At 73.2% G+C, this 112028-nt stretch carries 111 protein-coding genes (1 of these 111 running past the window's edge); 58 read left to right on the top strand and 53 right to left on the bottom strand.

The genetic code is table 11. From position 1 onward, the window contains the following. A protein-coding gene (locus FXF68_RS14320) for a sensor histidine kinase (protein ID WP_148759500.1) crosses the window boundary here: on the top strand, window positions 1-859 show its 3' portion. Its footprint begins 701 nt before the window's first position; 859 of the gene's 1560 nt are visible here — the last part of the coding sequence; its start codon lies beyond the left edge, outside the window; it ends in the stop codon at window positions 857-859. 61 nt (window positions 860-920) lie between these two features. Here FXF68_RS14320 and FXF68_RS14315 read toward each other — a convergent pair whose 3' ends face one another. Both FXF68_RS14315 and FXF68_RS14310 read right to left on the bottom strand, forming a co-directional pair. Beyond that, entirely contained in the window at window positions 921-1187 is a 267-nt protein-coding gene (locus FXF68_RS14315; RefSeq protein WP_148759499.1) for a WhiB family transcriptional regulator, read from the bottom strand. Window positions 1188-1514: 327 nt separating this feature from the next. After that, window positions 1515-2456 carry a diacylglycerol/lipid kinase family protein gene (locus tag FXF68_RS14310; protein ID WP_148759498.1) on the bottom strand — a complete coding sequence of 314 codons (942 nt, stop codon included), beginning with the start codon at window positions 2454-2456 and terminating at the stop codon, window positions 1515-1517. An 88-nt stretch (window positions 2457-2544) separates the two neighbouring features. Here FXF68_RS14310 and FXF68_RS14305 point away from each other — a divergent pair, with 88 nt between their 5' ends. Further along, window positions 2545-2991 carry a hypothetical protein gene (locus FXF68_RS14305; RefSeq protein WP_246178682.1) on the top strand — a complete coding sequence of 149 codons (447 nt, stop codon included), beginning with the start codon at window positions 2545-2547 and terminating at the stop codon, window positions 2989-2991. On the opposite strand, the gene FXF68_RS14300 is transcribed toward FXF68_RS14305, so the two are convergent. Further along, entirely contained in the window at window positions 2975-3733 is a 759-nt protein-coding gene (locus tag FXF68_RS14300) for an RNA polymerase sigma factor SigF (RefSeq protein ID WP_026401215.1), read from the bottom strand. The genes FXF68_RS14305 and FXF68_RS14300 overlap by 17 nt on opposite strands. A 50-nt stretch (window positions 3734-3783) precedes the next feature. After that, the gene (locus FXF68_RS14295; RefSeq protein WP_148351463.1) at window positions 3784-4212 is read right to left on the bottom strand and encodes an ATP-binding protein; all 429 of its coding nucleotides are present in this window, start codon (window positions 4210-4212) and stop codon (window positions 3784-3786) included. Window positions 4213-4347: 135 nt separating this feature from the next. Here FXF68_RS14295 and FXF68_RS14290 point away from each other — a divergent pair, with 135 nt between their 5' ends. Beyond that, a complete protein-coding gene (locus FXF68_RS14290) occupies window positions 4348-4818 on the top strand; it encodes a GNAT family N-acetyltransferase (protein ID WP_148759497.1) in 471 nt (156 codons plus the stop codon). Between the two features lie 14 nt (window positions 4819-4832). Here FXF68_RS14290 and FXF68_RS14285 read toward each other — a convergent pair whose 3' ends face one another. Both FXF68_RS14285 and sodN read right to left on the bottom strand, forming a co-directional pair. Further along, complete coding sequence (locus FXF68_RS14285; protein WP_187437921.1) at window positions 4833-5147, bottom strand: hypothetical protein; 315 nt, start codon at window positions 5145-5147, stop codon at window positions 4833-4835. Between the two features lie 192 nt (window positions 5148-5339). Then, window positions 5340-5744, bottom strand: coding sequence for a superoxide dismutase, Ni (gene sodN, locus FXF68_RS14280; protein ID WP_218010571.1), 405 nt, complete (start codon window positions 5742-5744; stop codon window positions 5340-5342). Between the two features lie 186 nt (window positions 5745-5930). Between sodN and FXF68_RS14275 the strand changes: the two genes are divergently transcribed. Further along, window positions 5931-6389 carry a S24 family peptidase gene (locus FXF68_RS14275; RefSeq protein ID WP_148759495.1) on the top strand — a complete coding sequence of 153 codons (459 nt, stop codon included), beginning with the start codon at window positions 5931-5933 and terminating at the stop codon, window positions 6387-6389. On the opposite strand, the gene FXF68_RS14270 is transcribed toward FXF68_RS14275, so the two are convergent. Continuing rightward, the gene (locus FXF68_RS14270) at window positions 6290-6853 is read right to left on the bottom strand and encodes a CGNR zinc finger domain-containing protein (protein ID WP_148759494.1); all 564 of its coding nucleotides are present in this window, start codon (window positions 6851-6853) and stop codon (window positions 6290-6292) included. The two genes, FXF68_RS14275 and FXF68_RS14270, sit on opposite strands and share 100 nt — an antisense overlap. Before the next feature lie 146 nt (window positions 6854-6999). Next, the gene (locus tag FXF68_RS14265; RefSeq protein WP_148759493.1) at window positions 7000-8187 is read right to left on the bottom strand and encodes an NAD(P)-dependent malic enzyme; all 1188 of its coding nucleotides are present in this window, start codon (window positions 8185-8187) and stop codon (window positions 7000-7002) included. Between the two features lie 362 nt (window positions 8188-8549). On the opposite strand from FXF68_RS14265, the gene FXF68_RS14260 reads away from it, so the two are divergent. The 4 genes from FXF68_RS14260 to FXF68_RS14245 all read left to right on the top strand — a co-directional run bounded on the left by FXF68_RS14260 (window position 8550) and on the right by FXF68_RS14245 (window position 12261). Then, the gene (locus tag FXF68_RS14260) at window positions 8550-9455 is read left to right on the top strand and encodes an ABC transporter substrate-binding protein (protein ID WP_148759492.1); all 906 of its coding nucleotides are present in this window, start codon (window positions 8550-8552) and stop codon (window positions 9453-9455) included. Window positions 9456-9459: 4 nt separating this feature from the next. Further along, entirely contained in the window at window positions 9460-10371 is a 912-nt protein-coding gene (locus FXF68_RS14255; RefSeq protein WP_148759491.1) for an amino acid ABC transporter permease, read from the top strand. 89 nt (window positions 10372-10460) lie between these two features. Further along, window positions 10461-11213, top strand: a complete 753-nt coding sequence (locus FXF68_RS14250; RefSeq protein WP_148760697.1) for an amino acid ABC transporter ATP-binding protein — start codon at window positions 10461-10463, stop codon at window positions 11211-11213. 79 nt (window positions 11214-11292) lie between these two features. Continuing rightward, on the top strand, window positions 11293-12261 hold the full coding sequence (locus tag FXF68_RS14245) for a zinc-binding dehydrogenase (protein ID WP_148759490.1): 969 nt from the start codon (window positions 11293-11295) through the stop codon (window positions 12259-12261). A gap of 41 nt (window positions 12262-12302) precedes the next feature. On the opposite strand, the gene FXF68_RS14240 is transcribed toward FXF68_RS14245, so the two are convergent. The 6 genes from FXF68_RS14240 to FXF68_RS14215 form a co-directional block, all read right to left on the bottom strand. Then, the gene (locus tag FXF68_RS14240) at window positions 12303-13031 is read right to left on the bottom strand and encodes a PadR family transcriptional regulator (RefSeq protein WP_148759489.1); all 729 of its coding nucleotides are present in this window, start codon (window positions 13029-13031) and stop codon (window positions 12303-12305) included. Between the two features lie 7 nt (window positions 13032-13038). Further along, window positions 13039-13908: a DUF4097 family beta strand repeat-containing protein gene (locus FXF68_RS14235; protein ID WP_246178681.1), complete on the bottom strand. Its 870-nt coding sequence runs from the start codon at window positions 13906-13908 to the stop codon at window positions 13039-13041. Window positions 13909-13973: 65 nt separating this feature from the next. Beyond that, window positions 13974-14153 (bottom strand): DUF6104 family protein, encoded by a 180-nt coding sequence (locus FXF68_RS14230; RefSeq protein ID WP_148759488.1) that lies wholly within the window; start codon window positions 14151-14153, stop codon window positions 13974-13976. A 116-nt stretch (window positions 14154-14269) separates the two neighbouring features. Further along, a complete protein-coding gene (locus tag FXF68_RS14225) occupies window positions 14270-18007 on the bottom strand; it encodes a multifunctional oxoglutarate decarboxylase/oxoglutarate dehydrogenase thiamine pyrophosphate-binding subunit/dihydrolipoyllysine-residue succinyltransferase subunit (protein WP_148759487.1) in 3738 nt (1245 codons plus the stop codon). Window positions 18008-18295: 288 nt separating this feature from the next. Beyond that, complete coding sequence (locus FXF68_RS14220) at window positions 18296-18967, bottom strand: AIM24 family protein (RefSeq protein ID WP_148351476.1); 672 nt, start codon at window positions 18965-18967, stop codon at window positions 18296-18298. Between the two features lie 61 nt (window positions 18968-19028). Continuing rightward, a complete protein-coding gene (locus FXF68_RS14215) occupies window positions 19029-19937 on the bottom strand; it encodes a glutathione S-transferase family protein (protein WP_148759486.1) in 909 nt (302 codons plus the stop codon). A 123-nt stretch (window positions 19938-20060) separates the two neighbouring features. Here FXF68_RS14215 and FXF68_RS14210 point away from each other — a divergent pair, with 123 nt between their 5' ends. After that, the gene (locus FXF68_RS14210) at window positions 20061-20738 is read left to right on the top strand and encodes a DedA family protein (RefSeq protein WP_148759485.1); all 678 of its coding nucleotides are present in this window, start codon (window positions 20061-20063) and stop codon (window positions 20736-20738) included. Window positions 20739-20742: 4 nt separating this feature from the next. Here the strand turns inward: FXF68_RS14210 and FXF68_RS14205 are convergent, their stop codons facing one another. Then, the gene (locus tag FXF68_RS14205) at window positions 20743-21834 is read right to left on the bottom strand and encodes an NAD(P)H-dependent amine dehydrogenase family protein (protein WP_148759484.1); all 1092 of its coding nucleotides are present in this window, start codon (window positions 21832-21834) and stop codon (window positions 20743-20745) included. A 209-nt stretch (window positions 21835-22043) separates the two neighbouring features. On the opposite strand from FXF68_RS14205, the gene FXF68_RS14200 reads away from it, so the two are divergent. Both FXF68_RS14200 and FXF68_RS14195 read left to right on the top strand, forming a co-directional pair. Continuing rightward, window positions 22044-22946: an SDR family oxidoreductase gene (locus tag FXF68_RS14200; RefSeq protein WP_148759483.1), complete on the top strand. Its 903-nt coding sequence runs from the start codon at window positions 22044-22046 to the stop codon at window positions 22944-22946. Between the two features lie 4 nt (window positions 22947-22950). Continuing rightward, entirely contained in the window at window positions 22951-23751 is an 801-nt protein-coding gene (locus FXF68_RS14195; RefSeq protein WP_148759482.1) for an enoyl-CoA hydratase/isomerase family protein, read from the top strand. Between the two features lie 190 nt (window positions 23752-23941). On the opposite strand, the gene FXF68_RS14190 is transcribed toward FXF68_RS14195, so the two are convergent. Next, complete coding sequence (locus tag FXF68_RS14190; protein ID WP_148759481.1) at window positions 23942-24784, bottom strand: sirohydrochlorin chelatase; 843 nt, start codon at window positions 24782-24784, stop codon at window positions 23942-23944. Window positions 24785-25161: 377 nt separating this feature from the next. Here FXF68_RS14190 and FXF68_RS14185 point away from each other — a divergent pair, with 377 nt between their 5' ends. From FXF68_RS14185 to FXF68_RS14165, 5 genes are all read left to right on the top strand, one after another. Then, entirely contained in the window at window positions 25162-25620 is a 459-nt protein-coding gene (locus FXF68_RS14185) for a roadblock/LC7 domain-containing protein (RefSeq protein WP_067898964.1), read from the top strand. 157 nt (window positions 25621-25777) lie between these two features. Further along, window positions 25778-28384: a sensor histidine kinase gene (locus tag FXF68_RS14180; protein ID WP_246178680.1), complete on the top strand. Its 2607-nt coding sequence runs from the start codon at window positions 25778-25780 to the stop codon at window positions 28382-28384. Next, window positions 28381-28827 carry a roadblock/LC7 domain-containing protein gene (locus FXF68_RS14175; protein WP_148759480.1) on the top strand — a complete coding sequence of 149 codons (447 nt, stop codon included), beginning with the start codon at window positions 28381-28383 and terminating at the stop codon, window positions 28825-28827. The genes FXF68_RS14180 and FXF68_RS14175 overlap by 4 nt, the downstream gene beginning before the upstream one ends. Before the next feature lie 4 nt (window positions 28828-28831). Then, window positions 28832-29227 (top strand): DUF742 domain-containing protein, encoded by a 396-nt coding sequence (locus FXF68_RS14170; RefSeq protein ID WP_148351484.1) that lies wholly within the window; start codon window positions 28832-28834, stop codon window positions 29225-29227. Further along, on the top strand, window positions 29208-29813 hold the full coding sequence (locus tag FXF68_RS14165; RefSeq protein WP_148759479.1) for a GTP-binding protein: 606 nt from the start codon (window positions 29208-29210) through the stop codon (window positions 29811-29813). The genes FXF68_RS14170 and FXF68_RS14165 overlap by 20 nt, the downstream gene beginning before the upstream one ends. A 136-nt stretch (window positions 29814-29949) precedes the next feature. On the opposite strand, the gene FXF68_RS14160 is transcribed toward FXF68_RS14165, so the two are convergent. The 3 genes from FXF68_RS14160 to FXF68_RS14150 all read right to left on the bottom strand — a co-directional run bounded on the left by FXF68_RS14160 (window position 29950) and on the right by FXF68_RS14150 (window position 32327). Further along, window positions 29950-30645, bottom strand: a complete 696-nt coding sequence (locus tag FXF68_RS14160) for a cupin domain-containing protein (protein ID WP_246178679.1) — start codon at window positions 30643-30645, stop codon at window positions 29950-29952. 10 nt (window positions 30646-30655) lie between these two features. Further along, on the bottom strand, window positions 30656-31597 hold the full coding sequence (locus FXF68_RS14155) for an NADP-dependent oxidoreductase (protein WP_246178678.1): 942 nt from the start codon (window positions 31595-31597) through the stop codon (window positions 30656-30658). Between the two features lie 145 nt (window positions 31598-31742). Beyond that, window positions 31743-32327, bottom strand: coding sequence for a Uma2 family endonuclease (locus tag FXF68_RS14150; RefSeq protein ID WP_148759478.1), 585 nt, complete (start codon window positions 32325-32327; stop codon window positions 31743-31745). Between the two features lie 344 nt (window positions 32328-32671). Here FXF68_RS14150 and FXF68_RS14145 point away from each other — a divergent pair, with 344 nt between their 5' ends. Further along, the gene (locus tag FXF68_RS14145) at window positions 32672-35167 is read left to right on the top strand and encodes a hypothetical protein (RefSeq protein ID WP_148759477.1); all 2496 of its coding nucleotides are present in this window, start codon (window positions 32672-32674) and stop codon (window positions 35165-35167) included. 226 nt (window positions 35168-35393) lie between these two features. Here the strand turns inward: FXF68_RS14145 and FXF68_RS14140 are convergent, their stop codons facing one another. The 3 genes from FXF68_RS14140 to FXF68_RS14130 all read right to left on the bottom strand — a co-directional run bounded on the left by FXF68_RS14140 (window position 35394) and on the right by FXF68_RS14130 (window position 37870). Beyond that, window positions 35394-35579 carry a hypothetical protein gene (locus FXF68_RS14140; protein ID WP_148759476.1) on the bottom strand — a complete coding sequence of 62 codons (186 nt, stop codon included), beginning with the start codon at window positions 35577-35579 and terminating at the stop codon, window positions 35394-35396. A 125-nt stretch (window positions 35580-35704) separates the two neighbouring features. Next, complete coding sequence (locus FXF68_RS14135) at window positions 35705-37603, bottom strand: endonuclease/exonuclease/phosphatase (protein WP_246178677.1); 1899 nt, start codon at window positions 37601-37603, stop codon at window positions 35705-35707. A gap of 75 nt (window positions 37604-37678) precedes the next feature. After that, complete coding sequence (locus FXF68_RS14130; RefSeq protein ID WP_148759475.1) at window positions 37679-37870, bottom strand: ferredoxin; 192 nt, start codon at window positions 37868-37870, stop codon at window positions 37679-37681. 155 nt (window positions 37871-38025) lie between these two features. Here FXF68_RS14130 and FXF68_RS14125 point away from each other — a divergent pair, with 155 nt between their 5' ends. Beyond that, the gene (locus FXF68_RS14125) at window positions 38026-38745 is read left to right on the top strand and encodes a class I SAM-dependent methyltransferase (protein WP_148759474.1); all 720 of its coding nucleotides are present in this window, start codon (window positions 38026-38028) and stop codon (window positions 38743-38745) included. Between the two features lie 42 nt (window positions 38746-38787). On the opposite strand, the gene FXF68_RS14120 is transcribed toward FXF68_RS14125, so the two are convergent. The 6 genes from FXF68_RS14120 to FXF68_RS14095 all read right to left on the bottom strand — a co-directional run bounded on the left by FXF68_RS14120 (window position 38788) and on the right by FXF68_RS14095 (window position 45937). Further along, on the bottom strand, window positions 38788-39915 hold the full coding sequence (locus FXF68_RS14120) for a prenyltransferase/squalene oxidase repeat-containing protein (RefSeq protein ID WP_148759473.1): 1128 nt from the start codon (window positions 39913-39915) through the stop codon (window positions 38788-38790). Beyond that, window positions 39905-40666, bottom strand: coding sequence for a class I SAM-dependent methyltransferase (locus tag FXF68_RS14115; RefSeq protein WP_187437990.1), 762 nt, complete (start codon window positions 40664-40666; stop codon window positions 39905-39907). Before FXF68_RS14115 ends, FXF68_RS14120 begins: the two co-directional genes overlap by 11 nt. 72 nt (window positions 40667-40738) lie before the next feature. Beyond that, entirely contained in the window at window positions 40739-42034 is a 1296-nt protein-coding gene (locus FXF68_RS14110; RefSeq protein ID WP_246178676.1) for a glycosyltransferase family 4 protein, read from the bottom strand. Window positions 42035-42220: 186 nt separating this feature from the next. Further along, window positions 42221-43480 (bottom strand): cytochrome P450, encoded by a 1260-nt coding sequence (locus tag FXF68_RS14105; protein ID WP_148759471.1) that lies wholly within the window; start codon window positions 43478-43480, stop codon window positions 42221-42223. 178 nt (window positions 43481-43658) lie between these two features. Beyond that, window positions 43659-44648: an MBL fold metallo-hydrolase gene (locus FXF68_RS14100; RefSeq protein ID WP_148759470.1), complete on the bottom strand. Its 990-nt coding sequence runs from the start codon at window positions 44646-44648 to the stop codon at window positions 43659-43661. A gap of 128 nt (window positions 44649-44776) precedes the next feature. Continuing rightward, window positions 44777-45937 (bottom strand): steroid 3-ketoacyl-CoA thiolase, encoded by a 1161-nt coding sequence (locus tag FXF68_RS14095; protein WP_148759469.1) that lies wholly within the window; start codon window positions 45935-45937, stop codon window positions 44777-44779. 175 nt (window positions 45938-46112) lie between these two features. On the opposite strand from FXF68_RS14095, the gene FXF68_RS14090 reads away from it, so the two are divergent. The 8 genes from FXF68_RS14090 (at window position 46113) to FXF68_RS14055 (ending at window position 53798) form a co-directional block, all read left to right on the top strand. Then, window positions 46113-46547, top strand: coding sequence for a hypothetical protein (locus tag FXF68_RS14090; RefSeq protein WP_148759468.1), 435 nt, complete (start codon window positions 46113-46115; stop codon window positions 46545-46547). A 201-nt stretch (window positions 46548-46748) separates the two neighbouring features. Beyond that, window positions 46749-47750 carry a 3-oxoacyl-ACP synthase III family protein gene (locus tag FXF68_RS14085; RefSeq protein WP_148759467.1) on the top strand — a complete coding sequence of 334 codons (1002 nt, stop codon included), beginning with the start codon at window positions 46749-46751 and terminating at the stop codon, window positions 47748-47750. Between the two features lie 2 nt (window positions 47751-47752). Further along, window positions 47753-48505, top strand: a complete 753-nt coding sequence (locus FXF68_RS14080) for a glycosyltransferase family 2 protein (protein ID WP_148760683.1) — start codon at window positions 47753-47755, stop codon at window positions 48503-48505. Further along, complete coding sequence (locus tag FXF68_RS14075; RefSeq protein ID WP_148759466.1) at window positions 48502-49659, top strand: cytochrome P450; 1158 nt, start codon at window positions 48502-48504, stop codon at window positions 49657-49659. The genes FXF68_RS14080 and FXF68_RS14075 overlap by 4 nt, the downstream gene beginning before the upstream one ends. After that, window positions 49656-51176: a class I adenylate-forming enzyme family protein gene (locus FXF68_RS14070; protein WP_148759465.1), complete on the top strand. Its 1521-nt coding sequence runs from the start codon at window positions 49656-49658 to the stop codon at window positions 51174-51176. The genes FXF68_RS14075 and FXF68_RS14070 overlap by 4 nt, the downstream gene beginning before the upstream one ends. Beyond that, a complete protein-coding gene (locus FXF68_RS14065) occupies window positions 51173-52099 on the top strand; it encodes an NAD-dependent epimerase/dehydratase family protein (RefSeq protein ID WP_148759464.1) in 927 nt (308 codons plus the stop codon). Before FXF68_RS14070 ends, FXF68_RS14065 begins: the two co-directional genes overlap by 4 nt. 49 nt (window positions 52100-52148) lie before the next feature. Beyond that, window positions 52149-52907, top strand: a complete 759-nt coding sequence (locus FXF68_RS14060; RefSeq protein ID WP_148759463.1) for a Clp protease N-terminal domain-containing protein — start codon at window positions 52149-52151, stop codon at window positions 52905-52907. Between the two features lie 30 nt (window positions 52908-52937). Next, window positions 52938-53798: an alpha/beta fold hydrolase gene (locus tag FXF68_RS14055; protein WP_148759462.1), complete on the top strand. Its 861-nt coding sequence runs from the start codon at window positions 52938-52940 to the stop codon at window positions 53796-53798. 9 nt (window positions 53799-53807) lie between these two features. Here FXF68_RS14055 and FXF68_RS14050 read toward each other — a convergent pair whose 3' ends face one another. Further along, window positions 53808-55250 carry a PucR family transcriptional regulator gene (locus FXF68_RS14050; protein ID WP_148759461.1) on the bottom strand — a complete coding sequence of 481 codons (1443 nt, stop codon included), beginning with the start codon at window positions 55248-55250 and terminating at the stop codon, window positions 53808-53810. Window positions 55251-55346: 96 nt separating this feature from the next. Here FXF68_RS14050 and uraD point away from each other — a divergent pair, with 96 nt between their 5' ends. The 10 genes from uraD to FXF68_RS14000 all read left to right on the top strand — a co-directional run bounded on the left by uraD (window position 55347) and on the right by FXF68_RS14000 (window position 65381). Next, window positions 55347-55817, top strand: coding sequence for a 2-oxo-4-hydroxy-4-carboxy-5-ureidoimidazoline decarboxylase (gene uraD / locus FXF68_RS14045; RefSeq protein WP_148759460.1), 471 nt, complete (start codon window positions 55347-55349; stop codon window positions 55815-55817). A gap of 55 nt (window positions 55818-55872) precedes the next feature. Then, window positions 55873-56187 carry a hydroxyisourate hydrolase gene (gene uraH / locus FXF68_RS14040; RefSeq protein ID WP_148759459.1) on the top strand — a complete coding sequence of 105 codons (315 nt, stop codon included), beginning with the start codon at window positions 55873-55875 and terminating at the stop codon, window positions 56185-56187. A 5-nt stretch (window positions 56188-56192) separates the two neighbouring features. Then, window positions 56193-57059 (top strand): factor-independent urate hydroxylase, encoded by an 867-nt coding sequence (pucL, locus tag FXF68_RS14035; RefSeq protein ID WP_148759458.1) that lies wholly within the window; start codon window positions 56193-56195, stop codon window positions 57057-57059. 7 nt (window positions 57060-57066) lie between these two features. Further along, window positions 57067-57939, top strand: a complete 873-nt coding sequence (locus FXF68_RS14030; RefSeq protein WP_148759457.1) for an FAD binding domain-containing protein — start codon at window positions 57067-57069, stop codon at window positions 57937-57939. Beyond that, window positions 57930-58412, top strand: a complete 483-nt coding sequence (locus tag FXF68_RS14025) for a (2Fe-2S)-binding protein (protein ID WP_148759456.1) — start codon at window positions 57930-57932, stop codon at window positions 58410-58412. Before FXF68_RS14030 ends, FXF68_RS14025 begins: the two co-directional genes overlap by 10 nt. A 71-nt stretch (window positions 58413-58483) precedes the next feature. Further along, window positions 58484-59827 (top strand): 8-oxoguanine deaminase, encoded by a 1344-nt coding sequence (locus FXF68_RS14020; protein WP_246178675.1) that lies wholly within the window; start codon window positions 58484-58486, stop codon window positions 59825-59827. A gap of 1 nt (window position 59828) precedes the next feature. Continuing rightward, on the top strand, window positions 59829-62138 hold the full coding sequence (locus tag FXF68_RS14015; protein ID WP_148759455.1) for a molybdopterin cofactor-binding domain-containing protein: 2310 nt from the start codon (window positions 59829-59831) through the stop codon (window positions 62136-62138). A 1-nt stretch (window position 62139) separates the two neighbouring features. Next, window positions 62140-63438 carry an allantoinase AllB gene (gene allB, locus FXF68_RS14010; RefSeq protein ID WP_148759454.1) on the top strand — a complete coding sequence of 433 codons (1299 nt, stop codon included), beginning with the start codon at window positions 62140-62142 and terminating at the stop codon, window positions 63436-63438. Further along, window positions 63435-64448, top strand: coding sequence for an allantoicase (gene alc, locus FXF68_RS14005; protein WP_148759453.1), 1014 nt, complete (start codon window positions 63435-63437; stop codon window positions 64446-64448). The genes allB and alc overlap by 4 nt, the downstream gene beginning before the upstream one ends. Before the next feature lie 69 nt (window positions 64449-64517). Beyond that, window positions 64518-65381, top strand: coding sequence for a hypothetical protein (locus FXF68_RS14000; protein WP_148759452.1), 864 nt, complete (start codon window positions 64518-64520; stop codon window positions 65379-65381). A gap of 63 nt (window positions 65382-65444) precedes the next feature. Here FXF68_RS14000 and FXF68_RS42330 read toward each other — a convergent pair whose 3' ends face one another. The 3 genes from FXF68_RS42330 to FXF68_RS13985 form a co-directional block, all read right to left on the bottom strand. Next, window positions 65445-65678: a DUF397 domain-containing protein gene (locus FXF68_RS42330; protein WP_187437919.1), complete on the bottom strand. Its 234-nt coding sequence runs from the start codon at window positions 65676-65678 to the stop codon at window positions 65445-65447. 144 nt (window positions 65679-65822) lie between these two features. Continuing rightward, window positions 65823-66053 (bottom strand): hypothetical protein, encoded by a 231-nt coding sequence (locus FXF68_RS13990; RefSeq protein ID WP_148759451.1) that lies wholly within the window; start codon window positions 66051-66053, stop codon window positions 65823-65825. A 163-nt stretch (window positions 66054-66216) separates the two neighbouring features. Next, window positions 66217-66864 carry a TetR family transcriptional regulator gene (locus tag FXF68_RS13985; protein ID WP_425458597.1) on the bottom strand — a complete coding sequence of 216 codons (648 nt, stop codon included), beginning with the start codon at window positions 66862-66864 and terminating at the stop codon, window positions 66217-66219. Between the two features lie 238 nt (window positions 66865-67102). On the opposite strand from FXF68_RS13985, the gene FXF68_RS13980 reads away from it, so the two are divergent. Together FXF68_RS13980 and FXF68_RS13975 are read left to right on the top strand one after the other, a co-directional pair. Then, a complete protein-coding gene (locus FXF68_RS13980) occupies window positions 67103-68290 on the top strand; it encodes an acyl-CoA dehydrogenase family protein (RefSeq protein ID WP_148759450.1) in 1188 nt (395 codons plus the stop codon). After that, complete coding sequence (locus FXF68_RS13975) at window positions 68290-69462, top strand: acyl-CoA dehydrogenase family protein (protein WP_148759449.1); 1173 nt, start codon at window positions 68290-68292, stop codon at window positions 69460-69462. The genes FXF68_RS13980 and FXF68_RS13975 overlap by 1 nt, the downstream gene beginning before the upstream one ends. Here FXF68_RS13975 and gad read toward each other — a convergent pair. Together gad and FXF68_RS13965 are read right to left on the bottom strand one after the other, a co-directional pair. After that, the gene (gene gad / locus FXF68_RS13970) at window positions 69398-70894 is read right to left on the bottom strand and encodes a glutamate decarboxylase (RefSeq protein WP_148759448.1); all 1497 of its coding nucleotides are present in this window, start codon (window positions 70892-70894) and stop codon (window positions 69398-69400) included. The genes FXF68_RS13975 and gad overlap by 65 nt on opposite strands. Window positions 70895-70982: 88 nt before the next feature. Beyond that, complete coding sequence (locus FXF68_RS13965) at window positions 70983-71654, bottom strand: TetR family transcriptional regulator (protein WP_148759447.1); 672 nt, start codon at window positions 71652-71654, stop codon at window positions 70983-70985. A 151-nt stretch (window positions 71655-71805) separates the two neighbouring features. Between FXF68_RS13965 and FXF68_RS13960 the strand changes: the two genes are divergently transcribed. Further along, complete coding sequence (locus FXF68_RS13960) at window positions 71806-73425, top strand: MFS transporter (RefSeq protein ID WP_148759446.1); 1620 nt, start codon at window positions 71806-71808, stop codon at window positions 73423-73425. A 33-nt stretch (window positions 73426-73458) separates the two neighbouring features. On the opposite strand, the gene FXF68_RS13955 is transcribed toward FXF68_RS13960, so the two are convergent. Further along, the gene (locus FXF68_RS13955; protein ID WP_148759445.1) at window positions 73459-74706 is read right to left on the bottom strand and encodes an RNA polymerase sigma factor; all 1248 of its coding nucleotides are present in this window, start codon (window positions 74704-74706) and stop codon (window positions 73459-73461) included. Window positions 74707-74940: 234 nt separating this feature from the next. Here FXF68_RS13955 and egtA point away from each other — a divergent pair, with 234 nt between their 5' ends. The 4 genes from egtA (at window position 74941) to egtD (ending at window position 79330) form a co-directional block, all read left to right on the top strand. Beyond that, window positions 74941-76212, top strand: coding sequence for an ergothioneine biosynthesis glutamate--cysteine ligase EgtA (gene egtA / locus FXF68_RS13950; RefSeq protein ID WP_148759444.1), 1272 nt, complete (start codon window positions 74941-74943; stop codon window positions 76210-76212). After that, window positions 76209-77558, top strand: a complete 1350-nt coding sequence (egtB, locus tag FXF68_RS13945; protein WP_148759443.1) for an ergothioneine biosynthesis protein EgtB — start codon at window positions 76209-76211, stop codon at window positions 77556-77558. Before egtA ends, egtB begins: the two co-directional genes overlap by 4 nt. Further along, window positions 77559-78293, top strand: a complete 735-nt coding sequence (egtC, locus tag FXF68_RS13940; protein ID WP_148759442.1) for an ergothioneine biosynthesis protein EgtC — start codon at window positions 77559-77561, stop codon at window positions 78291-78293. Between the two features lie 80 nt (window positions 78294-78373). Then, window positions 78374-79330, top strand: coding sequence for an L-histidine N(alpha)-methyltransferase (gene egtD / locus FXF68_RS13935; RefSeq protein ID WP_246178674.1), 957 nt, complete (start codon window positions 78374-78376; stop codon window positions 79328-79330). An 18-nt stretch (window positions 79331-79348) separates the two neighbouring features. On the opposite strand, the gene FXF68_RS13930 is transcribed toward egtD, so the two are convergent. Beyond that, window positions 79349-80122 carry an SGNH/GDSL hydrolase family protein gene (locus FXF68_RS13930; RefSeq protein ID WP_148759440.1) on the bottom strand — a complete coding sequence of 258 codons (774 nt, stop codon included), beginning with the start codon at window positions 80120-80122 and terminating at the stop codon, window positions 79349-79351. A gap of 200 nt (window positions 80123-80322) precedes the next feature. On the opposite strand from FXF68_RS13930, the gene FXF68_RS13925 reads away from it, so the two are divergent. Next, window positions 80323-81564 (top strand): acyltransferase family protein, encoded by a 1242-nt coding sequence (locus tag FXF68_RS13925; RefSeq protein WP_187437918.1) that lies wholly within the window; start codon window positions 80323-80325, stop codon window positions 81562-81564. Window positions 81565-81715: 151 nt separating this feature from the next. Here the strand turns inward: FXF68_RS13925 and FXF68_RS13920 are convergent, their stop codons facing one another. Next, a complete protein-coding gene (locus tag FXF68_RS13920; RefSeq protein WP_246178673.1) occupies window positions 81716-82240 on the bottom strand; it encodes a cysteine dioxygenase in 525 nt (174 codons plus the stop codon). Between the two features lie 218 nt (window positions 82241-82458). Between FXF68_RS13920 and FXF68_RS13915 the strand changes: the two genes are divergently transcribed. Continuing rightward, window positions 82459-83466 carry a LacI family DNA-binding transcriptional regulator gene (locus tag FXF68_RS13915; protein ID WP_148759437.1) on the top strand — a complete coding sequence of 336 codons (1008 nt, stop codon included), beginning with the start codon at window positions 82459-82461 and terminating at the stop codon, window positions 83464-83466. Between the two features lie 3 nt (window positions 83467-83469). On the opposite strand, the gene FXF68_RS13910 is transcribed toward FXF68_RS13915, so the two are convergent. Beyond that, window positions 83470-84933 (bottom strand): aromatic amino acid ammonia-lyase, encoded by a 1464-nt coding sequence (locus FXF68_RS13910; RefSeq protein WP_148759436.1) that lies wholly within the window; start codon window positions 84931-84933, stop codon window positions 83470-83472. 160 nt (window positions 84934-85093) lie between these two features. On the opposite strand from FXF68_RS13910, the gene FXF68_RS13905 reads away from it, so the two are divergent. The 5 genes from FXF68_RS13905 to FXF68_RS13885 all read left to right on the top strand — a co-directional run bounded on the left by FXF68_RS13905 (window position 85094) and on the right by FXF68_RS13885 (window position 89389). Next, entirely contained in the window at window positions 85094-86194 is a 1101-nt protein-coding gene (locus FXF68_RS13905) for an ABC transporter ATP-binding protein (protein ID WP_148759435.1), read from the top strand. Beyond that, the gene (locus tag FXF68_RS13900; protein ID WP_148759434.1) at window positions 86194-86844 is read left to right on the top strand and encodes an ABC transporter permease; all 651 of its coding nucleotides are present in this window, start codon (window positions 86194-86196) and stop codon (window positions 86842-86844) included. Before FXF68_RS13905 ends, FXF68_RS13900 begins: the two co-directional genes overlap by 1 nt. A gap of 73 nt (window positions 86845-86917) precedes the next feature. After that, the gene (locus FXF68_RS13895) at window positions 86918-87604 is read left to right on the top strand and encodes an ABC transporter permease (RefSeq protein ID WP_148759433.1); all 687 of its coding nucleotides are present in this window, start codon (window positions 86918-86920) and stop codon (window positions 87602-87604) included. Window positions 87605-87627: 23 nt separating this feature from the next. Beyond that, window positions 87628-88554, top strand: a complete 927-nt coding sequence (locus FXF68_RS13890; protein ID WP_148759432.1) for an ABC transporter substrate-binding protein — start codon at window positions 87628-87630, stop codon at window positions 88552-88554. A gap of 241 nt (window positions 88555-88795) precedes the next feature. Then, a complete protein-coding gene (locus FXF68_RS13885; protein ID WP_148759431.1) occupies window positions 88796-89389 on the top strand; it encodes a lytic polysaccharide monooxygenase auxiliary activity family 9 protein in 594 nt (197 codons plus the stop codon). 137 nt (window positions 89390-89526) lie between these two features. Here the strand turns inward: FXF68_RS13885 and FXF68_RS13880 are convergent, their stop codons facing one another. From FXF68_RS13880 to FXF68_RS13855, 6 genes are read right to left on the bottom strand one after another with little or no spacing between them, the layout of a single operon-like run. Next, window positions 89527-89895, bottom strand: coding sequence for a hypothetical protein (locus FXF68_RS13880; RefSeq protein ID WP_187437917.1), 369 nt, complete (start codon window positions 89893-89895; stop codon window positions 89527-89529). Window positions 89896-89954: 59 nt separating this feature from the next. Further along, window positions 89955-90506 carry an EndoU domain-containing protein gene (locus FXF68_RS13875; protein ID WP_148759429.1) on the bottom strand — a complete coding sequence of 184 codons (552 nt, stop codon included), beginning with the start codon at window positions 90504-90506 and terminating at the stop codon, window positions 89955-89957. An 11-nt stretch (window positions 90507-90517) separates the two neighbouring features. After that, window positions 90518-91012, bottom strand: coding sequence for a WXG100-like domain-containing protein (locus tag FXF68_RS13870; RefSeq protein WP_148759428.1), 495 nt, complete (start codon window positions 91010-91012; stop codon window positions 90518-90520). After that, window positions 91012-91341: a hypothetical protein gene (locus FXF68_RS13865; protein WP_148759427.1), complete on the bottom strand. Its 330-nt coding sequence runs from the start codon at window positions 91339-91341 to the stop codon at window positions 91012-91014. The genes FXF68_RS13870 and FXF68_RS13865 overlap by 1 nt, the downstream gene beginning before the upstream one ends. A 6-nt stretch (window positions 91342-91347) precedes the next feature. Further along, entirely contained in the window at window positions 91348-91740 is a 393-nt protein-coding gene (locus tag FXF68_RS13860; protein WP_148759426.1) for a YbaB/EbfC family nucleoid-associated protein, read from the bottom strand. Further along, window positions 91737-92168, bottom strand: coding sequence for a YbaB/EbfC family DNA-binding protein (locus tag FXF68_RS13855; RefSeq protein ID WP_148759425.1), 432 nt, complete (start codon window positions 92166-92168; stop codon window positions 91737-91739). Before FXF68_RS13855 ends, FXF68_RS13860 begins: the two co-directional genes overlap by 4 nt. Window positions 92169-92395: 227 nt before the next feature. Between FXF68_RS13855 and FXF68_RS13850 the strand changes: the two genes are divergently transcribed. Then, window positions 92396-94219: an asparagine synthase-related protein gene (locus tag FXF68_RS13850; protein ID WP_148759424.1), complete on the top strand. Its 1824-nt coding sequence runs from the start codon at window positions 92396-92398 to the stop codon at window positions 94217-94219. A gap of 42 nt (window positions 94220-94261) precedes the next feature. Here the strand turns inward: FXF68_RS13850 and FXF68_RS13845 are convergent, their stop codons facing one another. Next, window positions 94262-95029, bottom strand: a complete 768-nt coding sequence (locus FXF68_RS13845) for an IclR family transcriptional regulator (RefSeq protein WP_148759423.1) — start codon at window positions 95027-95029, stop codon at window positions 94262-94264. 92 nt (window positions 95030-95121) lie between these two features. Between FXF68_RS13845 and hutH the strand changes: the two genes are divergently transcribed. The 5 genes from hutH to hutI are packed head-to-tail and all read left to right on the top strand — an operon-like array spanning window position 95122 to window position 102057. Next, window positions 95122-96666: a histidine ammonia-lyase gene (hutH, locus tag FXF68_RS13840; protein WP_148759422.1), complete on the top strand. Its 1545-nt coding sequence runs from the start codon at window positions 95122-95124 to the stop codon at window positions 96664-96666. 13 nt (window positions 96667-96679) lie between these two features. Then, window positions 96680-98335, top strand: a complete 1656-nt coding sequence (gene hutU, locus FXF68_RS13835) for a urocanate hydratase (protein WP_148759421.1) — start codon at window positions 96680-96682, stop codon at window positions 98333-98335. After that, the gene (locus FXF68_RS13830; RefSeq protein ID WP_148759420.1) at window positions 98332-99531 is read left to right on the top strand and encodes an allantoate amidohydrolase; all 1200 of its coding nucleotides are present in this window, start codon (window positions 98332-98334) and stop codon (window positions 99529-99531) included. Before hutU ends, FXF68_RS13830 begins: the two co-directional genes overlap by 4 nt. A gap of 10 nt (window positions 99532-99541) precedes the next feature. Beyond that, the gene (locus FXF68_RS13825; RefSeq protein WP_148759419.1) at window positions 99542-100897 is read left to right on the top strand and encodes a formimidoylglutamate deiminase; all 1356 of its coding nucleotides are present in this window, start codon (window positions 99542-99544) and stop codon (window positions 100895-100897) included. Further along, entirely contained in the window at window positions 100894-102057 is a 1164-nt protein-coding gene (gene hutI, locus FXF68_RS13820; protein ID WP_148759418.1) for an imidazolonepropionase, read from the top strand. The genes FXF68_RS13825 and hutI overlap by 4 nt, the downstream gene beginning before the upstream one ends. On the opposite strand, the gene FXF68_RS13815 is transcribed toward hutI, so the two are convergent. From FXF68_RS13815 to FXF68_RS13805, 3 genes are all read right to left on the bottom strand, one after another. Further along, the gene (locus FXF68_RS13815) at window positions 102045-102476 is read right to left on the bottom strand and encodes a flavin reductase family protein (RefSeq protein ID WP_148759417.1); all 432 of its coding nucleotides are present in this window, start codon (window positions 102474-102476) and stop codon (window positions 102045-102047) included. The two genes, hutI and FXF68_RS13815, sit on opposite strands and share 13 nt — an antisense overlap. A 47-nt stretch (window positions 102477-102523) precedes the next feature. Next, window positions 102524-104227 (bottom strand): signal peptide peptidase SppA, encoded by a 1704-nt coding sequence (gene sppA / locus FXF68_RS13810; protein WP_148759416.1) that lies wholly within the window; start codon window positions 104225-104227, stop codon window positions 102524-102526. A gap of 120 nt (window positions 104228-104347) precedes the next feature. After that, the gene (locus FXF68_RS13805; RefSeq protein WP_246178672.1) at window positions 104348-104836 is read right to left on the bottom strand and encodes a PaaI family thioesterase; all 489 of its coding nucleotides are present in this window, start codon (window positions 104834-104836) and stop codon (window positions 104348-104350) included. A gap of 101 nt (window positions 104837-104937) precedes the next feature. Here FXF68_RS13805 and FXF68_RS13800 point away from each other — a divergent pair, with 101 nt between their 5' ends. Beyond that, window positions 104938-105795 carry an NUDIX domain-containing protein gene (locus FXF68_RS13800; protein ID WP_148759415.1) on the top strand — a complete coding sequence of 286 codons (858 nt, stop codon included), beginning with the start codon at window positions 104938-104940 and terminating at the stop codon, window positions 105793-105795. On the opposite strand, the gene FXF68_RS13795 is transcribed toward FXF68_RS13800, so the two are convergent. The 3 genes from FXF68_RS13795 to FXF68_RS13785 form a co-directional block, all read right to left on the bottom strand. Beyond that, window positions 105792-106160 (bottom strand): ACT domain-containing protein, encoded by a 369-nt coding sequence (locus tag FXF68_RS13795; RefSeq protein ID WP_148759414.1) that lies wholly within the window; start codon window positions 106158-106160, stop codon window positions 105792-105794. The genes FXF68_RS13800 and FXF68_RS13795 overlap by 4 nt on opposite strands. A gap of 166 nt (window positions 106161-106326) precedes the next feature. After that, the gene (gene glgB / locus FXF68_RS13790) at window positions 106327-108564 is read right to left on the bottom strand and encodes a 1,4-alpha-glucan branching protein GlgB (protein WP_148759413.1); all 2238 of its coding nucleotides are present in this window, start codon (window positions 108562-108564) and stop codon (window positions 106327-106329) included. A 412-nt stretch (window positions 108565-108976) separates the two neighbouring features. After that, window positions 108977-109195, bottom strand: coding sequence for a hypothetical protein (locus FXF68_RS13785; RefSeq protein ID WP_148759412.1), 219 nt, complete (start codon window positions 109193-109195; stop codon window positions 108977-108979). A gap of 250 nt (window positions 109196-109445) precedes the next feature. On the opposite strand from FXF68_RS13785, the gene FXF68_RS13780 reads away from it, so the two are divergent. After that, window positions 109446-110204 (top strand): GntR family transcriptional regulator, encoded by a 759-nt coding sequence (locus FXF68_RS13780; RefSeq protein ID WP_148759411.1) that lies wholly within the window; start codon window positions 109446-109448, stop codon window positions 110202-110204. 24 nt (window positions 110205-110228) lie between these two features. Here FXF68_RS13780 and FXF68_RS13775 read toward each other — a convergent pair whose 3' ends face one another. Together FXF68_RS13775 and FXF68_RS13770 are read right to left on the bottom strand one after the other, a co-directional pair. Continuing rightward, a complete protein-coding gene (locus FXF68_RS13775; RefSeq protein WP_148759410.1) occupies window positions 110229-111647 on the bottom strand; it encodes a maltokinase N-terminal cap-like domain-containing protein in 1419 nt (472 codons plus the stop codon). A gap of 1 nt (window position 111648) precedes the next feature. Continuing rightward, window positions 111649-112028, bottom strand: a 380-nt coding sequence (locus tag FXF68_RS13770) for an alpha-glucosidase C-terminal domain-containing protein (protein WP_187437916.1), incomplete at its 5' end; no start/stop codon positions are given.

The raw sequence follows: 112028 nt of genomic DNA, 5'->3' as shown, positions 1-112028 counted from the left end.
CGCCGAGCTGTGCGACACCGGCGAGCCGCTGGAGGAGGCGCTCAGCGTCGTGCTGTCCGGCCGCGCGCCCCGCGAGGTGGAGGTCGAGTCGCGCGGCTCGATCATGCAGCTCAGGACGATCCCCCTCGTCGTCGGCGGGACGCGGATCGGCGCCGTCGTCCTCTGCCGGGACGTGACGGAGCTGCGCTGGCGCGACCGCGAGCTGCTGACCAAGGACGCCACCATCCGCGAGATCCACCACCGGGTGAAGAACAACCTCCAGACGGTGGCGGCGCTGCTGCGGCTCCAGGCGCGGCGGCTCCAGATCCCCGAGGGCCGGGCCGCGCTGGACGAGGCCGTCCGCCGCGTCGGGTCGATCGCGATCGTGCACGAGACCCTGTCGCACACCCCGGACGAGCTGATCGACTTCGACGACATCGTGGACCGGGTGATCGCTATGGCGGGGGAGGTGTCCACCCCGGAGACGAAGGTCACCCCGAAGCGGACGGGCAGCTTCGGCGTCCTGCCCGCGGAGATCGCGACGCCGCTCGCGATGGCGCTCACCGAACTGCTGCAGAACGCCCTCGAACACGGGCTGGCGAACCGGTTCGGCACGCTGGAGGTCGCCGCGCACCGCCACGACCAGGGCGAGTCACCCGCGGACCGGCGCCTCGTCACGGTCGTCGCCGACGACGGGGTGGGGCTGCCGGACGACTTCGACGTGGAGAGCAGCAACAGCCTCGGGCTGCAGATCGTCCGGACGCTGATCGTGGGGGAGTTGGGCGGCCGTCTCGATTTCCGTCCGCGTTCCGGCGGCGGTACGGAGGTCGTGGTGGACGTGCCCTTGGAGAACGGCCGGCCTCACCCGTCCAGGCCCTGAGGGGCCGGGGGTGAGGCCGCCTGCGGGTGGTCTTCCGGTCCGGGCGGGGCGCCGAGCGGGGTCAGCGGCGCGCGGCGGCGCCGAGGGCGGCGCGGTGCGCGCGGGTGCGGCGCTTGAGGGCGCGGCGCTCGTCCTCGCCCATCCCGCCCCAGACGCCGGACTCCTGCCCGGACTCCAGCGCCCAGCGCAGGCAGGCGTCGGTCACGTCACAGCGTCGGCATACCTGCTTGGCCTCTTCGATCTGGAGAATCGCGGGCCCGGTGTTGCCGATCGGGAAGAACAGCTCGGGGTCCACGTCACGGCAGGCTGCGCGGTGGCGCCAGTCCATGCGGTCCACTCCTTCGTCGGGTGAGTGGTGAGAGTCCACGCACTCTTGTGAACGGTTTCACATGTCGCGAACGCCCAGGTGGCGATAAGCCAGGTCCAGGGGTTGATGTTCGGCGGCGCCGCGGTCAGGAGGCCGGCGGCGTTGGGGCCTCTTGCAAGCGGACGCACTTTGAGCGTGTCAAAGCGTCACGGGGCGACGCAAGACCTTTGAGAAAGGATTCTCAAAGTATGGGTGTCGCATGTGTCACATCCGCGGGTCGGCCGTGTTACTTGGCTCTCACCTGGGGTCGGGCGCGTCCGCGAATGACCGTCGGCTCCCGGACGGTCGTCAGATGACGATGCGGACGGCCTTCGGCACGGACCGGAACGTCACCTCGCGTTGCTCGCCGAGGTAGTCGCCGTCCAGCTGGAAGGCCATCGGACGGTCCGCGCTCAGTGTGACCTCGGTCGCGTCGTGCACGTTCACGACGTGCCTGCCCTGGACGGGACGCGACCGCGTGGTCAGCATCTGCGCCACCGCGCTCAGCGTCGGCGCGACGTCCAGGGAACGCATGCCGAACACGTCCAGGCCGCGCGAGAAGTTCGCCTTCGGACTCGGATTCACCGGCAGCCGTCCCATGAAAGTCCACGGAGCCGTATTGGAGATGAACGCGAGGAACAGCCCGCTTTTCGGAGGGCGGCCGGGTTGCCGCAAAGTGAGCGCCGGATGGCGCCGATCCGTCCCGGAGAGCAAATGGCGGAGCGCCGTCGTGGCATAACGCGAGTTATAGGCGGGCGCGCCCGCCGCGCGGCGCCGCTCCACCTCCCGGACGACCTCCGCGTCCAGCCCGACGCCCGCGCAGAACGTGAAGTAGCGCTCGGCCCCGCCCGGATGGGACGCCGCGCCGAGCCCGATCGTCCGGTGCCGGCCCGCGCGCAGCGCGTCGAGCACCGCCCGCGTCGCGCCGATCGTGTCGGACGGCATCCCGAGCGTCCGGACGAACACGTTCGTGCTCCCGGACGGCAGCACCGCCAGGGCGGGCACGTCGGCGGAGGGCCCCTCCGCGAGCAGCCCGTTCACCGCCTCGTTCACCGTGCCGTCGCCGCCGAGGGTGATCACGACGTCGTAGCCGTCGACGGCGGCCCGCCGCGCGAGTTCGGTCGCGTGGCCGCGGTGCCCGGTCTCGGCGAGGACCAGGTCGAGGTCGCCGCTGAAGGCCCGCACGAGGATGTCGCGGGCCCGCCGGGAGGTGGAGGTCGCCTTGGGGTTGGCGATGAGCATGGCGCGCACGGCGCCAGGGTATCGATCGTTCCGCATGCGTTCGCCCCGCGTTTCCCCCGGGAGCGGGCCGCGCGGCGGTGCGAGTAGGGTTTCGAGCGTGTCGAAGCGTCCCAGCACCGTGTACGCCGCCGCCGCCCTGGAGGGCGCGGAGGGCGCCGCCGCCGTCGGTTTCGGCGTCTACACCGGCGTGGAGACGGCCATGGGCGCCGCCGTCGACCCGGTCAGCGCGATCGGGGTGACCGTCCTCGCCCTCGCGGGCGGGCTCGGCATGCTCGGCTGCGCCCGCGGCCTGCTGCGCGCCGACCAGTGGAGCCGGGCGCCCACGGTGCTGACGCAGCTCTTCGCGCTGCCGGTCGCGTGGTCGCTGTGGCAGAGCGAGCGGCCCGCCATCGCGATCCCGATGGGCGTGGCCGCCGTCCTCGCGCTGGTCGCCGTGCTCAGCCCGCCCAGCACGGCCTGGCTGGTGAGCGACCGCGGCGGCGACTCCGACGACGACCACGGCGACCACGAGGACCGCGACGGGGCCGCTACTCGTCCGCGGTGAGCCCCTCGCGGAGCTGGGCGAGCGTGCGGGCGAGCAGCCGGGACACGTGCATCTGGGAGATGCCGAGCTCGGCCGCGATCTGCGACTGGGTCATGTTGCCGAAGAACCGCAGCAGCAGGATCTTCTTCTCGCGCGCGGGCAGCTTCTCCAGCAGCGGCTTGAGCGACTCGCGGTACTCGACGCCCTCCAGTGACTCGTCCACCATGCCGAGCGAGTCGGCGACGGCGGGGGCGTCCTCGTCCCCGGAGTCGGGGGCGTCGAGCGACACGGTCGAGTAGGCGTTGGCGGACTCCAGGCCCTCCAGCACCTCCTCCTCGCTCATCTGCAGGTGCGCGGCCAGCTCGCTGACGGTCGGCGCGCGGCCCTCGCGCTGGGCGAGGTCGCTGATCGCCTTGGTCAGCGACAGCTTCAGCTCCTGCAGCCGGCGCGGCACGCGCACCGCCCAGCCCTTGTCGCGGAAGTGGCGCTTGATCTCGCCGACGATGGTGGGCGTCGCGTAGGTGGAGAACTCGACGCCGCGTTCCAGGTCGAACCGGTCGATCGACTTGATCAGCCCGATCGTGGCGACCTGGATGAGGTCGTCCAGCCACTCGCCGCGGTTGCGGAAGCGGCGGGCCAGGTACTCCACGAGCGGCAGGTGCAGCTCCACGAGCTGGTCGCGGATGCGCTGGCGCTCCGGGTCGCCCTCGGGGAGCTCGGCGAGGCGCTCGAACAGGGCGCGCGCCCGGGCGCGGTCCGGCACCGCGCTCTCGGACCGCTCGCTGCCCGCGCCGGCGATCGTCGTCTTCTCTGTCACGGGGCCCCCGCCGTACCGCGCCGCTTCTGCAGCGTCACGGTGACCCGGTCGTCGGCGCCCACCCGCGCGTCCACCTCGCCCGCCAGGGACGACAGGACCGTCCAGGCGAAGGTGTCGCGGCTGGGTTCGGCGCCGTCCACGGTGAGCACGGACACGGAGATGCGCATCGCGTCGCCGGTCAGCTCGAACTCGCAGACCAGGTCCGTGCCGGGCAGGGCCTGGGCGAGCAGCATCGCGCACGCCTCGTCGACGGCGATGCGCAGATCCTCTATTTCGTCCAGCGTGAAGTCCAGCCTGGCGGCCAGGCCCGCGGTCGCGGTCCGCAGCACGGACAGGTAGGCGCTCGCGGCGGGCAGCTTCACCGTGACCACGTCACGGACGGACAACTTCGTACTGGTCGGCATTGCAGCGGTTTCCTCGGTCACGTCACTCCCTCGCAGGATGGTCCCGCTGCTTCCGAAACTACCGCCTGGAATGCCCACCCGGAGACACCGGCGCGCCTGGCTTTCCCACCAATGTCCGCGAGAACGCCCCTGGAGCGGCTCGGCTAGCCTTCCGGTGTGATCCGAATCGCGACTCCGGACGACGTCCCCGCCATCCTGCGGCTGATCCGGGAGCTGGCCGAGTACGAGCGCGCCCTGCACGAGGTGAAGGCCACCGAGGAGCAGCTCCGCGCGAGCCTGTTCGGGGACGACCCGAAGGTCTTCGCCCACGTGGCCGAGCACGAGGGGCGCGTCGTCGGCTTCGCGCTGTGGTTCCTGACCTACTCCACGTGGAACGGCACCCACGGCGTCTACCTGGAAGACCTGTTCGTCGAGCCGGACGTCCGCGGCCACGGGTACGGCAAGGCCCTCCTCACCGAGCTGGCCCGGATCGCGGACGAGCGCGGCTACGAGCGCGTCGAGTGGTCCGTCCTCAACTGGAACGAGCCCGCGATCGGGTTCTACAGGGCGCTCGGCGCCCGTCCCCAGGACGAATGGACGGTCTACCGCCTCACCGGCGACGCCCTCACCAAGGCCGCCCGGAGCTAGCCGGGCCCCAAGGGCTAGCGTCCGCGTCCGGAGCACACCGGGCAGGGCGCCTCGGCGTAGCTGCCGCCCGCGACGACGACGCCCGCGCCGAGGCAGTGCGGGCACAGCCCCGACCCGCGCACCGCCGGATGCTCCCAGACGGCGGGAGGCCGCCCGCGCGGCCCCGCCCCGGACGACTCCCCGCGCCGGTGGCGCGGGCCGTCCTCGGCCTGCTCGCGCGCCCCGCCGACGACCTTGCGGCCGTCGCAGAACACGCACATCAACCGCAGCGGGCCGAGGCGCTGCTCGCCCGTCCCGCCGCATTCCGGGCATTCGATCTCGTCGCTCACACGCACCGCCACGTTCGCAGTCCGCCGGCCCGCCGGCCATCCAAGAAAAGGATGACCCGCCCGTGGCCTCCGGGCAACGCCCCGGGGTCACGGAGGTATCACGGACACGCCTCCCGGCACGGCCCGGGACACGGCTCCCGGGCATGGCTGAGGCCCGGCCCCCGCGGGGTCGGGCCTCGGTGCGCGGGCCGGTCAGCCCTGCTTGGTCTCCCAGAAGATCTTGTCGATCTCCGCGATCTTGGCGAGCAGTTCGTCCGCGACCTTGACGTCCATGCTGGCCTTCGTGCCGCCGCCGCCTCCGGCGAGCTTCGTGGCCTCGTTGAAGAGCTGGTGGAGCTGCGGGTACTTCTCGAAGTGCGGCGGCTTGAAGTAGTCCGTCCACAGCACCCAGAGGTGCTCCTTGACGAGCTGGGAGCGCTGCTCCTTGATCAGGATGGCCCGGGCGCGGAACTCCGGGTCCTCGTTGGCCGCGTACTTCTCGCAGATCGCCTTGACCGAGTCGGCCTCGATCCGGGCCTGCGCCGGGTCGTAGACGCCACACGGCAGGTCGCAGTGCGCGGACACCGTCGTCTTCGGGCGCAGAAGCTTCAGCAACACCTGCGATTCCCTTCCCTCGTTGCGGATCATGCTCAGTGCACCGACATTACCCTTGTGGCCCTGGGCGCGTCCGGCCAGGGCACTCGGTATTTCGGCCTAAGACCCCGGCCGCGGCGCGGCCCGGAACCCCTTCCCAGCACTGTCATGACCGACGCCCGGCGAAATATGCGCGGGACGAGGAGGACCATGCGGATCCCGAGGCCCCGCCACCCCGAGCGCTGGCTGCTCGCCGGCGCGGCGGTGGCGGCGTTCGCGGCGGCGCGGCGGACGCTGGTCGCCGTCGAGGTGACCGGCGAGTCGATGCTGCCGGGGCTGTGTCCGGGGGACTGGCTGATCGTGCGGGCGGGGGCCCGGCCCGCGCCGGGGGACCTCGTGGTGGCGCTGCATCCGGAGCGCGGCCAGCCGCTGATCGTGAAGCGGGCGACGCACCGCTCGCGGGACGGGTGGTGGCTGGAGAGCGACAACCAGGCCGCGCCGGGCCGCCGCGACAGCTGGGACTTCGGGGCCGTCCCGGACGCGCTCGTCCTCGGCCCCGTCGTCGCGCGCTACTGGCCGCCGTCGCGCATGGGGACGATGACGCAGGACGGCTCCCGGTGGGAGGCGGCGGTCACGCTCGGCCGCCCGGCGCAGCGCTCCGAGCAGTAGCGGCGCGTCCGGTTCGCGCTCGTGTCGATGAACACGCGCTCGCAGCCGTCCGCCCCGCAGACGCCGAGCCGGTCCGCGCCCTGCGCGGCGATCTTCGCGGCGAGGCCCATCGCGGCCCGCGCGGCGTAGCGGTCGGGCACCGAGCCCGCCTGGTTGAAGTGCAGGTGCCAGTCGGGGCCGTCGTGCCGGGCGAGCTGCGGATGGACGGGATGGTGGATGAGCATCGTGTTCAGCCGGTCCACGGCGTCGTCGTCGTCCCCGCGCGCGGCGGCGGCGAAGATCGCGTGGAGCTGGGCGCGGAGCTCGCGCATGGCGTCGAGGTCGCGGTGGGCGACGCGGCCCGCGAGGTGCGGCCGGTGCGCAAGCAGGGCCCGCAGGCCGTCTAGGTCGTGCAGGTCATCCCCGTCGGGGTGGCGCGTGTTCACGAGGTCCACCGCCAGGTCCGCGTACGATGCGAGGTTCACAGGCGCTCCCGACCGACTCGACCCGCCTCGGCCTGAATGGACGATTGGCTCCAATTCTTCCCCAACGGAGAGAATTACACGCATGTTCCACGGCCCGCATTCCAAAAGAGGAATGCGGGCCGTCCGGAATCCGCGAAGATCCCTGATCAGATCCGGGCGACGCCCTCGGCCCGCGCCCGCGCCGCCACCGCGGCGGTGACCGCCGGGGCGACCCGCTCGTCGAACGGGCCGGGGATGACGTAGTCGGGGGTCAGGTCGTCGCCGACGATGCCGGCCAGCGCGTTCGCCGCCGCCAGCTTCATGCCCTCGGTGATCGTGTGCGCGCGGACGTCGAGCGCGCCGCGGAAGATGCCGGGGAACGCCAGCACGTTGTTGATCTGGTTCGGGAAGTCGCTGCGCCCGGTCGCGACGACCTTGGCGTGCCGGCGCGCCACCTCGGGCTGCACCTCGGGCGTCGGGTTGGACAGCGCGAACACGATCGCGTTCTCCGACATGGTGGCGACGCACGACTCGTGGACGGTGCTCCCGGACAGCCCGATGAACACGTCCGCGCCGCGCAGCGCCTCCTCCGTCGAGCCCTTGAGCAGCGACCGGTTGGTGATCGCGGCGATCCGCTCCTTGATCGGGTTCAGGCCGTCCCGGCCCGCGTAGATCAGGCCCTTGCTGTCGGACAGCGCGATGTCGCCGATCCCGGCCTCGATGAGGATCTTGGAGACGGCGATGCCGGACGCGCCCGCACCCGCGACGACCGCCCGCAGCTCCGACAGCGGCTTGCCGACGTACCGGGCGGCGTTCTTCAGCGCGGCGAGCACCACGATCGCGGTGCCGTGCTGGTCGTCGTGGAAGACGGGGATGTCGAGCGCGGCGCGCAGCCGGTCCTCGATCTCGAAGCAGCGGGGGGCGCTGATGTCCTCCAGGTTGATGCCGCCGAAGCTCGGCGCCATCCGCACGACGGTGTCGACGATCTCGTCCACGCCGGTGCAGCTCAGCGCGATCGGCACCGAGTCGACGCCGGCGAACTCCTTGAACAGCAGGGACTTGCCCTCCATGACCGGCATGGACGCGGCGGGCCCGATGTCGCCGAGCCCCAGCACGGCGGTGCCGTCGGTCACGACCGCGACGACCTTGGACGTCCACGTGTAGTCGTAGGCCAGCTCCGGGTTGTCGGCGATGGCGGTGCACACGCGGGCGACGCCCGGCGTGTAGGCGAGCGAGAGGTCGTCCTTGTCGCGGACGGGAATGGTGGAGCGCATCTCCAGCTTCCCGCCGCGGTGCAGCGGGAACGCCGGATCGTCGTCCAGGGAAGGTTCGGTGGAAATGGGCTGAGCAGCCACAGCGACCCCTGTCAGTGAAAGTTGGCTTTCTCTTCGATGCCGCCGCGGTGGCTGGTGGTGTGGTGGCCTGCCCACCGGGTGGTCATCACGCGACGTACGGGGGTCACCCGTTGTCCGATTGTGTCATACCCACCCTTCCTTCCCGGTGGAGACGGGGAGGTGGCGACCGTCACGTGATCATTGCCACGGCGTGGTCGGCCGGTTGCCGTCCGTGCGGCCGGCCGAGGTCGGCGTACCGTCCCGGGGCCCGCTCGTTGCGTGATTGTTTCGGACCCTTTATCCAGATCAGGGAGGTTGTGCGCCAAGATGTGCACCTGACCTTCGGATCTACGCATCCGACGCAACCACCTGGAGGGGGACCAGTGATCAGCGGTTCTCTGCGCCGCCGCGCCCTCGCGGCGGGCGCGCTCGTGCTGACGGGCGCGCTCGCCCTGTCCGCATGTGGCGATGGCGACGACTCGGGCTCCGTGTCCCCGGCGTCGAGCACGAGTGCGGACGGCAAGCTCGCGGCCTTGGTCCCGGACGCGATCAAGAGCGACGGCAAGATCTCCATCGGGGTGGACGCCTCGTACCCGCCGAACGAGTCCGTGGACCCGGGCTCGCAGAAGATCGTCGGCTGGGACGTCGAGCTGTTCGACGCCGTCGCGGCCAAGCTCGGGTTGAAGACCGAGTACCACAACGCGGGCTTCGACACGATCATCCCGGGCGTCCAGTCGGGCAAGTACGAGGCGGGCGTCTCCTCCTTCACCGACACCAAGGAGCGCGAGGGGGCCGTCGACTTCGTCACCTACTACTCGGCCGGGACGGCGTGGGCGACGCTGAAGGGCAACCCCAAGGGCGTCAACCCGGACGACGCGTGCGGCAAGAGCATCGGCGTCCAGCAGGGGACCGTGCAGGTCGACGACCTCAAGGCGCGCAGCAAGAAGTGCACCGACGGGGGCAAGCCGGCGATCAAGTCGGTCGTCCGCAAGCAGCAGACCGAGGTCAACAACGACCTGGTGGCGGGCAAGGTGGACGCGATGGCCGCCGACTCCCCGATCGTCGGCGACGCGGTCAAGAAGACCGGCAAGCTGGAGATCATCGGGCAGGTGTACGACACGGCGCCCTACGGCTACACGCTCGGCAAGAACTCCGGCCAGTTCAAGGACGCCGTGCTCGGCGCGCTGAAGGCGCTCATCGCCGACGGCACGTACAAGAAGATCCTCACCGACAACGGTGTGGAGAGCGGCGCGGTCACCGAGCCGGCGATCAACGCCGCGCAGAGCTGATCGCATGACGGCCGACGACGACGTCGAGAAGGGGCGGCCCGAAGCGATCCGGGCCGTCCCCGTGCGGCATCCGGGACGGTGGGTGGCGGCCGCGGTCGTGCTCGTGCTCGTCGCGATGTTCGTCCACTTCCTGTTCACCAGCGACGCGCTGGACTGGGCCGAGCAGCGCAAGTACGTCACGTCCGACGCCGTGCTCAAGGGCGTCCGGAACACGATCCTGCTGACCATCGCGGCGATGGTCGGCGGCATGGTGCTCGGCACGATCCTCGCCCTGATGCGGCTGTCGGCGAACCCCCTGCTGAGCGGTGCGTCCTGGTTCTACCTGTGGTTCTTCCGCGGCACGCCGCTCTACACCCAGCTCCTCATCTGGGGCGCGATCGGCACGCTGTTCCCGACCGTCGGGATCGGCATCCCGTTCGGCCCCGAGTTCGAGACGTGGAAGACGCAGGAGCTGGTCACGCCCATGCTCGCGGCGGGGCTCGGGCTGATCCTCAACGAGGCCGCCTACATGGCGGAGATCATCAGGGCCGGGATCCTGTCGGTGGACGAGGGCCAGCAGGAGGCGGCGAGCGCGCTCGGCATGTCCAAGTCGCAGACCATGGGCCGGATCGTGCTGCCGCAGGCGATGCGGGTGATCGTCCCGCCGACCGGCAACGAGGTGCTCTCGATGATGAAGAACACCTCGCTGGTGGCGGCCGTCCCGTTCTCGGAGCTGACGTTCACCGCGCAGACGATCTACGCCAGCACCTACAAGATCATTCCGATGCTGGTGATGGCGTGCCTCTGGTACCTGCTGCTGTCGTCCATCCTGATGGTGGGCCAGCATTACCTTGAGCGCCACTTCAGCCGCGGCGTCGGGCGCAGCGCCGAGGCGGGGCTGCGGCTCCGGTTCCGCGGCGGAGGCGGTGGCCAGTGAGCGGAGGCGACGACACCGTGAGCGGAGGCGACGACACCGTGGGCGACAAGCTGTCCAAGGAGCCGCCCGCCGCCGAGAGCGGCGGCCTGATGGTCAAGGCCGAGCGGGTGCACAAGTCGTTCGGGCGCTTGGAGGTGCTCAAGGGCATCGACCTGGAGGTGCGGCAGGGCGAGGTGATGTGCGTCGTCGGGCCGTCCGGCTCCGGCAAGTCCACCTTCCTGCGCTGCATCAACCACCTGGAGAAGATCAACGCCGGGCGGCTGTGGGTGAACGGCCACCTGGTCGGCTACCGGCAGCAGGGCGGCAAGCTCCACGAGCTGCGCGACCGCGAGGTCGCCGCGCAGCGCCGTGAGATCGGCATGGTCTTCCAGCGGTTCAACCTCTTCCCCCACAAGACCGTCCTGGAGAACGTCATGGGCGCTCCGGTGTGGGTGAAGAAGCAGCCGAAGGACCAGGTCAGGCAGCGGGCCCTCGCCCTGCTCGACCGGGTCGGGCTCGCCGACAAGCCGCAGAGCTACCCGGCGCAGCTGTCCGGCGGGCAGCAGCAGCGGGTCGCGATCGCGCGGGCGCTCGCGATGGAGCCCGCGCTGATGCTGTTCGACGAGCCGACCTCCGCGCTCGACCCGGAGCTCGTCGGCGAGGTGCTGGAGGTCATGAAGCAGCTCGCGCTGGACGGCATGACCATGATCGTGGTGACGCACGAGATGGGATTCGCCCGCGAGGTCGGCGACTCGCTGGTCTTCATGGACGACGGCGTCGTCGTCGAGACGGGCACCCCGCGAGAGGTGCTCGCCAACCCGCAGCACCAGCGCACCCGGGACTTCCTCTCCAAGGTCCTCTGACCCGTCTGCGCGTCGCGGCCCGCCCCTCACCCGGGGGGCGGGCCGCGATCGTCCAGAACGAACGGTTAGTGTGCGTCCCATGTTCGCTGTCACGGCCACACAGATCGACGCAGACAATCCGCTCACCGGGCTGACCGTGGGGGAGCGCCCCGAGCCCGACGTCCCGGACGGCTGGACGACCGTCACGGTCAAGGCCGCCGCGCTCAACCACCACGACCTGTGGTCGCTGAAGGGCGTCGGGCTGCCCGCCGACCGGCTCCCGATGATCCTCGGCTGCGACGCCGCCGGGCTGGACGAGGACGGCAACGAGGTCATCGTCCACTCCGTGGTCGGCGACCCGGACCGGGGCGGCGGCGACGAGACCCTCGACCCGAAGCGGTCCCTGCTGTCGGAGGTCCACCCGGGGACGCTCGCGGAGAAGGTCGCGGTGCCGCGGCGGAACCTCGTCCCGAAGCCCGCCGAGCTGTCGTTCGAGGAGGCCGCCTGCCTGCCGACCGCCTGGCTCACCGCGTACCGGATGCTGTTCGGCAAGGCCGGGCTCGAACCCGGCGGGTCCGTGCTCGTGCAGGGCGCGGGCGGCGGCGTCGCGACCGCCGCGATCGCGCTGGCGTCGGCCGCGGGCTACCGCGTCTACGCGACCAGCCGCAGCGAGGCCAAGCGCAAGCGGGCACAGGAGCTCGGCGCGGACGCCGTGTTCGAGACCGGCGCGCGGCTGCCCGAGCGGGTGGACGCCGTCATCGAGACGGTCGGCCAGGCGACCTGGTCGCACTCGCTGAAGTCGCTGCGCCCCGGCGGGCGGGTCGTGGTGTCCGGCGCCACCAGCGGCGCCGTGCCCCCGGCCGACCTCAACCGGGTGTTCTTCCTGCAGCTCCAGGTCGTCGGGTCGACGATGGGGACGCGCGGCCAGCTGGAGCGCCTCGCCCGGTTCCTGGTGAAGACCGGCGTCCGGCCGCAGATCGACCGGACGCTGCCGCTCAGCGAGGCCCGCGCGGGGTTCGAGGCCATGGCCGAGGGCGACCTGTTCGGCAAGATCGTCTTCACGCCCTGACGGCGCGGCAGGGGCCGCGGGCCGCCGCGGCCCCTGCCGGGTCAGTCCTCGTCGCGGCGCTGGAAGACCTCGGTCCTGAGGCGCTCCCTGGCCTCGTCCAGCAGGGCCTGCGCGGCGGCGAGGTCGTCGTCGTCCAGGTCGGACGCCTTCGCGGCCTTGCGGACGTCCTCGACGAAGCGGCGGAGCAGGCGCTCCAGCTTGAGGCGGGCGACGTCCTCGCGGGTGCCGGTCGCCGTCTTCCAGGCGTCCTCCCAGTTCTGCCGCCACTCCTCCTTCCACGCCTGCTTCTGCTCGCGCCAGTGCTCCTTCTGGCGCTTCCACTCCTCCTTCTGCCGCTCGGTCGTCTCCTTCCAGGCGTCCTTGGACGTGGCCTTGCCCTGGTCGCGCATCGTCCGGGCGGCCTGGGTGAGCTCCTCGCGCAGCGTCCGGACGGTCTGCCGCACGTCCTCCTGCACGCCGCGCGCGAACTCCTGCGCCGAGGCGGAGATCTCCTCCTCCAGCTCGGCCAGCTCGTCCATCCGGCGCTCCAGCTCCTCGCGGCCCTTGTCGGTCAGCGAGTACACCTTCTTGCCCTTGACCACCTCGTGGGTGACGAGGCCCTCGGACTCCAGCCGGGCGAGCCGCGGGTAGATCGTGCCGGGGGACGGCGAGTACACCCCGAGGAACCGGTCCTGCAGCAGCCGGATCACCTCATAGCCGTGCCGCGGGCTCTCCTCCAGCAGCTTCAGCAGGTACAGCCGAAGGCGACCGTGGCCGAAAACAGGGCTCACGTGGTCCTCACTTCTCCATCCGGGGTGTGGTGATCTCCGGGGCGTCGTCGGCGCGGCCGAGCAGCGTGATCGCGCCGGACACCGTGTTGACCGACAGCCGGCCCGAGCCGTCGCCGATCTCGCCGGACCGGCCGCGCGCGACGAGCCCCTCCTGCTCCTCCAGCGCGTCGAAGGACGTCTCGATCCGCCCGGCGGCCGAGTTCAGCGTGACCCGCGCGCCCGCCGACTCGGGGATGCGCAGCGCCACCTCGCCGGACACCGTGTTGACGTCGACCTTCCCGCCGCCGCCGAGCGCGACGTCGGCGGCGACGCGGCCGCTCACCGCGCGGGCCGCGAGCCGGTCGAGCGAGCCGCCCGCGAGGGACAGGTCGCCGGACACGGAGGTGAACGAGACCGTGCCGTCCAGGCCCTGCGCCTCGACCGCGCCCGACACGGTGTTGGCGTCGATCGCGCCCGCCACCCCGTCGAGCGTCACGTCGCCGGACGCGCTCTTGATGGACGTCCGCGCCGTCATGCCCGTCACGATCGCGTCCGCCGAGACGAGGTTCAGCGTGACCGGGCAGTCGCGGGGGACGGTCACCGTCACCGTCGCGCGGCACCGCTGCGTGCGCAGCCAGCTCAGCACGCCCTCCCACAGCCTCTCGTGGGTGACCGTCAGCATGCCCGCGTCGTGCGTGACCACCAGCGGCGGGCCCTCCACGTCGCCGACCATGATGGACGGCCGCTCGTCCGAGGCGAGCACCGACACGCTGCCCGCGATCAGCGTCGCCCGCAGCGCGACCACGCCGTCGAAGTCGAGGGTGGTCGGTTCGTCGATCGTCCAGCGCGACATCGCGGTCTGCCCTTCGTCGAGCGTCTTCCGGCATCCAGTGAACACGATATGTCGCGTCTGCCGGATGTCAAGATGTATCGCGTTTCAGGACGGGCGCGTCCCCGGTCCCGCTACTCGTCCTCGTCGTCGTCCAGCCGGGCCAGCCAGGTGGCGAGGCGCTCCACGGACGTCTCGAACTCGGGGTTCAGGTCGACGAACTCGCGCAGCCGCTCCGCCAGCCAGGCGATGCTGACCTCCTCCGCGCCGCGCCGGTCCGTCAGCTCCTCGATGCCCCGATCGGTGAAGTACATCGTTCCGGTTCCTCTTCGTGCGGTCCTCGGGTCGGGACGCCGAGGGCCCCGGCGCGGCGCGCCGGAGCCCTCGGACCGTCCTGTGTCTCTTCCGGGGGATGCCCCCGGGACCGGGACTAGCCCTGATCGAACAGCCGGGCGAGGAGGGCCTCCTGCTCGGCCTGGTGCAGCTTGGCCGAGCCCACGGCGGGGGAGGAGGACGCCGGGCGCGACACCCGCGACAGCCGCAGCCCCTCGATGTGGTGCGGCAGCTTGAGCGCCATGAACGGCCAGGCGCCCATGTTGGCGGGCTCGTCCTGGACCCAGACGACCTCCGCGCCCTCGGGGTACTTGGCCAGCTCCGCCTTGATCTCGTCGACCGGCGGCGGGTACAGCCGCTCGACCCGGACGATCGCGGTGTCGGTCGCGGCGTGCTCGTCGCGGGCCTTGGCCACGTCGTAGTAGATCTTGCCGGTGGTGAGCAGCACCCTTCGCACGCCCGCCGGGTCGATCCCCGGGTTGACCTCCGGGATGACCGGCTGGAACGCGCCGCCGGTGATCTGCTCGACCGGGGACGCCGCCGCCTTGAGCCGCAGCAGCGACTTGGGCGTGAACACCACCAGCGGCTTGTTGCGGCCCGACAGCACCTGCCAGCGCAGCAGGTGGAAGTAGTTCGCCGGGGTCGTCGGGTAGACGACGGTCATGTTGTCCTGCGCGCACAGTTGCAGGTAGCGCTCGATCCGCGCGGACGAGTGGTCGGGCCCCTGGCCCTCGTAGCCGTGCGGCAGCAGCAGCACGACGCTGGAGTGCTGGCCCCACTTCTGCTCGCCGGAGGAGATGTACTCGTCCACGATCGACTGGGCGCCGTTGGCGAAGTCGCCGAACTGGGCCTCCCAGCACACCAGCGCGTCCGGACGGGTCATCGAGTACCCGTACTCGAAGCCCATCGCGGCGTACTCGCTGAGCAGCGAGTCGTGCACGTAGAACTTCGACACGCCCTGCCCGAACTGCTTGAGCGGGGTGTACTCCTCGCCGGTCCTGCGGTCGACCAGGACGGCGTGCCGCTGCCCGAACGTGCCGCGCCGGGTGTCCTGCCCGACGAGTCGGACCGGGTGGCCGTCGATCAGCAGCGAGCCCATCGCCAGCAGCTCGCCGGTCGCCCAGTCGATCGCGTCGTCCTCGATCATCTGCGCGCGGCGCTGCAGGATCGGCTGGAGCCGCGGGTGCGGGGTGAACCCCTCCGGCAGGCTGACCTGCGTCTCGATGATCCGCTTGACGGTCTCCTGCGGGATCGCCGACCTGGCCTTGCCGTGGTCGATCGGGATGCTCTCCTCGATGTCGGGCTTGACCACCGAGCCCGGCTCCAGCGGCTTCTTCACCGCCTCGCGGGTCTCGGTGAACGCCCGCTCCAGCTGCTCCTGGTAGTCGCGCAGCGCCTGCTCGGCCTCCTCGACCGTGATGTCGCCGCGCCCGATCAGGGCCTCGGTGTAGAGCTTGCGCACCGACCGCTTGGCGTCGATCAGGTCGTACATCAGCGGCTGGGTGAACGAGGGGTTCTCGCCCTCGTTGTGGCCGCGCCGCCGGTAGCAGACCATGTCGATGACGACGTCCTTCTTGAACGTCTGCCGGTACTCGAACGCCAGCCGCGCCACCCGCGCGCACGCCTCCGGGTCGTCGCCGTTGACGTGGAAGATCGGCGCCTGGATCATCCGGGCCACGTCGGTGGAGTACACGCTGGACCGGGAGTACTCCGGCGCGGTGGTGAACCCGACCTGGTTGTTGATGATCACGTGCACGGTGCCGCCGGTGCGGTAGCCGCGCAGCTGCGACAGGTTCAGCGTCTCGGCCACCACGCCCTGCCCGGCGAACGCCGCGTCGCCGTGGATCAGGATCGGCAGCACGCTGAACCCGGCCTCGCCGACGTCCAGGAGGTCCTGCTTGGCGCGCACCACGCCCTCCAGCACCGGGTCGACCGTCTCCAGGTGGGAGGGGTTGGCGACCAGCTCGGTGTGGATCTTGGAGCCGTCGTCGGCGACGAAGTCGCCCGAGGCGCCCAGGTGGTACTTCACGTCGCCCGAGCCCTGCGCGCTGCGCGGGTCGAGGTTGCCCTCGAACTCGCCGAAGATCTGCCCGTAGGACTTGCCGACGATGTTGGCCAGCACGTTCAGCCGGCCGCGGTGGGCCATGCCGATCACAACCTCGTCCAGGCTCTCCTTGGCCGCGGCCGAGATCACCGAGTCCAGCAGCGGGATGACCGACTCGCCGCCCTCCAGCGAGAACCGCTTCTGCCCGACGAACTTGGTCTGCAGGAACGTCTCGAACGCCTCGGCGCTGTTGAGCCGCCGCAGCACGTGCAGCTGCTCCTCGCGCGACGGCTTGTCGTGCGGGACCTCCACGCGCTCCTGGATCCAGGCGCGCTCCTCCGGGTCCTGCATGTGCATGTACTCGATGCCGACCGTCCGGCAGTAGGCCATGCGCAGCACGCCGAGGATGTCGCGCAGCTTCATCGTCGGCTTGCCGCCGAACCCGCCCGTCGCGAACTCGCGCTCCAGGTCCCACAGGGTGAGGCCGTGCTTGAGGATGTCCAGGTCGGGGTGGCGGCGCTGCTTGTACTCCAGCGGGTCGGTGTCGGCCATCAGGTGGCCCCGGACCCGGTAGGCGTGGATCAGCTCGTGGACGCGCGCGACCTTGGCCACGTCGTCCTCGTGGGTGGCCGAGATGTCCTTCACCCAGCGGACCGGCTCGTAGGGGATCCGCAGCGCCTCGAAGATCTCGTCGTAGAAGCCGTCCGCGCCCAGCAGCAGCTCGTGGATCCGGCGCAGGAAGTCGCCCGACTGCGCGCCCTGGATGATCCGGTGGTCGTAGGTGGAGGTCAGCGTCATCACCTTGCTGATCCCCATGCGCGACAGGGTGTCGCTGGACGCGCCCGCGAACTCCGCCGGGTACTCCATCGCGCCGACGCCGATGATCGTGCCCTGGCCCGGCATCAGCCGCGGCACCGAGTGGACGGTGCCGATCGTGCCCGGGTTCGTCAGGCTGATCGTCGTGCCCTGGAAGTCCTCCAGGGTCAGCTTGCCGCCGCGCGCCTTGCGGACGATCTCCTCATACGCCGCCCAGAACTGGCGGAAGTCCAGCGCCTCGGCCGCCTTCACCGACGGCACCACCAGCTGCCGCGAACCGTCGCTCTTCTGCAGGTCGATCGCCAGCCCGAAGTTCACGTGCTCCGGCCTGATCAGCACCGGCTTGCCGTCGACCTCGGTGAACGCCGCGTTCATCTCCGGCATCGCCGCGAGCGCCTTCACGATCGCGTACCCGATCAGATGCGTGAACGAGACCTTGCCGCCCCGCCCGCGCTTCAGATGGTTGTTGATCACGATGCGGTTGTCGATCAGCAGCTTCGCCGGGACGGCGCGCACGCTCGTCGCCGTCGGCACCCCGAGGCTGGCCTCCATGTTGGCGGCCGTCCGCGCCGCGACGCCGCGCAACCGGACCTCCTCGGCGCCCGCCGGAACGGGCGGCGGCGCGGGCTTCTGCGCCTGCTTGTCCGCCTGCTTGTCCGCCTGCTTGTCCGCCTTGGCCTCGCCCTTGGCGGGGGCCTTCGGCGGCTTCACCGGGGCCTGCGGTGTCGGCGGAGCCGCCGCGGTGCCGTTCGCGGCCTTCCCGGTCGCACGGTCGGCACTGGCCTGGGGGGAAGCCGGAGTCACGGACGACGGCCGGCTGTCCGGCTTGTAGTCCGCGAAAAAGTTCCACCAGGCCTCGTCAACGGAGTTCGGGTCTTCGAGGTACTTCTGGTACAGCTCGTCGACCAGCCACTCGTTGGCGCCGAAGTCGGTCATGTTCGGGTCGGCACTAGTTTGCGACGACTCTGTCGACACGGCGGAGATCGCCCTCTTCCGCAGCTCGCAGGTGAGTTCTGAGACGAATCAAGGCTACTGCAGTGTTGGCCCAGGGGGGCGACCCCCTGGAACCCCCGTCACGCGCGAGGTGCGCGTTCGGCTCGACGCTGGGGCGTCTCCCCGAACGCGCACCTCGCGCGGCAGGTCGTGCGACCTCCGGCGCCTGGGGCGCCTCCGGTCGCACGACCTGTTGCCTCGCTTCTGTCCCGTCCAGAGAGGTTCCTCCTTGGAGGGGTGTTCGAGGGGACACGGGGGCACTGCTGGGGATTAGTGGCTGTGCTGGGGGACCGTGGGGCCCTCGCTGGCCTGGATCAGGACGAAGCCCTGGCCCTGGTAGGCGAGCTGCATGGCCTCGCCGCTGCCGCGGCCGATGAGGGCGCTCGCCTTGAAGGTGCGGTTCACGCCCACCTGGAGGCTCTGGCTCCAGGCGACGGCGGACTGCCCGTCGGCGAACGTGGGGGCGCGGCCGCAGTCGAGCATGACGGGGGTGCCGTGCGTGGTGAGGGCCACCCAGCCGGTGCCGGTGAGGGTGGTGTTGAACAGGCCGCCCGCGGCGATCCCGGCGCCCTGGACGCGCTGGATGTCCCACTGGAGGTGGGAGTCGAAGGCGAGGATGTTCTTGCCGTTGACGGTGATGCCCTCGTTCTCAAGGTAGAAGAGGTGGATGTCGTCGGCGTCGTTCGCGACGAACAGCAGGCCTTGGCCCTTGACGCGCATCAGCGGGACGCCCTCGCCCGTCAGCGCCTTCTTCATGAACTTGCCGATGCCGCCCGACCCCTCGTAGTCGAACTCCATCTGGCCTTGGAAGGCCACCATGGAACCCTGCCGGGCGAGGACGTCGCCGTTCAGGTGGACGCGGAGCATCTTGGAGTTCTGAAGCGCGAAGTGACCGGGGAGCTGCTGGCCCTGGTCGATGTTTCCGAAGAACTGGCTGCGCATGGTCGGGGGGTGCCTCTCATGGTGATTACTGGAGAACCGCCAGCATAACGACGGTTTGGGATCAGCGTTCCCGGTTGTGCGCGGCCGTCCAGTCGATGCTCGGGCCCTTGGGCACGATGCCGGTGGGGTTGATGTTGCGGTGCGTCACGTAGTAGTGGCGCTTGATGTGGTCGAAGTTCGTGGTCTCGCCGAAAGCGGGGATCGAGTACAGATCCCGTGCGTACGCCCAGAGGTTGGGGTAGTCGGTGATGCGGCGGAGGTTGCACTTGAAGTGCGAGTAGTAGACGGCGTCGAAGCGGGCGATCGTCGGGTAGAGGCGGACGTCTGATTCCGTGATCTCGTCGCCGAAGAGGTAGCGGGAGCTCGCCAGGCGCTCTTCCAGTTGGTCGAGGGTGGCGAAGAGGGCGTCGAAAGCGTCCTCGTAGGCGTCCTGGGACGTGGCGAAGCCCGCCTTGTACACGCCGTTGTTGATCGTCGTGTAGAGCAGGTCGTTCATCTCGTCGATCTCGGGACGCAGCGCCTCGGGGTACAGGTCGGGCGCGTCCGGCTTCTGGAGGGCGGTGAACTCCGTCTCCAGCATCGTGGTGATGTTCGGGAAGTCGTTGGTGACCAGGCGCTCGGTCTCGGTATCCCAGATGCAGGGGACGGTGTAGCGCCCGGTGAAGCCCGGGTCGCTGCTGAGGTACAACTCGGAGAGGAACTCGGCGTTCGTGACGGGGTCGCGGTCGGGAAAGCGCCAGCCGCGCTCGTCCCGGATCGGGTCGACGACGCCGACGCCGATCGCGTCCTCCAGGCCGAGCAGCCGCCGGACGATCAGGCTGCGGTGCGCCCACGGGCACGCGTACGACACGAACAGCCGGTACCGGCCGGGTTCGGCGCGCAGGCCGCTCGACCCGTCCGCCGTGATCCGCTCCGTGAAGCGGTTCGGCTGCCGGACGAACCGGCCTCCCTCGACCTCCTGTGCGGTCATGCCGGGCTCCTCCCGAAGTCGCCTTGCCCGCCCGCGGGCGTAGTCCGCGCGGAGGATTCGACGCCCCGGGCCCCATGGCTACGATAGACCGTCGAATGCTCGGCCGGACGATCGCGGGGACCCATGCTTGAGCAGTTCAACGCCCTGGTGGACGGGCTCCCACCTGGGATGATCTATCTGATCATCGCCGCTCTGGTGTTCGCCGAGGCGGCACTGTTCGTCGGGTTCGTGTTCCCCGGCGAGACGGCGATCGTGGTGGGCGGCGTGCTCGCCCAGCAGGGCACGCTGTCGCTGCCCCTGTTGCTGGTCATCGCGGTGGTCGCGGCCGTGGTCGGCGACTCGGTCGGCTACGAGATCGGCCGCCGGTACGGGCCGCGGCTGCTGGACGTCAAGGCGATGCGGAGGCACCGGGCCAAGGTCGCCTCGGCGCAGGGGCTGATCCGCAGGCGCGGCGCGTTCGCGGTGTTCATCGGACGCTTCACCGCGCTGCTGCGGGCGCTGATGCCCGCGCTCGCCGGGAGTTCGCGGCTGCCCTATCCGAAGTTCCTGGTGTTCAACATCATCGGCGGTGTGACCTGGGTGGTGACGTTCACGCTCGGCGGCTACTTCGCGGGCGCGGCGTTCGAGCACACGGCGCAGCTCGCCGGGCGCGGCCTCGCGATCGGCCTCGCGGTCGCCGCCGTCGTCGCGCTGGCGGTGTGGGGCGTCCGCAAGCACCGGCGCGAGGCCCGCGACGAGGAGAAGGCCGAGGCGGAGATCGGCTCGGGCGAGGAGCCGGAGCCCGCGCGCACCCGGCCCTGAGCGCTCAGTTCCGTATCCGGCCGCTGATCATCGGCAGGTCCAGGCCGGTGCGGATGCCGGGGTCCGCCGCGCAGACGGCGGGGACGGCGTTCAGCGCGTGCGCGGCCGCCGCCGTGATCGGGTCGGACACCCAGCTCTCGTCGGCGGCGAGCGCCACGGACGGGCTGCCGTTCACGCGGAGCGAGTAGCCGGGGCCGCCCCACTCGGGCGGCATCCGCGCCGCGTCGGCCTTGTGCACCACCTCGATGGTGATCACGGGACGTCCGGCGGCGAGGCCGCTGAACGTCCAGCGGGCCGCCGCGACCGTGCCGCGCGGGATCGGACCGGCGGCGGTGACGAGGTCGGTGCGGGCGAGGCGGTGCTCGACGTCCATGTCGACCTCGTCCAGGTCGACGCCGAGCCCGGCCGCCACGAGGTGCAGGCTCTCGGAGTACAGCCCCCGCATCGCGGTGCGGGCGGGCCGCAGCGCCCGCAGGTACGCCTCCTCCGTCTTGCCGAAGCCGATCATGCGGTGGACCATCTCCCAGGACGGGTACCGCGAGAAGTCCGCGCACTCCCGGACGTAGACGTGCCCGATCCGGCTGGACAGCCGCGTCAGCACGAGCGGCAGGAGGTCGGCCATGAAGCCGCCGCTGATCCCGCTGCCGTGCACGGACGTGCCGCCGTGCTTGCACGCCTGCTCCAGCTCGTTCACGTACTGCGGGCCGTGCGCCTGCGGGTAGACGAACCCGTTGAGCGAGATCACGTTCTTCCCGGACGCGAGCAGCGCGCAGACGACCTCCAGCTCGGCGAACCGGTCGAGGCCGGGACGCGGGGCGTAGACGACGCAGTCGGCTTCGAGGTCGAGGATCTCGTCCAGGTCCCCGGTGGCGCGGACCCCGACGGGCGCGCGGCCCGCGATGGCGGCCGCGTCGACGCCCGCCTTGTCGGGGGAGTGCACCCAGGCTCCGGCCAGTTCGAGGTCGTCCCGGTCGAGCACGGCCCTGATCACGCTGCGTCCGACGGCGCCGGTCGCCCACTGCACGACGCGGTACGGACGGGGGCCGGGCGAGTACGCGGACGGGGACGCGGGCGGGGACGCGTCGGCGGGGCTCATCGATGCGGGACCTCCGTTGCTCGTCGCGAGGAGAGTACGCCGTGGCACCGGGCGAAAAGCGGCATTCTGCGCAATTCTCTACCGGCTCCCATGGTACGCCCGGTCGAAACCGGGACCCGCTCCCGAGCGTGATTCGGTTTGGTGGTACCACTGGGTAACCCCTGGATGATTACCTGAGGGCGTAGCAGCTCGCATGTGAGGAGACACAGATGTCGGAACTGCGCTACGACGGCCGGGTCGCGGTCGTGACCGGGGCCGGGCACGGCCTCGGCCGCCGGCACGCGCTGGAGCTCGCCGCGCGCGGCGCCAGGGTCGTGGTCAACGACCTCGGCGGCGACCGGTCCGGCGTCGGCGCCTCCGCCGGCCCCGCGCAGCAGGTCGTGGACGAGATCACGAAGGCCGGCGGGGAGGCGGTCGCGAACCCCGACGACGTCGCGACGCCGGACGGCGCGCAGGCCGTCGTGCGGGCCGCGCTGGACGCCTTCGGCAAGGTCGACATCGTGATCAACAACGCGGGCATCCTGCGCGACAGGTCGTTCAAGAACATGACGGTCGAGGAGTTCGACGCGGTCATCGCCGTCCACCTGCGCGGCTCGTTCCTCGTCTCCAGCGCCGCGTGGCCGCACCTGCGCGAGAACGGGCACGGGCGGATCGTGAACACCTCGTCCCCGGCCGGGCTGTTCGGCAACTTCGGCCAGGCCAACTACGCCACCGCCAAGATGGGCCTGGTCGGGTTCACGAAGACGCTCGCGCACGAGGGCGCCAAGTACGACATCAAGGCCAACGCCATCGCCCCGGTCGCTTGGACGCGCATGACCGAGGACCTCCTGCCCGCCGACTTCGCGGACAGGCTGAGCGTCGAGCAGGTGACCCCGCTCGTCGCCTACCTCGCCCACGAGTCCAACCAGGACTCCGGCGAGGTCTACACCGTCGGCGGCGGCCGGATCGCGAAGATCTTCGTCGCGGAGGGCCCCGGCTACGGGCAGAAGGACACGTTCACCGTGGAGGACGTCCGCGACAACTGGGCGGCGATCAGCGCGGCGGAGCCGCTGACCGTCCACAAGAACGCGATGGACCAGATGGGTCCGCTGATCCAGCAGCTCAGCGGCTGATCCGTTGAGCGCGATAGAGCTCGACCGGCGGGACGGGGTGCTCACGATCGCCCTGTCCCGTCCGGAGCGCCTCAACGCGGTCGACAACGCCATGACCGAGGAGCTGCTCGACGTCCTCAACGAGCTGATGCGCGACCCCGGCACGCGGGTCGTCGTCCTCACCGGGAAGGGACGCGCGTTCAGCGCGGGCATGGACATCCAGGAGGGCGACCCGGGCGGCGCCGGGACGGCCGAGGGCCGCGCCCAGCGGCTCTACCGGGCCATCGCCCGCGGCGGCGAGGTCACCGCGCGGCTGCGGGAGATCCCGCAGCCGGTCGTCGCGGCGCTGCACGGCCCCGTCGCGGGGGTCGGGGTGTCCTGGGCGCTGGCCTGCGACCTGCGGGTCGCCGACGAGTCGACCCGGTTCGTGGTGCCGTTCACCGACCTCGGGCTGTCGGCGGGCGACTGCGGCCTGTCGTGGCTGCTGCCCCGGCTCGTCGGCCCGGCGCGGGCCGCCGAGATCGCCTACCGGAGCCCGCGGCTGGACGTCGAGCGCGCCGGCGCGCTCGGCCTGATCACCGAGACCGTCCCCACGGGGACGGACCTGGAGGCGGCGCACGCCCTCGCGGGCGAGCTGCTCGCCAAGTCCCCGTACGGGCTGCGCCGGACGAAGGAGCTGCTCAACGCGTCCCTGGACGCCCCCGGTCTGCGCGCGCACCTCACCACCGAGACGGCCGTCCAGACCCTCGCCTTCTTCACCGAGGACCTGGCCGAGGGCATGGCCGCCGCCCTGGAGAAGCGCCCACCCGACTTCAAGAACCGTTGATTCCCGGAGAGACCTGAGCCGAGCCCGCGGGTCGTGCGGCCGGAGGCGCCCCAGCGCCGGAGGCCGCACGACCCGACGGCGCAGGCGACCGCAGCGACGCCACGCACACCAGCACAGGCAGACAGACCGAAACGGCGGCGTGAGGATCGCCTGCGCCGCAACGGGGGTTCCAGGGGGTCGCCCCCCTGGGCTAATCGGCCAGGGCGAGCGACAGGGCCTCCACGTAGCGCAGGGCGGCCAGGCGGGCCAGGGCCGGGTGGGCGCCCAGCGGGGTGGACGCGGCGGCCCCGACGGAGGCGGCGGCCGGCGCGGCGAGGGCGGCCTCCGGCTCGGGGCCGATCAGGTGCGGCGCGAGCGCGATCGACGCGGCCCCGGCGGCGCGGAGCTGCTCGGTGGCGGCCTTGACGGACGACTCGTCGTTCAGCGAGGCGGTGAACACCGGCGCGGCGAGCCGCGAGGCGAGCAGCACGCCGGTGACCTCGGCCTGCCGGACGGCCGTCGCGTCGCCCGGCGTCGCGACGATCACGCCGGACGCGGCCGTCACCATCGTCATCAGCCGGATCCGGTCGGCGCGGGCGAGCCCGGCGTCGGCGAGCCGGTCGTGCAGGGCCTCGGCGATGAGGGGGTGCGGGCCGAGCGGCTCGGCGGCGACGGCGTGCACCGGCGCGGCGGTCACGGCGGCGTGCAGGGCGGCGTCCATCCGCGGGTCGGGTCCCGTCGACAGCGGGACGACGACCGCCGCCAGCTCGCCGTCCGCGCCGCGCAGCCCGGCGAGCACGGCGGTCAGGCTCGCCTCGTCGCCCTCCAGGTGGCCGTAGCGGGCGGGCTGCCCGGTGTGCTCGATCTCGACGAGCCGGGCCAGCTCCGCGGCGATCGCGGTGCCGGCGTGCCGGGCGGGGCCGGGCACGGCCAGGACGAGCGTTGGGGAATTGGGGGGAAGCAGGAAGGACTCGTCGCCGCGGTGCCGGCCGCCGCGGGGGGCGCGGCGCCGTCGCGACGGCAGTGCCTCGGGTGCCTGGCTCTCGGGACTCACGGCGGGCATCGTAACGCCCTCTGGCCGGGGAGTCGGTCTCCCGGCCCGGCCGTCGTCGTTGCCTGTATGAATCGCGGTGCTCCTTCCGTGCCGGTCGAGACGCCTGCGGGGGATGAAGAAGCAGAGTATGGCGGAATGTCCCTCGGCAACAGAGGGAAATGAAGCAAATTGTCCTGATTTGCCGCTATCTCCTTGCGATCGGTGCGCCGCGTCCCGCCCTGATGACGGACATACCAGCAGGTGATGAGGAATGGCCGCAATGACGGCGAAAGGCGGCAAAGGGGTTGCGGCCGCGTGACGGACGGCCTTTATGATCCAGGGACCTTCCGCGCCGGAACGCCCGGGGCCCGCTGGAATCGGAGGACGAGGGAACCCGCATGATGCACAACACCGCGACCGGCGAGCTGAACTGGCTGCTCAACGACTTCGCCGAGCGGGTGACGACCGTGCGGCAGGCGGTGATCCTGTCCCGGGACGGCCTCGCCGTCGCCGCGTCCAGCGAGCTGGGCCGGGAGGACGCCGAGCACCTGTCCGCGCTGGCGTCCGGGGTGCAGAGCCTCGCCCGCGGCGCCGGCCGCCACTTCGCGGGCGGCAACGTCCGGCAGACGATCATCGAGATGGACGCCCTGCTGCTGTTCGTGACCGCCGCCGGCGACGGCACCTGCCTCGCCGTCGTCGCCGAGGCGGACGCGGACGCCGGGCTGGTCGCCTACGAGATGGCGGTGCTGGTCAAGCGCGTCGGCCAGCATCTCCAGGCGGCCCCGCGGTTCGCTTCCGGACCGGGTGGCGGCGGGGGCCTCGGAGCCGCCGGAGGGTCCGCGCCGCGCGGCTTCTGAGCCGGTCGGACGGGTCCGGCGGCGGACCCGCCGTCGAAACGCCCGGCGGCGGTGAGCCCGCGAGGCGGTAAACGACGTAGTAGGCTCCCGCACACCCCCTTACTCCCACGCATCGGGAGGATTCCCCCGCAATGTCCCGCCTCCGGACGCCGAAGCCGTGACGATCCCCAGTCTCTCCTCCATCCGGGCGAGGATCACTTTGCTGGTCCTCGTCCCGCTGCTGGCGCTGGCCGCGCTGTGGGCGTTCCTCACCGGCATGACCTACGGCGACGCGCACCAGCTGCTGCAGGCCCGCAAGTTCCAGAACGAGATGGTGCTGCCCACGCAGCGGCTCATCGACGCGCTGCAGAAGGAGCGGCGGCTGGCGATGGCCGAGCTCGGCGGCGCCCGCGCGGCCGACCCGGGCGTGATGCGGGCGCAGCGGCAGACCGCCGACACGGCGGCCGAGGAGGTCCGCGCGGGCAGCCGGGACGGGGGCCTGCGGCGGGCGATCCAGCCCGAGATCGTCCAGCGGATGGACACGTTCGTCCGCCGCCTCGGCGACCTCCCGGAGGTCCGCCGCGGCGTCGACCAGCGGGTCGCCGCCCGCGCCGACGCGCTGCGCGCCTACAGCGACCTGATCGACGCGGGCTTCGCCGTCTACAACGCGACGACGCCGGGGGACGGCTCCGTCACCGCGCACGCCCGCACGCTCATCGCGTTCGGCCGCGCCCGCGAGTTCATGGCCCGCGAGGACGCCCTGCTCACCGGCGCGCTCGCCGCCGGGCGCATCACGGTCGCCGAGCGCGGCCACTTCGCCCAGCTCGTCGGCGCCCAGCGGCTGCTGTACGGGGACACCGTGCCGAACCTGCCGGCCGACGACCGCGTCCGCTACGCCAGGCTCGTCGCGACCGACCCGTTCACCCGGCTCCGCACGATGGAGGACCAGGTCGTCCACGGCGCCGAGCCCGCCACGGCCGAGTCGCGGCGCGCCCAGCAGGGGCCGGACGCCGTCCCCGGGGCGGCGGGCCGGCAGGCCGCGCGCGGCCCGGTCATCGACCCGGCGGTGTGGCGGTCGGTCGCCGACACCGCGAACGGCGGCCTGTTCACGCTGGAGAACAAGGTCCTCGACGACGTCACCATGCACGCCCGGCACATCGCGGTCCGCACGTTCCTGCGGCTCGCGTTCGCGGGCGGGCTCGGCCTCCTCGCGATCGTGCTGTCCGCGATGATCGCGACGCGGGTGTCGCGGCGGCTGCTGCGCGAGTGCCGGACGCTCGCCGCCGGCGTCGTCGAATTCACCCGCGACCGGCTGCCGCGGCTCGCCGACGGGGTCCGGGCGGGGCGTCCCGCCGAGCCGGGGCCCCCTTCGGACGCCGGGTACCGCATCGACGAGATCCGGCAGATCGCCGAGTCGTTCGACCGCACCCGCGAGGCCGTGGTGCGCGCCGCCGAGGGCGAGGTCGCGGCCCGGCGCGGCATCAACGAGGTGTTCGTCAACCTCGCGCGCCGCAACCAGGCGCTGCTGCACCGGCAGCTCAGCCTGCTCGACACGATGGAGCGCCGCACCGAGGACCCGTCCGAGCTGTCGGACCTGTTCCGCCTCGACCACCTCGCGACCCGGATGCGGCGGCACGCCGAGGGCCTCGTCATCCTCGCGGGCAAGTCGGCGGGCCGCGGCTGGCGCCGTCCCGTCCCGCTGGTGGACGTGGTGCGCGGCGCGGTCGCCGAGGTCGAGGACTACCCGCGCGTCCGGGTGCAGCCGCTGCCCCGGGTCGCGCTGCTCGGCTCCGCGGTCGCCGACGTCATCCACCTGCTCGCCGAGGTCGTGGAGAACGCGACGACGTTCTCGCCGCCGCAGTCGCCGGTGCGGGTCAGCGGGCAGGCGGTCGCCTCCGGGTTCGCGATCGAGGTGGAGGACCGCGGGCTCGGCATGACCGAGGAGGCGCTGCGCGCCGCCAACGAGCGGCTCGCCCACCCGCCGGAGTTCGACCCGTCCGACAGCGCGCAGCTCGGGCTGTTCGTCGTGGCGCGGCTCGCCCTGCGGCACGAGATCCAGGTGACGCTCCGCCCGTCCCCCTACGGCGGGACGACCGCGATCGCGCTGATCCCGGGCTCGCTGGTCGTCGAGGCCGCCGAGCCGGACGCGCCCGTCCGCCGGGCGACCGGGCCGATCCAGTCGCCGCCGGACCCGGCGGTCGCGCTGCCCGCGTCCGCGCGCCCCGCGGTCCAGGCGGGTCCGGCCGAGCGGCCGGACCCGGCGAGCGGGCTGATGCGGCTCGTCGCCGAGGCCGGACCGCTCGCCCTGCCGAAGCCTCCCGCCGCGCCGGCGGAGGGCGCCGGGAAGAAGGAGGACGCGGCGCAGCCCGCGCCGCAGGCGGGGGAACTGCCGAAGCGGCGCCGGCAGCAGCACCTCGCGCCCCAGCTCAAGGAACGGGTGGACGCTCGCCTCGCCGCCCAGAACGGTTCCCGCCCGCCCGCCGAGTCCGGGCCGGAGCCGGACGCGGCGGAGATGACGCCGCTGTCGGCGCCCGTCCCGATGGACCCCACTCCCGAACCCGCCCCGCCCGCTCCCCCCGAGACCGCTCCCGAGTCCGCTCCCGAGATGTCGGACGGCGCGCCGTCCCCGGCCGCCGACGAGAACCCGGAGCGCTCGCCCGAGGCGTTGCGCTCGATGCTGTCCGCCATGCAGCGCGGCTGGCAGCGCGGCCGGCAGGACTCGGCCGACGCCGAGCCGGCGCGGGAGGACCCCGCGCGGGAGGACCAGGAGGACGACACCCGATGACAGAAGCCGAGCACTCCGGCGGGGAGGTTCCGGGCGGCGCGGGAGGCGAGCTGAACTGGCTGCTGGACAGCCTGGTCGAGCGCGTCGCCCCGGTGCGGAACGCGGTCGTGCTGTCCAGCGACGGGCTGCGGATCGCCGCGTCCAAGGGGCTCGCCAGGGAGGAGTCGGACCACCTGTCCGCGGTGGCCGCGAGCTTCCAGAGCCTCGCGCGCGGGGCGGGCGAGTCGTTCGGCGGCGGCCCCGTCCGGCAGACGATCGTGGAGATGGAGTCGGCGTTCCTGTTCGTCACCGCCGCCGGGGACGGCGCGTGCCTCGCCGTCCTGTCCGAGGCGAACGCCGACCTCGGGCTGATCGCCTACGAGATGGCGATGCTGGTGACGCGGGTCGGCCGGCACCTGTCGGCGAACCCGCGGGCCACCCTGACCGAGCCGGGCGGCGGGTGAGGCCATGGCGGACGGTGCCTGGTACGACGACGCCGCGGGGCCGGTGGTGCGCCCGTACGCGCTCACCGGCGGCCGGACGCACTACACGGGCGACGACTTCGACCTCGTCGCCCTGATCGCGGCCGCCGAGCCCCCCGAGGCCGCGGCGGGCGAGCCCGCCCTGGCGGCGCCCGCGTGGGCGCCCGGACCGGAACATCACATGATCTTGGAGCTTTGCCGCACACCGCTGTCGGTCGCCGAGATAGCGTCGGATCTGGAACTCCCCCTGGGGGTCGTCCGTGTCCTGCTCGGCGATCTGCTCGACCGCTCGCTGATACAGGTCCGGCGCCCCGCGCCGGTGGCGCAGTTCCCAAGCGAGCGCGTACTCAAGGAAGTGATCGATGGAATCCGTGCGCTCTGACGCGGCCGCCGCACCCGGCGACTCCGCGCTGACGGTCAAGATCCTCGTCGCCGGCGGTTTCGGCGTCGGCAAGACGACCCTGGTGAGCGCGGTGAGCGAGATCCGCCCGCTGCGCACCGAGGAGGCCCTGACCGAGAAGAGCATCGGGATCGACGACACCTCGGCCGTCGTGAACAAGACGACGACGACCGTGGCGATGGACTTCGGGCGGATCACGCTGCCGAACGGCCTCGTGCTGTTCGTCTTCGGCACCCCCGGCCAGGACCGCTTCTGGTTCATGTGGGACGAGCTGGCGAAGGGCGCGCTCGGCGCGGTCGTCCTGGTGGACACCCGGCGGCTCGCCGACTGCTTCGCCTCGGTCGACTACTTCGAGCGGCGCGGCGTCCCGTTCATCATCGGCGTCAACCGGTTCGACGGGGCGGGGCAGCACTCGCCGGACCAGGTCCGCGACGCCCTCGACCTGTCGCCCGACATCCCGGTCATCACCTGCGACGTGCGCGACCGGGAGGACGCCAAGCGCGTCCTCATCACGCTCGTCGAGCACATCATGCGGACGATGAGCGCCCGCCAGACGATCAGCTACTAGGCGGCCGGGGCGGCGTGCGCCGCCCGGACGCCGCCCCTGGCCCCCGCCCGCTCATCGGGCGGGGGCCTCGGCGTCGTCCCTGCGTCACGGGTGGGGCGTCACGGGCGGGGCGTCACCGGCCAGCGTCGTCCCGGCGTCACGCGCGGAAGTCGGCGAAGTCGAAGCCGGGCGCGACGACGCAGCTCACGAGGACCTCGTCCGGTCCGGCGGGGCGCGCCGCCTGCCAGCGGCCCGGCGGGACGAGCGCCTGCGGGACCTGGCCGCCGGTCACGTCCGCGCCGAGCGTGATCAGCTCGGGGTCCGCGCCCGGACGGTCTCCGTCACCGCCGAGGTACAGCGACAGCGGGCCGCCCCGGTGCCACAGCCACAGCTCCGCCGACCGGACGGAGTGCCACATCGACTCCTCGCCCGGCGGCAGCAGGAAGTAGATGGCGGTCGCGGCGGCGCGCTCGCCCGGATAGCCCTTCGGGACGAAGGACACGTCCGACCGCCACGTCTCCCGGAACCAGCCGCCCTCGGGGTGGGGGAGGAGGTCGAGGGCCTCGGCGGTGGCGGGGCGGTCCAGCAGCGCGACGTGCCGCCCGTCCGGGGCGCGCCGCAGGTAGCGGACGCGGGACGCGGCCGTCCGGTCGACCACCCCGCGCGCCGGGACCGCGCCGGGCGGCGGGTCGAGCGTGACGGCGACGACCTGCCCGCCGTCCGGGAAGACGTCGTCGGCGACGGCGAGGGCGCCGGGTTCGTCGTCGGGCGCCCACACCGCCCCCGCGTCGGAGAGCGTGAACCCGGGACCGGGCTGGCCGAGCCAGCCGTCGAGCGTCGTGAGGAGCAGCACCCGACCGAGCCTAGTCCTCCGCGGTGAGGACGATCTTGCCGGAGACCCGGCCGGTCTCGCCCCGCTCGTGCGCCTTCGCCGCGTCCGCCAGCGGGAACACCGAGTCGATCCCCACGCGGAGCGCGCCGGACGCGGCCAGGTCGGCGATCCGCGTCAGCGCGTGGTGGTCGGGCTCGACGAGCAGCGCCTCGGCCCGGACGCCGGCCGCCGCGGCGTCCATCTCGGCGGGACGGCTGAGCACCAGCGACACGAGCACGCCGCCCGGTCGCAGGACGCGCAGCGACCGAGGGCCGTAGTCGCCGCCGATGGCGTCGATGACGATGTCCACGTCCTTGACGGCCTCGGCGAAGTCGGTCGCGCGGTAGTCGACGGGCTCGTCCACGCCGATGCCGCGCAGGAAGTCGTGCTTCGGGGCGCTCGCCGTCCCGATGACGTACGCGCCGTGCGCCTTGGCGATCTGCACGGCCAGGTGCCCGACTCCTCCCGCCGCCGCGTGGACCAGGACGCGCTGCCCGTCCCGCACCCGCGCCGTGTCGACGACCGCCTGCCAGGCGGTGAGCGCGGCCAGCGGCAGCGCGCCCGCGCGCACGTGGTCGATCCCGGCGGGCTTCGCGGTGAACGTCCGGGACGGCGCGGCGACGTACTCGGCGTACGCGCCGCCGCCGAACGGGTAGCGCAGCATCCCGAACACCTCGTCGCCCGGCTTGTGCAGCGTGACGCCGACGCCGGTCGCCTCCACGACGCCGGACACGTCCCAGCCCAGGACGAACGGCGGCCGTCCGAGAAGCCCGCCGTCCGCCCGGTGCTTCCAGTCGGTCGGGTTCACCCCGGCGGCGCGCACCCTGACGAGCACCTCGGTGGGCCCCGGCTCCGGCCGCTCCACCTCGACCGTCTTCAAGACCTCGGGCCCGCCGAGCGTGTCCTGGCTGACCGCGCGCATCGTCTCGGCCATGCGTCCTCCCCTGTCCGTGATCGACCTGTCCGGTGATCGTCCCTGCCGGTGATCGTCCTGCGGCCAGCCTTCCCGGCGCGGGCGGGCCGGACGAGCGGCGGGATCGCCATCCTCCGTAAAGATCCGGCCACCCGGGGGCCGGGCGTCAGTCCATCTCGGACAGGCGGACGGGGTCGAACGCCATCGGGAACGGCCGGTCGAGCGCGACGGTCTCGCCGGAGCGCGCCTTGCCCGCCAGCTCGTAGCGGCCGTCCGCCAGTTCGAGCATCGTGATCAGGGGGCGCGGTTCGAGGTCGACGATCCAGTAGTGCGGGATTCCGGTGGCGGCGTACTCGTCCACCTTGTGGACGCGGTCGATCCGCTCGTTCACCGTGCGGGGTGTGACCACCTCGGCGACAAGGATGAGGTCGGGGCCGTAGTAGGTGCGGGTCCGGCGCTCCAGCGCGGCGCGGGCGACGTCGCGGCTCACGGCGAACACGTCCGGCTTGCGGACGCCCGCCGGGGTGGTGACGTCCTGCGGGGCCCCCGCGATGTGGACGTCGGCGTCCGCCTGCCGGGCCGCGTCCTTGAGGATGCCCCTGAGCTGCTCGGCGGCGTGGTCGTGCCACAGGTCGCCGGGCAGCTCGTGCAGCCAGCCGTCGGCGAGCTCGTGGCGGCGGCCGTCCTCGGGGAGCGCGTCGAGGTCGTACAGCGTGTACGGACCGTGCGCGCGGCCGAGCGTCCCGCCCATGATTCGTCCCCCCTCGGTCTGGGCCTTTTCCGAATCTAGCGGACGGACGTCCGGCCGGGCCGCAGGCTTGATCGCGCGTCGGGATGCGGGCAATGTCGCGATAACCGAGGCGGCGGGCCGAGACGGAGCGGGCGGGCCGCGCGGGTGCGCGCGGTCGCTGGCAAGTCCTCCATATCCGGGGTTATGCCTACAAGTGGGTGATCGAGGCAAAAGATCGGTTACGCCGCCCTTGAAGTGATAGAACGCTCCCGCGGCCCGACCGGCCGCCGTTCACCCGGTTGTCCGTGCGGACACCGGCGCGGCGCGATTTGATGGTGGTCCGACAGGACCGTGAAGGAGCACGTGTGACGGCGAGGAGCCCGGAGCAGGACGAGGCCCCGCGGAGCGCCGACGAGGGCCCCGGCGGCTCCCGCCGGGTCCGGCGGCGGCTGACCTTCGGCGTCGCCGGTGACCTCGCCGACATGCCCGCGGCGCTGTCGCCCTGGCAGCGCGCGTACGAGGCGTGGCGCGCCGCCGGGCTGTCCTGGGGCCACGGCGCGCCGCCGCGCGAGCCCGCCGCCGCCCGTCCGCGCGCCCCGGAGGAGCGTCCCGCCGTCCCGTCCGCGAAACCCGCGAAACCCGCCCGGAAGCCGGCTGCGAAGCCCGCCGCGAAGCCGAGGCGCAAGACGGCGGTGTCCGAGCCGGGGGACGTGCTGGTGGCCGGGCCGCCGCGCCCGCCGAGGCCGCCGCTGATGCGGCGGCTGCGCTTCCGCGCCGCGATCGGCGCGACGCTCGTGCTGGGCGCCGCCTTCGTGGTCGTCGCCGTGTCCCAGGGCGAGGACGACGCCGTTCCCGCGCGTCCCGGCCTCCCGGCCCCGGTCGAGGCGGACGCGCTGTTCGCCGCCGACCCGGCCGCGGCGACGGACGGGCTCGTCCAGAGCCTCGCCGCCGTGGCCGCCGACGCCGGGACGCTGGTCGCCGCGGGCACCGAGGGCGACCCCGATCCGGGACGCGAGCGGCCGCAGTTCCTCGTCTCCGCGGACGCGGGCAAGACCTGGTCGCTCGCCCGGATCCGCACGCAGGACGGCACGATGCCCCCGTTGGGCGAGATCCCGTCCCACATCGCGGGCGGCGGCGGCCAGTGGATGGCGGTCGGCCGGACTCCCAGCGGCGCCACCGTCGCCTGGACCAGCGCGGACGCCAAGACCTGGACGCGGCGCCAGCCGTCCGCCGCCTTCAAGCCGACCGACCGGGTGAACGGCCTGGCCCGGACGGGCGGCGGCTTCGTCGCGGTAGGCGGCACGGTGGGCGGCCGGGCCGTCGTCTGGACCTCGCCGGACGGCCAGACCTGGCAGCGCGACGAGAGCCTCACGTGGATCGCCGGCCTCGACCGGGTGGCCTCGTCCGGCGGCGTGCTCGTCGCGCACGGGACGCAGGCGCGCAAGGTGACCACCAGGAAGGGCCGGAGGAAGGTCACCCGCACGGTGCGCTCGGAGGGCTTCTGGCGGTCCGCCGACGCGGGCCGCACCTGGACGGGCGTGAGCGTCCCGCAGGGGCAGGGCTCGTACGGGGAGACGAGGGGACTCGCGGCCGGGCCGGGCGGCGGGTTCGCGACCGTCCGGGAGGGCAGCCGGACGACCGGTCCGAAGAAGCGCCGCAAGACGGCCCGCTTCGGCGTCCTGTTCACCTCGCCGGACGGGCGGCGCTGGCAGGCCGTCGGCCGGTTCGGCGGCGGCGGGATCGAGCGGTTCGGCGGCGCGCCGTCCGGCCTCGCGGTCGTTATGCGCGCCGCGACGGGGTTCACCGTTCTGCGCAGCGGCGACGGGCGCACCTGGCAGCCGGGCGGCTCCGTGCCCGCCGGGGTGCGGACGAGCGCCGTCACGGTCGCGTCCGGCGGCGCGGTCGCGGTCGCGGGACGGCAGGGCGACGACGCCTACCTGTCCGGCGTCGACCTGCGGGGCGTGGCGGGCGCGGTCCGCGCGGAGCGCGCCGTCCGGGCGCTCGCCGCCGGTCCCGGCCGCGCGGTCGCGGTGGGCAGCACGAACGGGGGGGCGGCGATCTGGTCCGCGCCGGACGGGCGCGCCTGGACGCGGGCCGGGTTCCCCGCCACCGGCGGGCGCCTCGCCGACGTCGTCCACGGGCCCAGGGGCTGGCTCGCGCTGGGCCGCACCGCCGCGTCCGGGCCGCTGGCGATGACGTCCCAGGACGGCGCCGCCTGGCAGAAGGCGGCCTTCCCCGCCGGACCGCCGCCCCTCGCGGTGGCGACCGGCCCGTCCGGCTATGTCGCGGTCGGCGCGCGGAAGGCGTGGCGCTCGGCCGACCTCGCCGCCTGGACGTCCGCTCACCTCGACGGCGTCGCCACCGCCGTGACGGCGACCGCCGACAGGTACGTGGCGGTCGGCGGCAAGGGCGAAGGGCCCGCCGCCTGGACGTCAGCGGACGGCCGCGCCTGGACCCCGGCGAAGCTCCCGGAGGGACTCACCGGCCGCCTCACCCGGGTCGCGGCGCGCGGCGGCGTCCTCGTGGCGATCGGCGCGGGCGAAGCGCCGCTGGTGTCCGCGGACGGCGGGACGACCTGGGCCCCGCAGGTCCTCGGCGCGGGCCTCGTCCCCACGGCCGTCACCGCGACGCCGGGCGGGTTCGTCGCCGCCGCGGCCACGCCGGAGGGGGACGCGGCGGTGCTGGCGTCCGCGGAGGGCGTGTCCTGGCGCCGCCTCCAGGTGCCGGGCCTGTCCGGTCCGGGAGAACGGCGGCTCACCGCCCTGACCGCGACGGACGCGGGCGTGCTGGCCACCGGGACGACGACGGACGGCGGGCGCACGGAGGCGCCGATGCTCTGGCGGGCGCGCGTCCCGGAATAAGGCGTGGTGGGGCGCGGGGCGGCTAGCCGTTGCAGCCGCAGGAGCAGCCCTTCGGGCACGAGCAGCCGTTGCCATGTCCGCAGCTACAGTCTTTTTTCGTCATGAGCGGAAAGTAACCGCTGTCGCACTTTGAGGTCTATGCCCGGTGGCGCGACGGGGACCTGTCGCGGGGGACACGGGCCGCCCCGGGGCGGGGAGTTCAGGACGACCCGTGACCTGCCCGCGGCTAGGCGTGGATATGGAGGTCCACGCCCAGCAGCACCAGGAACCAGAGGAATATCGCGAGCAGTGCGCTGCCCACGTGCCGGAGCAGGCTCGCGTTGATGTATCCGCGGTCCCAGGCGACGAACAGCCCGATGATGATGTATATGAGGCCGACCAGGCTGATGTGCGGCCGGTAGCGGGTCGCCATAACGGCGCTCCTCCCGTAGGGGGTGCGACGACCGCTGGGTGCCCGGCCCGCCCGCACGAAAACGCGAGCCTTATTCAGGACTGGGCCCCGAGGTCGTTTACGGTATGTCCGTAATTCGGGAGCCCCTATTTCCCGTCCATGTCGATGCGGACGACCGTCGGGTCGTGGTCGTCGGCGCGGTCCGCGAACTCGGCGGCGCGGTGCACGATGTCGAACTCGTGCGGGCGCCTGCGCAGCGACGGGCTGAGCAGGACGTGGTCGAGCGTCTCGGAGCCGCCCGCCGTGACCGCCGTGTACCGGTCGCCCGCGGGCAGCCGAGCCGGGAGGTCGGTGAGCCCGGCGCCGGACGCCAGCGTCCGCACCGGCGCGGACGTCTCGGCGTCGTTCAGCTCGCCCGCGACGATCACCATCGCGTCCGGGTCCGCCTTCCGGACCGACCGCACGAACCCCGCCACCACCCGGGCCTGCGCCTCGCGCCGCCACAGCGTCGGCCGGGACGGCGGCTGCCGGCGGCCGAACGCCGGGTCGTCGTCGGCGGTGCGCGGATACCACTGGTTCGCGATCACGATGAGGGGACGGCCCCGCCACCGCAGCTCCCCGGCGAGCGGCTTGCGGGCGCCCGCCCACGCGGCGTCCCGGGGCGCGATCCGGCCGGGGCTGAGCGACAGCGCGACCGCGCCGCCCCGCCGGACGGCCGCGACCGGCGTGACGGCCGGGTCGGGTCCGGCGGGCGGCGGGGCGTCCGAAAGCGGCTCCGCCGGGGCCGGACGGTCCACGAACGCGAGCCCGCGGTCGGTGCGGAACAGGAACCCGAGCCGCCGGTTGTCGCCCTTCGCGCCGCCGTCGGCGTTGTCGCGCGGGGCCACCGAGCGCCAGTCGTAGGCGGGGCCGCCCGCCGCGCTGATCGCGGTGATCAGTTGCGCGACGGTCTGGTCGGCGGCCACGGTGCCGTCGTCGTCCGGGCCGCTGTTGTCGCCGAGCCCGGTGGCCACGACCAGGTCGGGGGAGCGCAGGCCGGCCACGATGTCGGCGGCGAGCTCGGCGAACCGGTCCGGCGGCGAGTCGGGGTTCAGGCCGCCGAGCCCGGCGGTGCCGACGGCCAGCTCGCCGGGGCGCTGCGCCCGCGTCGTCTCGCGGGACGGCCCGGCGGCGGCGCGCCGCGGGGTGGCGGTGAGCAGCAGGTGGTAGTCGCCGAAGGCGTAGTCGAGGACGCCGCCGTTCGGGCCCGGCAGCCGGTCGCCGACGTCCATCGCGGGCAGCGGGGCGAGCGCGTCGTCGAGGACGATCCGCGCCGGGTTCGCGCCGCCGTCCCGGGCCGGGACGCCGCCGCGCGCCGTCCGCGGCCCGGCGCCCGCGCCCGCCGCGGGCAGCACCGGGACCTCGCCGTCGCGGGACGGCCCGGCCGCCACCGCGTCCCGGACCTCGACCCGCATGCCTTCGAGGGACTCGTAGAAGTCGAGCGCCGCGCGGCGCGGATCGAACACGCCGCCCTTCTTCAGGCCGCCCTTTTCCCCGCCGCCCTTTTCCACGTCGCCGCGCGGCCCGTCGACGACGCGGCCGGGCGGGCGCCGCCCGCCCGGACCGAGCACGACGGGCGCGGGCAGCGGCACGCCGCGCGCGGTGACGGCGGTCGCGGATGCGTCGATCTCGGTGCGGGTCAGCCCGCGGGACGCGGGGCCGCCGGGACGGAACTCGGCGACCCGCCCGTCCACCCGGACGGCGTCGCCGACCGCCGCGCGGGGCCGCGTCCGGGTGAACACGAACACGCCCTCGGACGTCGCGTCGCTCCGGTCGGGGCGCGGGTCCTGCATCCAGAACCCGTTGCCGGTCAGCGCGGTCACCACGCCCGGGACCCCGGACACGGCCGAGCCGGTCAGCGGGGAGACGTGGGCGGCGCCCTGGACGTCCCGGATCCGGACGGCGCCGGGCGGGGCGGCGGCGTGCGCCACGGGCGCCGCAACGGGCACCGCGGCGAGGGGCGCGGCGAGCGCGGCGGCGGCCAGGACCGTCCCGAGACCGTGCACCAACCGCGCTCCATGACAACCTCGGGCTCCGACAGGACGACAAGGATGATACGCGCGGGCGGGCCGGTGGGCGTGCTACTCGTCGAGCGTCAGCGCGGCCTTCGGGCACGAGCGGACGGCGTGCCGGACGCGGTCGGCCTCCTCGGGCGGGACGTCCGGCCGGAGGATCCGGAGCTCGTCGTCATCGTCGAGGTCGAAGACGTCGGGCGCGAGCCCGACGCACACGGCGTTCGCCTCGCACACCAGCGGGTCGACCCGTACTCTCATCGCTTCTCCGTTCCAGGACACCGTGACCGCCAACCTACCGAACCGGGTTCGGGGCGCGCGCCGACCGCAAAAGTAGAACACGTTCCAGTCTGCTCGGGCAAGGCGCGCGCCGCACCGGACGATCTCGGATATGGTGCCCGCACGGAGGGAGTTCGATGACCGACACCGAGGCGTCCACCGGTACGGGGACGACCGGCCGCCCCATCCCCGCGATGCCGTCCGACCTGCTGCGGGCCGCGCGCTACGCCAAGGGCTTCATGCCCGACGACGAGGGCCTCGCCCTGTACGAGGCGGGCGTCGAGTACGCGGCGCGCCCGCCCGCCGCCGGGCCGATCCTGGAGGTCGGCTCGTACTGCGGCAAGTCCGCCGTCTACCTGGGCGCCGCCGCCAGGGCCGCCGGGACGGTCGTCGTCACCGTCGACCACCACCACGGCTCGGAGGAGAACCAGGCGGGCTGGGAGCACCACGACCCGTCCCTCGTCGACCCCCGCACCGGGCGCCTGGACACCCTCCCCACGTTCCGCAAGACGATCGCCGCCGCCGGCCTGGAGGACGAGGTCGTCGCCGTCGTCGGCCAGTCCCGCACCGTGTCGGCCTTCTGGCGGACGCCCCTCGCCGTCCTGTTCATCGACGGCGGCCACGCCGAGGAGCACGCCCAGGGCGACTACGAGGGCTGGGCGCCGCACGTCGCGGTCGGCGGGGCGCTCGTCATCCACGACGTCTTCCCCGACCCGGCGGACGGCGGGCAGCCGCCCTACCACGTGTACCTGCGGGCGCTCGCGAGCGGCGCGTTCGAGGAGCGCCGCGCGGTCGGGTCGCTGCGCGTCCTGCAGCGCGTCGCCGACGCCGACCCGCTGGCGCGGCCGTCCCGCTAGAGCCGTGCCGCCAAAGCTGTGCCTGCTGGCGCGGCCGTCCCGCTAGAGCCGGGTGCGGACCGCGTCGGCCACCGAGACCAGCGCGCACCCGCAGGCGACCGGGTCGGACGCCTCGCACGGCCCGAGCGGGCGCCCGGCGATCTCCTTGAACAGCCGCGCCCCGGGCGAGGCGTCGGCCAGCGCGTCCGCCGCGAGGACGACCGCCGCCGCCGTGTACGTGGAACGGTCCCCGGGGAAGTGGCGGCGGTTCTCGAACTGCCAGCCCGTCCAGTAGGAGCCGTCCTCGTGCCGGAGGTGCTGGATGGTCGCGAACAGCTCCAGGGCGCGGTCGCGGTCGCCCGCCGCGTCCAGCGCGAGCACCAGCTCGCAGCTCTCCGCCGCCGTCACCCACGGCTGGTCGGACACGCAGCGGCAGCCGAGCCCGGGGACGACGAACGCGTCCCACCGCTCGGCGAACCGGCGCGCCGCGTCCGCGCCCCGGACGGGCCCGCCGAGCACCGGGTAGTACCAGTCCATCGACCAGCGGCTCTTGTCGGCGAACGCCTCCGGGTGCGCGGCCACCACGTGGCCGAGCTGGTCGGCGGCGAGCTCCCACTCCGGCTCCGGCTCGCCGAGGTGCTCGGCCAGCGCGACCGCGCAGCGCAGCGACTGGTAGATCGACGAGCACCCGGTCAGCAGCGCGTGGTCGGACGGCGCGCCGTCCTCGCGCCGGATCCAGATGACCTCGCCGCGCCGGGTCTGCAGGCCGAGCGTGAAGTCGATCGCCCGCCGCACGGCGGGCCACATCCGGCGCGCGAAGCCGTCGTCGCCGGTCATCAGCAGCTCGTGCCAGACGCCGACCGCGACGTAGGCGGCGTGGTTGGACTCGCCGCCCGGCTCCGTCACCGCCCCGAGGACCCATTTCGCGGGCCACGAGCCGTCCGGCCGCTGGACGCCGCGCAGCCACTCGTACGCCCGCCGCGCGTGCCCGCCGAGCCCGGCGACGCGCAGCGCCATCGCCGCCTCGACGTGGTTCCAGGCGTCCACGTGCCCGGGGACGCCCGCCGTCGGCGCGAACCACGGGATCGCGCCGGACGGCTCCTGCTGCGCCGCGATGCTGCGGGCCGTCGCGACGACGTCGTCGCGCGACAGGACGCCGGGGACCGCGGGCGGGACGGTCTCAGCCCGCATCCGCCGTCTCCCTGGCCGGGTCGGCGGCCGTCCCCGGCGCCGCGGGCTTGGCGAAGTAGACGACGACGCTCTTGCCGATCAGCGGGTTCAGGGCGCGCTCGGCCAGCCGGGTGGCGCGCGGGCGCTTCATGATGTCCCAGACGAGGAGCCGGTGGTAGGCCCTGGCGAGCGGGTGCGCGTCGTCGTTCACGCCGACCGCGCACTTGATCCACCAGTAGGGCGCGTGCAGGCCGTGCGCGTGGTGGTGGCCGCCGACCCGGAACCCGACCGACTTCAGCTTGGCCTCCAGCTCGGCGCGCGTGTAGATCCGCACGTGGCCGCCGGGGGCGGTGTGGTAGGCCTCCGACAGGGCCCAGCACACCCGCTCGGGCAGCCAGCTCGGCACCGTCACCGCGAGCCTCCCGCCGGGTCTCAGGACGCGGAGCAGCTCGCGCATCGCGCGCATGTCGTCCGGGATGTGCTCCAGCACCTCCGAGGCGACGATCGCGTCGAAGTGGTCGTCCGGGAACGGCAGGTCGAGCGCGTCGCCCTGGACCGTCTCGGCGGACGCCTCGGCCGGGACCTCGCCTTCGAGGCGCATCGCCCCGAACATCTTCTCCACGCCGGACAGCTCGCCGGCGTCCTGGTCGAAGGCCACGACGTGCGCACCCCTGCGGTACAGCTCGAAGGCGTGCCGTCCGGCGCCGCATCCCATGTCGAGGACGCGGTCTCCCGGGGTGACGCGGAACCGCTGGAAATCCACGGTCAGCAGGGTCGTGCTCCTTCCATGCCGGGGGCGCCGGGGCGGCGTCCCCTCCCTTGCCCTTACGGCCGGTGCTCGCCGCTACTCGGCCTCGCGCGCCAAGCGCAGGTAGTTCGCCTGGGCGATGGCGGCCCGGTAGTGCTCGACGGTGGCCTTCGCCACGGCCGGCCACGCGAACCGCTCCTGGACGCGGGCGAGCCCCGCGGCGCTCGCCCGCTCCCGCTCGGCCGCGTCGTCGTGCAGCCGCCGCAGCGTCGCGGCGAGCTCCTCGGCGTCGCCCGGCTGGACGAGCACGCCCGCGTCGCCGACGACCTCGGGCAGCGCCCCGGCGCGGCTCGCGACGAGCGGCGTCCCGGACGCCATGTGCTCCACGGCGGGCAGCGAGAAGCCCTCGTACCGGGACGGCACCACGGCGATCTCCGCCGACGCCATCAGCTCGCCGAGCTCGTCGTCGCTGATCCCGCTGACGAACCGGACGCGCTCGCCGAGCGCCAGCTCGCGCACGAGCTTCTCGGTCGGGCCGTCCTTCTGCGGGCGGCTGACGACGATGACGTGCACGTCGCGCTCGGTGGCGAGCTTGGCGACCGCGCGCAGCAGCACGTCCACGCCCTTGATCGGCGCGTCCGCGCTGGCCATCGCGACGATCCGGCCGGGCACGCGCTCGCCGCGCGGGTGGAAGATCCGGGTGTCGACGCCGAGCGGCAGGATGTCGATGTCGCGGGGGTCGACCTTGAAGTCCTTGACGATGTCGACCTTGGACGACTCCGACACCGTCAGCACCGGCCCGACCCGCCGCGACACCTGCGCCTGCATCGCGACGAACCCGTACCAGCGGCGCTTGCCGAGCTTCTGCTTGACGCCCCGCGCCGCCTGGATGTCGATCCGCCGGTCGACGCTGATCGGGTGGTGGATGCTCGTGACGAGCGGCAGCCCGAGCCGGGGGATGCCGAGGTTGCCCAGCCCGAGGACCTGGTTGTCGTGGACGACGTCGAAGTCGCGCCGCCTCCGCCGCAGCTCGCGCAGCACTCGCAGGCTGAACGTCAGCGGCTCCGGGAAGCCGCCGGTCTTCATGTGCGCGAACTCGAGGACGTCCACCCAGTCGCGGAACTCGCCGAGGGACGGGGTGCGGAACGGGTCCTCGTCCCGGTACAGGTCGAGGCTCGGGATCTTGGTGAGGACGATCCCGTCGCGGTCGAGCTCCGGGTACGGCTGCCCGGACAGCACCTCCACCGCGTGCCCGAGGTCGGCGAGCTCCCGGCTCAGATGCCGGAGGTAGACGCCCTGGCCGCCGCAGTGCGGCTTGCTCCGGTACGACAGCAGGGCCACCCGGAGCGGTCCGCCCGGCTCGCCCGCCCCAACCACGTCGGTCCCCCGCACGCACCGCTCCCGTCAGTCGAGGGACGCCGGGGCGCGCGCGCACCGGCATCACCCTGATGCCGTCGATGAAACTAGACCTTAGCCACCGTACGTTACCGCTGAGTCAATATTGGGTGGTGCGTCCAAGAGTGTTCCGAAGAGCACACCGCGCCTGACTCTTCCCGTTCAGGACGGGGTGAAGCGGATTCAGGACGGGGTGAAGCGGACCGGCAGCTCCTTGAGGCCGTTGACGAAGTTCGACCGGAGCCGGCGGGGCTCGCCCGCCGGGGCGATGTCGGGCATCCGGTCCAGGATCGTCTCGAAGATGATCTTCAGGTTCATCCGGGCGAGGTGGGTGCCGAGGCAGAAGTGCGGGCCGCCGCCGCCGAACCCGAGGTGCGGGTTCGGGTCGCGGCCGACGTCGAAGGAGAACGGGTCGTCGAACACGCGCTCGTCGCGGTTGGCCGAGCCGTAGAACAGGACGACCTTGTCGCCCGCCTTGATCTCCTTGCCGCCGAGCTCGACGTCGGAGAGGGCCGTCCGGCGGAACTGGTTGATCGGGCTCACCCAGCGGACGATCTCCTCGACCGCCGCCGGCAGCAGGCTCCGGTCGGCGCGCAGCCGCTCCCACTGGTCGGGGCGCTCGAAGAACGCCTGCATGCCGCCCGCCGTCGCGGTCCGGGTGGTCTCGTTCCCGGCGATGCCCAGCATGATCACGAAGAGCGCGAACTCCTCCTCGCTGATCCGGTTGCCGTCGGCGTCCGGGGTGAGGAGCTTGGTCACGATGTCGTCGCGCGGGGTGGACTCGCGGGCGCGGGCCAGCTCGCCCGCCCAGCCCGCGAACTCGGCGGCGCAGATCTGCGACTCCGTCCGGTCGCCGATGTAGTCGGGGTCGTTGAACGCGACCAGCTTGTTCGACCAGTGGAAGACCTTCGCCCGGTCCTCAAGGGGCGCGCCGAGCAGCTCGCAGATCGTGTAGAGCGGCAGCGGGGCGGCGAAGTACTCGACGAAGTCGCACTCGCCGAGCGGGGCCGCCTCGTCGATCAGCTTGTCGCAGATCTCGCGGATGTGGTCCTGGAGCTTGCCGATCATGCGCGGGGTGAAGCCCTTGTTCACCATGGAGCGCAGGCGGGTGTGGTCGGGCGGGTCCTGGAACAGCATCATCTGGCCGTAGAGGGCGATGTCCTCTTCGGTGAACTCCTCGAACATCGCCGTCCGCGCGTGGGAGGAGTACGGGTCGGCGCGCCGCGACACCTGCACCACGTCCTCGTGCCGGGTGATCGCCCAGAACCCGGGCACGCCCTCGTTCGGGTCCTGGTGCCAGTGGACGGGGTCGTTGTCGCGCAGCCACTGGAACTGCCGGTGCGGGATCCCGCCGCGCTCGTAGACCCCCGGATCGATGACGTCGATCTCGGGAGCGCGGAACGGCCGCGTTGCGGAGGCGGTGGACTGGGCGACAGCAGCCATGGAAGACCCTTCGTGCCGGGGTGGGGGACCGCGCGCGCCCGCCTTTGACTGAGCGCTTGCTCGGTCCCCGCGGACCTAGAACAGGTTCTAACATGAGACTGGAGTCTCATCAAGGGTCCAGCGGCCCGAGTGACCCGGGTCGCACCCGTCTCTCACCTCGCCGTACGGGACGACCCGGTCAGCGCAGGACGTACCGGAGCGGGTCGTCGGCGCCGTCGCGGCGCGCGATCCCGCGCGTCTCCAGCGTGCGGAGGTGCGCTGCGGCCTCGGCGGCGGCCATCCGGCGGGACTGCCGCGTCATGTCCGCCCAGGGGTGCCGCCAGGTCAGCCCGGCGGTTAGGTCCCACAGCGTGATCGGACGGGCCGACAGCAGCGCCGCCACCTCCGCGAGCCGCTCCTCGTGGTGGCCGATGATCTCCCGGGCGCGTCCGGCGAGGCCGTTGAAGCGGTACTGGTGGGCGGGCAGCACCTCGTCCACGGACATCGCGGAGACCTTGTCGAGCGAGCCGAGGAAGTCGCTCAGCGGGTCGACGTCCGGGAAGTCGTAAGGGTAGAGGCCGATGTGCGGGGTGATGCGCGGCAGGACGTGGTCGCCGGTGAAGATGCGGTCGCCGTCCTCCAGGTGGAGGCAGATGTGGCCGGGGGAGTGGCCGGGCGTCCAGATGACGCGGAGCCTGCGGCCGGGGAGGTCGACGAGGTCGCCGTCGGAGATCTCGCGGTCCGGCAGCGCGGGCGGGGAGACGCGCGGCCCGTCGGCGCGGTCGGCCAGCTCCGACTCCGCGGCCCCGGCGCGGCGCAGCGCGGTCAGCTCGAACTCGCGCCGCCCGCCCTGCCCGGCGGACCGGAACAGCTTGACGATCCCGGCGTCCGCCGGGTGCATGGCGATCCAGGCGCCGGACGCCTCGCGGACGCGCCCCGCGAGCCCCGCGTGGTCGGGGTGGTAGTGCGTGACGACCACGCCGCGGACGTCGGCGACGTCGATCCCGAACGCGGCGAGCCCGCCGCGCAGGGCGCTCCAGGCGTCCTCGTGCTGCCAGCCCGCGTCGATCAGGACGGGCCCGCGCGGGCTCTCCAGCGCGTACACGAGCGTGTAGGCGAGCGGGTTGTCCGGGATCGGGACTGGAACGCTCCAGAGTCCGCCGCCGAGGTCTTCGGGTTCGGGCTGCAAGGAGACCGCCTTTCGCGCCGCGAGCGGCGGCGCCGGTGGGATCGGGGCCCCGGTGACCTTACCCGGAGCGCGGACGGGGCCCAGGGGGCGTCGTCCCCCTGGGCCCGTTGCGGGTCCGACGCGGCGCGTCAGACCCGTTCGAGGATGGTCGCGGTGGACAGCGCGCCGCCCGCGCACATCGTGATCAGCGCCGTCCCGGCGTCGCGCCGCTCCAGCTCGTGCAGCGCGGTCGTGATCAGCCGCGCGCCGGTGGCGCCGACCGGGTGGCCGAGCGCGATCGCGCCGCCGTTGACGTTGACGCGGTCCATGTCCGGCCCGTGGACGGACGCCCACGACAGCACGATCGACGCGAACGCCTCGTTGATCTCGGTGACGTCGATGTCGCCCATCGCCATCCCGGACCGCTGGAGGACGCGCTCGGTCGCCTGGACGGGGCCGTCCAGGTGGTAGTACGGCTCGGCGCCGACGAGCGCCTGCGTCCTGATCCGGGCGCGGGGGCGCAGCCCGAGCGCCCGCGCCCTCTCCTCCGACATCAGCACGACGGCGGCGGCGCCGTCCGAGATCTGGGACGAGGTGCCCGCCGTGTGCAGCCCCTCCGGGCCGAGCACGGGCTTGAGCCTGCCCAGCCCGTCGGCGGTCGTCTCGCGCAGGCCCTGGTCGCGGGCGACCTCCCGGGTCTCGCCGGTCGGGTTCCCCTCGGCGTCCAGGACGGGCGCGGTGATCGGGGCGACCTCGCGGTCGAAGCGGCCGTCCGCCCACGCCTTGGCGGCGAGCTGCTGCGAGCGGGCGCCGAACGCGTCGAGGTCGGCGCGGGTGATGCCGCGCCGGGCGGCGATCCGCTCGGCGGCCTCGAACTGGTTCGGCATGTCGATCGACCAGTCGTCCGGGCGCGGGTTCGCGGGCAGCACGTTGCTGCCGAGCGGGGCGCGGCTCATCACCTCGACGCCGCAGCCGATGGCGACGTCCACGACCCCGGCCGCGATCTGCGCCGCCGCGAGGTGGACGGCCTGCTGCGACGACCCGCACTGCGCGTCGAGCGTCGTCACGCCGGTCTGCCAGGGCAGGCCCGCGTACAGCCAGGAGTAGCGGCCGACGTGCCCGCCCTGCTCGCCCGCCTGCGTCACGCAGCCCGCGAAGACCTGCTCGACCTCGGCGGCGTCGACGCCGGAGCGGTCGACGGCGGCGGTCAGCGCGTGCGCGAGGACGGCCATCGGCTTCAGACCGGCCAGCACGCCGCCGCGCTTCCCGAGCGGCGTGCGCACCGCCTCGACGATCACCGGGGTTCCCATGCGGTCTCCTTCTAGAACGCGATTCAGCTTCGACCGTAGCCCGAGCCCGATCTTCGCGGCGGCACGGGTCCCGGAGAGCAGGACGGAGGAAGCCGCGGGGCGCGCGGGCCGGGGGAACCGCCCGGAGCGTCGACTAGCCTGGGGATCCTGACCGCCCCCCGCGCCGGAGACCCTCATGGCCGCAGACTTCGACGAGCCCGTGTTCGACGACGATTTCGTCCGGAGCGCCGCGTTCACCGAGCCGTCCGCGCTCGAACGGGCCCGGCCGCCGAGCCGCCGCGAGCGGCGCCGCTCCCGCCGGGCCGCCCGCCGCGCCGGGCTGGGCGGCGCCGGAGTGGGCGGCGCCGGAGTGGGCGGCGCCGGAGTGGGCGGCGGCCGGTTCGCGCGGCGCGGCGGCGGGCGCCGCGACCCGAGCCACCGCCGGGCCGTGGTCCAGCTGGTCGCCGGCCTGCTCGTGCTGTTCGCGATCTCGTTCGCGCTGTGGTGGTGGAACTCGGCGTCGCGGGACGAGCGGCCGGTGCGCCCGATCGTCCCGACGATCACCGACTCGCCGCCGTCGCCCGCGCCGACGACGGCGAAGCCGTCCCCGTCGGCCATCCCGGAGGTCTAGCCGAACCCGCCCCTGACCGGGTGCAATGCCTCATATGGGATAAGTGGTAGTACTCACCCTGAAGTCGGGTACAACGCCCGTCCTCGGTTCCGTAGGGTCGCCCTGTCCGGGGGCGGCGCGGGTCGGCGAGGCTGGCCGTCCACGGAGCACGAGGAACCGGGGAGAGCCCAGCCATGAAAGCCCACCCATGAGAGCCCTGCCATGAGGGCCCGCATCACCGCCGCCGCGGCGCACCTGCCCGCGCGGACGGTCACCAGCGCCGAGGTCGAGGCGCGGGTCGCGGCCGAGAGCGGCGGCTACCGGCCGCGCCCGACGATCGTCGAGCGGATGACCGGGATCCGGGCGCGGCATGTCATGGCGGACGGCGAGCAGGCGTCCGACCTCGCCGTCGCGGCGGCCCGGCGGGCGCTCGCCGAGCGCGGGACGCGGCCCGAGGGCCTCGACCTGATCGTCTTCGCGTCCGCGTCGCAGGACCTGATCGAGCCCGCCACCGCGCACATCGTCGCCGCGAAGCTCGGCGCGTCCTGCCCGGTGTTCGACGTCAAGAACGCCTGCAACAGCTTCCTCAACGGGCTGCAGGTGGCGGACGCGCTGATCCGCACCGGGCAGCACGAGCGGGTGCTGGTGTGCACGGGGGAGAGCCCGTCGCGCGCGATCCGGTGGAAGGTGCGCGACCGGGCGCAGTTCGCGGACGCCTTCGCGGGCTACACGCTGTCCGACGCCGGGGCCGCGACGCTCGTCGAGGCGTCCCCCGACGGTGGGATCTTCTACCGCGACTTCGCCGCCGTCTCCACCGCCTGGCCGGTCGGGACGCTCCCGGCGGGCGGCTCGATGCGCCCCCGCGACCTCGACGCCACCTACTTCAGCGGGGACGGGCGGCGGCTCCGCGACGTGTTCGTCGCCGCGGGCGCGGAGATCTTCACGACAGCGCTGCAGAAGACCGGCCTGGCCTGGGACGACTTCGCCGTCGTCGCCGTCCACCAGGTGACGGTGCCCTACCTGGAGCTGCTGCGGACGGTCCTCGGCGTCCCCGCCGACCGGCTCGTCGTGACGCTGCCCGAGCACGGCAACACGGCGTCGGCGAGCCTGCCGCTCCAGCTCGCCACGGCTCGCGCGGAAGGGCGCTGCGGCCCCGGCGACCGCGTCGCGCTGGTCGGGCTGGCGGGCGGCGCCAGCCTCGGCGTCGTGTTCGCGGAGCTGTGAGCATGCGCCTGTGGGTCGTCGTCCCCGCCTTCGACGAGGAGCGCTCGATCGGCGCGACGCTGCGCCGCCTCGCCGAGCAGACCGACACCGCGTTCACGCTGGTCGTGGTCGACAACGGCAGCACGGACGGGACGGCGCGCGTGGTCAAGGAGTTCGCCGCCGGGGACGTTCCGTTCGACGTGCGGATCGTCCACGAGCCGGAGAAGGGGACGGGCGCCGCCGCCGACACCGGCGTCCGGCACGCGATCGCCGCCGGGGCGACGCACGTCGCGCGCACCGACGCCGACTGCCTCCCCGACCCGGGCTGGGCCGCGGCGGTGAAGCGCGCGTTCGGCGACGGGCTTGAGCTGGTGTCGGGCCCGCTGCTGCCCCGGACGGACGAGTTCCCGCTGAAGTTCTGGGAGCGCCGCCTGCTGCCCGCCGTGATCCGGGTCGCCGCGCTGTTCGGACGGTTCCGCCCCGGCAACCAGGACCCGCTCTACCTCGGCCCGTACGTGATGATGCCGGGCTGCAACCTCGCCATCACCGCCGACCTGTACGAGCGGTCGGGCGGGTTCCCGCGCACGCGGATCGAGGACGTCCACGAGGACCGCGCGCTGGTCAACCGCGTCCGCTACGTGACCGCCGCCTACGGGCTGCGCGACGACGTCACCGTGTACGGGTCGGTGCGGCGGCTCCGGGCGTACGGCCTGGTCAGGACGCTCGGCTGGTACGCCGACCACCGGTACCGCCCGCCCGTCGTGGACATCCGGTGAGGGCCCCGGACTGGGAGCGCCGCCTCTACCTGGCCGCGCATCCGTTCGCGTACCCGCTGCTGCGCGCGGCGGCCCGGCGCGGGCCGATCGTCCGCGTGCCGGGGGTCGGGGTGGTCGTGAACGACGCCTCGCTGGCGCGCGGGATCCTCATGGACGGCGAGACGTTCCGCAAGGACGGCCCCGGCTCGCCCGGCGAGCTGTGGACGCCGGTGCTGGGGCCGTCCGTCCTGCTCAACATGGAGGGGGACGCGCACCGGGCGCTGCGGCGGCGGCTCACCGAGCTGTTCGTCCCGTCGTACACCGAGGCGCTGTGCGCCCGCGTCCTGGACGAGCCGCTCGACCGGCTCGCGGGCCGGCTCCGCAGCGGCGGCGTCGACCTCGTGGACGCCGCCCGCGTCATGGCGGGCGCCGTGATCGGCGAGGTCATCGGCCTGGACGCGCGGACGGACGCCTCCTACCGCGACCTGTTCGAGCAGGGCGAGCGCGTCGTGTCCGCGGTGTCGCTGCGGACGCGGCGGCTCTCCCCGGCCCAGGTGCGGAAGGCCCGCGCGGTGCTCGACCCGCTGGGCGACATCGCGGCGAAGGCGTACGCGGCGGGCGACGAGTCCACGGTGATGGGGCGCATGCGGGCCCTCGGCCTGTCCGAGGACGAGGCGCGCGGCGCCGCCGGGGCGTTCTTCCTGACCGGCACCGAGACCGTCGCGACGCTGCTGCCCCGCCTGTTCGCCCTGCTCGTCGACCACGGGCAGCTCGGCCGCGTGGCCGCCGAGCCGAGCCTGCTCGACCGGGCGATCGAGGAGGCGATGCGGGTGGCGACGCCGACGCCCGTGATGCTGCGGAGCGTGCACCGTCCGGCGGTGGTCGGGGGCGTGGCGATCCGGCCGGGGGAGCGGGTGCTGATCGCGACGCACAACTGCTGCCGCGCGCTCGGGCCGTTCGACCTCGGCCGCCCGCACCCGCCGGAGCTGCGGCGGCTGTGGTTCGGCGCGGGACCGCACTTCTGCATCGGATACCCGCTGGCCATGGCCCAGATCCGGCGGGTGGCCCGGACGCTCCTCGCCGCCGCGCCCCTCGTCGTCACCCGCCGCGCGGCGGCACGCGGCGTCCTCATCCCGACCTACCGGGAACTGGTCGTGCGGAGGGGGCCCGCGTGACGCTCGTCCGGCGGTTGCTCGACCAGGGCGCGCGGACGCCGCGCGCCGTCGCGCTCGTCTCCGGTGACGGGACGCGGCTCACCTACGGCGAGCTGCGGCGGCAGGTGCTGGCCGTCCGGCACGGCCTGCTGGCACGCGGGCTCGCGGAAGGCGACGCGGTGCTGTTCTCCGTGCGGCCGTCGCCGGAGGCGCTCGTGCTGGCGCTCGGCGTGGTCGCGGCCGGGGGCGTGGTCGTGTTCGCCGACCCGGGGGCCGGGCCCGAGATGTTCGCCGCCCGGTTGCGGCTGGCGCGTCCGCGCTGGTCGGCGGCCGAGTCGGTGCTCTACGCGGGCAGCCGGCTGCGTCCCGTCCGGGAGTACGCGCGGCGGCGCGGGCTGCTGCTCCCGAACCTCGCCGCCCTGCGCGGGCCCGACGAGGACGCCCTGCGCCACGTCTACGTCGGGCGCCGCCTCCCCGGCGTGCCGCGCGGCGCGCTGCCGTTCGCGCGGCTGGCGCGCGGCCCCGCGCCGGAGCCGGACCGCGGCTGCGACCCCGCCGCGCCCGCCGCCGTGATCTTCACGTCGGGGACGACGGCCGCGCCGCGCGCCGTCGTCCACACGCAGGCGTCGCTCGCGGCGGCGCTCGACCTGTTCCGGACCCGGCTGCCGCTCGGGCCCGGCGACGTCGTCCACACCGACCAGCTCATGCTCGGGCTGCCGACGCTGATCGCGGGCGCGCGCTGGTCGATGCCTCCGCTGTCGTGCCCGCCCGCCGAGTTCGCCCGGCTTATGGAAGAGCGGGGCGCGACGCACACGTTCTGCGTTCCCGTCCACCTCGCGGAGATCCTGGACGTCGTGCCCCAACTGCCGGAGTCGCTGCGGTACGTGCTGCTCGGGGCGGCGCCCGCGCCCGCCGCGATCCTGCGCCGGGCGCTGCGGGCCGCGCCGTTCGCGGAGATCCTGTCGGTGTACGCGATGACGGAGATCCTGCCGGTGGCGATCGCGTCGGCGGAGGAGAAGCTCGCGCACACCGGCCCCGGCGACCCGGTCGGCGCGCCGCTGCCCGGCGTCGCCGCGCGGCTCGCGGACGACGGCGAACTCCTGCTGGCCGGCCCGAACCTGTGCCGCGGGTACCTCGGCGCCGACCCCCTCACCGAGTTGCCGACCGGCGACCTCGCCCGGCTGGACGGCGGCCGACTCGTCCTCACCGGACGCAAGAAGGACATGCTGATCCGCGGCGAGTTCAACCTGTATCCCGGGCTGTACGAGCCGACGATCGCCGTGCTGCCGGGCGTCGCGGAGGCCGCGATCGTCGGCGTCCCCGACCCGCGGACCGGGGACGAGGAGGTCGTCCTCGCCGTCGTCCCTCTAACCGTGCGGGACCCCGGCGACCTGCCGGACCGGCTCCGCCGCGCCCTCCCCGGCGTGATCGACCACGACGCCCTGCCGGACCGGATCGTCGTCCTGGACGCCCTGCCCCGCTCCGGCCGCACCCGCAAGCTCGACCGCGACCGCCTCCGCGAACTGGTGCGGCTGTGAGGATCGCGGTGACCGGGGCGTCCGGGTTCGTCGGCGGGACGGTGTGCCGGGCGCTCGCCGCCGAGCGCGTCACGGTGTTCGCGTTCGGACGCCGTCCGGCCGTGGACCCGGCGCACGTCGGCGGCGCGGCCTACCGTTCGTGGGATCTGGCGCGCGGCCCGCTCCGCGACGCGCCGGACGTGGACGCGGTGATCCACTGCGCGGGGAGCGTCACCGACTGGGGCCCGCCCGCCGGGCTGTTCGCCGCCAACCTGACCGGCACCCGGCACGCGCTCGCCTCGTTCCCCGGCGCGCGGTTCGTGCACGTCAGCACGGCCAGCGTGTACGACCCGTCCCGGCCGAGCGTGCTCGCCGCCGAGGACGAGGCGCCGGTCGCCCGCTACCCGACCGCCTACGCCGCGTCGAAGGCCGCCGCCGAGCGGGCCGCCGCGGCGCGCGGCGCGGTCGTGCTGCGGCCGCACGCGGTGTACGGGCCGGGCGACACGACGCTGCTGCCGCGCGTCCTCGCGGCGGTGCGCGGCCCGGTCCTGCCCGCCGCCGGGACGGGACGCCAGCGAATCAGCCTCACCTCCGTCGGCAACCTCGCCCGCGCCTGCCTGCTCGCCGCGACCGGACCGGTGGACTCGGGCGTCTTCAACGTCGCGGACGCGGCCCCGGTCACGATCGACGACGCGCTCCGGGAGATCCTCCGCGAGCGGGGCGTCCGGGCGCGTCCCGTCTACGTGCCCGCCGGGATCGCGCGGCCGCTCGCGGCCGTCGCGGAAGGGGTGTTCCTGCTCGCGCGCCGTCCCGGCCCGCCGCGCCTCACCCGGTACGCGGTCAGTCATCTGGCTCTGGAGCGCACGCTCGACATCACGGCCGCGAGGACGGTCCTCGGCTACGACCCGGCGCCCACGTCGTTCGCCGGAGCGGTCGGCTGGTGATCGTCAACCTTGAGTTGACGATCAGGAGTCGTCAACCTATGGTTGACGCATGACGGATTCCACCGAACCCACCGGACCCGAACCCACCGGACCCGCGCAGCCCGTCCAGATCCGCCTGGACGACCTGATCAACACGATCAAGAAGGTCCACTCCGACGCGCTCGAACAGCTCACCAGCGCCGTGCTCGCCGCCGAGCACCTCGGCGAGGTCGCCGACCACCTCATCGGCCACTTCGTCGACCAGGCCCGCCGGTCCGGCGCGTCCTGGACGGACATCGGCAAGAGCATGGGCGTGAGCAAGCAGGCCGCGCAGAAGCGGTTCGTCCCGAAGGGGGAGACCTCGGACCTGGACCCGTCCCAGGGCTTCTCCCGCTACACCGCGCGCGCCCGCGAGGTCGTCATGGGGTCGATGAACGAGGCCCGCGCCGCCGGGAACGCGCAGATCACGCCCGCGCACCTCGTCCTCGCGCTGCTCGCCCACCCGAGCGCGATCGGGCCCAAGGCGATCACCGCGCAGGGCGTCCTGCTGGACACCGTCCGCCAGGTCGCGACCGCCGCGCTCCCGCCCGAGGCGGACGACGTCCCGGACATGATCCCCTTCGACCAGGCCGCGAAGAAGGTCCTGGAACTGACGTTCCGCGAGGCCCTGCGCCTCGGCCACAACTACATCGGGACGGAGCACATGGTCCTCGCCCTGCTGGAGTACGAGGACGGCACGGGCGTCCTGTCCGAGGCGGGCGTCGACAAGGCGGCGGCGGAGGAGGCCATCGTGGCGGAACTGAAGAAACTCGCCGACCTGGAGGGATGATTTCCGGGCGCCCGCGTGGTCTGCACCCGTATGGAGAGAATCATCGAGGCCAACGGGGTGGAGCTGTGCGCCGAGACGTTCGGGGACGCCGCCGACGCGCCCGTCCTGCTGATCGGCAACACCATGCTCACCTGGCCGGACGAGCTCTGCGCGCGCCTCGCCGCGCTGCGCAGGCTCGTCGTCAGGTACGACCTGCGTGACATGGGGCGGTCCGCGACCGCCGATCCCGAGGCCCCCGGCTACACGCTGCGCGACCTGGTCGCGGACGCGGCCGGGGTCCTCGACGCGCACGGGCTGCCGTCCGCGCACGTCGCGGGGTTCGGGGTCGGCGGCTGGATCGCCCAGCTCCTCGCGCTGGACCACCCGTCCCGCGTCCGCACCCTCACGCTGGTCGGGACCCGGCCGACCGCGCCCGGCCCCGCCGACGCCGACCTGCCCGAGCACGCGCCCGAGCTGATGGCCCACATCATGAACCCGCCCGAGGTCGACTGGGACGACCGGGCGTCCGTGGTCGCGTTCATGGTGGAGAGCGCGCGGCACCTCGCCGGGCCGTCCTTCGACGAGGCCGAGGCGCGGAAGAACATCGAGCGGGTCTACGACCGGACGCCCGTGACCGGCGACCCCGGCAAGGCGCACCGCGCGAACCAGATGGCGACCGCGTTCGCCGCGCTCGACGCCGGACCGCGCTGGCGGGAGCGGCTCGGCGAGATCACCGCGCCGACCCTGGTGATCCACGGCGAGGACGACCCGTTCTTCCCGCTCGGCAACGGCCGCGCCCTCGCCGCCGAGATCCCCGGGGCCGAGCTGCTCACGCTGCCCGGCACCGGGAACGAGCTGCCGCGCCGGGTGTGGGACGAGGTCGTCCCGGCGCTGCTGCGGCACACGTCCTGACCGGCTGGGTCAGCCGACCTGGAGGGCCAGGAAGAAGTCGACGCGGTCCTCCGGGCGGGACAGGTCGCGGCCGGTCAGCTCCTCGATCCGGCGGATCCGGTACCGGACGGAGTTGACGTGCAGGTGCAGCTCGGCGGCGCAGCGCGTCCACGAGCCGGAGCAGCGCAGGAACGTCTCCAGCGTCCGGACGAGGTCGGCGCCGTGCGCCCGGTCGTAGGCGTGCAGCGGGCCGAGGAGGCGGCCCCGGAACATCCGCCGGACGTCGTCCGGGACGCTCGCCAGCAGCAGCACATGCGTGGCCAGCTCGTCGTGCCGGACGACCCGCACCGGCCCCGGCCGGGTGGCCGCGAGCCGCCGCGCGTACCGGGCCTCCTCCACCGCGCCGCGCAGCCCGGCGGCGGGCACGACGTCGCTGATCCCGGCCGCGATCCCGGCGGCGGGCAGCCCGGGGGCGAGGGCGTCGAGGCCGTCCCGGACGCCGGCCGCGACGTCCCGCCCGCCGGACGGCACCAGCGCCATGGCCTCGCCGTCCAGGAACCCCACCGCCGGGCGTGAGCCGGAGAGGATCTCGACGAGGACGGCGCGCAGGTCGTCCGGGCCGAGCCCGCCCGACGCGGCGACCGCGACGAAGCCGGAGCCCGGGTCCAGTCCGGCGCGCTCCAGCGGCGGCGCGTCCCCGGTGGCCGCCGCGGTCACGACCTCCTGCGCGAGCCGGGCGTCCATGCCCAGCCGCGACCGCTCCAGCGCGACGATCGCGGCCAGCTCGGAGATCAGCGTGCGGCGCTCGGCGGGCCAGTCGGCGGCGTCGCCCTCGGCGGCGACGAACCAGTCCGCGGCGCGCGCCCCGTCCGCGACCGGGACGAGCGACAGGTCGTGGGCGCGCACGTGGTGCGGCAGGCGCGGCGCGGTGAGGAACGCCCGCGCGAGGCCCGCCGGGTCGGGCGGCCGCGGCCCGGCGACGACCCGCCCGGTGGCGGCCAGGACGTGGCAGTGCCCGACCAGATCGAGGACGGCGTCGAGGCCCGTCCCCTCCACGAGGCGGCGGTGCCGGTCCAGGACGTCCGCGAGGTCGGCGGCGCGGGCCCGCGACAGCAGCCGGACGACCTCCTCGGTGATCGTCGCGAACGCCAGGTCCTCGGGGACCTTGAACAGCGGGAGGCGGTGCCGGCGGCACGCCTCGACCAGGTCGTCCGGGATGGCGCCGAGCGCGAGATCCCACCCGGCGAGGCCGGACACGCCCGCCCCCGCGAGCGCCCGGACGAACGTCTCCGAGTCGGCGGGGCCCGTCCGCCACACGAGCCCGGTCAGCACGAGCTCCCCGCCGCGCAGGTAGCGGCCGGGGTCGAGCAGGTCGGTGGTGACGACCCAGCGGATCGGACGGTCCAGCTCGTCCGCCCCGGTCACGACCTCCAGCCGCAGTCCGGGCATCGCGAGCAGGGCGCGCAGCCTCATATGGAGAAACCTACAAAAGGGAGCGGCGGACGGAGGTCACAGTTCGGACGTCCTGCGTCTCGACCGGCGCCGGGACGGCTGTGTGTACTGCATGCGATGAGGGATGAACGGGTGGTGTTCACGGAGGCGGAGCTGTCCGCGTGCTGCGCGTCGCGCCGGTGGGTCGCGGCGGTCGCGGGCCGCTCGTACGCGGGAGCGGCCGAGCTGCGCGCGGCGGGCGCCGCCGCGCTGGACGAGCTGACCTGGGACGACGTCGAGGAGGCGCTCGCCGCGCACCCGCGCGTCGGCGACCGGGCGGCGGGCTGGTCGCGCGCCGAGCAGGCGGGGATGGACGGGGCCGCGCCGGACGTGCGTGCGGCGCTCGCCGCCGGGAACCGTGCCTACGAGGACCGCTTCGGCCACGTGTTCCTGATCCGCGCCACCGGCCGCACGGCCGACGAGATGCTGGCCCGCCTGCGCGAGCGCCTCGGGAACGACACGGAGACCGAACGCATGGCCGTCCGCCGGGAACTGGCCGCGATCGTCGATCTACGGCTCGCGAAGCTCGTTGGGGAGGAGGGCGCGTGACCGGAGCGGTCCCCCTCCGGGGGTCTGGGGTCGTCCCCCAGAAAGGCAGGGACAGGTGAGTCTCTCTACGCACGTGCTGGACGCGGCCAAGGGGCTGCCTGCGGCGGGGATCGCCGTGCGGCTGGAGCGCCGTGCCCCGGACGGCGGCTGGACGCCGCTCGCCGAGGCCCGCACCGACGCGGACGGCCGGATCAGGGAATGGGACGCCGAACCGGGCGCCGGTATTCACCGGCTGGTGTTCGACACCGCCGGGCTGTCGGAGTTCTATCCCGAGGTCGCGGTGGCGTTCACCGTCACCGATCCGGACGGGCATCTGCACGTGCCCCTGCTGATCAGCCCGTTCGCCTATTCGACGTACCGAGGGAGCTAGCGGCGATGGCGATAATTCTCGGCCCCAACCGCTACGGGAAGGCGGAGACGCGGGTCGTCCGCGTCACCAGGGACGGCGGCGTCCACCACGTCAAGGACGTCAACGTCAGCATCTCCCTCTCGGGCGCGATGGACGACGTCCATCTGAGCGGCGACAACGCGGCCGTCCTGCCGACCGACAGCCAGAAGAACACCGTGTTCGCGTTCGCGAAGAAGCACGGGATCGCGGCCATCGAGGAATTCGGACTCCTCCTCGCCCGGCATTTCGTTGACTCGCAGCCGACGATCCACCACGCCCGCGTCGAGATCCACGAATTCGCGTGGGAGCGGATCGAGGGCGGGCATTCGTTCGTCCGGAACGGCGGCGAGACGCGGACGGCGCTGGTGCACAGCGACGGCGAGGGCGGCTCCGAGTCGGTCGTGTCGGGACTGCGGGACATGGTCGTCCTCAACACGACCGACAGCGAATTCCACGGTTTCATCCAGGACCAGTACACGACGCTCGAACCCACCGGCGACCGGATGCTCGCCACCGCCGTGACCGCCCGATGGCGCCACCGCGGGACGGCCGCCGCCTGGGACGACTCCCACCGCGCCGCCCGCGACCGTCTGCTGCGCGCGTTCGCCGAGACCTACAGCCTCTCCCTCCAGCAGACCCTTTACGCGATGGGCCGCCGGGTCCTCGACGAATGCTCGGGGATCTGCGAAATACGGCTCTCGATGCCCAACAAACACCATTTCCTGGTCGATCTGGAGCCGTTCGGCATGGACAACGACAACGAGGTCTACTTCGCGGCGGACCGACCGTACGGGCTCATCGAGGGCACGGTGCTCACCGACGACGCGCCCGCCGACCCGTCCGCCTGGAACTGAGGGGACCATGGACTTCCTACGACCCGCCACCTGGGACGACGCGCTCGCCGCCAAGGCGGAGCAGCCGGACGCGCTGCCCGTCCAGGGCGGCACCGACGTCATGGTCGAGATCAACTTCGCCGCGCGGCGCCCGGCGGCGCTGCTCGACCTGACCCGGATCGGCGCGCTCGCCGACTGGGACACGGCGGACGGACGGCTCCGCGTCGGCGCCGGCGTCACCTACGCGCGGCTGATCACCGAGCTGGGCGGGCGGCTGCCCGGCCTCGCGCAGGCGTCCCGGACGGTCGGGTCGCCGCAGATCCGCAACCGGGGCACGGTCGGCGGCAACCTCGGCGCCGCCTCGCCCGCCGGGGACGGCCACCCGCCGCTGCTGGCCGGGGACGCGGTGGTCGAGGCGGAGTCGGCGGCGCGCGGCGTCCGGATGATCCCGGCCGCCGAGTTCTTCACGGGCGTGAAGCGCCACGCCCTCGCCCCGGACGAGCTGATCCGCGCGTTCTGGATCGCGCCCGCGTCCGGCCCGCAGTACTTCGCCAAGATCGGCACCCGGAACGCGATGGTGATCGCCGTGTGCTCGTTCGCGATCGCGCTGCACCCGGCGGAGCGGCGGGTCGGGACGGGCCTCGGCTCCGCCGCCCCGACCCCGCGCCGCGCGCCCGAGGCCGAGGACTTCATCTCCGCCGAACTCGACTGGGACGGCCGCGGCCCGCTCTCCGAACCGGCCCGGCGGCGGTTCGGCGAGCTGGTCGCGGCCGCGTCCGCCCCGATCGACGACGTGCGCGGGACGGGCGCCTACCGCGCGCACGCCCTCGCCGTCCTCGCGCGCCGGACCCTCACCTGGGCCTGGAACGACCACCGGAAGGAGGCCCGCCGATGCGCGTGAACCTCACCGTGAACGGCGCCGCCCACGCCGTGGACGACGTGTGGGAGGGCGAGAGCCTGCTCTACACGCTCCGCGAGCGGATGGGCCTGCCCGGCTCGAAGAACGCCTGTGAACAGGGCGAATGCGGCTCCTGCACGGTCTACCTGGACGGCGTCCCGGTCTGCGCGTGCCTGGTCGCGGCCGGGCAGGCGGAGGGACGCGACGTCCGCACCGTCGAGGGCCTCGCCGAGGGGACGCCCGGCGACGAGCGGCTCGACCCCGTCCAGGAGGCGTTCGCGGAGGCGGGCGCCGTGCAGTGCGGGTTCTGCACGCCGGGGCTGATCGTCCAGTCGCACGACCTGCTCGAACGCAACCCCGCCCCGACCGACGCGGAGATCCGCGAGGCGCTCGCGGGCAACCTGTGCCGCTGCACCGGCTACGAGAAGATCCTCGACGCGGTCCGCCTGGCCGCCGAACGGAAGGCGACCCGATGACCGCAGCGAAGCGAGGATCATCGGGTCCCGCTCGGGAATCTGGGGGTCGTCCCCCAGAAAGGCAGGACGCGGTGATCATTGAGAACGCGCACGTGGTCACGGTCTCCGGCGAGGAGTACCCGGACGGCCACATCGTCATCGAAGGCGACCGCATCACGGCCGTCGGCCCCGGCAAGGCGCCCGTCCAGGACGGGGAGCGCATCGACGGCGCCGGATGCCTCGCCACGCCCGGGCTCGTCAACGCGCACCACCACCTCTACCAGTGGGCGAGCCAGGGCATGGCCGTCGACAGCACCCTCTTCGACTGGCTGACCACGCTCTACAAGCCGTGGTCGACGATGGACGCCGAGGTCGTCGCGGGCGCGGCGACGGCGGGCCTCGGGTGGCTCGCCAAGTCGGGGTGCACGACGTCCGCCGACCACCACTACCTGTTCCCGAAGGGGCGCGGCGACCTGTTCGCGGCCGGGATCGAGGCGGCGCGGGAGGTCGGCGTCCGGTTCCACCCGTGCCGGGGGTCGATGGACCGGGGCGAGTCGCAGGGCGGCCTCCCCCCGGACGAGGTGGTCGAAGACCTCGACACGGTCCTCGCCGAGACGGAGGCGGCGATCGACCGCTACCACGACCCGTCGCCCGGCTCGATGCTGCGGGTCGGGGTCGGGCCCTGCTCGCCGTTCTCCGTGACGCGCGAGCTGATGGTCGAGTCCGCGCGGCTGGCGCGCGGCAAGGGCGTCCGGCTGCACACCCACCTCGCCGAGACGCTCGACGAGGAGGAGCACACGACGGAGCAGTTCGGCATGACCCCGGCCGAGTACATGGACTCGATCGGCTGGCTCGGCCCGGACGTGTGGCTCGCGCACTGCGTCCACCTGCGCGACACCGACGTCAAACGGCTCGCCGAGACCGGCACCGGCACGGCGCACTGCCCGAGCTCCAACGCACGCCTCGGCGCCGGGATCGCCCGCGTCGCGGACCTGCTGAAGGAGGGCGCGCCGGTCGGGCTCGGCGTGGACGGCCCGGCGTCGGCGGAGTTCGTCCCGCTCGCCGGGGAGCTGCGGCAGGCGATCTACCTGCAGCGCGCCCGGTACGGGCCGACCGCGCTGACCGCCCGGCAGGCGCTGGAGATGGCGACGCTCGGCGGCGCCCGCTGCCTCGGCCGGGACGCCGACCTCGGCACCCTCGAACCCGGCAAGCTCGCCGACGTCGCGCTGTGGCGCGTGGACGGCTTCCGCGCCGCCGTCGACGACCCCGTCGTCGCGTTCGCGTTCGGGCCGGTGCCGCCGCTCGCCCGCCTCCTCGTCGGCGGCCGGACGGTCGTGGACGCCGACACGCTCGTCACCGTCCCGCAGGACGAGGCCGCGCGGCGCGGCGCCGACGCCCACCGCCGTCTGCTGCAACTCGCCGAAGGGGTGCTCTGACATGGCGTCGCCAGTGCGCAGCCCCGGCCACGTCGCCGCGCCGGGCATCGGCGGGGTCGGGGAGAGCCCGCTCCGCCCGGACGGCACGCTCAAGGTCGCCGGGGAGTTCGCCTACGCCTCCGACCTGTGGATGGACGGCATGCTGTGGGGCGCGACGCTCCGCAGCCCGCACGCCCGCGCGCTGATCCGGTCGGTCGACATCGGCGCGGCGCTGGCGGTGCCCGGCGTCCGCGCGGTGCTGACGCACGAGGACGTCCCCGGCCGCGCCATGTACGGCATCGACGGGACCGAGGACCAGCCCGTCCTGGCGATCGACCAGGTCAGGTACCAGGGCGAACCGGTCGCGATCGTCGCCGCCGACGAGCCGGAGACCGCACGGTACGCGCTGGAGAAGATCGTTGTCGGCTACGAGGTGCTTGAGCCGGTCACCGACGCGCGCGCCGTGATCGCCGACCCGGAGGGGCTGAAGGTCCAGCCGCTTGGCGGCATCACCCGGTACCAGCCCGTCCGGGTCGGGGACGTGGACGCGGCGAGAGCCGAGGCCGCGGTCGTCGTGTCGGGCGAGTACGAGGTCGGCATCCAGGACCAGGCGTTCCTCGGGCCGGAGGCCGGGCTGGCCGTCCCGTCCGAGGACGGCGGCGTCGACCTGTACGTCTCGACGCAGTGGATCCACAACGACCTCAAGCAGATCGCGCCCTGCCTGGGCCTCTCCGACGACCAGATCCACATGACCCTGGCGGGTGTGGGCGGCGCGTTCGGCGGGCGCGAAGACCTGTCCATGCAGATCCACGCCGCGATGCTCGCGCTGCACACCGGGCGTCCGGTGAAGATGTCGTACAACCGGTACGAGTCGTTCTTCGGGCACGTCCACCGGCATCCCGCGCAGATGCGGTACGAGTACGGCGCCGACGCAGACGGGCGCCTCGTCTACGCCGACGTCGAGATCGTGCTGGACGGCGGTGCGTACACATCGTCCACGAAGAACGTGGTCGGCAACGCTGCGTCGCTGGGGGTCGGGCCGTACGAAGTCCCCAACATTCGTATCGACGCCTACGGGGTGTACACCAACAACCCGCCGTGCGGTGCGATGCGCGGGTTCGGGGCGGTCCAGGCGTGCTTCGCCTACGAGTCGATGATGGACAAGCTCGGCGCCGCCTGCGGGCTCGGCCCGCTGGAGATCCGCCGCCGCAACGCCGTGTCGCAGGGGTCGCGGCTCGCGACCGGGCAGGTCGTCGAGTCGCCCGCGCCGCTCGCCGCGATGCTGACCCGGCTGGAGGCGGTCCCGGAGCCGCCGCCGCTCGACCCGTCCGACCTGCGGAACCTGCCGGGCGGGGTGTCGCAGGCGACGTACGGCGAGGGCGTCGTGCGGGGCGTCGGATACGGCGTCGGGCTCAAGAACATCTGCTTCTCCGAAGGGTTCGACGACTACTCCACGGCGCGCGTGCGGCTGGAGGTCATCGGCGGGGAGGCGACCGCGCTCGTGCACACCGCCGCCGCCGAGGTCGGGCAGGGGCTCGTCACGGTCCAGGCGCAGGTCGCGCGGACGGAGCTGGGCGTCCAGAAGGTCACCATCGCGCCCGCCGACAACCAGGTCGGGGACGCCGGGTCGTCCAGCGCGTCCCGCCAGTCGTACATGTCGGGCGGCGCGGTCAAGGCGGCCTGCGCGGCGGTCCGCGCGGAGCTGCTCGCCCTCGCCGCGCGCCGCCTGGGCCGCAGCGACCTGAGCGTCGTCGGCGGGAAGGTCGTGTCGCGGGCGGACGGCGCGCTCGGCACGATCGAGGACGTCCTCGGAGACGCCGTCATCGAGGAGACCCGCGAGTACCGGCACCGGCCGACCGTCCCGATGGACCCGGTCACCGGGCAGGGACGCAGCCACGTCCAGCTCGCGCTGTGCGTCCACCGCGCGGTCGTCGACGTCGACCTGGACCTCGGGCTCGTCAAGGTCGTCGAGCTCGCCGCCGTCCAGGACGTCGGCAAGATCATCAACCGGACCGGGGTGGAGGGGCAGATCCACGGCGGGTCCGCGCAGGGCCTCGGCCTCGCCGTGATGGAGGAGATCGTGGTGGCGGACGGGCTCGTCCGCAACCCGTCCTTCACCGACTACCTCATCCCGACCATCCTGGACATGCCGCCGATGCGGCTCGACATCCTGGAGATCCCCGACCCGGACGCGCCCTACGGGCTGCGCGGGGCCGGGGAGCCGCCGACGCTGTCGTCCACGCCCGCGATCGTCGCCGCGATCCGGAACGCGACCGGGCGGGCGCTGAACCGCGTCCCGGTCCGTCCCGAGCACATCGTGCACGGGGCCTGACGTGGACGACCTCGTGATCCGGTCGCGGCGGGCCGTGCTGCCGGACGGCGAACGCCCCGCCGCCGTGTCCGTCGCGGACGGACGGATCACGGCCGTCTCCGCGTTCGACGCCGCCCCGTCCGCCTCTGTCGTCGACCTCGGCGATGTGGCGCTGCTGCCCGGCCTGGTCGACACGCACGTCCACGTGAACGAGCCGGGCCGCACCGAATGGGAGGGGTTCGCGACGGCCACGCGCGCCGCCGCGTCCGGAGGCGTCACGACGCTGATCGACATGCCGCTCAACGCGCTGCCGCCCACCGTCGACCCGGCCGCGCTCGCCGCCAAGCGCCTCGCCGCCGAAGGGGTCTGCGCGGTGGACGTCGGGTTCTGGGGCGGGGCCGTCCCCGGGAACCTCGCCGCGCTGCGTCCGCTGCACGAGCTGGGCGTCTTCGGGTTCAAGTGCTTCACGTCCGACTCCGGCGTGCCGGAGTTCCCGCCGCTCGACGCCGCCGGGATGCGCGCGGCGTTCCGGGAGATCGCCTCGTTCGGCGGGCTCGTCATCGTCCACGCCGAGGACCCGGCGTCGCTGTCGGCGCCGTCCGGCGGCGGGTACGCGGACTTCCTGGCGTCGCGTCCGCCCTCCGCCGAGCGGACCGCCGTCGAACAGGTCGTGCGGCTGGCTGAGGAGACCGGAGTGCGCGCGCACATCCTGCACCTGTCGGCCGCCGACTGCCTGGACGTCCTGGCGAAGGCCCAGGCGGACGGCCTTCCCGTCACCGCCGAGACCTGCCCTCACTATCTGACGCTCTCCGCGCACGACGCCAGCGGGACGGCCTTCAAGTGCTGCCCGCCCATCCGCGACGCCGCGAACCGCGAACGCCTCTGGGACGGCCTCGCGTCCGGCGTGATCTCCTGCGTCGTCACCGACCACTCGCCGTGCGCGCCCGACCTGAAGCGCGGCGACTTCGCCACCGCGTGGGGCGGGATCTCGTCGCTGCAACTCGGGCTCCCCGCCGTCTGGACGGCCGCCCGCGACCGCGGCCACGACCTCGCCGCCGTCGTCCGCTGGATGGCCGAGGGGCCCGCCGCGCTGGCCGCCGTCCCCGGCAAGGGCGCGCTCGTCCCCGGCAACGACGCCGACCTCGTCGCGTTCGCCGCCGACGAGACGTTCACCGTCGATCCCGCCGCGCTCAGCCACCGCCACCCCGTCACGCCCTACGCGGGACGGACGCTGACCGGCGTCGTCCAGGCCACCTGGCTGCGCGGACGGCGCACCGGCGGCCCGCCCACCGGACGCCTCCTCACCGCGGAGCCCCGATGACCGACCTCACCGCACTGCCCGACCTGGCCGTCCGGACCCTCGGCGGCTCGGTCGCCGCCGCCAGCGACGAGTCGTTCGCCGAGAAGGAGAACCTCCTCAACCCGTGGGCGCCCGCGTTCACCCCGGCGACGTTCGGGCCGAAGGGCCAGCTCTACGACGGCTGGGAGACCGCGCGCCGCCGGGGGCCGGGGCACGACTGGGCGCTCGTCCGGCTCGGCCTGCCCGGCGTCGTCCGCGGCGTCGTGATCGACACCGCCTGGTTCAAGGGCAACTACCCGCCGCACGCCTCGGTGGACGCCTGCTTTCTGGACGGGCCGTCCGCCGACCTCTCCGGCGCCCGCTGGGTGGAGATCGTCCCGAAGAGCCCCTTGGACGGCGACACCGCGCACACCTTCCCGATCAGCGTGGAGCGGCTGTTCACGCACGTCCGGCTGAACATCTACCCGGACGGCGGCGTCGCGCGGCTCCGCGTCCACGGCGACGTCGTCCCCGACCCGCGCCTCCTCACCGGCCTCACCGTCGACCTCGCCGCCCTGGAGAACGGCGCCCGCGTCGTCGCCTGCTCGGACATGTTCTACTCCGCGCCCGACAACATGCTGTTCCCCGGCCTCGCCCGCGACCAGTCCGAGGGCTGGGAGACGGCCCGCCGCCGCGACGGCGGCAACGACTGGGCGGTGATCCGCCTCGCCGCCCCCGGCACGATCCGCCTCGCCGAACTCGACACCGCGAACCTCAAGCACAACGCCCCGGCCGAGGCCGCCCTGTACGGGCTGGACGCTCGCACGTCCTCGGTGGACGACCCGTCCGCGTGGCGGCCGCTGCTGCCGCGCACGGCCCTCGTCCCGGACGCGCGGCACCGCTTCCGCCTCTCGACGCCCGAGGTCACCCACGTCCGCCTGGACATCCACCCGGACGGCGGCCTGGCCCGCCTCCGCCTCCACGGCCCCCTGACCCCCGCCGCCGAGAAGACCCTCACCACCCGCTGGCGCACTCTCACTAACAAAGAGTGACGAGCCTCACACGGAGAGTAATTAGATAGTGACGGTATCTAATAGTGACGGCAAAGTAACGTTCCGTGCATGGTCACCGCCGCACACGAAGGACCAATCCAGATCATCCGCGACAACCCGGAGGTCATCGCCCAGATCTTGCACACCGCGTTCGACATCCGGATCCCCGACGACCTGATCATCAAAACCACCTCGGAGGAGTTCACCCAGATAGCCCCCGCCGCCTACCGCGCCGACAACGTGGTGGAGATGTACAGGGCCGACTCGTCCAAGCCGACCGTCGCCGTCGTCGCCGAGACCCAACGAAGAAAGGACGCGTGCAAGCGCGGCTCCTGGCCCGTCTACCTCACCACCCAGAGGGCCAGAACCGAGTGCCCGTGCTACCTGGTGGTCTTCTGCCACCGCCGCTCGGTGGCCGAGTGGGCGCGGAAACCGATCGAGATCGGCCACCCGGGTTTCACCTTGACCCCCCTCGTCATCGGTCCGGGCATGGGACCGCTCGTCACCACCCCCGACCAGGCCACGCAGATGCCCGAACTGGCCGTCCTGTCGAGGCTGCTCGACGTCACGCCCGCCACGAAGGAGGAACTGGAGATCACCTACGCGGCCCTCGCCACCATCGAGAGCGCGGGCCACGAGCACGCCCACTTGTACACTGACCTTGTCCTCGAAGCGCTGCCGACGGCGGCGCGCCACATCCTGGAGGAGTTCGTGGCCACGGGAATCGCCGACTACGAGTTCAAGAGCGACTTCGCCCGCCGCAACCAAGCCATCGGCGAGGCGGAGTCGGTGGTAAAGGTGCTGGACGCGCGGAAGGTTCCCCTGTCGAAGGAGGTCCGCGACCGGATCCTGGAGTGCAGGGACAAGGAGCAGTTGGACGAGTGGCTCGTCCGCGCCGCGATGGCGGAGACTGTTGACGAGTTGTTCGACTGAGCGTCGTCGCAGGTACGTTGACGCGCCCCCGGCCGTTGGGTCGGGGGCGCGTTTTTGGGGAGGTCAGGGGGCTTCGGGGGGGTCTTCGAGGAGGTCGTCGAACTCGCCGTCCTTGACGCCGGCGATGAAGGCGTCCCACTCGGCCTCGGTGAAGTAGAGGATCGGGCCCTCGGGGTTCTTGGCGTCGCGCATCACGACGGCCCGCTCACCGAAGTCCTTGTGCTGGACGGGGACGTCCTTGCCATCGACGAACTCGATGATGACCCCGTCGCTGAGGATCGGTTCCTGCTCGGTCACTGGCACACCTTCTCGGTCCGGGCGGTTGTCGCGTCCAAGGCTAGTGCGGAAGGTGTGCGGGCCACATGGGAAAAGCACCCCGGCCGCCCAATTGGGGAGGGGCGACCGGGGCGGGCCTCATGGGCGGCTGAACCCGAGCGTGGACTAGCCCCAGCCGCTGTATGCGCGGCTCTCGACCAGGGTGCCGCCGAGCTTCGAGCCGGGCGACGCCTTCGGGCGCCTCTGAACGGCGTCCGCCGAGCGGGGGACGGGCGCCGGGCGCTTCGGCGCGGGCGGGCCGTAAGGGCCGTACGACCCCGCGTGGGCCGGGGTCACCGGCGCCACCGCGAGGCTGGACGCGGCCACGGTGCCCGACATGGTGCTTTCTCGTGCCATGCGGGCTCTCCAGGGGGTGGGGAGAAATGGGAGGGGATCACCCCGATGTTCGAAATAGTGGACCACCTGGGCGTCAACCGACAATCGATCGCACTCAAGTGGTTTTTCAGTGTGGATTCCGTTCGCATCGAACGGCCCTGAGCTGCGACGATGCGGGCGGCGATCAGGCGTCGATCAGTAGGCGCGCGGCGGAGATCTCCAGCCGCGCCTGGATCTCCTCGGCGGTGGCGTTGCCGCGCAGCATCTCGATCATCTCCATGGTCCAGATGCCCGCCAGCGCGCGGGCGACGAGGCGGCGCGGGTCGTCGGCGGGGACGCCCGCCGGGTCGCCGGTCGCGGCGGCGCGCAGCAGCAGCCCGGTCATCCGCTCGCCGAAGTCGGTCTTGACGTCGGAGAGGAGCAGCGACCGGATCAGCGCCTCGGCCAGCTCGGGCTCGCGCATCAGCCCGCGGGTCGCGCGCATCAGCACCTCGACGGCGCGCTGCGGCGGGTCGCCCGCGCGGGGCGGACGGCGGTCGATGCTGCCTTCGAGGAGGTCGAGCTCCTCGCTGACGACGGCGACGACCAGGTCCATCTTGGACGGGAAGTACCGGTAGAGCGTGCCGAGCGCGACCCCGGCCCGCTCGGACACGGTGCGCATCTGCATCGCCTCGATGCCGCCGCGCGACGCCAGCGCCGCCGCGGCCTGGACGATACGCTTGCGCCGCTGGTGCTGGCTGCGGGAGCGCACGCCCTGGCCGGGCGGGCCGGACGCTCCGCCCGCGGGCTGACTCCGGGTGTCGTCCCCGGTCGCCGTCGGCTCTGCGGTCACGGTCGGTCCCTTCTCCGCGGGCGCGGTCGCCCGGCGCGTCCCCCAAGGATACAACCCGGACGAGAACGCGTTATCTGATCCGCCGCCGCCATGGCGCGTCGCGCGTTCCGGTTTCCGTCAAGAACCCTGACTCGCTGGGTGAATCCCGGCGCACGCGCAAACGATCACGCCCCTGGACACTTACTAGAATCTGTTCTACTTTCAGTTCGGTGGGACGGTCCGGGAGGAGAGCGGCGCAGTGGACTTCAACCTCGACGAGACCCAGCGGGAGCTCCAGGGCCTCGCCGCGGGCGTGCTCGCCCGCGAGGCGGCGAGCGAGCGGCTGGAGGCGTTCGAGCGGGCCGGCGCCCCGTACGACGCCGCAGCCTGGCGGGCGCTCGCGGGGGCCGGGCTGCTCGGGGCCGTCCTGCCGGAGGACGCGGGCGGCGCGGGACTCGGCCCGGTCGAGCTGGCGGTCGTCCTGCGGGAGGCGGGCGCGCGGGTGGCCCCCGTCCCGCTGTACGCCTCGCTGGCGCTCGCGGGCGTCCCGCTCGGACGGCACGGCACCCCCGCGCAGCGCGCGCTGCTGGCCCCCTTGGCGGCGGGCGAGATCGTCCTGACCGGCGCGTACCGCGAGGTCGGCCCCACCGGACGGGTCGCGGCGACCGCGCGCCGCGACGGCGCGGGCTTCGTCCTCGACGGCGTGAAGACGTTCGTGCCGTACGCACGGGAGGCGGCCCGCATCCTCGTCCCGGCCCGCGTCGACGGGGCGGGCGTCGGCGTGTTCCTCGTCGAGCCCGCCGCCGCGACGATCACCCCGCAGCCGTCCGCGACGTCCGAGCCGCTGTCCAGGGTCGCGCTCGACGGCGTCCGGGTCGGCGCGGACGCCCTCCTCGGCGGCGGCGCGGACGGCGCCGCCTGGGACACGCTGCGCCGCACCGCCGTCGCCGGAGCGGTGGCCGTCGCGTCCGGCGTCATCGACGGCGCGCTGGAGCTGACCAAGGAGTACGTCAAGACGCGCGAGCAGTTCGGCCGGGCGCTCGCGCAGTTCCAGGCCGTCACGATGCAGATCGGCGACGTCTACATCGCCAAACGCGCCCTGGACGTGGCCGTCTGGGCGGGCGTGTGGCGCCTCGCCGAAGGCGCGCCCGACACCGACGAGGTCCTCGCCGTCGCCGCCTACAACGCCTGCGACCCCGTCGTGAAGGCCCTCTACACGTGCCAGCACCTGCACGGCGGCATCGGGCTGGACGTCACCTACCCGCTGCACCGCCACTTCGCCTGGGGCAAGCAGTACGCGCACCTGCTCGGCGGCGCGGACGACCCCCTCGACTCACTCGGCGACCTCCTCGCCGCCGAGGAGGCCCGACGACCGCAGCGGAGCGAGGATCGTCGGGCCGACAGGCCCGGGGGTCTCGGGGGCGTCCCCCAGAAAGGCAGGGCGTGATGTTCATCGACCTGAGCGTCGAGCAGAAGAAGCTCCGCGCCGAGTTGCGCGAGTACTTCGAGAACTGCCTCACCGAGGAGCAGCGCGCCGCCATCCTGGACGACCCGTTCGGCCCCGAGTACCTGGAGCACTGCAAGCGGCTCGGACGCGACGGCATGCTCGGCGTCGCGCTGCCCGTGGAGTACGGCGGCCGGGGCTACGGCCCGGTCGAGCAGACGATCTTCGCGAACGAGATCGCCCGCGCGGAGGTCACCTACCCGCTGATCACGCTGAACTCGGTCGCGCCGACGATCCTCCAGTACGGATCGGACGCCCACAAGGAGTTCTTCATCCCGCGCATCCTCGCGGGCGAGTGCCACTTCGCGGTCGGGTACAGCGAGCCGGGCGCGGGCACCGACCTCGCCGCGCTGCGCACCACCGCCGTCCGGGACGGCGGCCACTACGTCGTCAACGGCCAGAAGGTCTTCACGTCCGGCGCGCACACCAGCGACTACGTGTGGCTCGCCGCCCGCACCGACCCGGACGCGAAGAAGCACAAGGGCATCTCCATGTTCATCGTCGACTGCCGGGACCCCGGCTTCTCCTGGACGCCGATCACCACGATGGACGGCCGCCACCACACCAACGCGACGTACTTCCAGGACGTCCGCGTCCCGGCGGACATGCTGATCGGCGAGGAGAACAAGGGCTGGGACCTCATCGTCAACCAGCTCAACCACGAGCGGGTCACGCTCGGCCCGGCGGGCAACATCGGGCACGTGCACGTCCGGCTCGACCGCTGGGCCCGCGCCACCGAGGGCCCGGACGGGCGGCCGCTGATCGAGGAGCCCGCCGTCCGCCGCGCGGTCGCCCGCGTGTACGCCTACCTGCGCGTGAACGAGCTGCTCAACTGGCAGGTCGCGGCGAACCAGGACCTCGGCTGGCTGGGCGCGCCGGACGCGTCCGCCACCAAGGTCTACGCCTCGGAGCGGGTGCAGGAGGTCGGCCGGATCGTCGGCGACGTCCTCGCCCGGTTCGGCGACCCGGGCGACCCGGAGACCGCCCGGTTCGCCGAGGCCGCCGACCGGCTGGCGAAGGGCGCGCTCGTGCTGACGTTCGGCGGCGGCGTCAACGAGGTCCAGCGCGAGCTGATCGCGATGATCGGCCTCGGCCTCCCGCGCGCCCCTCGCTGACGTCCTTCTTCCCGCCGACCGGGGTCCGCTTCGGCTCGGTGCCGTGCGCGAAGCCCGCGTCCGCGGCCGCGTCGTGCCGCGGCTCGCGCTGCGCCTCCAGCCGGGGCACGACGCGGCGCAGGTCGTCCAGCAGCATGTCGGCGAGGTCGTGGCTGAACCCGTTGCGGACGACGACGCGCAGCACGTCGAGGTCGGTGCGGTTCGCGGGGAAGGTGTAGGCGGGGACGAGCCAGCCCCGCTCGCGCAGCGCCGCGGACACGTCGAACACGTTGAACGGTGCGTCGCCCTCCTTCACCCGGAACGCGAACACGGGGAGGTCGGCGCCGTCGGTGAGCAGCGCGAACGGGCCGAGCGTGCCGATCGCGGAGGCGAGCCGGACGGCGGTGTCCCGGCACGTCCGCTGGACGCGCTGATACCCGGCGAAGCCGAGCCGCAGGAAGTTGTAGTACTGCGCGACGACCTGCGCGCCGGGACGGGAGAAGTTCAGCGCGAACGTCGGCATGTCGCCGCCGAGGTAGTTCACGCGGAACACGAGGTCTTCGGGGAGGGCGCTCTCGTCCCGCCACACCGCCCAGCCGACGCCGGGCATGACCAGCCCGTACTTGTGCCCGGACGTGTTGACCGACGCGACGCGCGGCAGCCGGAAGTCCCAGCGCAGGTCGGGGTCGAGGAAGGGGGCGACCATCGCGCCGGACGCGCCGTCCACGTGGATCGGGACGTCGACGCCGGTCCGCCGCTCCAGGTCGTCGAGCGCCTCCGCGATCTCGGCGACCGGCTCGTAGCTGCCGTCGAACGTGGACCCGAGGACGGCGACGACCCCGATCGTGTTCTCGTCGCACAGCTCGACGGCCTCGCGCGCGCCGAGGTGGAACCGGTCGCCCTCCATCGGCACGTAACGGGGCTCGACCTCGAAGTAGTCGGCGAACTTCTCCCAGCAGATCTGGACGTTCACGCCCATGACGATGTTCGGCCGGTCGGCCGGCTCCCCGGCCGCGCGCCGCCGGTGCCGCCAGCGCCGCTTCAGCGCGAGCCCGCCGAGCATCGCCGCCTCGCTGGACCCGGTCGTCGAGCAGCCGACGGCGCGGCGCGGGTCGGGGGCGTGCCAGAGCCGGGCGAGCATGTGGACGCAGCGCAGCTCCAGCTCGGCCGTGCGCGGGTACTCGTCCTTGTCGATCATGTTCTTGGCGGCGCACTCGGCCATCAGCGTCCCCGCCTCGGGCTCCGCCCAGGTGGACACGAACGTGGCGAGGTTCAGCCGCGCGTTGCCGTCCAGCATCAGCTCGTCGTGGACGATCTGGTACGCCGTCCCCGGCTCCATCTCGCCGGCGGGCAGCGCGTAGCGGGGGACGGTCAGCGGCTCCCGGCTGAAGATCGGGTTGATCTCGAGGTCGTGGCCGCCGCGCCCGTCCCGCCGGGGATGTCTCGGTGGCATGCCCGCGTCCCCCCTCCGTGCGCTCGCTCGCGCAGGGAGTACCCGCGGCGGCGCGTCCCACACCGGGGGTCGCCGCAGGTCGGCGGGGTCAGGACGGGCCGCGCGCCGGACGGTTGAGGCCGTCCTCCAGGACGGCGAACGCCTGGTCGATGGTCTCCGAGAGCGAGCCGAACGCGTCCGGGTGGTGCCGGACGGCGTCGGCCGCCGCCTGGAACCCGCACGTCGCGGCGGCGGCGATGATGTGCGGCAGCAGCTCGGTCGCCGGGTCGAGGCCGAGCCGCTCGGCGATGACCTCGGTCATCAGGGCCTGCTTCTTGCGCGCGTGCTCCAGGCTGCGCGCCATCATGGCCGGGCTGTCGCTCGTCATCGTCAGCATGCACTCGAAGCGCTCGGTGTCGAAGCCGAGCTCGCCGCGCTCGCAGGCGCGGGCGATGCCGACGACCGTCCGGCGCAGCGCCGTCATGATCGGCTCGTCCGCCGGGCGCTCCCGCAGCGCCGTGAAGACGGCGCGCATCTGCTCCTCCTGGAAGGTGAGCGCGACGTCCTCCTTCGAGGAGAAGTAGCGGAAGAACGTGCGGGACGAGACGTCGACGGCGTCGGCGATCTCCTCGACGGTGGTGGCGTCGAACCCCTTCTCGGCGAAGAGGGCGAACGCCGCGTCGACGAGGGCCTCGCGGGTGCGCTGCTTCTTGCGCTCGCGCCGGCCCTGGGGCTGGGAACCGGGACAGGCTGCGCCGGTCTCGGGGGCGGTCGCGGTCATGTGCGAAGTGTAGCCACCCGCGGACCCCGAACCAAGCGTCAGCTACTGACCGATGTCGTGATATGAATCATGTCTCGCCGCGACTTTCGGCGGTTGACGCCAAGTGTCAGAGCATGACAGTTTGAGGCCCTGCCCACACCGGAGGTCCCACATGACTCAGTTCCAGGGCGCCGAGAGGATCGACTCCGGCGCCGTTCGCACACCGCCGCGCGACCAGCCGCGCGGGCGTCCGGCGAGGCGGGGCCACGGTCACCCCTGGCTCACGCTCGTCGCCGTCGCGCTCGGCGTGATGATGGTCGGCCTGGACGCGACCGTCGTGTCCATCGCCAACCCCGCGATCGCCCGCGACCTCGGCGCGAGCCTGTCCGGGCTCCAGTGGGTCACCAACGCCTACCTGCTGGCGCTCGCCGTCACGCTGATCCCCGCCGGGAAGATCGCCGACCGCTTCGGCCGGAAGCGGACGTTCCTCGCGGGCGTGGTCGGGTTCGCCGTCTCCTCGGTGCTGATCGGGCTGTCCGGCGGGCTCGGGATGGTCATCTTCTGGCGCGTCGTGCAGGGGTTCGCGGGGGCGCTCCTGCAGCCCGCCAGCCTCGCCATCCTGCGCAACACCTTCCCCGCCGAGCGGCTGAACGCGGCCATCGGCATCTGGGGCTCCACCGTCGGCATCTCGATCGCCGGCGGCCCGATCGTCGCCGGGCTCCTCGTCGAGAACGTCAACTGGGAGTCGGTCTTCTTCCTGAACGCGCCGCTCGGCGTCGTCGCGCTGCTCGTGGGCCTCTGGGTGATCCGCGAGTCCAAGGACGAGGACGCCGCGGGCTCGTTCGACCTGCCCGGCGTCGCGCTGCTCACCGGCGCGCTGTTCGCGCTGGTCTGGGGCCTGATCAAGGCGGGCGAGCACGGCTTCGGGGACGGCGTCCCGCTCGTCTCGTTCGCCGTGGCGGCCGTCCTGTTCGCCGCGTTCGTCGTGAACGAGCTGCGGGTGGAGCGTCCGCTGCTGCCGCTCGCGCTGTTCCGCTCGGTGTCGCTGTCGGCGGCGACCGGGCTCATCGTCCTCGGCTTCTTCGGCATGTTCGGGACGATCTTCTTCATCACCCTCTACCTGCAGCAGGTGCACGGCATGAGCCCGGTCGACGCGGGCGTCCGGATGCTCCCGATGACCGGCGTGTTCATCGTCGCGTCCCCGCTGGCGGGCGCGCTGACCAGCCGGTTCGGGCCGCGGCTGCCGCTCGTCCTCGGGATGGGGTTCACCGCGACCGCGATGTTCGGCCTGTCGCGGATCGGGGTGGACGCGCCCTACGTCCAGCTCTGGCCGTGGTTCGTGCTCGTCGGGCTGGCGTTCGGGATGGTGATCGTCGCGGGCACGGAGGCCATCGTCGGCAACGCGCCCGCGCACCTCGCCGGCGTCGCGGGCGGGCTCCAGCAGACGGCCGCGCAGGTCGGCGGCGTGCTCGGCACGTCGGTCCTGGGCGTGCTGCTGTCCACCAAGGTCGGGGACGTGCTGTTCGGACGCCTCACCGACGCCGGGGTGCCCGGTTCCACGGCGGAGCAGGTCGCCGGGCAGGGCGGGATCGTCTCGCAGGGCGTGGCGCCCGTCCCGCCGGGGTCGTCGCCCAAGACGGCCGACGCCATCACGACCGGCAGCCACCTCGCGTTCATGGACGGCTTCCAGAACGCGCTGACGGTCGCCGGCGCGGTCGCCGTGGTCGCGGTCCTCGCGGCGCTGCTCGTCCGGCGGGGGAGCACCCCGGTGGACGGCGCCGCCGCCGCGTGAGGCACCGCGTGAGGCGCCGTACGAGGCCGCCGGTCAGCCGCCCTGGCTCGTCTCGGGGGACGGGGTCGGGTTGGACGTCGGGCTCGGCGCCCCCGTCCCCGGCCCCTCCACCGGCGGGTCGGTGGGGGCGCCGGTCGGCGGCGTCGTCGGGTCGGTCGGCCCGCCCGTGGGCGGGGTCGACGGGTCGCCGGGGCTGGGCGGGGGCGTGGTCGGCGGCGTCGACGGGTCGCCGGGGTCGGTCGGCGCGCGCGACGGGTCCTTGCCGGGCGACGGGGAGCCGGACGGGTCGTCGGACGGGGACGGGACCGGCGACGGCGTCCTGTGCGGCGTCCCGCGCTCCTGCCGGGGATCGCCGAACACGACGCTCTTGGGCGGGTGCTCGGAGGCCCGCTCCGTCCCGGTGAGGCCCGGGCGCGGGTTCTCCAGGACGCCGTTCGTCCGCGTCGAGGCCGGGTTCGTATGGTCGGTGCTCGCCGTCGGCACCAGCGAGGCGGCCCCCTCGCCCTTCCCGGAGGTCGGCCAGGACGCGAGCAGCCCGACGACGGCGGCCGCGGCCGCGGCGAGCCCCGCCGCGGCGCCGAGGCCCTTCGACAGCGGACCGGCCGGCGCGTCGGGCCCGGAGCGGCCGGGCCGCCCCTGCTCGGAGCCGATCACGATGAGCGGGCTCGGCGCGGCGACGGTCGGCAGCGGCCGGCTCGCCTCGGCCTCGCACGCGGCGAGGACGCGGTGGCGCAGCTCGCGCGGCGCGCCGGAGGGCGCCCGGCGGGCGAGGAGCTGCGGCAGCCGCCCCTTCTCGAACGCGGAGATGAGGTCGAGGCGCGGCTCGGTCGTGCCGCGCATGAGGAAGTCGAGGACGGCCCGTTCGAGCCGCGTCCGGGCCGCGTTGAGGAGCTGGGCGACCGTGTCGGGCGCGATGCCGAGGACGAGCGCGATGTCGTGCGGTTCGAGCCATTCGCCCGCCCACAGGAGCAGGACCTCGCGGTGGTCGGAGCGCAGTCCGGCGGCGGCGCGCAGCAGCGGGTCCGAGGCCGCGAACAGGGGCTCCTCCCGCCGTCCCGCCGCGCGCCCGGCCGGGCCGGTGAACGCGCCGCGCTCGGCGCACGCGGACCGGGCCAGCGAGTACAGCCAGAGGACGCGGTCGCCGCGCGGCGGGTGGTGGACGGCGGCCGCGAAGGCGTCGCCGACGGCCGCGGGGGCGTCCCGGTCGCCGAGCAGCGACCAGCAGTAGGCGTACAGGCGGTCGGCATGGGCGTCGTACAGCGAGCTCATCTCCACGCCCATGTGGCCCTCCTCACAAATGGTGCATACCGCCGGACGACGGGACTCTAGCGCCTCCGGTTGATGTCTGAGAAGTCCGCGATTGGGCGAAACGTCGAATAGTACGGATGGTGATCGTTTCGGCAGCGGACGGTCACGTTCACGGAGATTTACGAAAGTTCATGAAATTTACCGGATTCCTGATCCGGTTCAGCAGGGAAGGACTCGAACCCGCTATCGGGTTTCGCGGGGGTGATCGTGACAAGGCTCACCGTAGACGACGTCTACCAGCACATTCGCGGGGTCTGCTTCAAGACAGGACCGCCCGGGACGGTCGGCGCCGAGACCGAATGGCTCGTTGTCGACACGTCCGATCCGACCGCGTACGTGTCCGGCGACCGGGTCCGGTCACTGGTCGCGGACGCCGGTCCGCCGACCGGCGGGAGCCGGGTGACCTACGAGCCGGGCGGCCAGATCGAGCTCAGCTCCGCGCCGTTCGCCGGGCTGGACGCGCTGCACGCGGCCCTCGGCCGGGACATCGCGCACGTGCGGGACGCGCTCGCGCCGGACGGGCTCGCGCTCGCCGGGCACGGCGTCGACCCCGTCCGGCGGCCGGTGTTCCAGGCCGAGCATCCGCGCTACGCGTGCATGCGCGACTACTTCCTCGCCAGCGGGTTCACGGACGCGGGCCTCGCGATGATGTGCTCGACGGCGTCCGTCCAGGTCAACCTGGACATCGGCGCCGACGGCAAGGACGCCGTCCGGCGCTGGCGGCGCGCGCACGCGCTCGGTCCGATGCTCGTCGCCGCGTTCGCGAACTCGCCGCTGCGCGCCGGGCGGCGGACCGGGTTGCGCTCGTCCAGGCAGGGCATCTGGACCGAGCTCGACCCGTGCCGCACGCTGCCCGTCCTGCGGGACGGCGACGACGGCGACCCCGCCGAGGCGTGGACGCGGTACGCGCTCGACGCCCGGGTCATGCTCGTCCACACCGCGACCGGCGAGTGGGTCTCCGACCCGGGCATGTCGTTCCTGGAGTGGCTCGCCAAGGGCGAGCCCGACGAGAAGGACCTGACCTATCACCTCACCACGCTGTTCCCGCCCGTCCGGCCACGGGGCTGGCTGGAGCTGCGGATGATCGACGCGCTGCCCGCCCGGTACTGGCCGGTTCCGGTGGCCGTGGCGACCGCGCTGCTGGACGACCCGGCCGCCGCGCGGATCGCCGAGGCCGCGACCGAGCCGGTCGCGCACCGCTGGGCGGAGGCCGCCCGGCAGGGGCTGTCCGAGCCGTGCCTCGCGGTCGCCGCGCGGGCCTGCTTCGCCGCGGCGGTCGACGCGCTGCCGCGGCTCGGCGCGTCCGGGCTCGTCCCGCTGGTGGACGAGTACGCCCGCCGGTACGTCGAGCGGGGACGCAGCCCCGCCGACGACGTCCCGTCCGCGCCGTCGCCGGCCCCGCCGGTGTCCACGCCCCTCTCCACGCCCGTGTCCACGCCGACCCCGTCCACCCCGACCGAGGAGGAGGACCCGACATGACCGCGACGAGCTTCCACGGCCCCCGCGCCGAGGACGACCTGAAGGAGCTGATCGCCGCCGAGCTCGGCGCGGTGCGGGACCGGAGCTTCGGCCTCACCACCGACGTCCTCGCCGAGCACGACCTGACCGCGCAGGTGTCGCCGCTGATGTCGCCGCTCGTGTGGGACCTCGCGCACGTCGGCAACTACGAGGAGCTGTGGCTGCTGCGCGAGGCCGCGGGCGTGGAGGCGATGCGCCCCGAGATCGACGACCTGTACGACGCGTTCGAGCATCCGCGCGCCGAGCGGCCGTCGCTGCCGCTGCTGTCGCCGGCGGAGGCGCGCTCGTACATCGCGACCGTCCGGGCCAAGGTGCTCGACTCGCTCGCGTCGGTGCGGTTCGACACGCCCGATCCCCTCACCGCGGACGGTTTCGTGTACCGGATGGTCGTGCAGCACGAGCACATGCACGACGAGACCATGCTCGCCACCCACCAACTCCGCAAGGGCGTCCCCGCCCTCCTCGACCCCTTGGCCGAAAACCTGGAAAAGGTCGCCGAGATATCCGGAGCGGACGAGGTTCTGATCGAAGCGGGCCCTTTCCAGATGGGCACTTCGGACGACCCGTGGGCGTACGACAACGAACGTCCGGCGCACATGGTCGACCTTCCCGCGTACTACATCGACGTGGAACCGGTGACCAACGCCGCCTACATCGCCTTCGTCGAATCCGGCGGATACGCCGACCCGCGCTGGTGGCACCCGGCCGGGTGGGAATGGCGCAACGCGAGCGGCAAACGCGCCCCCGCGTTCTGGTCGCGGGAAGGCAGGCAGTGGCTGCGGCGCCGGTTCGGCAGGACGGAGATCGTCCCGCCGGGCGAGCCCGTCCAGCACGTGTGCTGGTACGAGGCGGACGCCTACGCCCGGTGGGCGGGCAAGCGGCTGCCGACCGAGGCGGAGTGGGAGAAGGCCGCCCGCTGGGACCCGGCCGTCCAGCGGTCCCGCACGTACCCGTGGGGCGACGTCTACGAGGAGGGGCGCGCCAACCTCGGGCAGCGAAGGCTCCGCCCCGCCGAGGCGGGCTCGTACCCGGCGGGCGCGTCGGCGTACGGGGTGCGGCGGATGATCGGGGACGTGTGGGAGTGGACGTCGTCCGACTTCCACGGCTACCCGGGGTTCCGGTCGTTCCCTTACCGGGAGTATTCGGAGGTCTTCTTCGGTCCCGAGTACAAGGTGCTGCGCGGCGGCTCGTGGGCGACGCACCCGCTCGCCGTCCGCGGGTCGTTCCGAAACTGGGATTTCCCCATCAGGAGGCAGATCTTCGCGGGCTTCCGGTGTGCGCGCTCCGCGGACGGGGAGGGCCGCTGAATGTGCCGCCACATCGGCTACCTCGGGCCCGGCCGGACGCTGGAGTCGCTCGTCTTCGACGGCGAGCACTCCCTGGAGACGCAGGCGTACGCGCCGCGCATGACGCAGGGGAACCTGCTCAACGCGGACGGGTTCGGGGTCGGCTGGTACCAGGACGGACGTCCCGTCCGGTTCCGCCGGGCCCAGCCGCTCTGGACGGATCAGTCGTTCCGCGAGGTGGCGGGCGCCGTACGCGCGTCGTGCGCGGTCGCGGCGATCCGGTCGGCGACTGTCGGCTTCCCGGTGGACGAGTCGTGCGCCCAGCCGTTCCGCGCCGGGACGTGGCTGTTCAGCCACAACGGGAAGATCGAGGGCTACGACGGCGTCGAGGCCAAGCTCCGCGAGCTGGCCGGGGACGTGGCCGGGGTGCCGGACGCGCGCGCCCCGGTCGACTCCGCGCCGCTGTTCGCGCTCGCCGTCCGGCACTGGCGGGAGGGGCGTGCGCTCGGCGACGGCCTGGCGGCGGTGGTCGCCGCCGTCGCCGCGCTCGCGCCCGGCCGCTACAACCTGCTCGCCTCCGACGGGACGTCCCTGGCGGCCACGACGTGGGGCGACTCGCTGTTCGTCCGGGAGGGCGGCGGCGAGATCCGGATCGCGTCCGAGCCGCTGGACGACGGCCCGGAATGGCGGCTCGTGCCCGACCGCTCGCTCGTCACGGCCGCGCTCGCGTCCGGCGTCTCCATCGCCCCGCTCTGAAACCGACCCGCTCTGAAACCGGCCGGCTCTCCGAAGCCGACCCGCTCCGAAGTCCTGAACCCGCCTTGAAGGAGAACCACGTGGACCGGTTCCTGACCGCCGACGACCTCGCCAAGACGCTCCGCCGCGACGTCCGCGAGGGGTTGGCGGGGACGCCGAAGACCCTGCCGCCCAAGTGGTTCTACGACGAGCGCGGCAGCGAGCTCTTCGAGAAGATCACGAAGCTGGAGGAGTACTACCCGACCCGCCGGGAGCGGGAGATCCTCGCCGCGCGGGCGCCCGCGATCGCCGCGGCGACCGGGGCCCGCACCCTCGTGGAGCTCGGCGCCGGGTCGGGCGAGAAGACCCGGCTGCTGCTCGACGCGCTGTCCGGGACGCTGCGCGGCTACGTCCCGGTGGACGTGAGCGGCGAGTTCCTGGAGGAGGCCGCCGCCGGGATCGCGGCCGACCATCCGGGCCTCACCGTCCGGACCGTCGTCGCCGACTACGAGCAGCACCTGCACCTGCTGCCCGGCGGCGAGCGGCGGCTGATCGCGTTCCTCGGCGGGACGATCGGCAACATGCCGCCCGCCGACCGCGTCGGGTTCCTCGGCGGCCTGCGCGCCACCATGGGCGACGGCGACTTCCTCCTGCTCGGCGCCGACCTCGTCAAGGACACGGGGCGGCTCGTCCGCGCCTACGACGACGAGGCCGGGGTCACCGCGGAGTTCAACCGGAACGTCCTGCGGGTCATCAACCGGGAGCTGGACGCCGACTTCGACCCGGACGCCTTCGAGCACGTCGCCGTCTGGGACGAGGACCAGGAGTGGATCGAGATGCGGCTGCGGTCCGTCCGCGACCAGGACGTGCGCGTCCGCGGGCTGGACCTCGCGGTGTCGTTCGCGGCGGGAGAGGAGATGCGCACCGAGGTCTCCGCCAAGTTCCGGCGGGAGCGGCTGGAGGCGGAGCTCGACGCGGCCGGGCTGCGGCTCGCCGAGTTCTGGACGGACGCGGCGGGCGACTTCTCCCTCAGCCTCGCCCGCCCGGCGGGAGCCTAGCCGGGGCTTAGCCGGGACTCAGTCCTTCCGGACGGGGTGGTCGAGCCCCAGCCGCTTGAGGTCGGCGGCGAGGCGGGTCGCCAGGTACCGGTGGCCCGCCTCGTTCGGATGGGTGCGGTCGCGCTTGATGAACTGCGCGGCGTTGCCGGTGCCGGCCGGCCGGTCGCCGGTGATCCACCGCTCGCCGATCGGGTCGACGAACGGGATGCCGAGCTGCCCGGCGAGGTTCTTCAGCGCGCCCTGGACGGCGACCGCGCCCGGCGGCGGGGTGTCGTTCCCCCACAGCGGTCCGACGAGCAGGATGTGGGTGCCGGGCCAGCGCTGCCGGGCGCGTTCGAGCAGCAGGTGCGCCGCCGCCGCGACCTGCGGCGCCGGGTACCGCCAGTCGTTGTGGCCGCCGGACACGATCAGCATGTCCGGCGCGGGCCGCCAGCCGAGCTGGTTCTCGAAGTGCCCGAGGAAGGAGTGCGGTCCGCCGCCCCGCGCGACGAACCCGGTGCCGCCGCGCCCGCCCACGACGACCTGCCAGCCGAGCAGCCGCCCGGTCGCCGACGCGTACGTCGTCTCCGGCCCGACGCCCCGGTCGCCGACCGTGTAGCTGTCCCCGAGGAACATCACCACGGACGGGCTCCGGCGCGGCTCGGGCGCGGCGGCGCGTCCCGGGCCGTCCGCCGCGGCCGACCGGTGGACCTGCCCGCCGAACGCGGAGCAGCCGGTCGCGGACGCGGCCGCCACCAGGCCCAGGCACAGCGCGAGGATCGCCGCGCCGCGGCGGGCGCGGCGAGATGTCATCGAGGGACCACCTAATCGTCGAGGACCGCGGAGGTCTCGGAGGGTCACGGGCATCTTACTGATCCGGAGCGCGGCGGGGGGCGAGTCGCTCGGTGTCGTGGCGGTACGGGCGGATGCGTACGGGGAATCGCGGCTTCTCCTACACCCCCCGTTCACTTCGCGGCTCTCGCGGGGAAACCTCACGCCGAGAGGGTTCCGCGGTGACTCGACCGGAAACCCCGCGTGCGGGACGGCTGCGCGAACTCGACCTGCTGCGCTTCGCCGCCGCGCTCGCCGTGGTGCTGTACCACTTCACCGGGTTCGGCGGTCCGGGGCCGTGGCCGTCGGCGGCGCGCAAGGTGTTCCCCGAGATCGCGGACGTCACCCGGTTCGGCTACCTGGGCGTCGACCTGTTCTTCGTCATCAGCGGCTTCGTGATCCTGATGAGCGCGTGGGGACGCGGGCCGGGGGAGTTCGGGGTGTCGCGGCTCGTCCGGCTGATGCCCGCGTACTGGGTGAGCGTGCTGCTGGGCGCGTTCGTCTACGCGGTGTTCGAGCAGGGGAACGGCGTGTCCGGGGTGGTCGTCCCGAACCTGACGATGCTGCAAGGCGGTCTCGGGGTGAAGAACCTCGACGCCGTCTACTGGACGCTCTGGGTCGAGCTCCACTTCTACGTCCTGATGGCCGTCCTCGCGGGCATCGGCATCACGTACCGCTCCTGCCTCATCTTCATGGCGGCCTGGCTGTTCGGCGGCCTCTACGCGGATGAGGCGGGGAACAAGCTCCTCCAGGTCGTCCTGGTGCCGACGTGGAGCGCGTACTTCATCGCGGGCATGGCCCTCTTCATGATCCACCGGTTCGGGCCGACGCTGCTGCTGTGGGGATACGTCGCCGTGTCGTACCTGCTGGCGCTGCGCTGGGGCGCCTGGCGCGCGGCGAACGCCTTCCACGGCGCGGACAAGGTCGTGGTCAGCGCCGTCATCACCGCCGTCTTCGCCGTGATGATCCTCGTCGCGACCGGACGGCTGGGCTGGGTGCGGTGGCCGGGGCTCACCGTCCTCGGGGCGCTGACGTATCCGCTGTACCTCGTCCATTCGCAGCTCGCGCTTCCGCTGCTGGACGCGATCTATCCCGGGCTCAACCGGTGGGCGGCGCTGGGCGTGGCGGTCGGCGCGTCCCTCGCGGCGGCCTACGCGGTGCACCGGCTGGTGGAGCGTCCGGGGGCGGCCTGGATGCGGACGCGGCTGCGCGCATCGCTTGAGCCGATGCGGACGTCCGAGCCGTTCGCCAGGCTGACCCGCCAGAGCGAAAAGGGAGACGCCCAGCTCAACACCGGCGATGCCCAACCAAACAGCGGTGACGCCCAGCCTGGCAATGGCGACGCCCAGGTCAGCGGCGGCGGTGAGCCTCGGCTCCGCGCTCCGGCCGACGCGGGCGCGGGGCAGGTGAACGCGAGGGTGTGACACGTTCCGGGCCGGGTGCGCTGAAGGAAGTGTGGGCGTCCGGCCGACGTGAGCGGGCTTCGGCCGGGCGCCGCCTCCGGTGGGCTCGTCGCCCCCGGTCGGGCCCACCGGAGGTTCCGGCTCCGGCGGCCCGCGCCCTGCCTCGGACCGGTCAGGACTCCTCGCCCGGCGGGCGCAGCTCCTCGGTGTAGTCGACCGTCATGCGGCGCATCACGCCCGACTCGTCGATGGAGTACTGGCCGAGCCGGTTCAGCGGCGGCGAGTAGGCGTGGATGGAGACGGACGAGTCGTCCACTCCGGTGAGCCGGTGGATGTGGTCCGGGCCGAAGGAGAACGATCTCCCTTCGGTGACCACCGTCCGGACGGGCTCGCCGCCGATGCGCGGGTTGTTCTCCTCGATCGCCCCGGCGACGACGCGGACGGCGCCGGACGAGACGTCGTGGTCGTGCCATCCGGTGTCGTTCGCGGGCGTCCAGCAGAGGAGCCAGACGTCCACGTGCTCGTCGCGGTGGAGGGACGCGTAGTGGCGGCGTCCGTCCGGGAACGCGACGTGCTGCCGCCACAGCTCCGGCCGCTCCGCCAGCTGGTCGACGAGCGCGCGCAGTTCGCGCTCGTCGAGCGGGCGGCCGGGCAGGCGCTCGAAACCGGCGGGACGGGACAGGACCTCGGACGACACGGTGCGCTCCTCTCGGGCGTTTCGCTCTCGCGGATTCGGCCGGGTGCGGCCCCCGGTGATTCGGCCCCTCCGTCCGCGCGAAGGGAGAACCGGCTGGACACGGCTACTGAACCGCATCACTGAACCGCATCAGTTAACCGTTTCAGTGAAGCGGTTGAGAATGTCGGCGTCAAGATGGGTCCGGCGGATTGTCAGCGGTGCCGTCTAGGGTTGGGGGGATGTCGGAGAAGCGCAAACGCGCGACCATCCGGGAAGTGGCGCAGGCGACGGGGCTGTCGCCCGCCGCCGTGTCATATGCGCTGCGCGGCATCCAGACGTCGGAGGAGACCCAGGAGCGGGTCCGGGCCGCGGCCGAGGAGCTCGGCTACGAGGCGCACCCGATCGCCCGCGCGCTGGCCAGCGGGCGCACCGACCAGGTCGGACTGCTCTGCGGCTCCCTTGAGGACTACTGGCAGCAGTCCCTCGCCGTCGGCATCGGCCGGGCGCTGCTGGCCCGCGACCGCTACGCCCTGATCGTCGACGCGGGCGGCGACCCCGAGCGCGAGCTGGCCCTCGCCCGGCGGCTGCGCGACCAGCGGGTGGACGGCCTGATCGTCCAGCCGCTCGACCCGTCCGCCGCGCTCTGGTCGGAGCTCGCCGCCGCGATCCCGGTCGTCTCCATCGGCGACGCGCTGCACGGCGGCCAAGCCCAGGGCGAGGTCGTGTTCGACAACCGGCGCGGCGTCACGCTCGCGCTGGAGCATCTGCGCGACCTCGGCCACCAGCGCGTCACCGTGTTCACCCCGACCGGGGCGAGCACGCCCGACCGTCCGGCCGACGTGCACGTCAACGCCGAGGCCGAGCGGCTCGGGCTGCGCGTCGACGTCGTGGTCGTGCCGCAGTCGCTCGCCGCCGCCACCGAGGTCGCCACGCGCGTGCTCGGCGGGCCCGACCGTCCGTCCGCGGTGTTCTGCTTCGCCGACTCCATCGCCTACGGCGTCTACGCCGCCACCCGCGAGCTCGGCCTCGGCGTGCCCGCCGACGTCGCCGTCTGCGGGTACGACAACCATCCGATGTCGGCGCTGCTCACGCCGCCGCTCACCACCGTCGACTGGGACATCGACGGCATCGTGCACTCCGCCGTCCGGCTCGTCGTGGACGTCATCGACGGCAAGCCGCGGCGGCGCCGGGTCGTCCGCGAGCCGTCGCTGCGCGTCCGCGCCTCGACCGGCCCCACCCCGGTCTAGGGGTCACGGGTGCAGGGCGGCCAGGCGGGGGAGCAGGTCCGCGGCGGCGGCGATGTCGGCGTCCAGCGGACGGTCCGCCACGCGCGGGTCGAGGACGCCGTCGGCCAGCGCGAGGGCCGCGCGCAGCGGCCCGCCGGACGGCGCCCGCCCCTGCATCCGCAGCGCCCGCGCCGCCGCGACCAGCTCGCAGCCGAGCCCGAGCCGGTAGGCGGCGACGGCGTCGGTCGTCGCGCGCGCCGACTGGGTCGAGAAGCCCGCGTGCTCCTCCACGCCGCGCGACAGCACCGCGCTGCCGAGCGCCGCCGGGGTGGCGAGCCGCCGGACGTCGGCGAGGCAGGAGTGCGCCACGTACTCCAGGATCATGATCCCGGACGACGCCTCCGTCTCGCCCTGGAACGGGTACAGGCCGGTGAACGACGGCTCGGCGAGCGTCCCGAGCCGGGCGGCGGCGAGCGCCATCGTCTGGAACAGGGCCGCGCGGGCCGCGTCCAGGGCGAGGCCGACGTAGGCGGTGTGGAAGTTGCCGTTGTGCCAGACCGTCCGTCCCTGGACGTCCACGAGCGGGTTCTCGGCGGCGGCGTTCAGCTCGCGGGTGACGACCTCCTCGGCGTACGCGGCCGCCTCCAGCGCGGGCCCGTGCACCTGCGGGAACGCGCGGTAGCCGTACGGGTCCTGGATCCGCGTCGGGGCGGGCTGGTCGAAGGCGAGCAGCGCCCGCATGGCCGCGGCGGCGTCCTGCTGGCCAGGGTGCGGGCAGGCGTCCTGCACCTGCTGCGCGTACGGCTCGATCGACCCGCGGACGGCGAAGTGCGACAGCGCCGCGACCACCGTCGACGCGGCGAGCAGCTCGCGCAGGTCCGCCACGGCGAGCGCGGCCTCCCCGAGCGTGGCCGCGTTGGAGCTGATGAACGCGAGCGCGTCGGCCGAGCGCAGCCGGTAGCCGGGGCCGCGCTCCGGCGCGCCGTCCGGCCCGGTGAGCCAGGCACGCTCGCCGAGCAGGCAGAGCGCCGTCGAGGCGAGCGCGGTCAGGTCGCCGGTGCCGATCGCCCCGTGCACCGGGACGGGCGGCAGCAGCCCCAGGTTGAGGACGTCCGCGAGCGCCCCGAGCACGCCCGCCTCCACCCCCGAGCCGCCCGCCGCGATCTGGTTCAGCCGCACCGTCAGCATCGCCCGGACGATCTCCGGCGCGACCAGCGGCCCGGCACCGGAGGCGTGGCTGCGCAGCAGGCGCAGGCCGTGCGCGTCGGCGTCCTCCCACTCGACGTCCACGACGCGGTTGGCGCCGACGCCGGTCGTCCGGCCGTAGACCGGCTGCGCGGCGGCGACCTCGGCGGCCACCAGATTCGCCTCAGCTGCGCGTTCGACACCGTCCGGGGATATGTAAACGGTCACATCCCCCCGCGCGGCGCGTACCACCTCGGCGCAGGTCAGCGCCGTCCCGTCGATAACGATTCGGCCGTTCTCCACGCCCCGCAGCTACTTTCCCTGGATTCCTGGTCGATATGCTCAACAACTGAAGTTCCGGACAAGCCGGTACACCAACCTGACCGTATCCCCGGTTACGGTTTGTCGAGAAGGCCGGAGTCGATCATCGGCGTCGAGGGCGCCCCCACGAGGACGTGAATCGTTGATCACCTTTGAGGGCGTCACCAAGCGCTATCCCGGAGGCACCGTCGCGCTCGACGACGTCAGCCTCGAATGCCCCACGGGCCGCATCACCGTGTTCGTCGGCACGTCCGGCGGCGGCAAGACCACCGCGCTGCGGACGATCAACCGGATGGTCGAGCCGACGTCCGGCCGGGTGCTCGTCGACGGCGAGGACGTCCGCGAGAAGCGCCCCGCCGAGCTGCGGCGCGGCATCGGGTACGTCATCCAGCACGCCGGGCTGTTCCCGCACCGCACCATCGAGGACAACATCGCCACCGTCCCCTACCTGCTGGGGTGGAACAAGAAGAAGGCGCGCGAGCGGGCGCTGGAGCTGATGGAGCGGGTCGGGCTCGACCGCACGATGGCCAGGCGGTACCCGTTCCAACTCTCCGGCGGCCAGCAGCAGCGCGTCGGCGTCGCGCGGGCGCTCGCCGCCGACCCGCCGGTCATGCTGATGGACGAGCCGTTCAGCGCCGTCGACCCCGTCGTCCGCGCCGAGCTGCAGGACGAGTTCCTCCGCCTCCAGGACGAGCTGCACAAGACGATCGTGTTCGTCACGCACGACATCGACGAGGCCATCAAGCTCGGCGACAAGATCGCGGTGTTCCAGACGGGCGGGAAGCTCGTCCAGGTCGACAGCCCCGAGAACCTCCTCGCCCACCCGGCCGACGACTTCGTCGCCGGGTTCATCGGCCAGAACCGCGGCATCCGCACCCTGTCCTTCGCGACGACGAGCGGGCTGCGGCTCAGCGACGACGCCGTCCGGCCCGGCTCGGCCGACGCCGCCGACGCCGCCGGCCTCGACTGGGTCCTCGTCGTCGACGACGAGCGGCGGCCGCTCGGCTGGACGCGGCCCGCCGGGGCCGAGGGCACGCTCGCGGAGGCGAGGCTCGACCCGGTCGGCGCCACCTTCCGGGTCGGCGCCGACTCGGTGCGCGTCGCGCTGGACGCGGCCGTCCTGTCCCCGGCCGGGCTCGCGGTCGGCGTCGACGACGACGGCGCGGTGGTCGGCACGGCGGCGGGCACCGACCTGCTCGCCGTCCCCACCCACGGCTCGTCCGGCCCGGAGGACGACGGCTGATGGACATCGACTGGGCCTGGATCGGCGACCACCGCGACACGCTGACCGAGCACGCCCTCATCCACCTGCGGCTCGCGCTGCTGCCGGTCGTGTTCGGGCTGCTCATCTCGCTGCCGCTCGGCGTGCTGTGCCGCCGCTGGGGCTGGCTCTACCCGCCGACGCTGACCATCGCGAACGTGCTGTACGCGATCCCGTCGCTCGCGCTGTTCATGATCTTCATCCAGTACACCGGGCTGACCGCGTCCACCGTGATGATCCCGCTGACGCTCTACAGCCTGTCGGTGCTCGTCCCGAACGTCGTGGACGGCCTGGCGTCGGTGTCCGAGCCCGTCCGCCAGGCGGCGACCGCGATGGGCTTCGGCCCGCTGCGCCGGCTGCTGCGGGTCGAGCTGCCGATCGCCGTCCCCATCGTGATCGCCGGGACGCGGGTGGCGGCGGTGTCGTCCATCAGCCTCGTCGCGGTCGGCCAGCTCATCGGGCAGGGCGGGCTCGGCTACGACATCATCCGCGGCTACCAGCTCCAGTTCCAGACGCAGATCGTCGCCGCGACCGTCCTGATCGTCCTGCTGGCCCTGATCACGGACGCACTCCTGGTAACGCTCCAACGCGTGCTCACGCCCTGGGCGCGAGCGCGGGGGAGGGCGTCATGACCGCAGCGAAGCGAGGACCATGGCGTCCCCACTTCGGGGGTCTGGGGGGCGTCCCCCAGAAAGGCAGGGCCGCATGAACGACCTCTGGAACCAGATCGACCTGTTCTGGACGTGGCTGACCGCCTCGTCCCAGTGGCACGGCGGTGACGGCATCCCGCACCGGCTGCTCCAGCACCTCTACTACAGCGGGGTGTCGCTGCTGTTCGCGGCGGTCATCGGGCTGGCGCTCGGGCTGCTCGTCGGGCACACCGGACGCGGCGGATTCCTCGCGATCAGCGTCGCCAACGTCGCCCGCGCGATCCCCACGTTCGGGCTGGTGCTGTTCGTCGTCGTCATCGAGTACAGCATCACGCCCGTGCTCGTCGCGCTGGTCGCGCTGGCCGTCCCGCCGATCCTCGTCAACACGTTCGAGGGCGTCCGGGGCGTGGACGCTGACGCCAAGGACGCGGCACGCGGCATGGGCATGACCGGCTGGGGCGTCCTCTGGCACGCGGAGCTGCCGATGGCGCTGCCGCTGATCCTGCTCGGGCTGCGGACGTCGGCGATCCAGGTGGTCGCGACCGCGACGATCGCCGCGTACCCGGGCTTCGGCGGCCTCGGCCGCTACATCATCGACGGGCTCGCCCGCGGCGACTACCAGTTGGTCGTCGGCGGCACCGTGCTCGTGGTGCTGCTCGCGCTGGTCGTCCAGCTGGTGTTCGCGGGCCTGCGCCGTCTCGTCGTCTCGCCGGGGCTGCTCGGCTCCGCCCGTTCCTCCTGACCGACCGAAGGGCAAACAGGAAAATGCACAAACTCATCCGTGGCGCGGTCGTCGGCCTCGTGGCCGCCCTGGCGCTGTCCGCCTGTGGCGACGGGGACTCCGGCGGCGACGACAAGAACCCGCTGTCGGGCGGCGGGGGCGGCGGCACCGTCATCGTCGGCGGCGCCAACTTCCCCGAGAGCAACCTGATCGGCGAGCTGTACGCGCAGGCCCTTGAGGCCAAGGGCGTCAAGGTCACCCGCAAGTTCAACATCGGCGCCCGCGAGGTCTACTACGACCAGGTCGTCAAGGGCGGCATCGGCGTCATGCCGGAGTACAACGGCGCGCTGCTGACGACGTCCGTCAACAAGGACAGCCAGGCTTCGACGACCGATCAGATCAACACCGAGCTGAAGGCGAAGCTGCCCGCGGGCGTGGAGATCCTCAACTCGTCCCCGGCCGAGGACAAGGACTCCGTCACCGTCAACCCGCAGACCGCCGCCAAGTACAAGCTGAAGTCGATCACCGACCTCGGCCCGGTCGCCAACGAGCTGACGATCGCGGGCCCGTCGGAGTTCAAGACCCGGCAGCAGGGCCTCGTCGGCCTGAAGAAGGTGTACGGGCTGGAGTTCAAGAAGTTCCAGCCGTTCGACGCCGGCGCGCAGGCCACCCTGGTGAAGCTGCTCACCGAGAACAAGATCCAGGCGGCCGACCTCTTCACCACCGACCCGACGATCCAGGAGAAGAAGCTGGTCGTCCTCGAAGACCCGAAGAACGTCTTCAGCGCCCAGAACGTCACGCCCCTCGTCAACAAGAAGGCCGTGAACGACACCGCGAAGGCGGCGCTGAACGCCGTCTCCGCCAAGCTCACCACCCAGGACCTCCTGGACATGATGAAGCGCATCGCCATCGACAAGGACGACCAGGAGAAGGTCGCCGAGGAGTGGCTGAAGAAGTCCGGCCTGGCCTGACCTCTTCCGCTTCCGAGGCCCGTCGCCCCCACCTGGAGCGGCGGGCCTCCGTCGTTCCCGGGACCGCTGTGCAGAACGTGCCAGATTCGCGGCGCGCCGTGCCCGATTCGGCCGGACGGCTTGACGCGCCGCCGCGGAGCCCCCACCTTACTTAAAGGAAAGTTTCCTTAGAGTTGGCTGAAGAGTCGGCTCGCCTCCGCCTCCGGGTACCCCCGCGTACCTCCCGCCAAGGAGAAGCAGGATGCCAAGGAAGACCAGCCTCGCCGTGGCCGCGGCCGTCACCGTCGGCCTGCCGCTGGCACTCGCCGTGCCGGCGTTCTCGCACGGCTACACCACGTCGCCGCCGAGCCGCAGCTACCTGTGCGGCACCCACAAGGTCCAGAACTGCGGCCAGGTCCAGTGGGACCCGGACGGCGTCGAAGGCCCGAAGGGCTTCCCGAACAGCGGCCCGCGCGACGGCACGATCTGCGCCGGCGCCGACTCCCGCTGGAGCCCGCTCGACGACCAGCGCGGCGGCACCGGCTGGCCCGCGACGAAGGTCACGAGCGGTTCCAACCTCAGCATCAGCTGGAAGTTCACCGCCGCGCACGCGACGACGTCGTTCCGCTACTTCCTCACCAAGGACGGCTGGAACAGCACGCAGCCGCTGACCCGCGCCTCGCTGGACCTCGTCCCCTTCATCGCGACGAAGGACAACGGGCGCCCGCCGTCCAACCCGACCGTCCACAGCGGCACGCTCCCGCAGCGCACCGGCAGGCACATCCTGCTCGCCGTCTGGGACATCGCCGACACCGGCAACGCCTTCTACCAGTGCTCCGACCTCGACTTCGGCTGACCCCCGAAGTCCGCTAGCCGGAACGGGAGGACCGCGCCAGGGGCTACGCGCGGCCTCCCGCTCCGCTCCACCCGCCCCTTCCGGGGGATGCAGCGGGCGGCGGCCACCGGCGGAGCGGCTCGTTGGCCGTCGGTCGCTCAGCCCAGGTGGTCCCGGCACGGGTGCGAGCGCTTCCACTCGCTTTCCCATGTGTTCAACGCCGTCCGAAGCGTGGGCCCGTCCGGAGAGATGAAAGCGAGGTAGGCGAGCGCTATCTCGTGCACCTCGCTGAATTGGTAATCCCCGGTCCAGTCGTCGGAGTAGAGGTCGGACAGATGTATTCCCTGTCCGTCCACGACCACGCGCCAGGAGTTTCCCTGCCAGGAGTTCTGGTCGTCGGGGCCGTGCCATACGTCCTCGATCCAGGCGAGTACGTCCAGGCAGGATGTCACATCGCTCTGCACATCACTGGTCAGCATGGACCCGAGCGCGCCGTAGTCGGGGTGGGTCGGTTCGCTTGCCGCCACGCCGAACTCGTTGTGAAAGAACCTGATTCTCGTCGTCGCCATCTCTGTTCATTTCGATATTAGAAGACCGGCCAGCCCGAGTCCCAGTCGCGACCGTTGCGATGAAAAGATCCCTCGACAACGATACCATCCGCCATGCCTTGCCAGCGGCGCGGATTCCCATGTCGGTCGAATTGCGTCACCGTGTGTCCGTCGAACGCCTTTCGGATGGTTCCATCGACGCTCTGCGGCGTCCAATTGTCCGGAAAGAACGTACTGGGGAACGGCTTGTCGACCCATTGCCCATTGTCGTCCCGCATCTGCACTCGGGCGCGATAGGTGCCATGCGGACCGGTCGCGGTGACGTTTCCGATCCTGCGATCCGGCCAGTCCTGCCCCATGAACCGATGGTGGTAGCCGCCCGGCACCCGCTGGCCCTGCAACGGGCCTCCGCGGGCCGTCCTGATCTCTCCGCGAAAGATGTGGTGGTGCCTCCTGCTCCGCTGCACCTTGCGGCGCATCCACCGGACCGCGGGCTCGAACAATCCCGCCCCGCCCGCGCCGCCGTGCGCGCGCCGCCGAAGTGCGGATGTCAGGAACAGGGCGATGAGCAGTAAGGTAATTCGTCTCACGAGGGCCGCCCTTAGCCATTGAGGATGGCCTGGAGGGCCTGGTCGATGATTATGTCTATTAGGGCGCCGGTTATTTCTTTGAAGATGGGGATTTCGGCCAGGGAGGCGCCGAAGGTGGGGCCGGCGGTGGCGAGGGCCTGGGCTATCTCTATGGCGAGGATGGTGAGTTGGACGATCACGTTGATCTTCAGGGCGAGGACGATTCCGCCGCAGATCATGAGGCCGGCGCCGATGATGTTGGCGGCGGTGGTGAAGTCCTGGAGGTTGCTGTTGGGGGAGTCGTCGGCGGTCCAGGACGTGCGGAACGCCTCGATGTCGTCGCCCTTGTTGGCCTGCCACACGCGCTGGGCCTGGGAGTCGGCCTCGCCGAGCGGGCCGGAGTGGGAGCCGGCGAACCGCAGCCAGGCGCCGCCCATTTCCATGAGCTTGACCTCGTCGGCCTCGGGCCAGGTGTAGCCCAGCATCGACAGGAGGGAGCGGAGTTCGCCGGGTAACTGCAGGCCCATCAGCCGAGCACGTCCCGGACGCGGTTGATCTCCGTCACGTTGTACTGTTCGGCGGCGAAATGGTTCGCGGCCACGGCCTGGACGGCCTCGGCGTCCTCGGACATGGAACTCAGGTTCTCGTTGTAGCACTCGACGGCGACTTCGTAGATGGCCTGGTAGACGCCGCCGATGAGGGAGCCGATGTCGTCGGTTCCCCACGGTTCGCCGAATCCGGCGAGTTCGCCTTGGAACGCCTCCCAGTCGGCTTTCAGTTGTTGGGCCGAGGAGCCGATGCCGATTCCGGATCGGCGGATTCCCTCGGGATCGACCTCGTATCCGGGCATGCCCATTTTCGCTCAGCTCCGTCCCAGGGCGTTGATCGAGTCGCGCAGAGACTCCGTGTACTCGGTGAGTTGGCGCACGCTGAGGTCCTGCGCCTCGCGGAGGCGGGCGGTCAGGTCGGCGCCGCCGAAGGCGGCCGACCGGGTCGAGAGGCCGTCCAGGGCGGCGTTGATCGCGGCGACGGCGCGCTCGGCGATCTCCTGCGAGCTCAGCCGCGCGGCGCGGGGGCCGATCTCCACGGACGTGATCCGGCCGTCCGGGGAGACGACCGCCCGGACGGTCCGGTCGGGGTCGTGCCCCTCGCTCTCCTCGTCCGGGGGAGGCGGGGTCGTTTGCGCCTGGGCCGCGGCGTCGAGGACGTCGCCCAGCACCTTGTCGAGGTCGTCGGTGGCGCGTTCGTAGCTCATCGCATGCTCGCCCGCGCCTTCGCCAGCGCCTCGCCGACGGCCTGGTTGATCAGGGCCATCTGGCGCATGCCCTGCTCCTGGACGGCGCGCAGCGTCTGGACGAGCGCCGCCGGGTCGACGACCGGCTCCGTGCTGGCGGACGCCGACCGCGCGCGCAGGTCGTCCAGCGCGGCGTTCGCGGCGGCCGCAATGTGTTCGCCCAGTTCCGCGGGTGAATTCCGCATCGCGCGAGGGTCGATTTCCAGGCCGGTCAGGCGTCCGGCGACGGCGGTCGCCCGGACCCTTTCCTCGTCCGCCGCGCCGATTCCGCGGTCGGACGGCGATCCATTTTCGGGCAGCCCGGAATTCGGCTCATCGTGCAGCGACTTCAACCGCTCGCGGGCCTTGGCCAGCCGTTCTTCCGGGTCGTCTGGAAGGGCCTCGTCCATCGGTGCTCCCTGGTGATCAAGGTGCCGTAAATCCTATCAAAGGCGCTATTCAAGTGATTGTTGATGATCAGGAGCCGTGATGGACAAGGGCACCAGGCGGTCACCGATGGTTGCGGCCGTCCGATGGGCAGGTGATTCGGCCTCCGCCCGGCGTAGGGCGGGCAAACTTCGAGTTAAGTGCACCGTTCCACGGCGTCGGTCCGGCGGGGATGTGATCGTCTTCGGATGTGCGCGTCTATCTGCTGCTCGCCGCCCGTGAAGTGCGCGAACGCATTCCGCCGGTGGCCCTCCGCGCTGCCCGGCGCGCCGTCGGCGCGGCGTTCCCGGTCCCGCCGGAAGTCGTCCGGCCCGTGGAGTGGACGGCGCCCGACGGCCAGACCGCGCTGTTCGGCTGGTCCAACGAGCCGGACGAGGAACTGTTGCCCCCCACCATGATCGGCGGGTCGGGCCGCAGGCTCGGGTACTGCGGCTACCTCGCCGAGTCGAAGAGGGACGGCGACCTGCTGCTCAACGAGGACGACCTCGGCGCCGCCGCCGCGGGGCTCGGCGGCGTCTTCGCCGCCTTCCGGGCGAGCGAGGACGGCGTCGAGGCCGCGACGTCGATGGCCCGCGTCTGCCCCGTCTACCACGCGGAGGCGGCGGGGGTGCGGGTGGTCGGCAGCCGCTCACTGCTGGTCCACCTCGTGGCGCGGGCCGTGGACACGGGGGTCGAGGAACCGGAAATGGACCTCGCGGTCGAAGTCCTGCATCCGATAATCCGGCACGGGTTCTTCACCAATGACGACACGCCGTTCCGCGGCGTCCAGGCACTCCCGGCCGGATCGGTGCTGACGGCGGCTCCGGGACGGCCGACGGCCATTCGGCGGCAGCCCATTACAGAGGTGCGGACACTGCGGGGAAAAGGCCGGGCTCAACGGGAGTTGATCCGTCCGCTGGCGGAGGCGCTCGTCGACTCGGTGGCGCCCCTGGCCAGGCATCGCGAACCGATCGCCCTTTCGCTCTCGGGCGGCAGGGACAGCCGCCTCATGGCCGCGGTGCTGAAGGCGGCCGGGGTCCCGTTCACCGGCTCGACGCACGGTTTCGCGGACGACCCGGACGTCATTCTCGCCACCCAGGTCGCAACGGCCCTCGGCATCGAGCACAACGTGAACCTGACCCATCCCGAAGGGCCGAAGGAATCGGTGATGGTGGAGCACCCGTTCAGCAGGGCCGCGCACGTCATCCGCACGTGCGAGGGGATGAACTCCGCCTACGAGAACGTCGTCAGGTTCCATCCCTACCGAATGGTTCCCGCCACCTCGGGATCGGGCGGTGAGACGCTGCGCGGCGGCTTTCTCTACGACCAGGACGACATCAGCCCCGAAAAGCTGAAGAAGCGCGTCCACCTCATCTTCCACGCCGCCGGACCGATCCTGACCGCCGACGCGAACGCCCGCGCCGCCGCCGGGCACCGGCCCTGGGCGGAACTCGCCGAGACCGACGCCTTCGACGTCCTCGACAAGCTCTACCTGTACTACCGCACCGGACGCTGGATCGTCGGCTCGCACAGCGCGACGCTCATGAACTCCCCGTACTACCACCCGTTCTTCGACAACCGGGTGGTCCGCGAGGCGACGGCCCTCGAACCGCGCTGGCGGCGCACCGAATACCCGTTCTACCTGCTGATCCGGGAACTCGCGCCGCAATTGGAGGACATCCAGCCGGAGGGCAAGCGGTGGCGTTTCGACCGCGAGCAGAAGCCCCGGCTCCTCGGAAGGCGCGCGTGGCGGGCCCGCGCCGTCCCCCCGGCCCGGGGCAGGACGGCGGCCTTCAACTGGCGTGTCTCCTACGACGACGGTTTCCGCAAAATCCTGCTGGACCAGATCCTGGACGGCCCCCAAACCCTCTTCGACATCGTCGACAGAGAGGCCCTGATGACAGGCGTCCGCGACCGCCCGAAACGCTGGATCAAACAGCTCTGGCACATCTACACGATGAGCGTGCTCCTGACCGGCGAATGGCGCACCCCGCCCCCCGACCTCCCAAAGGTGGAAATCCCCATCCCCCACTGAATTCACATGGAGGGGTGCGGGCCTCGGCGGGCCGTCTCCTGGTCAGTGGGGCTTGGGCGGGCGGCCGGCTAGGCGGGTCGTCAGGAGGGCGGCGGTTTCGCGGACGGGGGGCGCCAAGGACGGCCAGGACGACGGCGGGTGGTCGGTGCGGCGGAAGGTGACCGTTATCGCGGCCGTCGGGTGGCCGGTGTGGTCGAAGGCGCACGCGGCGATGCTGGCGAAGCCCTCGGTGATGTGGCCGTCCTCGGCCGACCAGCCGCGCCGGGCGTCCTCGGCCAGGACCTGGCGGAGTTCGCGCAGCGAGCGGGGGCCGGAGCCCGTCCGGTCCACGAAGCGGCCCGGGAACAGGGCCCTGACCTGGGCGGGGGGCAGGTGGGCGAGCATGGAGCGGCCGCTCGCGGTGAGCTGGGCGGGCATCCGGACGCCGACGTCCGTGACGAGGGTCGCGTGCCGGGGCGGCTGCTCCTTGAGCAGGTAGAGGGTCTCCGCGCCGTGCAGGACCCCCAGCTGGACGATCTCGCCGAGCCGGTCGACCAGGCGGCGCAGCAGGGGGCGCGCCAGCCGTTCGAGCGGCTCGTGCCGGAGGTAGGCGGAGCCGATCTCGAACGCGGCGACGCCGAGGCCCCAGCGGCGCTCCTCGGGGAGGTAGGTGACGAAGCCGTCCTCGGCCATCGCGGCGAGCAGGTGGTAGGCGCTGGAGCGGGGCAGGTCCAGGGCGCGGGCGATCGCGGACGCGGGCAGCGGGCCGGGCGCCGCGGCCATCAGGCGCAGCACGGCGAGCGCGCGGCGCGCGGCGGGGACCTGGCTCATCCCGGCATTGTCTCGTATCTGAGACACATCGCCGCGTCCGGGGCTGGGCCGGACGGCGCCGGGGCCCCTTAATGGTGGGTATGGGTTTGGACATGGGGGACGCACGCGTCGCGGTAGGCCCGGAACCGCTGGACTTCGCCGAGGTCGTCGCCGTCGCGCGGAACGGCGCCGAGGTCGCGCTGACCGAGGAGGCGCTGAAGCTGGTCGGGGAGGCGCGGGCGCACGTCGAGGAGCTGTCGGCGCGCCCGACGCCGGTGTACGGCGTGTCCACCGGGTTCGGCGCGCTCGCGACCCGGCACATCGCCCCGGAGAAGCGGGCGCAGTTGCAGCTGAACATCGTCCGGTCGCACGCGGCCGGGACGGGTCCCGAGGTGGAGCGGGAGGTGGTCCGGGCGCTGATGCTGCTCAGGCTGCGGACGCTCGCCACCGGCCGGACCGGCGTCCAGCCGATGACCGTCCGGACGCTCGCGGCGCTGCTCAACGCGGGCATCACGCCGCAGGTGTTCGAGCACGGCAGCCTCGGCTGCTCCGGCGACCTCGCGCCGCTCGCGCACGTCGCGCTGGCGCTGATCGGCGAGGGCTCGGTTCGCGACGCGCAAGGCGTGCTGAAGCCCGCCGCGCAGGCGATGGACGAGGCCGGGATCACCCCGGTCACGCTGGGCGCGAAGGAGGGCCTCGCCCTCCTCAACGGCACGGACGGGATGCTCGGCATGCTCGTCCTCGCGATCAACGACCTGCGCGCGCTGCTCACGGCGGCCGACGTCGCCGCCGCGATGAGCGTCGAGGCGCTGCTCGGCACCGACCGGGTGTTCGCCGCCGACCTCCAGGCGCTGCGGCCGCATCCGGGGCAGGCCGCGTCCGCCGCGAACCTGCGGGCGCTGCTCGGCGACTCGGAGATCATGGAGTCGCACCGCGGACCCGACTGCACCCGCGTCCAGGACGCCTACTCGCTGCGCTGCGCGCCCCAGGTCAACGGCGCGGCCCGCGACACGCTCGCGCACGCCGAGCTCGTCGCCCAACGGGAGTTGGCGTCCGCGATCGACAACCCGGTCGTCCTGCCGGACGGGCGCGTCGAGTCCAACGGCAACTTCCACGGCGCGCCGATCGCGTACGTGCTGGACTTCCTCGCCGTGCCCGCCGCAGACGTCGCGTCCATGTCGGAGCGGCGCACCGACCGGATGCTCGACAAGGCCCGCTCCGCCGGGCTGCCCGCCTTCCTCGCCGACGACCCGGGCGTCGACTCCGGGCACATGATCGCGCAGTACACGCAGGCCGCGATCGTGTCCGACCTGAAGCGCCGCGCCGCCCCGGCGAGCGCCGACTCGATCCCGAGCTCGGCCATGCAGGAGGACCACGTGTCCATGGGCTGGAACGCGGCCCGCAAGCTGCGCCGGTCGGTGGACGGCCTGGCGCAGGTGGTCGCCATCGAGATCCTCACCGCCGCGCGGGCGCTCGACCTGCGCACCCCGCTGCGGCCCGGCCCGGCGACCGCCGCCGTGGTCGCCCGGCTGCGCGAGGCCGTCCCGCCGCCGGGCCCGGACCGCTACCTCGCGCCCGAGATCGCCGCCACGACAGAGCTGGTCAGGGACGGCTCCCTGGTCGCCGCCGCCGAGGCCGTCACCGGCCCCCTCTCCTGAAGGAGCACCCCAGATGTCAGGTCCGAGGCCCGTCCGCGCCCCGCGCGGCACCGCGCTGACCGCCGCGAAGGGCTGGCCGCAGGAGGCCGCCCTCCGCATGATCCAGAACAACCTCGACCCCGAGGTCGCCGAGCACCCGGACGAACTGGTCGTCTACGGCGGCTCGGGCAAGGCGGCCCGGAACTGGGACGCCTTCGACGGCATCCTCCGCTCCCTCGCCGACCTGGAGGGGGACGAGACGCTGCTCGTCCAGTCCGGCAAGCCGGTCGGGATCTTCCAGACGCACGAGTGGGCCCCGCGCGTGCTGATCGCGAACTCGAACCTCGTCCCGCAGTGGGCGACCTGGGAGGAGTTCCGCCGCCTGGAGTCGCTCGGCCTGACGATGTTCGGCCAGATGACCGCCGGTTCGTGGATCTACATCGGCACGCAGGGCATCCTCCAGGGCACCTACGAGACGTTCGCGGCCGTCGCGGAGAAGCGGTTCGGCGGCTCCCTCGCCGGGACGATCACGCTGACCGCCGGGCTCGGCGGGATGGGCGGCGCGCAGCCGCTCGCCGTGACGATGAACGGCGGCGTCGCGATCTGCGTCGAGTGCGACCCGTCCCGGATCGAGCGGCGCGTCGAGCACCGGTACTGCGACGTCAAGGCCGGTTCGCTGGACGAGGCGCTCCGCCTCGCCGAGGAGGCGCGCGAGGCAAGGCGCCCGCTGTCGATCGCGGTCCTCGGGAACGCGGCCGACATCGTCCCCGAGCTGCTGCGCAGGGGCGCGCCGATCGACATCGTCACCGACCAGACCAGCGCGCACGACCCGCTGATGTACCTGCCGCGCGGCGTCGAGTTCGCGGACATGGCCGCCGAGCGCGACAAGGACCCGGCCGCGTTCACCGAGCGGGCCCGCGCGTCGATGGCCGCGCACGTCGAGGCGATGGTCGGCTTCCAGGACGCGGGCGCCGAGGTGTTCGACTACGGCAACTCGATCCGCGGGGAGGCGCAGCTCGCCGGGTACGAGCGGGCGTTCGAGTTCCCGGGGTTCGTGCCCGCCTACATCCGCCCGCTGTTCTGCGAGGGCAAGGGGCCGTTCCGGTGGGCGGCGCTGTCCGGCGACCCGGCCGACATCGCGCGCACCGACCAGGCGATCCTCGACCTCTTCCCGGACAACGAGCCCCTCACCCGCTGGATCAAGATGGCGGGGGAGCGGGTCCACTTCCAGGGCCTGCCGTCCCGGATCTGCTGGCTCGGCTACGGCGAGCGCGACAAGGCCGGAGAGGCGTTCAACGACCTGGTCGCGCGGGGCGAGATCAGCGCGCCGATCGTGCTCGGCCGCGACCACCTCGACTGCGGCTCGGTCGCGAGCCCGTACCGGGAGACCGAGGGCATGAAGGACGGCTCCGACGCGATCGCCGACTGGCCGCTGCTGAACGCGATGCTGAACACCTCGTCCGGCGCGACGTGGGTGTCGATCCACCACGGCGGCGGCGTCGGGATCGGCCGCTCGATCCACGCGGGCCAGGTCTGCGTCGCGGACGGGACGGCCCTCGCGGGCGAGAAGCTCCGCCGGGTCCTGACCAACGACCCGGGGACGGGCGTCATGCGGCACGTCGACGCGGGCTACGACCGCGCCGCCGAGGTCGCCGACGAGCGCGGGGTCCGGATCCCGATGCGCCCATGAGCTTCGAGGAGATGTGGGCGGCGTTGCTGCCGGTCGGGCGGGACGACGCGACCGGCGGCTACCACCGGTTCGCGTGGACGCCGCCCGAGCTGGAGTGCCGCGCCTGGTTCCTGGACGAGGCCCGCCGCCGCGACCTGACCGTCGAGCACGACCCGAACGGCAACATGTTCGCCTGGTGGTACCCGGCCGACGGGACGCGCGACGGCGCCGTCCTGACCGGAAGCCATCTGGACTCGGTGCCGGGCGGCGGCGCGTTCGACGGGCCGCTCGGCGTCGTCTCGGCGTTCGCCGCCGTCGACCGGCTCCGCGAGCGCGGCTTCGCGCCCGCGCGGCCGATCGGGATCGCGGCGTTCGCCGAGGAGGAGGGCGCGCGGTTCGGGGTGGCGTGCCTCGGCTCGCGGCTGCTGTCCGGCGCGATCGACCCGGCGCGGGCGCGCGGCCTGACCGACGCGGACGGTCACACGTTCGCCGAGGTCATGCACAACGCCGGGCTTGACCCCGACACCATCGGCCCCGATGAGGGCCTCCTCGGACGCATCGGGCAGTACGTCGAACTGCACGTCGAGCAGGGCCGCGCCCTCCACGAGCCGGTGGGGGTGGCGAGCGCGATCGTCCCGCACGGGCGGTGGCGGTTCGACTTCACGGGCGAGGGCAACCACGCCGGGACGACCCTCCTCGCCGACCGCCGCGACCCGATGCTGCCGTTCGCGGCGATGGTCCTCGCGGCCCGCGAGGCGGCCGAGCGGAACGGCGCGGTCGCGACGGTCGGGAAGGTGCGGGTCGTGCCGGGCGGGGTGAACGCGATCGCCTCGTCCGTCAGCGCTTGGCTGGACGCCCGCGGCCCCGCCGACGACGCCGTCCGCCGGACGGTCGCCGAGACCGACGAGGCGGCCCGGGTCGCCGCCCGTCCGCACCGGGTGAGCGTCGACCTGGCGGAGGAGTCCTACACCGAGATCGTCGACTTGAACCTGGCGCTGCGCGACCGGATCGGCAAGGCGCTCGGCGGCGTCCCGGTGCTGCCGACCGGGGCGGGCCACGACGCGGGGATCCTGTCCGCCCGCGTGCCGACGGCGATGCTGTTCGTCCGGAACCCGTCGGGAGTGTCGCACGCGCCCGCGGAGTCCGCCGAACCGGCCGACTGCCTGGCCGGGGTGGAGGCGCTCACCGCGGTACTGGACGACCTGGCGCGCGGGTAGGGGTCCCGACATGCAGTGGCATGCCCAGTTCGCCTGGCTCGGTGACGCCGTGGCGTCCGACGTGCTGATCGAGGCCGACGGCGAGCGGATCACCCGCGTCGCGCCCGGCGTCCCGGCCCCGCCGGGGGCCGCGCGGCTGCCGGGGCTGACGCTCCCCGGTCTCGCGAACGCGCACTCGCACGCCTTCCACCGCGTCCTCCGCTCCCGCGCGCAGGCCCAGTCCGGGACCTTCTGGACGTGGCGCGACCAGATGTACAAGGCCGCGGCACGGCTCGACCCGGACTCCTACCGCGCCCTCGCCACCGCCGTCTACGCCGAGATGGCCCTCGCCGGGATCAGCTGCGTCGGCGAGTTCCACTACCTGCACCACCGGCCGGACGGCGCCCCCTACGACGAGCCCAACGCGATGGGCGAGGCGCTGATCGCCGCCGCGTCCGACGCGGGCATCCGGATCACGCTCCTCGACACCTGCTACCTCGCGGGCGGCATCGGGCGTCCGCTCACCGGCCCGCAGCTGCGCTTCGGCGACGGCACGGTGGGCAACTGGGCGCGCCGGGTCGGCAGCCTGCGCGACCAGACCGACAAGGGGGGACGTCTCCACGCCCGCGTCGGTGCGGCGATCCACTCCGTCCGGGCGGTGCCGCGCGAGCAGCTCGGCGCGGTCGCGGCGTGGGCGAAGGAGCACCGGGCGCCGCTGCACGTCCACCTGTCCGAGCAGCCCGCCGAGAACGCGGAGTGCGAGGAGGCGTACGGCATGACGCCGACCCGCCTGCTCGCCGAGTCGGGCGCGCTCGGGGCGCTGACGACGGCCGTCCACGCGACGCACCTCACCGCCGAGGACATCGGCCTGCTCGGCACCACGCTCACAAGCGTGTGCATGTGCCCGACGACCGAGCGGGACCTCGCAGACGGCGTCGGCCCGGCCCGCGACCTCGCCGGCGCGGGCTCTCCGATCTCGCTCGGCTCCGACCAGCACGCCGTGATCGACCTGTTCGAGGAGGCCCGCGCGGTCGAGCTGGACGAGCGCCTGCGCACCCGCCGCCGCGGCCACTGGACGGCCGGGGAGCTGCTCGCCGCCGCCACGTCCAACGGGCACTACGGGCTCGGCTGGCCGGAGGCGGGACGCATCGAACCCGGCGCCTACGCCGACCTCGTCAGCGTCGCGCTCGACTCCGTCCGCACGGCGGGGGCCGCGCCCGACCACGTCGCGGAGGCGGCCGTGTTCGCCGCGACGGCGGCGGACGTCCGGCACGTCGTCGTGTCCGGACGGGAGATCGTGCGCGACGGCCGCCACCTGCTGGTCGACGACGTCCCCGCCGCCCTGACCACCGCGATCGAGGCCATCACCGCCGAGGAGCCCGCTTGAGCATCGCCATCACCGACATCGGGGAACTGGTCACCAACGACCCGGCCGTGGGCGACGGCCTGGGGGTGATCCGGGACGCGGCCGTCGTGATCGACGGCGACCGGATCGCGTGGACGGGCCCGTCCGCGGACGCGCCCGCCGCCGACGAGGCGTTCGACGCGGCGGGCCGGGCCGTCCTCCCCGGGTTCGTCGACTCGCACGCCCACCTCGTCTTCGCCGGGGAACGCGCCGAGGAGTTCGCGGCGCGCATGAGCGGCCAGAAGTACGCGGCTGGCGGGATCCGGACGACCGTGGCGCGCACCCGCGCCGCGTCCGACGACGAGCTGCGCGCGACCGTCCGCCGCCTGGTCGGCGAGATGGCCCGGCAGGGGACGACGACCGTCGAGTGCAAGTCGGGCTACGGGCTGACGGTCGAGCAGGAGGAGCGGGCCGTCCGCATCGCCGCCGAGTTCGCGGACGAGGTCACCTACCTCGGGGCGCACGTCGTCCCGTCCGAGTACGGGGACGACACCGCCGGCTACACGCGGCTCGTCTCGACCGACATGCTCGCCGCCTGCGCCCCGCACGCCCGCTGGGTGGACGTCTTCTGCGAGCGGGGCGCGTTCGACGCCGACCAGGCCCGCGAGGTGCTCCAGGCGGGCGTCAAGGCGGGGCTCGGCGCGCGGGTGCACGCCAACCAGCTCACCGAGGGCCCGGCCGTGCGGCTCGCGGTCGAGCTGGACGCCGCGTCCGCCGACCACTGCACGTTCCTGAGCGACGCCGACGTGGACGCGCTGGCGTCGTCCCAGACCGTCGCGACGCTCCTGCCCGGCGTCGAGTTCTCCACCCGCCAGCCGTACCCGGACGCGCGCCGCCTCCTGGACGCTGGCGCCACCGTCGCGCTCGCCTCCGACTGCAACCCCGGGTCCTGCTACAGCTCCAGCATGGCGTTCTGCATCGCGGTCGCCGTCCGCGACATGCGGATGACGCCCGCCGAGGCCGTCTGGTCCGCGACGGCGGGCGGCGCGCGGGCCCTGCGCCGCACCGACGTCGGCCGCCTCGCCCCCGGCGCCCGCGCCGACGTGCACGTGCTGGACGCCCCGTCCCACATCCACCTCGCCTACCGCCCCGGCGTCCCCCAGACGGCGGCGGTGTGGCGGGCCGGGGTTCAGGTGAGGTAGCGGCGGTTGACCCTGATCAGGGGCTTCGGGTCGCGCGTCGTGTAGTCGGCGGCGAGGACCCCGGCGACGAACAGGACGTGGTCGCCCGCCTCGACTACCTGCCGCGTCTCGCACTCCAGCGCGGACACGCCCGTCTCCGGGATGAGCGCCCCGGAGTGCTCGCCGCGGTGGTGCGGCTCGCTCGCGAGGAGGATGCGGGCGCCGGGACGTCCTTCGGCGGCGAACCGTCCGGCGAGGGCGCGCTGCCCGGCGGACAGCACCGTCGCCGCCCACCTGTCCTGTCGTCCCAGCACCTCCGCCACGTAGGACGACGCCGCCACGCTCGCCAGCACCATCGGCGGCTCCAGCGACACCGACATGAACGCGGTGACCGTGGTGCCGAGGTCGTCGCGGCCGTCCCGGACGGTCAGCACGACCACCCCGGTGGCGAAGCCCGCGACGGCGTCGGCGAAGCCGGGGACGCCGGTCAGCGGATGTCCCAGGAGCCGGGCAGCGTCAGCGGCCCGGCGGCGGGCAGCCCGAGCCGGGCGGCGAGGCCGCCGAGCGAGCCCCAGGCGTCGAACCGGGCCGCGGCGGCGGCGCGGTCCTCGCTGGACTCGGGCGGGCGCAGCCGCTCCAGCGGCGAGGTGTGCGGGTAGACGCGGACGGGCGTGTCGGCGGGCAGGCCCGCGCCCTTGCGGGCCAGGTCGAGCGACCGGTCGAGGCCGCCCAGTTCGTCGACGAGGCCGTGCTCCTTGGCGTCGGCGCCCGTCCACACGCGGCCCCGCGCCAGCTCGTGGACGCGCTCGCGGGACAGGCCCCGCCCGTCCGCGACCCGCGAGGTGAAGTCGTCGTAGATCTTGTCGAGGGACGCGTTGACCCGCTCCCACTCGGAGTCGCTGAAGTCTTTCGTGGCGCTCGCCATCCGGGCGTGGTCGCCCTCGGCGACCGCGCCGAGGTTCACGCCGACCCGGTCGAGCAGGCCGTTCACGACCGCCTTGCCCGCGACGACGCCGATCGACCCGGTGATGGTGCCGGGCTGCGCGACGATCGTGTCGGCGGCCATCGCGACGTAGTACCCGCCGGACGCCGCGACGTTGCCCATCGACACGATGACGGGCTTCCCGGCGCGGCGGGCGAGCACCACCTCGCGCCAGATCGCGTCGGACGCCACCGCCGACCCGCCGGGGCTGTTCACCCGGAACACGATCGCCTTGACGCGGTCGTCCTTCACGGCGGCGCGGATGGCGGCGCCGACCGTGTCCGAGCCCATCGCGGGACCGGAGTTCGGGAACGGGCCGCCGCGCCCGCTGCGCCCGAGCCGGATCGGGCCGTGCCCGTTGACCAGAGCGACCACGTCCTGCTTGCCGGGCTGCGGGAGGCGGCTCGCGAGGCCGTGCGCGCGGGCGTACCGGGACACGTAGCGGAGCTGCGCCTCGTCGCCGAACCGCTCGCGCAGGTCGGCGTACACCTCGTCGCGGTAGCCGAGCTTGTCGACGAGGTTCTCCTCCAGCGCCTCACCGGCGAGGAACGGGCCCCGGTCGATCAGCGCGCGGACCTTGTCGGCGGGCAGCCCGCGCGCGGCGGCGACGCCGTCGGCGATCTGCTCGCCGATCGACGCGACGAGCCGCTTCGACGACTCCTCGTGCTCCGGCGTGTACGCCTTCTCCATGAACGTGTTCGCCATGGTCTTGTACTCGTGCCGCTTGGCGAACCTCGGCTGGACGCCCGCCTTCTCCAGCGCGCCCGCGAGGAACGGCTCCTCGATCGCGATGCCGGTCAGCCCGACCTCCCCGGTCGGCTGGAGGTAGATGGCGTCGAACGCGGTCGCCAGGTAGTACGGGACGGTGCCGCGCCCGCTCTCGCCGAACGTCTCCGCCCACGCGACCGTGTGCTTGCCCGCGTCCCGCAGCGCCTGGACGGCCTCCCGCAACTCCTGCACCAGCGCCAGGCCCGCGCCGCCGGTGACCTTCACGACGAGGGCGCGCACCCGCGCGTCGGAGCGGGCGCGGCGCAGCCCGTCGAGGACGTCGCGCAGGCTCGTCCGGCGCATGGCGAGGATCGCGGAGACCGGGTCGGCGGGCGCCGTCTCGACGATGCCCTCGGTGAGGTCGAGTTCGAGGATCAGCGGGGCCGTCCGCCGGTCGCGGGCCTGCTTGATCGCGTTCACCACTGTGCCGGGATCCACCATGGGGCCAGCCTATGTGCTCGATCGCGAGCGGTCCCGCAGGGTCGGCGCGCGACCGCCTTGTTCAACGTGCGACCGCCTTGTTCAACGCGTGAACGCTTGCTTAACGTGCGACCGCCTTGTTCAGCGTGCGAACGCCTTGTTCGGGACGACGCTCGCCGACGCCCGCGCCACCGGGCGCCCGTCCGCGTCGTCCACCGTCGCCGTGGAGTACATGCGGGTGCGGCCGGGGTGCACGCACGTCCCGGCCACCGTGTAGGTCTCGTCCGCGCGGACGGCGCGCAGGTAGTCGACGTTCAGGTTCAGCGTCAGCATGGGGACGAAGCGCTCCCCGGTGCTGGCCGCCGCGAGGCAGACCGCGTTGTCGAGGATCATCGCGATGTACCCGCCGTGGACGGTGCCGCCCGGGTTGCAGAGGATCTCGGACGGCGTCCAGGAGATGTCCACCCGGCCGGGCACGGCGCGGGTGAGCACCTGCCCGATGTGCCGGTTGACGTCGGAGATCTCCGGGAACCGCCCGTCCGCCATCGCCTGGAGCAGCTCGGCCCCCGACAGCGTGTCCCACAGCTCGGCGGCCCGCCGGTGGGCCTGCGGCCCGGCCTCGACGCTCACGTCCGTCCCCCTTGATCGCCACTCGTCCCGAATGCTATTCGGAGATGGGCTCCGCGCGGCTGTGCCGTTCGTCACGGGCCATCGCGGCTATCGTCGTCGCCATGGGAGACGGCGACGGCTGGGCGGGGTGCGACCTCGGGCACACCCACTGGGGACGGTTCGGCGCGGCCGGGCTCCTCGCCTACCACCGCGATCCGGACGGGCAGACGTGGGTCCTGCTCCAGCAGCGCGCGTGGTGGGGGATCGGCGGCGGCACGTGGGGCATGTTCGGCGGCGCCCTGCACAGCCACGAGGACCCGGTCTCCGGCGCGCTCAGGGAGACCACCGAGGAGTGCACGCTCGACACCGGCCTGGTGACCGTGCACGGCACGAGCGTCGAGGACCACGGCGGCTGGACGTTCACGTCCGTGCTGGGGTCGCTCGCCGAGCGGCCGCCGGTCGGCGCGGCGTCGCGGGAGACGCGCCGCGCCGAGTGGGTGCGCGCCGAGGAGGTCACCGACCGCAAGCTGTTCGCGCCGTTCGCGCGGTCGTGGCCGAAGCTGCGGGACGCGATGCGGGGCCTCGTCCTCGTCGTGGACGCGGCGAACGTCGTCGGCGCCCGCGCCGACGGCTGGTGGAAGGACCGGGCGGGCGCGAACGCGCGGCTCCGCGACGATCTGAAGGTCCTGAACGCGGGGGTGCTCGGGGTGCCGGGCGGGCTCGTCCCGTTCGACCGCGCCTTCCCCGAGGTCGTCCTGGTGGTGGAGGGCGCGGCGCGGAGCGTCGCGGACGCGCCCGCGAACGGGGTGCGGGTCGTGGCGGCCCCGGGCAGCGGCGACGACCGGATCGTCGACCTCGTCAGCGGGGCCGGGCCGGACACCGCGCACCTGGTCGTGACAGCCGACCGGGAGCTGCGGGCGCGCTGCGAGGCGGCGGGCGCCGCCGTCGTCGGCCCGCGCTGGCTCCTCGACCGCCTCTAGTCCCCGGTCTCGACGCGGTGGCCCGCGTCGCGGAGCGCCGCGGTCGCGTCCTTCAGCCGGTGCTCCGGGACGAGCACCAGGTCCGCCGCGTAGGTGGACGCGACGAACACCGAGATCCCGGCGTCGGCGAGCGGCCCGACGAGCGCGGCGAGCATCCCGGTCGCGTTCAGGCTGTGGGCGCCGTCGCCGTAGAAGCCGACCCAGCGCTCCGCCTCGGCGAACGGCGACGCCTCGCGCACGACCGTGAGCCCTTCCGGGGCGCGCACGAGGGCGATCCAGTCGTCGTCCTCGGGGAAGGTCGCGTTCGGGAAGTGGTCCACGGTGAACTGGCCGGGAACGATGTGCAGGCGCTGCGCGACGGTCATCGGGTTCTGCCCTTCCGGGGGGCGACCCCCGGACCCCCGAGACGGTGGCCCGAAGATCCTCGCTTCGCTGCGGTCATCGGGCTCTGCCCTTCCGGGGGGCGACCCCCGGACCCCCGAGACGGTGGCCCGAAGATCCTCGCTTCGCTGCGGTCATCGGGCCAGCCTATTAGGACGGCGTTTCCGGGACGAGCCAGACCGCGCCCAGGGGCGGGACGCGCAGGGTCGTGGACGCGGGGAGCCCGTGCCAGGGCTCTTCCACCGCCTCCACGCGGCCGAGGTTCCCGACGCCGCTGCCTCCGTACTCGTAGGAGTCGGTGTTGACGATCTCGCGCCAGCCGCCCGCGCGGGGCAGGCCGAGCCGGTAGTCCTCGTGCGGGTTCCCGGCGAAGTTGACGACGCACGCGACGACCGGCGGCTCGCCGCTGCCGGGCGTCCCGTAGCGCAGGTAGGAGAGGGTGTTGCCGCCGGCGTCGTTGCCGTCGATCCAGCGGAATCCATCGGGGTCGCTGTCGCGCGTCCACAGCGCGGGATTGTCGCGGTAGGCGCCGTTCAGGTCGCGGACGAGTTTCTGCAGCCCGAGATGGTGCGCGCCCTCCGAGGCGTTCTCCAGCAGCCACCAGTCGAGCGGGCGCTGCTCCGCCCATTCGGCGCCCTGCCCGAACTCCTGCCCCATGAACAGCAGTTGCTTGCCGGGATGCGACCACATGTAGGAGAGCAGCGCGCGCAGCCCGGCGAACTGCTGCCACGCGTCGCCCGGCATCTTGCTGAGCAGCGATCCCTTTCCGTGGACGACCTCGTCATGCGACAGCGGCAGGACGTAGTTCTCCGAGAAGGCGTACACCAGCGAGAACGTGATCTCGTTGTGGTGGTAATGGCGGAACACGGGCTCGTGGCGCAGATACTCCAGGGTGTCGTGCATCCAGCCCATGTTCCATTTGAAGCCGAATCCGAGACCGCCCAGATGGGTCGGACGTGACACGCCCGGCCACGCGGTCGACTCCTCCGCGATCGTCATGACGCCCGGGTTCCGCTTGTAGACCGTCGCGTTCATCTCCTGGAGGAACGAGATGGCCTCAAGATTCTCGCGCCCGCCGTAGATGTTCGGCGTCCATTCGCCCTCGTTGCGGGAGTAGTCGAGGTAAAGCATCGACGCGACGGCGTCGACGCGGAGCCCGTCGATGTGGAATTCCTCAAGCCAGTACGAGGCGTTGGCGACCAGGAAGTTGCGGACCTCCGCGCGCCCGTAGTTGAAGACGAGCGTCCCCCAGTCGGGGTGCTCGCCGCGCGTCGGGTCGGCGTGCTCGTAGAGGGCGGTCCCGTCGAAGCGGGCCAGGGCCCATTCGTCCTTCGGGAAATGGGCGGGGACCCAGTCCATGATGACGCCGACGCCCGCCTGGTGGAGGCGGTCGATGAGGTGCCGGAAGTCGTCCGGGTCGCCGAAACGCGAGGTCGGCGCGTAGTACGACGTCACCTGGTAGCCCCAGGAAGGGCCGTACGGATGCTCGGTGACCGGCAGCAGTTCCACGTGCGTGAAACCCAAGTCGCGCACGTAGTCGGTCAGTTCGTCGGCCAGTTCGCGGTAGCCGAGCCCCGGACGCCACGAACCCAGATGGACCTCGTAGACGCTCATCGGCTCGTGCAGCCAGTCGTGTTCCTTCCGGGCGTCCATCCATTCCCCGTCGTCCCATTCATAGGACGAGGTGAAAACGCGGGACGCGGTGGCCGGGGGCTGCTCGGTCCACCGGGCCATCGGATCGGCCTTCGCGCGCCACACGCCGTCCCCGCCGAGGATCTCGTATTTGTAGCGCGTCCCGTCGCCGACGTCCGGCACGAACAGTTCCCAGATGCCGGACGACCCGAGCGAACGCATCGGATGCGCGCGCCCGTCCCAGTGGTTGAAGTCGCCCACGACCCGCACCCCGCGCGCCGTCGGCGCCCACACCGCGAAACTCGTCCCGGTCACCGTTCCGAACGCGGACGAGTAGTCGCGGACGTGCGCCCCGAGCGCCCGCCACAACTCCTCGTGCCGCCCTTCGCCGATCAGGTGCAGGTCGAGTTCGCCGAGCGTCGGAAGATGGCGGTAGGGATCGTCCTGGACGGTCTCGGCGCCGTCCCCGTACGCGACCGCGAGCCGGTAGTCGGGGACGGCGAGCGGCGCCTTTCCGTCGTCGTCCCCGGAAAGGGACGCGCCGGGGGGCAGCGTCCCGGTGAAGACTCCTTCGTGGAAGTGGCGCAGCGGATGCCGGTCGCCGTTCGGCAGCACCACCTCGACCCGTTCGGCGAGCGGCCGCAGTGCCCGGACCGTCACGCCGTCCCGGCCGGGGTGCGCCCCGAGCACCCCGTGCGGGTCGTGGTGGTCGCCGCCCACCAGCCGGTCGATCTCCGCGCGCGTGACCCGTGCCATGACCTGGGGGCCTCCCGTCCGACCTGAGTTTTACCCGAGTAGAGGTGCCCGCAGATCGGTCGGTCTCACGTCTTAGCCGCACCTGTTTCCGGGAGCTTGCCGGATTTTCAGGACGGGCGGCGCGGCGGCGGTGTGCGGCGCGGTGTGTGACGGGGGGTGCGGCAGGCGGTGTGACGGGGTGTGCGGCGGGTGGTGCGGCCGCACGGGCGGCACGACTCTTCGTCGTGGGGTCGCGCCGGTTGCGCCACCCGTGCGGCCACGTCAGCCTGGCCCCAGCGGTGACACCGACCACACCGCCGCGGGCTCCATTCCTGTGTCACCTCAGCGCCACAGGTACCTGCCGTACCGGCGAACGCGCCGGCCCGGCCCGCCCCCGCCGCGGACCGGGCCGTGCCGTTCCCCATGGCTCGCGTCATCCCGCCCCGGGCTCCCGGCGGGTCTGGTCGATCAGCAGCCGGCGGAGCCCGGACGAGTCGTCGGCGGCCACCGTCATCGCGTATCCCGCCTGGAGTTGCGCGTCGGTGAGGTCGCCGCTGCGGGTCGCGTACCAGCGTCCGGCGTCGCTTCGCCACACCTGCCAGCCCGGGAACTCCTCCTCGATGGCCGCCTTCAGATCCTCGAAGTCGCCCATCAAGGTCGTCCTTTCCCCGAGGCCGCTCTTCTGTATACAAAAGTCTTACTCAGTCCTAGAGGTGTCAAGCTGTCCGTAAGCGGACCGTGCCCCCGTGGATAGCGCGTGGAAGGTATGGATCGATGGGAGGGCGTGCCGGGGATCGAACGCGGCGTCGAACATCGTTTCGAATGCCGTGTCGAGTGCCGAGTCGAACGCCGAGCCGAGCGGCGGCCGGTCGGCGCGCCCGGGAGAAGGGGAGGTGACGCCGGTGCCGGACCGACCCGCCTACCTGCGCATCGCCGACACGCTGCGCGAGGGCATCCGGGACGGCAGCCTCCCGCCGGGGACCCGGCTGCCGACCATCGCCGACCTGTGCGCGGAGCACGGCGTCTCGGAGATCGTCGTCCGGCAGGCCGTCGCGCTGCTGCGCGGCGAGGGCCTGGTCGAGACCCGCCGCGGCGGCGGCACGCTGGTCCGGGTCGTCCCGCCGGCGCGCCGGGTCGCGATGGACCGCTACCGCGCGGTGACGCGGCCGCTCGCCGTGCCGGAGACGACCTTCACCCGCGACCAGCGGATCAGCTGGGAGGAGTACCGGCTCGACCGGGAGTTCACGCGGGTGAGCGCCGACCCCGAGCTCGGCGGGCTGTTCGAGCTGCCCGCGGGCACCGAGCTGCTGCGCCGCCGGTTCGTGTTCCACGCGCGCGGCGAGCCGCAGCAGATCTCCGTCAACTACCTGCCGTGGGACCTCGTCGGCGGCACCCCGGTGGCCGACCCGGCGCGCGAGCCGTGGCCCGGCGGGACGCTCGCGCAGCTCGCCTACCTCGGCCGTCCGCCGACCCGCGTCGAGGAGGCGGTCCGCTCCCGGATGCCGACGCCGGAGGAGGCGGAGACACTGCGGATGACGCGCGGCGTGCCCGTCCTCGCCATCACCCGCCGCCTGTTCTCCCGCGCGGACGTCATGGAGGTCTGCCGCGACATCGTGCTGCCCGCCGACAGGGTCGTCCTCGACTACTCGATCGACCTGTAGCCACGCTCAGGCGCGCTCGGGCGGTCAGCCCGCGAGGTGGGCGAGGGACCGCAGCGGGACGGGCAGCCACGACGGCCGGTTCCGCGCCTCGTAGCGGATCTCGTACACCGCCTTGTCGAGCTCGAACGCCCGCAGCAGCGCCTCGTGCTCCGCCGGGTCGGGGCCGCCCGCCGCCGCGTAGCCCGCGCAGAACGCGGCCCGGTTCCGCTCCGCCCACGCGCGGGCGCGCTGCTCCAGCGTCTCGGCCGCGCCCGGGGGGACGTCGCCGCCCCGCGCGAGCAGGAACCGGGCCGCGTACTCGAACGAGCGGAGCATCCCGGCGACGTCCCGGAGCGGGTGCGCGGGCGCCCGGCGCTCGGCGGGCGGACGCGCGGGCTCGCCCTCGAAGTCGAGGACCGTCCAGCCGGTGCCGGTCCGCATGACCTGGCCGAGGTGGTAGTCGCCGTGGACGCGCTGGTAGGTGAGCGTCCCGGCCTGCGACGCGAGCCGGTCGAACACCTCGCGGATCGCGTGCGAGTACGGCCGCAGCTCCGGGACGACCGCGCCGACCTCGTCGAGCTGCCGGTGCATGCCGAACACGGCGTCCCGCACCCGGGCCGCCGGGGTCTGCGACACGCCGAACGCGGCGGCGAGGTCGCGGTGCACCTCGGCCGTCGCCGCGCCGAGCCGCTCCGCCTCAGCGGCGAAGTCGCCGCCCGCGTCGCCCGCCCCGGCCGTGGTCGGCGCCGCCGCGGCCGGCTGCGCGAACCAGTCGCGGACGCTGGTCAGCGCGAGTTGCCAGCCGTCGGTCGCGCCGCGCAGGAACTCCGAGAGGAGCGCCAGCGTGACGGGGTCGTCCCCGGCTGCGTCCGGCTCAAGCTCGACCCAGCCGTGCACGACGGGCACGTGCTCGCAGCCCTGGCGGGACAGCGCGAGGTTGACCTCAAGGTCGGGGTTGACTCCGGGGGACAGGCGGCGGAACAGCTTGAGGATGTAGGCGTCGCCGAAGACCAGGGACGTGTTGCTCTGCTCGGCCGTGGTGGGGACGGCGTCGAGGTCCGTGCGCAGGCCGGTGCCCGGCGCGCGGCGGAACCGCACCGGCCCGGCGGCGGTCTCCTCCGCCAGGTGGGCGAGCAGCGGGCGGGTCAGCTCCGCGTCGTGCGCGGCGTCGTAGACGTGCCCGTCGAGCCCGTGGTCGCCCACGAGGCGCCCGATCAGGGCGGGACGCAGCCGCTCGGGCAGGTCGCTCCGGACGCCGAGCAGCATCTGGTAGCGGTCGGTGACGCCGTCCTGGCGGACGTCGAGGATCAGGTGGTGGAGGGCGGGGTCGCCGGGCAGCAGCTCGGTGGCGGTGCCGATGGCGAGGTCGTCGATCGGGCCGTCCTTGCCGCCGAACCACCGCTGCGCGGGCAGCCAGCCGGCGAGGAGCCGGACGAGGGAGCGGTCGGGCGGCGACACGGTCATCTCACTCTTCTCCCGGCTCGTGTCCGTCGGGCGGCGGCGGCAGGAGGAACCAGTAGAAGCCGTGCCCGGGGAGCGTCAGCAGATACGGCAGGTCGCCGATGGGCGGGAACTGGACGCCGCCCATGCACTCGATGGGGGCGGAGTCCCGGAATCTTCTGAGGTCGAGTTCGACCGGCTGCGGGAAGCGGGAAAGGTTGTTCACGCAGAGAACGGTGTCCATTCCGCCCCATTGATTGGCCTCCCCTCCGTTTATTTCTCGGGTGAAGGCGAGGACGGAGGGGTTGGAGGCGGAGAGTTCGACGTAGGAGCCGACGCCGAAGACGGGGTGGCGTTGGCGGATTTCGATCATTTTGCGGGTCCAGTGGAGCAGGGATCCGGGGT

Origin of the sequence: Actinomadura decatromicini, assembly GCF_008121305.1 — a bacterium.
Taxonomy (GTDB): Bacteria; Actinomycetota; Actinomycetes; order Streptosporangiales; family Streptosporangiaceae; genus Spirillospora; species Spirillospora syzygii.
Note: the sequence above shows the minus strand (reverse complement) of the source record. Positions and strands in the feature narration are given on the sequence as shown.

Bases quoted from the DNA above. Each gene is read 5' to 3' on its own strand.
- hutU (WP_148759421.1), top strand. From the start codon at position 96,680: ATGTCAGGTCCGAGGCCCGTCCGCGCCCCGCGCGGCACCGCGCTGACC.
- uraD (WP_148759460.1), top strand. From the start codon at position 55,347: ATGAGGGATGAACGGGTGGTGTTCACGGAGGCGGAGCTGTCCGCGTGC.
- gad (WP_148759448.1), bottom strand. From the start codon at position 70,894: ATGCCACCGAGACATCCCCGGCGGGACGGGCGCGGCGGCCACGACCTC.
- FXF68_RS14210 (WP_148759485.1), top strand. From the start codon at position 20,061: ATGCTTGAGCAGTTCAACGCCCTGGTGGACGGGCTCCCACCTGGGATG.
- FXF68_RS13900 (WP_148759434.1), top strand. From the start codon at position 86,194: ATGGACATCGACTGGGCCTGGATCGGCGACCACCGCGACACGCTGACC.
- FXF68_RS14015 (WP_148759455.1), top strand. From the start codon at position 59,829: ATGGCGTCGCCAGTGCGCAGCCCCGGCCACGTCGCCGCGCCGGGCATC.
- FXF68_RS13930 (WP_148759440.1), bottom strand. From the start codon at position 80,122: ATGACATCTCGCCGCGCCCGCCGCGGCGCGGCGATCCTCGCGCTGTGC.
- FXF68_RS14150 (WP_148759478.1), bottom strand. From the start codon at position 32,327: ATGGGCGGGACGCTCGGCCGCGCGCACGGTCCGTACACGCTGTACGAC.
- FXF68_RS14055 (WP_148759462.1), top strand. From the start codon at position 52,938: ATGGAGAGAATCATCGAGGCCAACGGGGTGGAGCTGTGCGCCGAGACG.
- egtC (WP_148759442.1), top strand. From the start codon at position 77,559: ATGTGCCGCCACATCGGCTACCTCGGGCCCGGCCGGACGCTGGAGTCG.
- egtB (WP_148759443.1), top strand. From the start codon at position 76,209: ATGACCGCGACGAGCTTCCACGGCCCCCGCGCCGAGGACGACCTGAAG.
- FXF68_RS14130 (WP_148759475.1), bottom strand. From the start codon at position 37,870: ATGAGAGTACGGGTCGACCCGCTGGTGTGCGAGGCGAACGCCGTGTGC.
- FXF68_RS14105 (WP_148759471.1), bottom strand. From the start codon at position 43,480: ATGGCTGCTGTCGCCCAGTCCACCGCCTCCGCAACGCGGCCGTTCCGC.
- FXF68_RS13845 (WP_148759423.1), bottom strand. From the start codon at position 95,029: ATGAGCCAGGTCCCCGCCGCGCGCCGCGCGCTCGCCGTGCTGCGCCTG.
- FXF68_RS13800 (WP_148759415.1), top strand. From the start codon at position 104,938: ATGGGAGACGGCGACGGCTGGGCGGGGTGCGACCTCGGGCACACCCAC.
- FXF68_RS13830 (WP_148759420.1), top strand. From the start codon at position 98,332: ATGAGCTTCGAGGAGATGTGGGCGGCGTTGCTGCCGGTCGGGCGGGAC.
- FXF68_RS13915 (WP_148759437.1), top strand. From the start codon at position 82,459: ATGTCGGAGAAGCGCAAACGCGCGACCATCCGGGAAGTGGCGCAGGCG.
- FXF68_RS14230 (WP_148759488.1), bottom strand. From the start codon at position 14,153: ATGTACTTCACCGATCGGGGCATCGAGGAGCTGACGGACCGGCGCGGC.
- FXF68_RS13955 (WP_148759445.1), bottom strand. From the start codon at position 74,706: ATGGGCGTGGAGATGAGCTCGCTGTACGACGCCCATGCCGACCGCCTG.
- FXF68_RS14245 (WP_148759490.1), top strand. From the start codon at position 11,293: ATGTTCGCTGTCACGGCCACACAGATCGACGCAGACAATCCGCTCACC.
- FXF68_RS13785 (WP_148759412.1), bottom strand. From the start codon at position 109,195: ATGGGCGACTTCGAGGATCTGAAGGCGGCCATCGAGGAGGAGTTCCCG.
- FXF68_RS14090 (WP_148759468.1), top strand. From the start codon at position 46,113: ATGGCCGCAGACTTCGACGAGCCCGTGTTCGACGACGATTTCGTCCGG.
- FXF68_RS13885 (WP_148759431.1), top strand. From the start codon at position 88,796: ATGCCAAGGAAGACCAGCCTCGCCGTGGCCGCGGCCGTCACCGTCGGC.
- FXF68_RS14080 (WP_148760683.1), top strand. From the start codon at position 47,753: ATGCGCCTGTGGGTCGTCGTCCCCGCCTTCGACGAGGAGCGCTCGATC.
- FXF68_RS14155 (WP_246178678.1), bottom strand. From the start codon at position 31,597: ATGGCCGAGACGATGCGCGCGGTCAGCCAGGACACGCTCGGCGGGCCC.
- FXF68_RS14315 (WP_148759499.1), bottom strand. From the start codon at position 1,187: ATGGACTGGCGCCACCGCGCAGCCTGCCGTGACGTGGACCCCGAGCTG.
- FXF68_RS13870 (WP_148759428.1), bottom strand. From the start codon at position 91,012: ATGGGCCTGCAGTTACCCGGCGAACTCCGCTCCCTCCTGTCGATGCTG.
- pucL (WP_148759458.1), top strand. From the start codon at position 56,193: ATGGCGATAATTCTCGGCCCCAACCGCTACGGGAAGGCGGAGACGCGG.
- FXF68_RS13890 (WP_148759432.1), top strand. From the start codon at position 87,628: ATGCACAAACTCATCCGTGGCGCGGTCGTCGGCCTCGTGGCCGCCCTG.
- hutH (WP_148759422.1), top strand. From the start codon at position 95,122: ATGGGGGACGCACGCGTCGCGGTAGGCCCGGAACCGCTGGACTTCGCC.
- FXF68_RS14215 (WP_148759486.1), bottom strand. From the start codon at position 19,937: ATGACCGCACAGGAGGTCGAGGGAGGCCGGTTCGTCCGGCAGCCGAAC.
- FXF68_RS14120 (WP_148759473.1), bottom strand. From the start codon at position 39,915: ATGCGGGCTGAGACCGTCCCGCCCGCGGTCCCCGGCGTCCTGTCGCGC.
- FXF68_RS13855 (WP_148759425.1), bottom strand. From the start codon at position 92,168: ATGGACGAGGCCCTTCCAGACGACCCGGAAGAACGGCTGGCCAAGGCC.
- FXF68_RS13825 (WP_148759419.1), top strand. From the start codon at position 99,542: ATGCAGTGGCATGCCCAGTTCGCCTGGCTCGGTGACGCCGTGGCGTCC.
- FXF68_RS14255 (WP_148759491.1), top strand. From the start codon at position 9,460: ATGACGGCCGACGACGACGTCGAGAAGGGGCGGCCCGAAGCGATCCGG.
- FXF68_RS13895 (WP_148759433.1), top strand. From the start codon at position 86,918: ATGAACGACCTCTGGAACCAGATCGACCTGTTCTGGACGTGGCTGACC.
- FXF68_RS14275 (WP_148759495.1), top strand. From the start codon at position 5,931: ATGCGGATCCCGAGGCCCCGCCACCCCGAGCGCTGGCTGCTCGCCGGC.
- FXF68_RS14000 (WP_148759452.1), top strand. From the start codon at position 64,518: ATGGTCACCGCCGCACACGAAGGACCAATCCAGATCATCCGCGACAAC.
- FXF68_RS13960 (WP_148759446.1), top strand. From the start codon at position 71,806: ATGACTCAGTTCCAGGGCGCCGAGAGGATCGACTCCGGCGCCGTTCGC.
- FXF68_RS14175 (WP_148759480.1), top strand. From the start codon at position 28,381: ATGACAGAAGCCGAGCACTCCGGCGGGGAGGTTCCGGGCGGCGCGGGA.
- glgB (WP_148759413.1), bottom strand. From the start codon at position 108,564: ATGGCACGGGTCACGCGCGCGGAGATCGACCGGCTGGTGGGCGGCGAC.
- FXF68_RS14205 (WP_148759484.1), bottom strand. From the start codon at position 21,834: ATGAGCCCCGCCGACGCGTCCCCGCCCGCGTCCCCGTCCGCGTACTCG.
- FXF68_RS14220 (WP_148351476.1), bottom strand. From the start codon at position 18,967: ATGCGCAGCCAGTTCTTCGGAAACATCGACCAGGGCCAGCAGCTCCCC.
- FXF68_RS14125 (WP_148759474.1), top strand. From the start codon at position 38,026: ATGACCGACACCGAGGCGTCCACCGGTACGGGGACGACCGGCCGCCCC.
- FXF68_RS14140 (WP_148759476.1), bottom strand. From the start codon at position 35,579: ATGGCGACCCGCTACCGGCCGCACATCAGCCTGGTCGGCCTCATATAC.
- FXF68_RS14250 (WP_148760697.1), top strand. From the start codon at position 10,461: ATGGTCAAGGCCGAGCGGGTGCACAAGTCGTTCGGGCGCTTGGAGGTG.
- FXF68_RS14170 (WP_148351484.1), top strand. From the start codon at position 28,832: ATGGCGGACGGTGCCTGGTACGACGACGCCGCGGGGCCGGTGGTGCGC.
- FXF68_RS14200 (WP_148759483.1), top strand. From the start codon at position 22,044: ATGTCGGAACTGCGCTACGACGGCCGGGTCGCGGTCGTGACCGGGGCC.
- FXF68_RS14025 (WP_148759456.1), top strand. From the start codon at position 57,930: ATGCGCGTGAACCTCACCGTGAACGGCGCCGCCCACGCCGTGGACGAC.
- FXF68_RS14095 (WP_148759469.1), bottom strand. From the start codon at position 45,937: ATGGGAACCCCGGTGATCGTCGAGGCGGTGCGCACGCCGCTCGGGAAG.
- FXF68_RS13965 (WP_148759447.1), bottom strand. From the start codon at position 71,654: ATGACCGCGACCGCCCCCGAGACCGGCGCAGCCTGTCCCGGTTCCCAG.
- FXF68_RS13860 (WP_148759426.1), bottom strand. From the start codon at position 91,740: ATGAGCTACGAACGCGCCACCGACGACCTCGACAAGGTGCTGGGCGAC.
- FXF68_RS14060 (WP_148759463.1), top strand. From the start codon at position 52,149: ATGACGGATTCCACCGAACCCACCGGACCCGAACCCACCGGACCCGCG.
- FXF68_RS13990 (WP_148759451.1), bottom strand. From the start codon at position 66,053: ATGGCACGAGAAAGCACCATGTCGGGCACCGTGGCCGCGTCCAGCCTC.
- FXF68_RS14165 (WP_148759479.1), top strand. From the start codon at position 29,208: ATGGAATCCGTGCGCTCTGACGCGGCCGCCGCACCCGGCGACTCCGCG.
- FXF68_RS14030 (WP_148759457.1), top strand. From the start codon at position 57,067: ATGGACTTCCTACGACCCGCCACCTGGGACGACGCGCTCGCCGCCAAG.
- FXF68_RS14185 (WP_067898964.1), top strand. From the start codon at position 25,162: ATGATGCACAACACCGCGACCGGCGAGCTGAACTGGCTGCTCAACGAC.
- FXF68_RS13975 (WP_148759449.1), top strand. From the start codon at position 68,290: ATGTTCATCGACCTGAGCGTCGAGCAGAAGAAGCTCCGCGCCGAGTTG.
- FXF68_RS14050 (WP_148759461.1), bottom strand. From the start codon at position 55,250: ATGAGGCTGCGCGCCCTGCTCGCGATGCCCGGACTGCGGCTGGAGGTC.
- alc (WP_148759453.1), top strand. From the start codon at position 63,435: ATGACCGACCTCACCGCACTGCCCGACCTGGCCGTCCGGACCCTCGGC.
- FXF68_RS13775 (WP_148759410.1), bottom strand. From the start codon at position 111,647: ATGACCGTGTCGCCGCCCGACCGCTCCCTCGTCCGGCTCCTCGCCGGC.
- FXF68_RS13865 (WP_148759427.1), bottom strand. From the start codon at position 91,341: ATGGGCATGCCCGGATACGAGGTCGATCCCGAGGGAATCCGCCGATCC.
- FXF68_RS14085 (WP_148759467.1), top strand. From the start codon at position 46,749: ATGAGGGCCCGCATCACCGCCGCCGCGGCGCACCTGCCCGCGCGGACG.
- FXF68_RS13795 (WP_148759414.1), bottom strand. From the start codon at position 106,160: ATGACCGTCGCGCAGCGCCTGCACATCGTTCCCGGCCAGTTCACCGTG.
- sppA (WP_148759416.1), bottom strand. From the start codon at position 104,227: ATGGTGGATCCCGGCACAGTGGTGAACGCGATCAAGCAGGCCCGCGAC.